Source organism: Pantoea sp. PNA 14-12 (assembly GCF_004364735.1).
In the GTDB taxonomy this organism is placed as follows: Bacteria; Pseudomonadota; Gammaproteobacteria; order Enterobacterales; family Enterobacteriaceae; genus Pantoea; species Pantoea stewartii.
In genome coordinates, this window is the sequence record NZ_SOAJ01000004.1 from 284,616 (window position 1) to 398,182 (window position 113,567).

Here is a 113,567-nt window from a genome sequence, read left to right on the forward strand (position 1 = left end):
CTGGGCGGCATCCTGCCGATTCTGTTTGTGCCGTTACTGCTGTGGGCGCTGCCGGAGTCGGTCTGCTTTCTGGTGGTCAGGCGCGCGGCCAGCCAAAAAATTCACCGTATCCTGGCGAAACTGGCCCCGGATCTGGATCTGCAACAGTGTACGCTGGCGTTGCCCCCGGTCAGTCGGGCTCACGCGCAGCCTGTGAAAGTCGTCCTCAATGACACCTACCGCTTCGGCAGTCTGATGCTGTGGGGCGCCTACTTCACCGCACTGTTTCTGTTTTACACCCTGGGCAGCTGGCTGCCGATGCTGATTAAAGACAACGGTTTTAGCGTGGTTCAGGCAGCGGTTATTACGGCCCTGTTCCAGGCTGGCGGCACATGCGGTTCTCTGTTTTCCGGCTGGCTGATGGATCGTATTGAATCGCATCGTGCCTTATCGCTGATTTACGGTGCGGGTGGACTGTTTACTGTTTGTATGGGGCTGTCGATGACGCATCCGGTGTTGCTTGGCGGCTGCGCACTGATGATAGGCTTTTGCATTGGTGGCGCGAACACCGGAATGAATGCCCTGTCGGCCAGCTTTTATCCCACCGAGGCGCGGGCAACCGGTTCCAGCTGGATGCACGGCGTCGGGCGCGTTGGCGCAATCCTGAGTGCGCTGGCGGGCGCGGAAATGCTGGCGCTGGGATGGGGCGTTACCACGATTTTCGCGGTATTAGCGATTCCGGCCTTGCTGACGGTGGCAATGATTGCGGCGAAAGGACGCTATCAGCAGCGTCAGCGCGCGGACAGCGGCACCGTCTCCCGCTGGGGCGTCAGCCCGGGGGATATCCATTAACCTGCCCAGCCGCGGTCAATGCAGACAGGGCAGTAAGCCCGCGTCCATGTCCCGTTGCGGCACAAACAGATTTTGCTGTGCCGCGTTGTCTGCCTGACTCAGGCAGGGCGGCAGCGGTTGCGCAGGGCGCTGACGCAGTAAGGTATCAGGCTGGAACAGGGGGGAGGTTGACGTACTTACCGGTGTTGGCGCTTCCCCGCTGTCTGCACGGAATGGCGGCCGGACGGACTTTTTACCGGCGTGATGCGCATAGTGAAAACGCTTCAGTTTGCCCGGCGGTGCCGCATTGCGTGAAGCATGAATAAAGCGAATGAGCGCGACCGTGCGGAGCTGACGACTGAAACACTTCACCATACCGGATGAGGGCTTGCCCGATTCATAGCAGCGCCTGAAGAAGTGTAACGTAATCAAGGTGTTCGTCGCGGCATAGCACGCCCCTGAACAGGGTGAAACCATGCCCGATCCCGGCAACAGCAGTGAGATAAGCAGGAAGACGCGCGACAGCCAGAGAGAGGCTGGGCGTCCCGGCATTTGTGGCGAGTGCTCAGCGCCTGGTACAGATACCAAAGAGGACCGGCGCGCGCCGGCACTCAGTGACGCATCTTCCGGATGGGCCCGGACGGATTGCCGATCAGCGTGGCGATTGCAGGCAGCGATCCTGTTATGTGAAGCACAGCGGCCCTGCTGCTTTATTCGACGAAAAAACGTCATCAGGCTGGCGATAAAGAGGTTACTCATCGGCTGTTTTCATTATGTTTGCGCAACGGCCACTTACAACAGGCAAACCCTGACTGGCGGCCTCAATGTTTTACGTGCTGGCTTATCTGACAATGAAAATTCAGATTGATGCTGGACCGGATAAAATTATTTTTCTCGCGCCATTATGACGCCCGATGGCTTATTAAACGCCACAAAACACTTTCCCTGCGTCTGCGGTTAGCGTGCTCAGCAGGGCGGGCTGCGGATCAACTCACTCTCCATGCGCATCAGCCATCGACCAGGCAGTTTCTGACCGCCCTCATCGCTGCGTTGCATACTGTCCGGATACAGGCAACACGGTGCAACAGATACGGCTACGCGTTATCCCTTCTTCCAGCGATGTCCAGCTATTCGATTGTAAATACTAATGAGAACCACTATCAATTCGATTGATTTTTGCTATCATTTGCCCTTATTCCGCATCCTGTATATGAAGTTGGAGAAGCAGCGTGGTAGCCAGTGATTTAATGCAAGCGGACCTTTCCGTGTGGGGCATGTATCAGCATGCCGATATTGTGGTGAAGGTTGTCATGATCGGGCTGTTACTGGCCTCGGTCGTGACCTGGGCCATTTTCTTCGGGAAGTACGCTGAGCTGAGCGCCGCCAGACGTCGCCTGAAGCGTGAACAGCTGGCATTAGGCGAAGCCCGCAGTCTCAATGATGCCGCGCGCGCGGCCCAGAGCTTCCATGCGGCCAGCCACAGCGCGGTACTGTTACATGATGCGCAAAACGAGCTGGAACTGTCCGCAGGCGTGGAAGAAACCGGCGGCATTAAAGAACGCACTGCGTTTCGTCTTGAGCGTCGGGTTGCGGCATTCTGCCGTCATGCGGGGCGCGGGAATGGCTTCCTGGCCACGATTGGCTCGGTGGCCCCCTTCGTCGGCCTGTTTGGTACCGTCTGGGGCATCATGAACAGCTTTATCGGTATTGCCAAAACCCAGACGACTAACCTGGCGGTCGTGGCACCGGGTATCGCCGAAGCGCTGCTGGCGACGGCCATTGGTTTAGTCGCGGCGATTCCGGCGGTTGTGATTTATAACGTGTTTGCCCGTATGATCGCTAATTACAAAGCCTCCTTAGGCGATGTTGCCGCACAGGTCATGCTGCTGCAAAGCCGCGATATCGACCTGGGAAACCTGGCTCAGCCTGAGGTCAGCCGTCCTGCCGCCGCGCAAAAACTGCGTCTGGGGTAAGCGTTATGGCAATGCGATTTAACGACAGCTCAGAAACCGATGGTGAAATGCATGAAATCAACGTCACGCCGTTTATCGACGTGATGCTGGTACTGCTGATTATCTTTATGGTGGCTGCGCCCCTGGCAACGGTGGATGTGCGTGTGAATCTGCCCGCGTCCACCAGTGCGCCGCAACCGCGTCCGGAAAAACCGGTCTATCTCTCGATTAAAGCCGATAAGCAGCTTTACGTAGGTAACGATCAGGTGAACAAGGACGCGCTTATCAACGTGTTGACGCAGCAGACGCAAGGCAACAAAGATACCACCATTTTCTTCCAGGCCGACAAATCGGTCGATTATGAAACCCTGATGAGCGTGATGGATGAACTGCGCACGGCGGGTTATCTCAAGATCGGCCTGATGGGGATGGAAACGGTAAAAAAATAACGCGTCGTTGATATGCGCAGGCTAAACCCGTCCTGCACAGCCTTGCATTGAGTGCGTTTCGCCTGTTTCTCCTTCATCCGTTTATCCCTTGTTTTGTAAGACAGCGCGTTCAGCCCGACGCGCTTTTTTTATGCCTGAATTTTTGCCACATCTTGTCTGGCAAATCCTGCGCCGAGCAGGCAGTTATGCTGCTGTAACCCTTCTGTTAATTTCTTGTTACTTAAACCAGAGAGTTTGTAAAGTGCAATGGTGATGGAGGTCACATTAATCTCACCTCTGGCAGGCTAAAAGGGATAAAAAACCAAGGAAGCAGTTATGAGCCAAAGTGAAACTTTACAAAAGCCGCCAAAAGGTGCGGCCAGAACCATTTTCAATGTTACCAGCGGTAACTTCCTTGAAATGTACGATTTTATGGTGTTTGGCTACTACGCCACGGCCATTTCCAAAACCTTTTTCCCCGGAGACGATCCCTTCTCCTCGTTAATGCTGACACTGATGACCTTCGGTGCCGGCTTTCTGATGCGTCCTCTGGGGGCGATTATTCTGGGAGCGTACATTGACCATCATGGCCGTCGTAAAGGACTGCTGTTAACGCTTGGGCTGATGGCGTTAGGCACGCTGACTATCGCACTGGTCCCGGGTTATGCCACCCTGGGTGCCGCCGCACCGATACTCATTTTACTTGGTCGCTTATTGCAGGGTTTTTCTGCCGGGGTAGAACTGGGCGGCGTTTCGGTTTATCTGGCCGAAGTGGCACCGAAGGGGCGTAAAGGGTTCTTTGTCAGCTGGCAGTCCGGTAGCCAGCAAATCGCGGTGATCTTCGCGGCTCTGCTGGGGCTGGGGCTGAATCATCTGCTCTCACATGATGAGGTGACCGAATGGGGCTGGCGTATTCCGTTTGTCGTGGGTTGCCTGATCGTCCCTTTCCTGTTCTATATTCGTCGCATGCTGGAAGAGACCGAAGCCTTTAGTCAGCGTAAACACCATCCATCAATGACCGACATTATGCGTTCCGTCGCCAGCAACTGGGCACTGGTGCTGGCCGGTATGCTGATGGTGGTGACCACCACGGTGATGTTTTACATGATCACCGCGTTCACGCCAACCTTCGGCAAGACCGTATTAATGATGAGTGACAAACAGGCCTTTATGGTGACGCTGTTTGTGGGGATTTCCAACCTGTTCTGGCTCCCGGTGATGGGCGCGCTGTCTGACCGCGTAGGTCGTCGTCCGCTGCTGCTGACGTTTACGGTATTGATGATTGCCACCGCCTGGCCCGTGCTGCACTGGATGGTTGGCGCGCCGAGCTTCGGCCACCTGCTGGCGGCGGAGCTCTGGCTCTCCTTCCTGTACGCCAGCTACAACGGCGCGATGGTGGTTTATCTGGCAGAAATTATGCCCGCCGAGGTGCGTGCCGCCGGTTTCTCGCTGGCTTACAGCCTGGCCACGGCGCTGTTCGGTGGCTTCACGCCCGCCGTTTCCAGCTATCTGATCCACGCCAGCGGCGATAAGGCGATGCCCGGCGCGTGGCTGACCTTTGCGGCCATTTGTGGATTAATCGGGACATTACTGATTGGCCGCATGGTGAAACAGTATCGCGCCCGGCATAGCGGAACCCCCGTCAGCGCGCCGCTCTAAAACGCGATATCCACCACGACGCTGTCGGTATAATTCCCTGCAGGCGGCGTATTTTGGGTGGTGAGGACACGCGCAGTGTAGTTGTAGCTGCGCGTCAGCCCATCGGTACTGACGGTATCCGCCGCCGTGCTGCTTACCCGTTCCGTGCCACTCGGTCCCCAGCGATTACTGGTCGTTCCTTTATAAATCTCGTAACTCAGTTGGTTCGTCCCACTCGCCATATTACGTACGCTGCTTACCGCGTTATTGCCGTTGCTTAACCCCACTGTATAGGTGCTGCCTTTACTGCACAGGACATTGATGGTTTGTGACACGCTGCCAAAACTGGCGACCAGCGGTGCGCTGCCAAAGCTGATATTGGGCGCGGTGATGGCGGTACAGTCGTTGCTGAGCACCACGGTAACAGTAATGGGAATGACGCCGCTGCCGGTTTGCGGTGTGAGACACAGGCCAACAGCCGAAACGCTGGTACAGATGTTGTAGGTGACCGTCATATTCAGCGTCACCGTGTAGGTCCCGGCGGCCACGGTTTGCCCGGTGAGGGTGCGCAAATAGACCGGAATGGCAAAGTTGAGACTACCCAGCAATCCCGCCAGGTTGATTAAGGTGGCGGAGTTGTAGACAAACGCAGGTCCGCCAATGGTGAGCTCACTGGCACAGGCGCTGTCGGTACATAACCGCACCGGAATGTTGTCGCTGCCGGTATCGCCGCTCCGTTTGAGGATGCCGCGCGTCCCATTGGCGTTGCTGGCGCTGGTCAGCTGAAAGGTGATCTGGTTATTGCTCAGCAGCGACAGCGCGCTGCCGGCCCCGCAGTTGACGTCAGCATTGGTCGAGGTGCTACTGACCGTGGTGTTAGCCACAAAGGTGGTCACACTGCCAAAGCTGGCGCTGGAGGCGGGCAGGGCACAGGCGGCGTAACTCAGCGAGGGTAACAGCAGCAGGCAAAGCAGCAACATTAGCGTTTTCATGGGGTGATTCCGGCAGTGGCGTTATCGGGATTAGGCACGGATGCGCCTCTGGGGAGCGGCGGCAACGGGCAGGTAAGCGGGCCATACGTTTTGAGTGCCTGCGGCTGACCGCCAGGCAACGTCAGGATCGTTTCGCAGGCGCGACCATCAGGGGCGATCACGCGGATGGGATTGGTGGCACCCAGTTCTTCCATCCAGACAATACCGTCCCAACCCACATAGCCCGTAGCCCGTCCCGGCCGAATCACCTGGCTGGACACGGGCAGCGGCTTATCCTGACCGTCATGCAGTATCACGCTGGCGGCGCGCAACCGCTCGACCGGGAAGTTCAGCAAAAACCCACTTTGCCGTTTAACGGCAAAGCGCTGCTCGACGTTGGGCACCGTCATATCGGCGGGCAGATCGAGCGTATCGATGTCGTATTTAGCGGGATAGTAGCTGCTGATCGACGGCACCAGCAGATAGCCCTGGCGGTCAGTGCGTCCCATCGACTGATTTTCATAGCGCACATTCACGTCAGGGTAATGGGTTTTCACCACCACAAACGCATCGTTAATGGTGTTAGCGGCAAACACCTGGCTGTCCATTAACACCACCGAGCCGGACACATCGGCCCACTGGGTGAGGTTGTCGTCATCGCCGTAGAAGCCGGCAGAGGTATCGATCTTGTTATTGCGGTAACGCAGACTGCCCTGGCGATAGTCGCCACTGTTGCCGCCCTGGTTCGCCCAGGAGGCATCCCAGGCGAATCCGCCATCGCTGGGCATGGCGCGGGATAAATACGCCCGCTGGCTTTGTTGACCCTGTTGATCGCGTTCGACGCTCAGGGAAGCATTACTGTTTTCACCAAACGGAATCACCAGCGAGACTGCGCCGCTCCATTCTCCCTGCTCTCTGTCGCGGCTGGCGGAGACATACAGGCTGGCATTGCCCCACAAATTTTTACTCCAGGAGAGGTTCCACAGGCGGGTACGCTGGTTATCGCCGCTGGCAATGTCGATCCAGGCCGCGCCCAGACTGCCATAGCGATTGAGCGACACGCTGGCGGTGTACTGCGCCGTGCGCCGTGCCAGGCTGTAGCGGTTATCTGCATAGAGGGCATTGCTCTGGCTACTCACCAACGCCAGGTTGCCAAAGCCCGCGCTGCGCACCGTATGCTGAGTGCCCAGGCTGAAACGGCTGGTGTTGTATTGATAACCCCAGCTGTACTGATTGCCCGACTCGCTGTCCAGGTGGCTCTGTGCGGCGGCTCCGTTGATCACGCCCCAACTGCCGACTTTAAACAGGGCACCTGCGCCGCCCATAGCCAAATCGCGGCTCCCTTCACCATGGGTTTCCAGTGTGAGCCAGTCTGTCAGGCCATAGCGCCACGAGCCGCTCATCGCGGCCGCACCGTAATCGGCGTTTTTGATGCCGTAATTTTGCCGAAGCGCACCGGCTGAAAAGGCGTAGTCAGACAGGCCTGGCTTGAGCAAGTTACTGGACACATAGAACGGCAGCGTCGTGACGACCTGACGACCCACCGCATCCGTTGTTGTAATCACGGCGTCACCGGCACCGTTAACGAAAGGCACGTTAGTGAGCGACCAGGGGCCAGGCTGGACATTCGCCTGAGTAGAGCGGTAGCCATTGACAAACAGATCCACCGTTGACGGCACCGCCGCCTGGCCAAAAAAGGCAGGCAAGGGATAGGTGATCAGATCCGGCCGCACGCTAAAGTCGCGGGCAATCTGGATGCCGCCGAGCCGCACGCTGCTGCTCCATGACAGCGCATCGGTAGTCAGATCCCCCACCCGCCAGCTCAGGATGGCGTTTTCATCTTCATTGCTCCACCAGGTGTCGTAGCGAATGTAGCCGTCATTCTGGTAGCGATTCTGTCCTTCCAGCTGCTGCTGTAAAACGCCATTGCTGGAGAAGTGCCCGGCGGGACCAAACACGCGCAGCTCATTAAAGGCGGCCAGACGCGTGCCTGCCACATCGGTGCGCGTGGCATAGAGATCGTAATTGAACAGCGCCCCGGTACTCACACGTCCGGGGAAGCGCGACCCGTTCCTTTCCTCACCAATGGTCTGTTCAGGCAGCCAGCCGGGCGGCACGGTCAGCAACAGGCGCTGACGGCGATCGTCGTACTCCACGTTGACCCCGGCGAGCTGATTCACATCGACCTGCTGTTGCCCCTGAATCTTCTCCGCCGGGATTCCCGCGCGTTGTAAGTCGCCTGCCCGCACCAGGAAGTGGCCGTTTTGTTGCTCCACGGGCACAATATCGCCACGTGACAGCTGATTCACCACCAACTCCAGCATATAGCGCTGGCCCGTGGCCCCGTTGTCAACGGGCGGCGGCGGGGGAAGCGACGTAAACGTTTCTGCCCACACAAACGTGGGCACCAGACAACACAGACTCGCAATGGCGAGCGCAACGGGATGCGGGGAATACGGCTTCATTGCGATTTACTGCGCTGCGGCGCTGCGCCACTGTCCGGTGTTGGTCTCTGCGCGCAGTTCACCGCTGACGGCGGACCTGAGCGGAAAGCGCTGTGTGCTGTTCGCCAGCACATAACCATAGAGGCCGTTGCCGAGCCGCTGGCCACCAATGGTGACATTGCTGAGTCGGGCATGGCCGTTACCGCGATTCGTCAGTTCCAGGTAGCGCTTACCGCCCGCGTTCACCTGACGCCAGCTCAGGGCGGGTTTTGCATTGTCGCGCACCAGACCGTTGCCATAGACAAAGAGCGGCACCGAATAGCGCATCTGAAAATTGAGCCCGGCCTGATTATCGCCAACGGCACGTGGCGTGGGGATTTCATCCAGCACAACGCGATAGGCCATCTCCTGTCCTGCGGCAGGCGGGATCTGTTTAATCAGACGGACCAGTTGCTTTTGCCCCGGTTCAATGCGCACTAACGGGGGACTGGCAACAATCTGCTGCTGGGTCTGATACTGCTCCTGGTTGTTCGTTTGCTGCCAGGCAAAAATGCGCACCTGCATCAGCGTGGTAGTATTGCCTCGGTTTTCCAGCCACAGTTCACTGGCCTTATCTTCCGGATCGATGGCCGGATCGATGGGCCAAATCATTACGGAATTTGCACCCTGAGCCTGAGGCAACACCAGAAAAGCGAACAGAAAAAACAGGGCACGCAGGGATGGCATGGTAAAGCTCCTTTTTCATCACCAGGTCAGCGTGACGCTGAGGGTGTCAGAATAAACCCCGGCGCTTGTCGGACCGGGTAATTGCAGCAAGCCGTAAATAGGTAACGTAATGTTGTTCGCGTTGCTGTAACTCAATGGCACGGCTGTGTTCACCGGAATCGGCGTGGTGTGTGCAGCATTGCTGTAGAGGTAATAAGGAATCGTGTTGGTATTGTTCGCCAGCTTCAGGTTACGGGCCGTGGTGTAATTGCTGCCGCCGTTGATGGTCATACTCAGCGTCGTACCCGGCGTGCAGGCCAGGTTAATCGTGGAACTTTGTACATAGCTGGCGCTGACGCTGCTACTGGCCAGCCCCGACTGGGTGCCAAAATTGAGCGTGCCGAAGATCCCCGTATTGGTGCCGGAGATCACGCAACCTGCCACGATTGACGCTGAAACCTGGAATGTTGTGGAGCTGGTCGTAATGCTCCACCCATTCATACACACGATCAGCAGCAACCCGCCAGCGGTGAACGAAACAGGTGACCGTCTTACCGTCATCTGCATCTACGCCAACACAGGCACTTAATAGTTCACGGCAACGTTAATCGTGTCGGTATAAGTCCCGGCCGGGATCACCGGATTAAATCCGCCGCCTACCACACGTCCATAGATCGCGTAATTGGTGCCGAGGGTCGGATCGGTCGTCCCGCTGGGCGCAATATTCGTGTTGTTGGCGATGGCGGTCGTAAAGGACGCATCGCTGTAGAGGGTATAGGCGATGCCTTGAGTATTATCGGCGCCCAGCACCAGATAGCGTGGCGCAGAAGAAACGGTACCGTAGACGGTTCCCGGTGCTGCGTTACTGCTGGTCACCTGAACGTTAAACGTTTGGCCGGTCGTACAGCGCACATAGATGCCGTTACCCGCCGCGCCGACCAGCGTAGCGTTCAACGTACCAAAGGTGGCTGCGCTGCTACCGAAGTTCAACGAACCGAAATTGACGCCAGAGGTGGCCGACTGGCCGTTCACCAGACATCCCGTGGTTAATGTTAGCGTAGCGTTAATTGCACCCGTGGTAGTGGCAGCAAACGTCGCGGACGGCAGGGTGGTAGCAACACCGGCAGCTAACAGAAAAAGCTTGAATTTCATAACCATTCCTTACTGATTATTTAGGGTCAGTGCTTTTTCACCTGATGGTATAATGCAAAAACATCGAAAAAATAACATTAAATCGCCAGATAACAGCAACCTGCCGTCACTCTCTCCAGCGCCCCAGAAAAAAGGGGTGCTGATTTATATTAGTTTTTTTTACTATACATCAGCGCAGGCAAAGTGGCGAAACTCATCGATAAATTTTTTATTATTTTGTTACATTGCCTGCTGCAACGGCGAATCGACAGGCGATCACGGGCTGAAGACGCAGAGCCGCAGAACTGTTTTGCCTGTCTGTGGTGTCGCTGTTATGTCTCCGTCAGTTTGGTATGAGAAAGAAGCGCATGCGGGATGTGAGGCTGAAAAGCGGCAGATGCGCTATCTTTGAATAGCTGCTGTCTGCCCGTGCGGTAAAGGTCGTCAGTGCAGGCATAACGTTGTGGTCAGGCAGCAAAACGGCGGCTCATATGCCAGCTAAAAGAATTGATTGAGCCGGACGCTTGCAGGTATCGGAAAGCGCTATTAAAAAAGCCTAATTTAGTCGTTTCCCGCGCCGATAAAAGGGTAACAAGGCGAAAATTCCTTTTCATCATCTCTTTAACAGCGGCGTGTTCGGCGCTATTCGGAAATCACTATGTTAGTGGCCTCATACAACTCATTCATTGTCGTCATTTCGGTCTTAGTGGCGATGCTGGCTTCATTCACCGCGCTGGATATGGCGGGACGGGTTGCGACCTCAACCGGTAAAGTGGCCCTGGCGTGGCTCTTTGGCGGTGGCTTTGCCATGGGGATAGGGATTTGGGCCATGCACTTCATTGGCATGCTGTCCATGGACCTGAACATGATGATGAGTTACGACGCCTCGCTGACGGCGCTGTCCGCCGGCATTGCGGTGTGCGCATCCATCTTCGCCTTGTGGCTGGTTTGCCAGGGCAACCTGCCGCTGTTCCGCTTGCTGGGCGGCGCGATTGTCCTGGGCTGCGGCATTGTCGCGATGCACTACACCGGCATGGCCGCGCTGATGCTTTCACCGGGTATTCGCTGGAAGTGGGGCTGGGTCGCGGCTTCAGTCATTGTTGCCCTTGTGGCCTCGGTGGCCGCACTGTGGCTGGCTTTTAAACTGCGCGAAGGCCCACAGGGGCGAATTGCCGCCTTGCGGCTGTGTGCCTCTATCGTAATGGGGGCCGCGATTGCCGGCATGCATTATACCGGCATGATGGCGGCGGAATTCCCGATGGGTAGCCATACGATGTCATCCGGCGTCAACAGCAACTGGCTGGCGATTGTCGTCACGGTAGTAACCCTCGCCATACTGGGGATTACGCTGCTGGTTTCCATGCTGGATGCCCGTATGCAGGCGCGCACCTCGATCCTGGCCAGCTCGCTGGCTGAAGCCAACCGTGAGCTGGCACAACTGGCGCTGCACGACAACCTGACCCGGTTGCCAAACCGTATTCTGCTCGAAGATCGCCTTGAGCAGGCCATCAATAAAGCGAATCGTGAAAGCACGCAGTTTGCGCTGATGTTTATGGACCTTGATGGCTTCAAGGCCGTAAACGATGCCTTTGGTCACCACATCGGTGACAGCCTGTTGATCAGCGTCACCAAAAGAATGAGTGACCAGATGAAAGGCTACTACACGCTGGCACGTCTGGGCGGCGACGAGTTTGTACTGCTGATTGAAATTACCGAGCCGAATGATGCGGCGGCGGTCGCCGATCAGCTGGTTAAGGCCGTTGACCGCCCGTTCCCCATTTCGCGTTACGATCTGGTGGTGTCACTGAGCATTGGCATTGTTGTCTATCCCGGTGATGGCGAGGATGAGCGCGAGCTGATGTTTAATGCCGATGCCGCGATGTACCACACCAAAAACAATGGCCGAAACGGTTACACCTTTTTCCAGCCTTCTATGAATCTGCTGGCACAGAGCCAGTTACAGTTGAACAACGACCTCTGGCATGCGCTGGACAATGATGAACTGCGCCTGTTTTATCAACCAAAATACTGCGCACCGCACGGCCCGATTCTGGGCTTCGAAGCGCTACTGCGCTGGCAGCATCCCCAGCATGGCCTGCTGTCGCCGGATCGCTTTCTGCCGATAGCGGAAAAAACCGGCATGATTGTGAATATTGGGGGATGGGTCATTAACGAAGCCTGTCGCCAGCTGCATCAGTGGCACCTGCAGGGCCATCAGACGTGGTCAGTCGCGGTCAACCTGTCGGCGCTGCAGTTTGAGCAAAGCAATCTGATCGACACCGTTAAGCTGGCACTGGCGACACACCAGATTCCGGCGGAGCTGTTGACGCTGGAGGTGACCGAAACCACCGCCATGCGTAATCCCGATGAAAGCGTGCGGATTCTGACTGAACTGACGCAGTTGGGCGTGAAAGCCTCGATTGATGATTTTGGTACCGGCTATTCCAGCCTGTTGTATCTTAAACGCCTGCCTGCAAGTGAGCTGAAAATTGACCGCGCCTTCGTCAACGAACTGGAGCATCATTCTGAAGATGCCACCATTGTGTCGGCTATTGTGGCGCTGGCGCAGTCATTGCAGTTAAAGGTCGTGGCAGAGGGCGTGGAAACGTCGGAACAGCAAGCGTTTCTGACCCAGCTTGGCTGTAATACGCTGCAGGGCTATTTGCTTGGCAAACCGCTGCCACCCGATCGGATCGATGAGCTGAAGGAGTTTGTCGGCCCGCACGCTACTGAGCCTGCCGCACTGGAAGTGTAAGGCCCGCCAGGGATTTTTGTTAGCGCTGATCAACATGCTAAAGTGGCGCCTCTGCATCAGGAGCGACAGGCCGTGGCGAAATATCAGCGATTAATGGATGACATTCAGCAGCAAATAGAAGCCGGTATCTGGCCGCCGGGTACCCGGCTCCCGTCGCTGCGCCAGCAGGTCGCGCGTCAGGGGCTGAGCCTGATGACGGTGCTGCACGCCTACGAATTGCTGGAAAGTCAGGGCTGGATCGTTTCGCGTCCGCAGTCAGGTTATTACGTCGCGCCCCGTGCCCTTGCCGCCGCGCCGCTCAGCGTTGCCATCAGCGAACGGGTCGATATTAATGACTTCGTGTTCGATGTGTTACAGGCCTCGCGCGATCCCGCCATTGTGCCGTTTGGCTCAGCTTTTCCCGATCCGGCGCTGTTCCCGCAACGTCCGCTGATGCGTTCGCTGGCAAATGTCTCGCATCAGCTCACGCCCACGGATGCGCTGCATAACCTGCCGCCGGGCAACGCGACATTGCGCCAGCTCCTGGCTCAGCGCTATGCCCGCCAGGGCATCACCTTGTCGCCCGACGAAATCGTGATAACCAGCGGCGCACTGGAAGCCCTGAACCTCAGCCTGCAATCGCTCACCGAACCGGGTGACTATGTGGTGATCGAACAGCCCAGTTTTTATGGTGCCCTGCAGGCCATTGAGCGCCTTAAGCTCAAGGCGCTGGCGATCCCGAGCGATACCCAGCACGGCATCGACCTGCAACAGCTTGAAGACGCGCTTCAGCGCTGGCCGGTTAAAGCCTGTTGGTTAATGACCACGCTGCAAAATCCCCTCGGCGTGACCTTAACGCCGGCGCGTAAAGCGCAACTGGTTGCCCTGCTGGAACGCTATCAGGTGCCATTGATTGAAGATGATGTCTACGCAGAGCTATGGGACGACAACAGCACACCGCCGTTGCCCGCTAAAGCCTGGGACAGCCAGGGGGATGTGCTGCACTGCGGTTCCTTTTCGAAATCGCTGGTGGCGGGGTTCCGTGTCGGTTGGGTCGCGGCCGGGCGGCATGCGCAGCGAATTCAGCGCCTGCAACTGATGAGCACACTCTCGACCAGCGCGCCGATGCAGTTAGCGTTAGCCGATTTCCTGGCGACCCGACGTTACGATAATCACCTGAAACGGCTGCGGCAAAGTCTGGCTAAGCGTCAGCAACTGGCGCGCCAGGCCCTGATAAAGGTGCTGCCTGCGCAGTCAACGGTCAGTGACGCGGCGGGGGGCTATTTTTTATGGGTGACGTTGCCAGACAGTATTAATACCACACAGCTGTATCAGCGTGCGCTGGCAGAAGGGATCAGTATTGCACCGGGACAGATGTTTGCCGCAGGCGAACAGTTCAGTCACTGTTTTCGGCTTAACACCGCCTGGCCGTGGGATACGCGGGCCGAGGCGGCGGTGGTCACGCTGGGCAGGTTAATGGCAGAGATGGCGCAGGATTAAACCTGAGCGGCCTGACGATGTCCCCAGGTCAGGTAATACACATCGTAAAAGTCCACTTCACCTTTCTGCTTCAGCAAACGGGTAATGCCGCTTTTCACACGCTCTGGCGCATCCGGCAGTGACAGAATGCGGGAGACCGCCTGTTCAGGGACGGGCTCCACGTAATACCATTCGCCGTTATAGCAAACCCGCAGATCCAGAGCATCAATATCCTCAAAACGGTATTTAGGATTGATGTCCAGCAACATCAGAAAGCTCATCACCAGCACAAATGCTGTTGCAAACCAGAACGCGGGCCAGCCCAGCATATCCGTGGAAAAAATCAGCGCGACGCACAGGCCATAGCACAGGTACATCACTGCCCACAGTCCGGGATGGGTTTTTAAAAACGAGAAGCTGAAACGCGGCAAATTATCGCGGCGTCCTTCACGGTTTAGCGTATTAATTTCGTCGATTAAGATCTGTTTAATGGCGTCCATCGTTCCCCTCACTTTCAACTGATAGCGATTAGAACAGATAACAGTCAACTTGTTCAGACACAGATTACGCCCGTTTTTCTATAACAGTTGCGCCAATGCCTCCTTGCGCGCCGCAATCCGGCGTAGGGCGTGCGGAGCCAACTGACTAAAATAGTCGACAGCCGGTCCCATCAGCGCTTCGTCAGGGTTAAAGGCCGGATGATGAAGCCCCGATTCACTGGCACTGCCAATGCTGACAAATGCCCCCGGCACCTGCTGCAGGTAAAAGGCAAAATCCTCACCTCCCATCAGCGGTACTTCAGCCCGTTCGGCGCGATAACCGCTCTGGGCAGCCTGTTCCAGGGCAAAGTCGGCCCATTCCGGGGTATTCAGCAGCGCAGGCGGTCCCGTTATCCACGCCAGTTCAGCGCGCGCGCCAAAGCCCGACGCGATGCCCTGAATCAGCGCGGTCATGCGTTCAGGCATGTGCTCACGTATGGTCGCATTGTGCGTACGTACCGTACCTTCCAGTTCCACCTGCTCTGGCAGCACATTCCAGGTATTGCCGGCGGTAAAGCGGGTGACGCTTAATACCACCGTGTCCAGCGCGCTAAAGACGCGAGCCGGTAGCGTTTGCAGTGCCGAAACGATATGACTGGCGATCACGATGGCATCAATGCCTTCCTGCGGTCGGGCGGCATGCGCACCTTTACCCAGCACCCGAATGGTGAAGCGGTCAACATTGGCGTAAAACGCGCCGGGGCGGCTGCGCAGCGTACCCAGCGGCAAATCCGGCGCGTTATGCAGACCAAAAATAGCCTGTACGCCCGTCAGTGCACCGGCATCAATCAGCTGTCTGGCGCCGTCGAACGTTTCTTCTGCGGGTTGAAAAAGAATTCGTACCCGGCCAGGCAGGGCGGCTTCCTGCTGTTTCAGCTGATGCGCAACGCCAAGCATGACTGACGTATGAATATCATGTCCGCAGGCGTGCATGACGCCGGGCCGCTGAGATTTCCAGGGCACGTTCACCGCCTCGTCAATGGGAAGGGCGTCAATGTCGGCGCGAAAAGCAATCAGCGGCTCGCCCTGACCAATCTCCACCACCACACCTGTCGTTAACGGCAGGGGCAACAGACGAATATCCGCCTGCTGTAACCAACGGGTAAGACGTTCCGTGGTCGCAAACTCCTGATGAGAGAGCTCGGGATGCTGATGCAGTTCACGCCGCCACTGCACCAGTTTTTCCGTTAAAGAAGTCATGATTCTCCTGATAACACAGACTGAGACCCGGTCAGCAAAAGGGGCCGCGTTGTCTTTAAATATGATTGGGCTGCCAGCGATAATCCGGTAATACCGTAAGGGCACTGTCGTTCCGCGATAATGGCGTTTGAATAAAAGCTTGCTGCGCGTTGTTCTTTTCACGCGTCTCAGGCGCAGGAATATTATTCAGGCATGAACCGCTGTCAGAATACGTCTGATCAGATGCGCGGTCTGGCAGGGCAGGCGGAATAGCCGACAGTCTTTTTTTTGAAAACCCACCCGGCTTCAGAACGTTTTCCCGTATCAGGCCAATGATGTTATTCATCCTTCTTTTCCTCTTGAAACGCGGTGTTTTTACAATGGTTTCATCATGAAACGTTCTGTCTGACAGATAAAATAAGGAATAGCGCAAAGCTTAGTGAAAATACGCAAATGCCTGAGATATGTTGCCGGGTTTATTTCCACAGGTCGCCTAAACAGGGAGGCGGAAATAACGTTATTCTCTGCCTGGTTTTTATTATTTTAAATTCTATTGCCGTTTTTTAACTTCATATTCTCATAATTGTTGTTTTACGAAATATAACGTTCTCGCCACACTAGCTTTCAAAGGAAATAAGCGAGGGCAGGTGAATGGCATATCAGTTAAGTCTGTTAGATAAAGCGCCCGTGGCGGAAGGGGAATCGCCCGCCGCGGCCCTGCAACGTACGCTGCGGCTGGCGCAACAGGCCGAGAAATGGGGCTATCACCGTTTCTGGCTGGCTGAGCATCACAACATTGAACAGCTGGCGAGTCCGTCGCCCGAAGTGTTAATCGCCTGGATTGCGGCACAAACGACGCGCATCCGGCTGGGATCGGGTGGCGTGATGCTGCAGCACTACAGCCCTTACAAAGTGGCAGAAAATTTCAATGTACTGGCCTCGCTGGCCCCCGGACGTATCGATCTGGGTATTGGCAAAGCACCGGGCGGCCTGCCGCTTTCCACCCGGGCGCTGCAGCGCGGTGTGCATCAGGATGAAAAAGGCAGCTTTGCGGAACAGCTGCGCCAGTTAGCACACTGGCTGGCGCCCGGCGCGGCGCAAGAGGATAAGGACGAAACGTTACGCGCCACGCCGATACCGGCGCGCCCGGCGCAGCGTTTTTTGTTGGGTGGCAGTGAACAGAGCGCACAGCTGGCTGCAGAGCTGGGCTGGCAGTTTGTCTTTGCCGCTCACATCAATGGTGATCGCCCGTTACTTGAGCGTGCACTGAAGACCTATTCACATCTGACCCGCGGCAAGCGGGCACTGGTGGCGGTACAGGTTGTGGTGGCGGATTCTCCCGCCCAGGCCGATCTGCTGGTCGCGGGGCTCAAACAGTTTCATGTCCAGGTTAAAGACGGGCCGGGCGTCAATGTTGCCAGTCTGGAACAGGCTGAACGTTATGTCCGTCAGGGTGGATTCACGGACTACCTGATTGAGCCGCGCACGCCCTCGCTGCTGAAAGGCACGGCCTCACAGGTTCACGCGCAGCTTGACGCGCTGCATCAGAACTTCAGCATTGATGAATTCGTTATCGACACGCCGGTTGCCGATGCGCGCGCCCGATATCGGTCTCTGGAATTACTGGCAACCCATCAATGGGTCGCTGCCTGAATCGCCGAGGTCATGATGAGTCTGAACGAAGCACAGCTAATTGAATGGCGACGTGAACTGCATACCTGGCCCGAACTTTCCGGTCAGGAATTGGCCACCACCGCGCGCCTTCGCCAGTGGCTCCAGGCCGCCGGGGTTCGCTTACTGGATTACCCACTGGCAACCGGCGTGGTGGCGGAAATCGGCCAGGGTGAAAATCTGATTGCACTGCGTGCCGATATTGACGCGTTGCCAATCCATGAAGCCAGCGGCGTCAGTTTTCATTCCCGTCAGCCCGGCGTCATGCATGCCTGCGGTCACGATCTCCATACTGCCGTCATGCTGGGCGCTGCCCTTGAGCTACAGACAAGGGCGCATCAACTACCAGGACGGGTACGTATTTTATTTCAGCCCGCCGAAGAGATCGCACGCGGTGCCAGACAGTTTATTGAGGCCGGCGTGCTGGAGGGCGTTCAGGCAATTTTTGGCATGCATAACGAGCCGGGCCTGCCGAGCGGCACCTTTGCCACGCGCAGCGGTGCGTTTTATGCCAATGCAGACAAGTTCGTCATTCAGGTTACCGGCAAAGGCGCGCACGCGGCGCATCCTGAGCAGGGCGTGGATGCCATTGTGGTGGCCAGCCAGATTATTCAGGCTCTTCAGACGCTGACCAGTCGCAGCTTCAATACGCTCGACAGCCTGGTGCTCAGCGTGACCCGTATTGATGGCGGCAAAACCTGGAATGTATTGCCGGGTTCTGTGGAATTTGGCGGCACTGCCCGCACCCACGACCTGCAACGCCGTGCCGAACTGGAAGACCGTGTGCGCACGCTGGTGGAGCACATCGCCCGGGCCAGCGGCGCGCAGGCCAGTCTGAGCTGGCACGCCGGACCGCCCGTGCTGATCAATGATGCGCAGTGGGCGCAGTTTACCAGCGAAGTAGCGCACGATGTCGGCTATCGGGTACAGACGGCTGACCTGCATCTGGGGGGAGAAGACTTTGCCTTCTACCTGCAGCAGGTGCCCGGTGCCTTTGTCAGCATCGGCAGCGGCAGCGACTTTGGTCTGCACCATGCCGGTTTTACACCCGATGAAGCGTCGATCGCGCCTGCTGCCCACTACTTTGCTCAACTCGCGCAGCAGGCCCTGCGCCATCTTCATGACCGATGTCGTGAACCCGCCCTGAATTAAGTTCCACTTCCTGACGACCTGTGCGGCTTGTCGCGGACAACCGCCTGGCATTGTGACGCAGAAAAAAGAGAGTAATCATGAGCACAAGACAGCTTCGACTGGGTACCCTGTTGCACGGTGCCTCGGGTAACATGTCCGCCTGGCGCCACCCGGCCGCTCAGGCGGATGCCAGCATCAGCTTCGACTATGCCAAAAAAATCGCGCGTAAAGCCGAGCAGGGCAAACTGGACTTTCTGTTTGTCGCCGATGGTCTGTTTATCAATGAAAAATCGATTCCTCACTTCCTGAACCGTTTTGAACCTTTAACGCTGCTCTCGGCGCTGGCCGGCGTTACGGAACATTTAGGACTGGTGGGCACGGTCTCCACTTCCTATAGCGAACCTTTTACCGTGGCGCGCCAGTTTGCCAGCCTGGATCATCTGAGCGGTGGACGCGCGGGCTGGAACGTCGTCACCTCGCCACTCGAAGGGTCGGCAAAAAACTTTTCCCGCCAGCAGCACCCGGAACACGCTTTGCGTTACCGCATTGCCGACGAATACCTTCAGGTAGTGAAAGGGCTGTGGGATTCATGGGAAGAGGATGCCTTCGTTCGCAACAAAGAGAGTGGCCAGTTCTTCGATCCCGCCAAACTACACACACTGCATCATCACGGCGATTTCTTTCAGGTACAGGGGCCGCTCAATATTTCACGCACGCCGCAGGGACGGCCTGTCATTTTCCAGGCCGGCGCGTCTGACGACGGTAAAAAGCTGGCGGCGCGACATGCCGATGCCATCTTTACGCACCAGCCGACGCGGGAAGAAGCCCAGGCCTTTTACCGGGATGTGAAGCAGCTGCTGGTGAAAAACGGACGGCAACCGGACGATTTGCATATCTTTCAGGGCGTCAGCGTCATTGTGGGGCGCGATGCAGAGGATGTGGAGCAGCAGTATCAAACTACCGCTGCGCTGGTCTCGATTGATGATGCGCTGAATTATCTCGGCCGCTTCTTCGATCACCATGACTTCTCCCAGTATCCACTCGATGCGCCGTTCCCCGACGTTGGCGACATTGGCCAGAACAGTTTCCGCAGCACCACCGACGAAATTAAACGCAAAGCCCGTGAACAGGGACATTCACTGCGCCAGGCGGCACTGGAAGCCGCCACGCCACGGCCGCTGTTTCATGGCACGCCAGCGCAGGTTGCCGACGGCCTGCAGGCATGGTTTGAGAGCGGGGCTGCAGACGGTTTCATCATCAATGGCGGTACGCCGGATACGTTTGAGCGCTTTGTTGATGAAGTGGTGCCTGTTTTGCAGGCGCGTGGCCTGACAAGACGTGAGTATCCGGGGCGCACACTGCGTGACAGCTTCGCCTTGCCCAAGCCGGTCAATCAGTTCACTTTGCAATAAGGACCTTTGCTATGCAGAAAAAAATCCTGATGGCGCTGATGCTGCTGACGGCCAGCGCTACCAGCCATGCGGAAAGCACCAGCGTCGCGGTAAATGGGCAGCGCGTCAGTCTTGAAGCCAATAAAACGCCTGTCCATACCGTAAAGAATGCGCAGGCCATCGCACAGTTGCCCGCCGGTTATCACTTTGCTGTGCCCGGTTCGTTCACGGTGGCGGTGGCGGCCCTGAACTCGCCGCCGCTCACCGTTTTCTCGGACGACAATACCACGCTGTTGGGGAGCGAAGTCGATATCGCGCGACTGGTCGCAGACAGCCTGGGGTTAAAGCTCAACGTGGTGCCCACCTCGTGGGAGGACTGGCCGCTGGGCGTGGCGTCCGGAAAATATGATGCCGCCATTACCAACATCACCGTGACGAAGGCGCGCAAAGCGAAATTCGATTTTGCTACCTACCGCAAAGATTCGCTGGGGTTCTACGTAAAAACCAGCAGCCCGATTAAATCACTCACTCAAGCCGACGATATCGCCGGGCTGCGCATCATTGTCGGTTCCGGGACCAATCAGGAGGCCATTTTACTGGCCTGGGACAAACAAAATCAGGCCAGAGGGCTTAAACCGTTTACACCCATTTATACCAAAGACGATGCGGCACAGACGCTGGCGCTGCAGGCCGGACGTGCAGATGCCTATTTTGGCCCTAACGTGATTGGCGCCTGGAAAGCCGCGCTCAACGGTAAGACTCGTCTGGTCGGCAGTGTGGATGGCGGCTGGCCCAAGGCGGCGCATATCGCCGTGACGGTGAAGAAAGGCAGCGGCTTAGCGCAACCTGTCAGTACGGCGCTGAACGGCGTCATTCAAAATGGCGCTTACCAGAAGGTACTGGATCGCTGGGGCGAAGGCGTTGAACGCATCGACCATTCCGAAATTAATCCACCCGGTCTGGGTGACTGAGGCGCACACGATGAGTCAACAGCAATTCCGTGAACTGTCACCTGATGCACCAGAGTTAGAGCCCATTCTCACCGGCTTATTTGGTGAATATGCGGCCCGCTATGGCGATTACTTCAGCCGCCACAAGGAGCAGGAAAAAACCGAATGGTATCTGCCGCCGCACGGCTTATTCATCGTGCTGGAGCGCGACAAGGAGATTATCGCGATGGGGGCGTACAAACCTTACGACGCGCAGACGGCAGAGCTGAAGCGAATCTGGACGCGTGGCGATCTCCGGCGACAGGGGTTAGCCCTGGTGGTGCTGAAAGAGCTGGAGCGACGGGCCCTGCGCGCCGGTTATCAACGGCTGTTTCTGACTACCGGTTTCCGGCAGCCCGAGGCCGTTCGCTTATATACCGGCCACGGCTATGAGCCGCAGTTCGATCTGAGTGGCGATCTGGAGCGTTACGGGCAGCCACCGCACGATGGCCGCTTACGGTTTATCAAAGTGATTGGCGTGCACAGCGTTGTGCAGGCAAGTTAAGGAGTCAGTATGAACTCTCATCAACATTTACATGTCGTGCCTGCCCGTTATCCTGCCCGCACGCTGGGCGCGGTGGTCGCGCTGTTTATCCTGGCAGGCGTGGTGCAGTCGGTCGCGTTTAATCCACGCTGGGAATGGGGCGTGTTTGCCCGCTGGTTCTTTGATCCCGTCATTCTGCATGGTCTGGGGCAAACGCTGCTGCTAACGCTGTTGGGCACGGTATTCAGCCTGCTTTTAGGCGGGCTACTGGCGCTGGCGCGGCTGTCGTCGTCCTGGCTGCTAAGCAGCCTGGCGTGGGGATACATCTGGCTGTTTCGATCGCTGCCGCTTATCGTGGTGCTGATCATTCTCTATAACTTCTCTTATCTCTACGACACGCTGTCCATTGGCGTGCCTTTTACCACGCTGTCCTGGGGCCATTTTCAGACGATTAACGTGCTGGGGCAGTTTCCGGCGGCCGTCATTGGCCTGACCCTGGTCCAGGCGGCCTACAGTGCAGAGATCATCCGGGGTGGTTTTCTGGGCGTTGATCACGGTCAGGTGGAAGCGGCTTCCGCACTCGGGCTGTCTGCCACGCGGCGCACCTTCCGCATTATTCTGCCCCAGGCCCTACGCGCCATTATTCCCACGGCCTTTAACGAAATTATCAGCCTCGCGAAGGGCACGGCAATGGTCTATGTGCTGGCGATGCCGGAACTGTTTTACACCATTCAGATGATCTACAACCGCAACCAGGAGGTGATCCCCTTACTCATGGTCGGTGCGGCCTGGTATCTGATTATCACCACCGTTCTGTCACTGATTCAGCACAGCGTCGAACGCTGGCTGGCGCGTAGCGTCAGCCGTGAACCCCAACCGTCGCGCTGGCGACAATGGCGCAGCCGCGTCACACCGCTCAATCCTGTTGAGGAGATCAGTCATGTCCGAAGCCATTGATTACCGCGTAGCGCATCGTACCGGGGCCATCAGCATTACCGGGGTCAGCAAACATTTCGGCAAGCTCAAGGCGCTGGACGACGTCTCGCTGGAACTTGAACCCGGTTCTGTGACGGTGATTCTGGGGCCATCCGGTTCAGGAAAGTCGACCCTGCTGCGCACCATCAACCATCTGGAACGCGTGGACGAAGGCTTTATTCAGATCGACGGTGAGTACATCGGTTATCAGCGTCGGGGAAATACACTCTATGAACTGAAGGCGCGAGCGATACTGCGCCAGCGCGTCAACGTTGGCTATGTTTTTCAGAACTTCAATTTGTTTCCTCATCTCACGGTGCTGGAAAATTTAATCGAAGCGCCGATAGCGCACCGGCAGCTCTCAAAACGTGAGGCGATCATCCGGGCTGGCGAGCTACTGGAGACGGTCGGCCTGCGCCATAAAGCGGATGCCTGGCCGCGTCATCTGTCGGGCGGTCAGCAACAACGCATTGCGATTGCCCGGGCCCTGATGCTGCAACCCCGTGTCATGTTGTTTGATGAGCCGACTTCCGCGCTGGATCCTGAACTGGTAGGCGAGGTGCTGGATGTGATTAAAAAACTGGCCCGCTCCGGCACCACCCTGGTTATCGTGACGCACGAGGTTGGCTTTGCCCGTGAAGTTGCCGACAACGTGGTGTTTATGGTGGACGGGAAAATTGTCGAGCAGGGCAGCAGTGCCCAGGTGCTAAACCATCCACGTCATGAACGCACCCGCCGCTTTCTGGCACGCGTATTATAAGGAGCCGATATGAAATACGCGTCTCTCACGCTGTTAGCGGTGTTGGTGAGCGGTACGGTATGCGCCGAAGAAAGACGGGATGCCGCCCAGAATGAACAGCCCATTCATGCGCCCGTGAACCCGGAAGCGGTGAGAAAAATCCCGGCGAATTTTCCGTTTGTGGAGCCGGGCACCTTGACCGTCGCCACCTCGGCTATCCACTCACCGCCGCTGGCGCTGCTGGCGTCGGATAACGTGACGCGCATTGGCAGCGATCCGGACATTGCCCGCCTGCTGGCAGACAGCCTGGGACTCAAACTGAAACTGGTGCCGGCCTCCTGGGAGGACTGGCCCCTGGGCATTCGCGCAGGCCGCTATGACGTAGCCATGTTTAACATCGCAGTAACCGAAGAGCGAAAGCAGAAATTTGATTTCGCGACCTATCGTGCCGATAACCATGCCTTTTCGGTCAAAGCTGACAGTCCCCTCCGCGCGATCACCTCACCGGCGGACGTGGCAGGCAAACGTATCATCGTGGCCTCGGGGACCAATCAGGAACGCATACTGCTGAACTGGGACGCACAGAATCGGGCGAAGGGCTTACCGCCGGTTACGCCGATTTATCTGACCGATGATGCTTCAGCCACGCTGTATCTGCTATCTGGGCGGGCCGATGTGATGTTTGGTCCACATTCTGTGGCGGCCTGGAAAGTCGCCTCACGGGGCCAGACGAAACTGGTGGGCCAGGGGCCGTTTCGCGCCTGGGTTGCCGTCACCACAAAAAAGGGTAATGGCCTGGCGGCGGCGCTGCAAACTGCACTCGATGGCACGATTGCAGGCGGACAATATCAGCAGGTTTTGCAACGCTGGGGTGAGCAGGATGAGGCGATCACCCATTCCACGATTAACCCACCCGGTATTGTGTACTGATTCAGGGCCTGCAGGCGGATTTTCCCTCACAGGCCCTGACAGTCCAGCGCCAGCACGGGCGAATAATCCCGTCTCATCTGACAGAAGAAGGCTGCGCGGTCAGCCTGTTTTCGCTCATCCCTTCCTGATATAAACAGGCTGCATGGCCGGTTGCCCTGGCAGGTTTTCCCGGCCTGCTCAGCGACGGGCGCATTGTGTTGCGCGTTTTACAGATTAATCCTACCACGATACAAAGCCTTACCGACTTAAGGTGGAATTGTTAACAATTAATTTGGCTTTGGTTAGCGAGTTTGGATGATTGTGTAAATTGTGATGCATGGCGCACATTACATCACCTGCGACCTTTGTCACACTATAGAAAAAAGGAGACATTGTATGACTGCCCAAACTTCCAGTCTGATGTTGCTGATGTCTTTCGCCGCAGGGACATTTTCAGCCGGTGCATCGAATAACCCGCAACATTTGATGTTCGCCAGCCCGTCTGCTGGCGTGCCCAATAATCCGTTGCCGCTCATCATCTGGCCGCGCGTTGTGCCTGAAGAGGAAGAGGACATCGCGCGCTGGTTTGAGACGACGTTTGAAAAAAATGGCTGGCCTTCGGACTGGCGCGATCAGATCTTCCCCTACATGCACTATCATCCCAACACGCATGAGCTGCTGGGTGTGGCGGAAGGCTGGGCTGAAGTGCTGTTTGGTGGGGACAGCGGCCGTATGATTACCCTGCGGGCGGGCGATGCCGTCCTGATTCCTGCGGGCGTTGGGCACCGTCAGGTGTCGGCCAGCGAAGACTTCGTGGCCGTGGGCGCGTATCCCGAGGGCCTGAAGCCCGAGATTCTGCGCGACGAAATCGGCCTGCTCAAACTGTCGCAGGAAAAAGTGAAAAAAGTGCCCCTGCCAACACGCGATCCCTTCACAGGCAAAGCCGGGGCGATGACGGAGATCTGGAATCCCGTTGCCACCATCATGCACCAGCAGTAAGGCAGGGACCCGCTGCACGGTTGCGCTGCCGTTTTTTACGCCGCGCAACCGCCCCTTGTTTCTCCCGGCAAGGGCAAGTGACTGCCACGTCATAGCCGACTTTTCCCCCTTTACGCCGCGTTTCGCTCTGGCGAAATTGTCTTTATTAACCTGCTGTTTTTAGTAAATAAAATCCGTGTTTCCATGCGTTCTCAGCAGACTGTGCTGACAATTTTGCCCTTCGATTTGTCCCGATTCATAAAAGTGCAAACATCGCGACTTACTTTCGCTGTATCTCTGGGACAGGCACGAAAGGTTAACTATGTTTTCAGTCGATCAGGTTATTGAGAGTTTCTGGCCTAACCAGCGTCCTGCCAACTGGCAGAAACGGATGCTGAAGTGGGTGTTGCGTGAAGATGAATTCCAGCGCTTTGCCGCGCGCTATCCGCACCTGAAAGGGCTGGATATGGTGGAGCAGGTACTGGAACACCTTGATGTACGCTGCGAACTCAGCGAGCGCGATCTGGAACAAATTCCGCCGCGCGGCCCGGTCGTGGTGGTGGCGAACCATCCGCTGGGCACGATTGATGGCATGGCACTCCTGCATGCGATCTCTCAGGTGCGCCGTGATGTCAAAATCGTGGCAAACCGGTTGATTATGTTACTGGAGCCGCTCAACAGTCTGATGTTGCCTGTCGACAACATCGGTAACCGTACCAGCCGCCAGCAGCTGCAACACATGCAGCAGCACCTCAATAATCAGGGCGTACTGATTATTTTCCCTGCTGGGGAAGTTTCCCGTCTCACCAGCGCGGGCGTTCGCGACCGTGAATGGCATCACAGCTTCCTGCGCCTTGCCGCGAAAGCCCGCGCACCGCTGGTACCGGTGCACGTTGAAGGGCGTAACAGCTCCCTGTTTTACACCACCGCCAAAGTCGCCCCACCGGTGGCGATGCTGATGCTGGTGCGTGAAATGTTTAAACAGCGCGGCATGCGCATCAAACTGCGCATTGGGGCACAGATTCCGTTCGCGCACTGGCACGACGGTCATACGCCAGGCAAAGAGCTGGCCAAACGTGTGCGTAAACATGTCTATCGCCTGGGGCAGGGGAAAAAGGGGCTGTTCCAGACCGAATCCGCTATCGCCCTGGCGGAAGACCGCGCTGAACTGAAGAAAGCGCTACTGCAAAGCGAGCTGCTGGGAACGACCACCGACGGTAAGCAGATCTATCTGTGGCGACGCAACGGCGCAACCTGGGTGCCAATCCTGCGCGAGCTGGGCCGGTTGCGTGAAATTGCGTTTCGCGCCGTGGGCGAGGGCAGCGGACGTCGTCGTGACCTGGACAGCTACGATGATGACTATTATCACCTGATTCTGTGGGATGACGCCGAACTGGAAATCGTCGGTGCCTACCGGTTTATTCCGGGTGGCGAACAACTGGAACGGCGCGGAATGGAAGGTCTCTACAGCCACAGCCTGTTCCATTACGATGAACGGATGATCCCGATCCTGCGCCAGGGCATCGAGCTGGGCCGTAGCTTTATTCAGCCAGCCTATTGGGGCAAACGTGGACTGGATTACCTCTGGCTCGGCATTGGTGCCTATGTCGCCAAATATCCCGAAGTACGCTATCTGTTCGGGCCGGTCTCGATTTCAGGCACCATGCCGCTGGCGGCGCGTGATTTGCTGGTGGCGTTCTACCGCATCTACTTCCCCACAGATTTTCCGCTGGCCACCTCACGCTGCCCGTATCCGGCCTCGCTGCCTGACGTGCTGGCACAGTTCAGCGGTAATGATTACAAAGAGGATCTGCAGCGGCTGAAACAACTGCTCAGTAACCTTGGCGCCGCGATTCCGACCCTGTACAAACAGTACTGCGAAGTGTACGAGCCGGGCGGCGTGCAGTTTATTGATTTCGGAAGCGATCCCGATTTTAACAACTGTATTGATGGGCTGGTGCTGGCGGATCTCACCAAAATCAAGCCGTCGCGCTATGAACGTTACGTGGCGGTGCATCTGCCGAAGTAGCGGGATGTCACGGTGCTGTCATCAACGTGTCGTAACGTTTAACGCAGGACGTTTATGGCAAAGGCACAGTAGATATGGCCGCACTCTCTCTCACCGGGCTGCATAAGGCCTTCGCGGCGCAGCCGGTTATCCATGACGTAACGCTGAAGATCCAGCAGGGCGAATTTGTCGCCGTGCTGGGTCCGTCCGGCTGCGGCAAGACAACCTTGCTACGCCTGATCGCCGGATTCGAAACGCTGGATCGCGGCGAGATTCGGGTGGACGACACCGTGTTTGCTGCTCCGGATTTTCACCTGCCTCCGGAACGTCGCGATCTTGGCGTGGTGTTTCAAAACTACGCGCTGTGGCCGCACATGACGGTGGCCGAAAACGTGGGCTACAGCCTGAAAGTCACCGGCGTAAACCGAACTGAACGGGCGGATCGCATCCGGCAGGCCTTGACGCTGGTCGATCTGCTGGCGTTTGCCGATCGGCACCCGGCCGATCTCTCCGGGGGCCAGCGTCAGCGCGTGGCGCTGGCGCGTTGTCTGGTGGCCAGGCCACTGCTGGTGCTGCTTGATGAACCTCTGGCTAACCTTGACGTACATCTGCGCGCGGCGATGGAAGACGAATTTCGCCGTTTTCATCGTCACAGCGGCGCGACGCTGATTTACATCACCCACGATCAGCGTGAGGCCATGGCACTGGCCGATCGTATTGTGGTGATGGAGGGGGGTCAGGTGATGCAGTTTGCCTCGCCACAAACCTTGTGGCGCGAACCGGCCAACGAGATGGTTGCCACCTTTATCGATGAAGGACGTGTGCTACCGGTACAGGATATTGAACCCCTGGGACAGGGCGTGGCATCGGTCATGCTCTGCGGTACGCGACTACGGCTGCGTTGTGCCGCGCAGCAGACAGCCTTACCTTATGGCAAAGCCAGTTTCCATCGCGCCAGTTTCCGCCTGGCCCAGGGCGAAACCGGGCATTTTGCCGCGCAGATCACACGTCTGGTCTACCGTGGCGGTCATTACGACGTCCATCTGTCCCCCTCGGCAGCGCCTGATGTGTCTTTCACCCTGGCCCTCGACGACGTTTCTGCGCTTACGGTTGACGATACCGTCGGCATTATCGTGACTGACGGCTGGATTCTCCCCGCATAAAGGACTTCAGACAGTATGAAAAAGGCTATTTTCACTTCGGTGACCTCGCTGCTGTTTACCGTATTGCTGGCAGGCTCAGCGCTGGCGCAGGCGGCAGACCAGCCCACCGGTAAACTGGTGGTGTACACCTCACAGGCACCGGAAATTGCACAGCAAACGATGGATGCGTTCAAAGCGGCCTATCCCGATATTCAGGTGGAGTGGACGCGCAACGGCACCACGCAGTTAATGAACGTGCTGCATACGGAAATGATGAGCGGCAGAGTCAAGCCTGATGTGCTGCTGGTTGCGGATGCCATTAATCTCGGCGCGCTGAAGAAAGAGCAGCAGCTCTATGCCTATCAGGACGCCCCCGTTGCACACCTGAAGCCGTCCTTCTACGATCGTGACAAGACCTTTTTTGGCACCAAGATCATTGCCACGGTCATTGCCTACAACACGCAACGGGCCAAACCGGTCAACAGCTGGAACGCATTGCTCAACGCCGATAACAAAGGGCAAATCGCGATGCCGAGTCCGCTCTATTCCGGGGCGGCCTTGTACAAACTGCATACCGACATCGCCACGCCTGACATCGGCTGGAACTTCTATAAACAGCTGGCGGCGCTGGGCATCGCGCCGCAGGGAGGCAACGGGCCAGCACTGAAAGCCGTGGCGAGCGGGATGGATAAATATGGCGTGATCACCGATGCCGATATTATCCGGGCGAAAAAGCAAGGATCGCCGATCGATCTGGTGTATCCCAAAGAGGGCGTGTCTTACGTCACCGAACCGGTTGCCATTATGAAATCCGTCCACAACCTGCCCGCTGCGAAAGCCTTTGTGAATTTTTTACTGTCAGAGCAGGGCCAGAAACTGGTGGCCGATCAGGGCAACCGGCCGGTTGACGATCGCGTAGCCGCGCCGGAAGGCTTTGTTCCGGTTGCGCAGATCAAACTGCTGACGCCGGACGTGGAAAAGGCGGTCGCAGATGATGCGCAGGTGCGGGCGCAGTTTACCGCACTGTTCGGAGGCTGAGCATGAGCGTGCTGAGTCACGACAGTCAGCCTCGCTGCTGGCATCTTACACGCGGGCGTTTTCGCGCCGAGCCGTGGGTGCTGGGCGTGCTGGTGTTGATGATTGGGCTGCTGTCGGTGGCGCCTTTTGCCCGGCTTATCTGGACGGCGGTAGCGCCGCAGGGCGTCCCCGATCTGACGCGGCTGGCGCAGTTGCTGGTCAGTCGGCGGGTCCTCAGTGCAACGCTCAATACCTTGAGTATCGGGCTTTGTGCCACACTGTTGTCGCTGCTGCTGGGCACGCTCGCTGCCTGGCTGGTCGCGCTCAGCGATATGCGCGCCAAAGCAGCCTGGGTTTTTGCGTTTATTCTGCCCTTGATGATTCCGCCCCAGGTGACCGCGCTGGCCTGGCTGCAGGCGCTGGCACCGGGTAGCCTGCTGGCCTCACTGTTTCAGTTACTGGGTTTACCCTGGTTCGCGCCAGGCGATCAGCCGCTCTTTTCATGGGGCGGCATCGTACTGCTGCTGGGCCTGCACAGCGCGCCGCTGGTGTTTCTGACGGTACGGGCCGGTCTGCGGCGTTTACCCGCCGAACTGGTGGAAGCGGCGCGTATCAGTGGCGCGTCACATGGGCAGATTCTTCGCACCATCATTTTGCCGCTGGCGCGTCCGGCCCTGTTTGCCGGCGCCGCGCTGGCCTTTGTCGCGGCCGTCGGCAATTTTGGTATTCAGGCCATGCTGGGCATTCCGGCGCGCCTGCCGACGCTTATCACCCTCGTCTATCAACAGCTTAACGCGACAGGTCCGGGTGCGTTGCCGGACACGGCTGTCTATTCGTTGCTGATGGCGCTGATTAGCCTGTCGGGCATGTTGCTGAGCGGCTGGCTGGGCGGACGGCGCGATGTCCGCGTCAGTGGATCCCCGCAGGCGTGGCGACAACCGCTACAGGGCGCACGTTTGCCGACAGAAATTCTGGCCTGGCTGTGGATGGTCGCAACGCTTATCCTGCCCGTCAGTGCGTTGCTGACCAGCGCGTTGACGCGGGGTTTTGGACAGGCTCTGACGTGGCAAACCCTGACGCTGGAAAACTTTTTTCAGGCGCTGTGGGGCTATCCCGCCATCCGCCATGCTTTTGCAACCAGCCTGTGGCTGACCGGGCTGGCGACGCTGATCCTGACCGCCATGGCGCTGTTTCTGGCTTTTTTTCTGAGCTGGCAGCGTACCCGACTGGTTCGCGGCCTGTGGTTCGCCAGCGAGCTGACCTATGCGCTGCCTGGTATTGTCACCGGCGTGGCGGCAATCCTGTTTTTTCTGCCGCCGCTTCCGCTGCTGGACGTGTCGATTTATGGCACGGTCTGGATCATTCTGGCCGCCTATCTGTCCAACTTTCTGGCGCTGGTGTTGCGGCCTGTGCTGGCTGGCTTCGCGCAAATCGAACCTGCGCTTGATGAAGCCGCCCGTCTGTGTGGCGCAGGACTGATGCGCCGTATGCGCGATATCTTACTGCCGCTGGCCGCACCCTCCGCACTGGCAGGCGGTCTGTTGGTGTTTCTTACCGCGTTAAACGAAATTCAGGTATCGGTTCTGCTGGTGACATCGGAAACGCAAACCCTCGGTCCCACGATTATCTTTCTTGATGAAGGCGGATCTGCCCCGCTGGCGGCGGCGGTGGGTTGCCTGATGATACTGGTGGTTCTGACCTTAATGCTGCTGGCGACGCGTTTAACGCGTCGTCTGCCACAGGGTACATTGCCATGGCAAGCCTGACCGTTGTAAGCGGGGTGGGCGGCAAATTGCCCGCGGCGTTCCTGCTGGAGATTCAGGGCTATCGTCTGCTGTGGGACCTGGGAGCCGGGCCAGAGCCGGGCGTCAGACCCGATCTGGCCGCCATCGGTCAGGTTGATGCGATCTGCCTGACCCATTCTCATCGCGATCATACCGGGGCGCTGGACAGCTGGCAGCAACTGGGCTCGCCACCGGTTTACGCGACGGACATCACCTGGCAGCAGTTGGGCGACGGTCCGGTGCCTGCGCGCTGCCGACATGCGCTGCCTTTACAGGGCCAGTGCGCCGTAGGGCCACTGAATCTGTTTACCGGCCGGAGCGGACATTCACCGGGATCCGTGTGGCTTCATCTGCCTGTCGCTGGCGGCATCACCTATATGGGTGACTGGAGCCGCGAGTCATTATTGTTACCGTTTGACCGCCCACCACGGGCGCGCTGGCTGATTACCGATGCGTCCTACGGCGACCGTCATCAGCGTCTGCATCAACAGGTCGACGCGCTGGTGCAGGCGGCCCGACACGGGGCGGTGGTCACGGCACCGTTACATGGCAGAGGGCCAGAGATGGCCCTGCGACTGCGCAGCCAGGGATTACCGGTCAGGCTGTGTCCGCAGGTGCGCGAGGAAGTCTCCCAGTTGCTGGCGCAAAAAACGTTACCGGCCGCCACGGCGCTGGCGTTACTGCCGCTGCTGCGCGAGCCGACACCGGCACGCTGGCAACCTGACAGCGTAATCGTGGCTGCCGATGCGGTCGCCGACAGCGGTCTGGCGGCCACGCTGAGCCACTGCCCTGAGTTTACCCTGATTTTTAGTAGCCACGTCGCCCGCGGGACACGAGCCTTTGAGATGCTGCAAAACGGGCTGGCGCAGTGGCTGCCCTGGAACGTTCATCCGCCGCTGGACGATCAACTGGCCCTGATAAAACACTGCGGAGCCGAGCAGGTGATCCCCGCCTTTGTCGCACCCGAACAGTGTCAGCAGTTGATGGCCCGTGCGGGTAGCACGCTGTGCTGGCAGCGTCACTTCACGCTGTCATCCCGCTGGGAGAGTTTTGTCTGACGCTTTAGCAAACGGCTTCAACTGTAAAGCCCGTACTGCTGGACCGGCGCATGGCCCGGATTATCCCGGATGCGGCGTACCGAATCGCGCACCACCAGTTTGCCGTTCAGCAGCAGGTTACCCGGAGGAAGATCCGGATCTAACCGGAGCGACTGAAGAATTCTCACCGCGGCTTCGCCCAGCTCATCGCGTGGCACCTGTACTGAGGTTAAGGGAATCTCCTGAACGGTCGCCAGGTTAAAACCATCCATGCTCATCACCGACACATCCTCCGGCACCCGCAGGCCCGCCTGCTGTAACGCCTGAACCGCCCCGGCGGCAATATAATCGCCGCTGGCCAGAATGGCCGTGGGCCGCTGCGCCTGAGGGCAATGGCGCAGGTAGTCGCTCAGCCGGTCGCGGGCGTCATTGCTGCTAAAGCTGTTCAGCGTTAGCAGATGCTGACGACTGTCGAAGCGCAGATTCATGGCATGCCAGGCATCACGGACGCCTTGTAGCCGCTGCTCCATCGTGTAGCGGCGCAGGCAGTGCAGCGACAGGATTTGCCGGTGGCCCTGTTCAAACAGATAGCGTGCTGAGAACTCGCCAATCAAATGATGATCGGGGGAGACCGACGGCAGGCGCATCCGGCGGTCGCGGGCATTAATCAGCACGCAGGGCTTGTGCATTTCAGCGGCCAGCTGATGGATATGTTCATCATCAATACCAATCACCAGCGCAGCTTCGGTCTGCTGCATCTTATCGATAAACAGTGCCGCATCGCTGTCGACTTCTTCCAGCGGGCAGTAGCGCACCCGGACATCGTGCGGTTTCACGGCTTCGCTGATCCCCTGGATCACCTTGTAATAGAAAATATCCGTACGGATATCGAAGGCACGCGGCGGCGCAAACACGATCAGGTCATTAAGCAGCAGCCGGCCATGGTGCAGGTTGTCCAGCACACCTTGCTGTTGGGCAATACGCAGTACCTTGTCGCGCGTGGCAGGGCGAATGTTGGCTTTGCCGGCCAGAACGCGTGAAACCGTGCTCACCGACACACCGCTCAGGGCGGCAATTTCGCTCACTTTTAAGCTTTGTTTCATTCTGTGATCGCCCTCAAGTCTGCAAATGAAAAATTTTTCATAAAGTGCTGAATCGTGTCCTTTCTGGTGTGAACGGACATTTTTGTTGTGCTGCAAGCTTGCCATGAAAAGAGTTGCAAAAAATTGGCTGTACCCACGTTTTGCGCTTTTTTAAGGTCGGGGCAGAGAGAAGTTTGTTCACGGCAACGTGATAATCACTGGCTACAGGAGCGTCATCATGAGTCTCGACTCAACCTCTGCCCGCAGCGCATCGCGCCCGCTGCGGATCATAAAAAATCTGCGCTGGTGGATGCTGGGCATGTTTCTGCTTGGCGTGACGGTGAACTACATCACCCGAAACTCCCTGGGCATTCTGGCCCCTGAACTGAAAAACACCCTGAATATGAGCACCGAGCAATATTCCTGGGTCGTTGCCGCCTTCCAGCTGGCCTACACGTTGTTTCAGCCCGTGTGCGGTTGGTTAATCGATGTCATCGGTCTGAAGATGGGCTTTCTGATTTGCGCCGTCATCTGGTCGATCACCTGCCTGCTGCACGCCGGGGCGGGAAGCTGGCTGCATCTGGCGCTGCTGCGCTTTGTGATGGGTGCCTCCGAAGCGGCGGCGACGCCGGCCAACGCCAAGGCCATCGGCGAGTGGTTTCCGAAAAAGGAACGTCCGGTTGCGGCAGGCTGGGCGGGCGTGGGGTTCTCTATTGGCGCGATGCTGGCACCGCCCATCATCTATGTCGCCCATATCTCCTTTGGCTGGCAGGGCGCGTTCCTGCTGACCGGCGGCCTTGGCCTTATCTGGGTCACGCTCTGGTGGTGGGGTTATCACTCACCGGAACGCCATCCTCGTTTGTCGGATGAAGAGCGGGATTTTATTACGCAGGACAAGGAAGTCATCGGTGAAAAGTTACCGTTCTTTACCGCGCTGAAAGTCATCGGCAAAGAAAAGAAATTCTATGGCATTGCCATTCCGGCCTTTTTAGCCGAACCCGCCTGGGCCGTGCTGAGCTTTTGGGTGCCGCTCTACCTCGCCAATGAACGCGGCATGGATCTGAAACAGATCGTGATGTTTGCCTGGCTGCCCTTCCTGGCGGCAGATATTGGCAGCGTGGCCAGTGGTTATCTGACCAAAATTTATGTGCGCTGGTTTGGCTGCACCCGGGTGAACTCGATCGTTGCCAGTTCGATCACCGGTGCGGTGCTGATGATCTCGCTGGCGTTAATGACGCTGGTTAAAGATCCCTACCTGGCCATCGCGCTGATCTCCATTGGTGGCTTCGGTCATCAGGTGATCTCCTGCATGTTGAGTGCGCTGGTGGTAGAGCGTTTTGATCGCCGCCAGATGGCGACAGTCAACGGCATGCGCGGATCCTGCGCCTGGATCGCCAGCTTTATCTTCTCGCTGATTATCGGCGTCACCGCCGACACGATTGGCTTCAATCCCCTGTTTATTGCCATGGGTTTCTTTGACCTGATTGGCGCGGTTTTCCTGGTGATGTTTATCGCCGAACGCCGCCAGAATATTGCTAAAAATTGAGGGTAACCTGATGAAAACGCTTAAGACATGGACGCTCCATCAGCAGGCAGCGCACTTCGTCGAACTGAAAACCGAGCAGCGTCACTTTTTACGTATTTACGTATTGGAAAGCGGGCTGATGCGCGTGTTATTGAAACGCGATGGGGAGCTGGCATTAAACCGGACCTGGAGCATTGCGCCTCAGGATGACGTGCCCTGGCAGGGGCGCGATCGGGAATCGCTGGAAGGCTTTTCGTTGCCCGCATTCACCTTTGAACAGGGGGCGCAGTTTGTTCGCCTGGCCACCGACCGGCTGCGCGTGACGGTGCATTCGCCGTTGTACCTTAGCTGGGAGCATTTCGATGGTACCGAGTGGCAGCCGCTGGCGGCCGATCGTCATACCGGGGCTTATCTGCTGAACATGCATGGCGATGGCGTTGAACATTACCAGCGCCGTCAGCCGCAGGATCGGGTGTATGGCCTGGGCGAAAAGAGCGGGGATCTTAACCGGGTTAATCGCCGCTATGAGATGCGTAATCTGGATGCGATGGGCTATAACGCGGCCAGCACCGATCCGCTCTATAAACATATTCCCTTCACGCTGACCCAGCGCGACGGCGTCAGTTTTGGGCTGTTTTACGATAATCTTTCCAGTAGCTGGCTCGATCTGGGCAATGAGCTGGATAACTACCATCTGCCTTATCGCCGCTATCGTGCAGAGGCGGGCGATCTGGATTACTACATGATGCTGGGGCCGACGCTGCTGGATGTGACCAAGGCGTTTGTGCGCCTGACGGGCCGAACGCTCTTTCAGCCGAAATGGAGCCTGGGCTACAGCGGATCCACCATGCACTACACCGATGCGCCGGATGCGCAACACCAGCTGCTCTCCTTCATCCAGCTGTGCCGTGAGCATGAGATCCCCTGTGATTCGTTCCAGCTGTCATCCGGTTATACCTCAATTAATAACAAGCGCTATGTCTTTAACTGGAACTACGACAAAGTGCCCAATCCCGAGGCGATGACCGCCGCGTTCCATTATGCCGGGATGAAGCTGGCAGCCAATATCAAACCCTGTCTGTTACAGGATCATCCGCGCTATGACGAGGTGGCGGCTCAGGGACTGTTTATCCGTGATTCTGAGCAGGATCAGCCAGAACGCTCCGTGTTCTGGGACGACGAAGGTTCGCATCTGGATTTCACCCATCCCAAAACGGTGGCGTGGTGGCAGGAAAACGTCACGGAGCAGTTGCTGAAAAAAGGCATCGACGCGACCTGGAACGACAACAATGAATATGAAGTCTGGGACGGCGAAGCGCGTTGTCATGGCTTCGGCCAGCCGATTGCCATTAAGCATATTCGTCCGGTCATGCCGTTGCTGATGATGCGCGCCTCGCTGGAAGCCCAACAGCGTTTTGCCCCGGAAAAACGCCCGTACCTGATTTCCCGTTCGGGTTGTGCCGGTATGCAACGCTATGTGCAGACCTGGAGCGGGGATAACCGGACCAACTGGCAGACCCTGCGCTACAACATCCGCATGGGACTGGGGATGAGCCTGTCAGGATTGTTTAACGTGGGGCACGATGTCGGCGGCTTTGCCGGGGATAAACCGGATCCGGAGCTGTTTGTGCGCTGGGTTCAGAATGGTGTTATGCATCCGCGTTTTACCATTCACTCATGGAATGACGATCACACCGTGAATGAGCCGTGGATGTATCCGGAAGCCACGCCAATGATTCGCGAGGCGATTCGCCTGCGTTACCGGCTGATGCCGTATCTGTATACGCTGGCATGGCAGGCCAGCGCGCACGATGAACCGATGCTGCGTCCGACTTTCCTGGACCATGAGAACGATGCACGGACCTATGATGAGTGCGATGACTTTATGCTGGGACGCGACCTGCTGGTCGCCAGCGTTGTGGAGCAGGGCGCGCGTACCCGATCCGTATATCTGCCCGAGAATCCACACGGCTGGTATGACTGGCATAACGGCAACTGGCTGGCGGGCGGACAAACAGTTACGCTGGATGCACCGCTGGATCGCCTGCCGCTGCTGGTGCGCGCAGGTGCCGCGCTTCCGCTTGGCCAGTGTGAAACCACCACCGATGCGCAACGTGACAACGTGCGTGAACTGCAGGTATGGCCTGCGCCGGGCAACGCCACGACCCACGGTGAGCTGTTTGACGATGACGGCGAGTCGCACGGCTGGCGCCAGGGCAATGCACTCTGGCTGAGCTGGACGTTGACCAGTAGCGCGTCGCGGCTGGATCTGACGGTCGGGAAGCGCGGGGATTATCTGCCAGCATGGCGGGAAATGACGGTTATCTTACCGCCGGGTGAGAAACGTACGTTGTGGATCAACGGTGAAATGACGTCATGCTATCGGCTGGCATAAGCCGTAACGTGTCAGACCGGTAGGGTTCGTTACGATAACCACCGGCCCACCTGCGTGGGCCGGTTTGTATTCAGGCTGAGTGCGTTTCAGTGCTCATGCGTCCCAGGTCTTTATCTACCAGGAACAGGCCATTGCCGCCTTCGCCGACCATCGCCAGTTTGTCCAGTACGGTTTTAAACAGCTTCTCTTCTTCATGCTGTTCCGCAACGTACCATTGCAGGAAGTTGAAGGTCGAATAGTCCTGGGTGGTCATTGCCGCATGGGCCAGCTCGTTAATCTTACTGGTGATCAGCTTTTCATGATCCAGCGCCTGAATCAGCACTTCGTTCAGTGAATTGTAGGCAACAGGCGGGGCTGCGATGGTACCCAGCACCGGCATCGCACCGGTATCGCTCAGATAGTTAAACAGGCGCTGCATGTGTTCCATTTCTTCACGTGAGTGCATTTTCAGGAAGGACGCTGCGCCCTCATAGCCTTTATCGCTGCACCACGCACTCATCTGTAAATAGAGATTCGCGGAGAAAAATTCCAGGTTCAGCTGGTCGTTTAAACGCCCAGTCATTTCAGCAGTCAGCATGGCCGCGTCCTTATTTCATTGTAAATAGACAGGTGATAAGTGATGAATTATGCATCAGGCTTATAAGAAATGTGAAGCGTTTTGTTAAAAAAATACCATTTTATCTGATTGATTTAAAAAGAATTATTTCAACTCTTGAATGCGAGCGATTATCATTGTGGTCTGCTTTTCTGCCTGTGTCTGGGCCAGGTTGTGCCGGACGCGCGGGCGTGAAGGCGGTTTATCCAGTCGCCCCGGATCCGTCAGTGGACCGCGTTCTGCGGCGTTCTGCTACTGTCCGGCAACCGCTTTTTCCCGTCATGGTGATAAGGTAAGGCCATAATCGCGTCAGGAAGCATGAGCAGCATTACACTGGTGTGCCTGGCCGGGGTTTACTATGCGGAGCGAGGCCTGTGTCTTCGCACGAAAGAGGATGGCGTAAAGATGCAATCTTTGGAAAGCAACACTGAATACTATGATGCGTGTTTTACCACCTGCGATCTCAGCGAACGGGTGCTCACGCAGGCGCATTTTGAAGACTGTGAATTTACGCACGTTAACTTTACCTCGGCGCGCTTTTCAGCCTGTAAATTCATTAACTGCGTCTTTACGCACTGTAACCTCAGTCTGGTCGATCCGTCCGGCACCCGCTTCTTTGGCGTTCATTTTAACGACTGCAAGCTGACCGGCATGGACTGGACGAAAGCCTGGTGGCCTGATTTTTACCTGGACCATGAATTGCACTTTTCAACGTGTATCCTGACCAGCGGATCGTTTTTTGGTCTGCGGCTGCACGGCGTGAAAATGGAAGGTTGCAAACTGATCGAGGTGGATTTTAGAGAGTGCGATTTAACGGGTGCCACGCTGACCGAGTGTGACATGACGGGCAGCCTGTTTCATCACACCGTGCTGCGCGGGGCCGATCTGACGGAATCCTGGCATTACGCCATCAACATCTTTAATAACACAGTCGAAAAAGCCCGCTTTTCGCGGCTGGAGGCGGTTTGCCTGCTGGAAAGTCTGGGCATTGAGCTGGTGGATTAACCCGCTGGCGAGGCGGCGGGATGAATACCGTAAAGACGGGAGAAAACCCGGCGTCATTTCCCCCGCGTTGACTTCACCAGTAGCCATCTGCTGCACGGTGACCCGCTGTTTGCCGGTGGCGCGACTTTCTCTTCCGTCCGCTGTAGGCCAATAGCGCAAAATATTGTATGCTATGCCGCCTTAAAGTTGACCAGGTAACCGGAATCACGCCAATGTAACTTTGCGCTCATCCCGCGACGACAGAAAGTCGCATCTGGCACCGTTTACTCGCCGGTAAAATTCTGCCGGCCACCGTGATTTATCTGCTGCGCCTGAGAGTGCGTGGCTACGTTGAGAAGAATTCACTCATGTCTAATCCCTTTTTAGAAGAGGTGGCACGCCGCCGCACCTTCGCGATTATCTCGCACCCGGATGCCGGTAAAACCACCATCACCGAAAAAGTTCTGCTGTTCGGACAGGCTATCCAGACCGCCGGTACGGTAAAAGGCCGTGGCTCTAACCAGCACGCAAAATCCGACTGGATGGAGATGGAAAAGCAGCGTGGTATTTCGATTACTACCTCCGTTATGCAGTTTCCCTATCGTGACAGCCTGGTAAACCTGCTGGATACACCGGGGCACGAAGACTTCTCCGAGGATACCTATCGTACGCTGACGGCGGTCGACTGCTGCCTGATGGTGATCGATGCGGCGAAAGGCGTCGAGGATCGTACCCGTAAGCTGATGGAAGTAACCCGTCTGCGCGATACGCCGATCCTGACCTTTATGAACAAACTTGACCGTGATATCCGCGATCCGATGGAGTTGCTGGATGAAGTGGAAAGTGAGCTAAAAATTGCCTGCGCGCCCATCACCTGGCCGATTGGCTGCGGCAAGCTGTTTAAAGGCGTTTACCATCTCTACAAGGACGAAACCTACCTGTATCAGACCGGTAAAGGTCACACGATTCAGGAAGTCCGCATCGTTAAGGGCCTGAACAACCCTGACCTTGATGCGGCCGTCGGGGAAGAGCTGGCCTCGCAGCTGCGTGACGAGCTGGAGCTGGTGCAGGGCGCATCACACGAGTTTGAACTGGACGCGTTTCTCAGCGGTCAGCTGTCGCCGGTGTTCTTCGGAACCGCACTGGGTAACTTCGGCGTAGATCATATGCTGGATGGCCTGGTGGCGTGGGCGCCGCGCCCTATGCCGCGCCAGACCGATACCCGCACCGTTGAAGCCAAAGAAGAGAAATTCACGGGCTTCGTGTTTAAAATTCAGGCCAACATGGACCCGAAACACCGTGACCGCGTGGCCTTTATGCGCGTCGTGTCGGGGCGTTATGAAAAAGGCATGAAGCTGCGTCAGGTCCGTACCGGCAAAGATGTAGTGATTTCGGATGCGTTGACCTTTATGGCGGGCGACCGTTCGCATGTGGAAGAAGCCTATCCGGGCGACATTATCGGCCTGCATAACCACGGCACCATTCAGATCGGCGACACCTTTACGCAGGGTGAAAACATGAAGTTTACCGGGATTCCGAACTTCGCCCCCGAACTGTTCCGCCGTATCCGCCTGCGCGATCCGCTTAAGCAGAAACAGCTGCTGAAAGGATTAGTCCAGCTGTCGGAAGAGGGGGCAGTGCAGGTGTTCCGCCCGGTGCATAACAACGACCTGATTGTCGGTGCGGTCGGTGTGCTGCAGTTTGACGTGGTGGTGGCGCGCCTGAAGAGCGAATACAACGTCGAAGCCATCTATGAGGCGATTAACGTGTCGACGGCGCGCTGGGTTGAATGCAAAGACGCCAAAAAATTTGAAGATTTCCAGCGTAAAAACGAGGTCAACCTCGCGCTGGATGGCGGCGATAATCTGACCTATATCGCCCCAACAATGGTGAACCTGAACATCACTCAGGAGCGCTATCCTGACGTCATTTTCCGCAAAACCCGCGAGCACTAATCGCGTTTTCCGGGCCATTCTCCCTGGGAATGGCCCGGTTTCCCACGATACAGAACCCTCCTAAAACACGCTTTTTCCTCGCTTTTGACGCACGATCAACCAGTTACCCGAGCAAAGTGCCAAATCCCGACTATCCTTATTTCATCGGACGGTTAAAGAGACTTATTTCTCCATGCGTCCTGTGCCGCAGTAGCGTTGTTTGCTGCTCTTGCGCCCACAGTCTGGGGCGAATTAACAGATAGAAGGATGATATCGATGCACACAACTAAGCTTACTAAAACATTAATGGCTGCAATGGTAGGTACCGCACTGTTAAGCGGAAACGTCTTTGCAGAAGAGTCCGCGTCTCAGAAAGCGTCACAAACCGCTGACAGCGCGGGCGCGAAAATCGACAGCTCAATGAAGAAAGTCGGTGGCTTTATGGACGACAGCGCGGTGACCGCGAAAGCGAAAGCGGCGCTGGTGGATGACGACTCGATTAAGAGCACCGATATTTCGGTCAAAACCCACAACGGCGTTGTGACGCTGAGCGGTTTCGTGACTTCACAAGACCAGGCGGAAAAAGCCGTGGCCGTGGTGAAGAAAGTGGAAGGCGTGAAATCCGTTAGTGACAAACTGCACGTAAAAGACGTGAAAAAGCAGTCCATGAAAGGTTATGCCGGTGACGCTGCTACAACCAGCGAAATTAAAGCTAAGCTATTAGCAGATGACAAGGTTCCTTCACGTAACGTGAAAGTTGAAACCACCGACGGTGTGGTACAGCTCTCAGGTGAAGTGGCGAACCAGGCGCAGTCCGATCGTGCCGAGAGCATCGCGAAAGCTATCGAAGGCGTAAAAAGTGTTAAAAACGACCTGAAGGTCAAGTCTTAACATGACTCCGTGCGGCCTCTGTCCGGGCCGCACAAATAAGAATACCCATCCTGGGATGAAACAAGCAGTTCAATATTAAAAATGGTTAAGGAGAGGCTTATGTTTCGTTGGGGCATTATTTTTCTGGTGATTGCACTGATCGCCGCTGCATTAGGTTTTGGTGGCCTGGCCGGTACCGCAGCATGGGCAGCGAAAGTCGTGTTCGTGGTGGGTATTATTCTGTTCCTCATCAGCTTGTTTACTGGCCGTAAAAAGCTATAGCGATGACCCAGACAGGTTAACGCTGGCATAGTCAGCGTTAAACGGAGACCAGTTATTTGTCGCGAAAGGTAGTGTGAAGCAAAGGATGCTTCATATTCGCAACGAAGTGTTAAAAAGCGCAACGCTAATAGCACAATTAATGGACACTCTGACTGGTTCTCCGTGCTAGTATCGACCCACAATTAACTCCCTGCATTCTCTTCATTCGTATTTCGGGATCCCACTCTGAGGTCGGTACATTGGGTATACGTATTCCCGTGACGCTCGGGGCCATTGAACCCCTTGCACTCACACCGTTTAAAGCCAACAAAATTGCCTTAGTGTGCGAGGGCGGCGGCCAGCGCGGCATTTTCACAGCAGGCGTTCTGGATGAGTTCCAGCGGGCAAAATTCAATCCCTTTCAGTTGCTGTTAGGCTCTTCTGCTGGTGCGCAGAACCTTTCCGCTTATGTCTGCGGCCAGCCGGGCTATGCACGTCGGGTGATTACCCGCTATACCACCAGTAAGCTGTTCTTTGACCCCGTGCGTTTCCTGCGCGGCGGTAATCTTATCGATCTCGACTGGTTAATTGATATCACCCGCAGCGAATTTCCACTGGCCATGACCAGCGCAGAAACCTTGTTTGCTTCGGGGCGGCAATTTTACATGTGCGCCTGTCGCAGTGATGACTATGCCCCCAGTTACTTTGCCCCCACAGCCAGTAACTGGCTGGATATTATTAAGGCTTCCAGCGCTATTCCGGGCTTTTACCGTCTGGGCGTGGATCTGGAGGGCATAAGCTATCTGGATGGCGGCGTCAGCGATGCGATTCCCGTACGCGAAGCGGCAAAACGCGGGGCCGATACCATTGTGGTCATCCGTACCGTGCCGTCGCAGATGTTCGATGTGCCCCGTTGGGTGACCCGTATGGAACGCTGGTTCAGCGGCGGGGCGCTGCAGCCAATGATCAAGATTCTGCACCATCACGAGCAGACCTATCGCGAAACCCAGCAGTTTATTGAAAAGCCGCCGGGTGATTTACGTATCATCGAAATCTTCCCGCCGCGCGTGTTAGCCAGTAACGCACTGGGCAGTCGTATTGCCGCATTGAATCAGGATTACCATCTGGGGCGCCGCTGTGGTCGCTACTTTATTGCCACGCTGGGGCAATGGCTGAGCGATGCCGAGCCCCACACAGGGCTGGATATTGTGGTCCCTTCTGCGCCGGTGGCAAATGAGCCGGGGGATATCGCTCCGGTCATCCCGCTGACCGGCAACGATGGCACTTATGGCGAGGGTACGCTGACATGAGGTTTGTTGATACCCACTGTCACTTTGATTTTCCGCCGTTTGTGGACGCGGCCGACGTCAGTCTGCGCCAGGCTGCGGACGCGGGCGTAGAAAAAATTATTGTGCCATCGGTCGAGGCAGGGCGCTTTGACCTTGTTTGTCAGTTAGCCCGGCAGCACCGCGCGTTATATGCCGCACTCGGCCTGCATCCGATTGTGACGGAGCAGCACGAGGAGCAGCACCTCGCTCAGCTTGAAAGCCTGTTACAACAGCGGCCCCCAAAGCTGGTGGCCCTCGGTGAGATCGGCCTGGATCTGTATCGGGACGATCCGCAGTTTGATAAGCAAACCTGTTTCCTGGATGCGCAACTGAAGCTGGCGAAACGTTACGATCTGCCGGTGATCCTGCATTCGCGCCGCACGCACGATCAGCTGGCACTGCATCTGCGTCGGCAGGCTGTGCCACGGCGCGGCGTCGTACACGGTTTTGCCGGTAGCCTGCAGCAGGCGCAGGCGTTTATTAAGCTCGGCTATGCGATTGGCGTAGGCGGCACGATTACGTATCCCCGCGCCAGTAAAACCCGGCAGACGATTGCCCGTTTACCGCTCTCGTCGCTGCTGCTGGAAACCGATGCGCCTGATATGCCGCTGAACGGCTACCAGGGCCAGCCAAACCGACCCGAGCGCGCCGTTTTAGTCTGGCAGGTGTTGTGTGAACTGCGTGACGAGCCGCCCGCCGAAATCGCCGACGCGTTATGGCACAACAGTCATGCGCTGTTTTCGCTCACATAATTCCCGCCGTCACATCGTGTCCTGGTGAAATGTTATAATAGTAACATCCCTGTCGCTGACTTATACTGGCTGCCTTGCGCCATACCTTGCATATAATCTAAATTTTCGCTGAGTGTTTGCAGCCGTTTCATACTTTTATGTGATTTGGTGCACACAAAATGGCCGTTATCATTGTTAATATTATCACATTCAAGGGTGGGCGAACGTTTACCCGATGTTCTGGAGATCACCATGACCGATATTAAACAGCAGGCCCTGCGCGCCCTGAAACTGATGGATTTAACCACGCTGAACGAGGATGACACCGACGAGAAAGTGATCGCGCTCTGTCATCAGGCGAAATCTCCGGTGGGTAACACCGCTGCCATCTGTATTTATCCGCGTTTCATTCCCGTGGCGCGTAAAACGCTGCGTGAGCAGGGCACGCCTGACGTGCGCATTGCCACCGTAACCAACTTCCCTCATGGCAATGACGATATTGAGATTGCGCTGGCCGAAACCCGTGCCGCCATCGCTTACGGCGCTGATGAAGTGGATGTGGTTTTCCCTTATCGCGCGCTGATGGCAGGCAATGCGCAGGTCGGCTTTGATCTGGTCAAGGCCTGCAAAACCGCCTGTGCGGAAGCCGGCGTTTTACTGAAGGTTATTATCGAAACCGGCGAATTGAAGCAGGAAGCGCTGATTCGTCAGGCCTCTGAAATTGCGATTGATGCAGGGGCTGACTTTATCAAAACCTCAACCGGTAAAGTGCCGGTCAACGCCACGCCGGAAGTGGCGCAGATCATGATGAGCGTCATCCGCGACAAAGGTGTGAAAGCGCAGGTTGGCTTCAAACCGGCAGGCGGCGTTCGCACCGCTGAAGATGCCGCTGTCTATCTGCAGCTGGCGGATGACACGCTGGGTGCTGGCTGGGCCGATGCCCGCCATTTCCGTTTTGGTGCCTCCAGCCTGCTGGCAAATCTGCTCAACACGCTTGGGCACAGCAGCGACACCAGCAAGTCGGGTTACTGATTCATCCGGGCGGCTCACGGCCGCCTCTTCTCCTCTTTCCCTGACGTAAGGGGGCGACATTGTACCTCGCACAAGAAATCATTCGAAAAAAACGTGACGGCCAGGCGCTGACTGAAGACGAAATTCGTTTCTTCATCAACGGGGTGCGCGATAACAGCGTGTCCGAAGGGCAAATTGCCGCACTGGCAATGACCATCTATTTCCACGATATGTCACTGCCGGAGCGCGTTGCGCTGACCATGGCGATGCGGGATTCCGGCACCGTCCTGAACTGGGCTTCACTGAATCTGAACGGGCCGGTGGTCGACAAGCACTCCACGGGCGGCGTGGGCGATGTGACCTCGCTGATGCTCGGACCCATGGTGGCGGCCTGTGGCGGCTATATCCCGATGATCTCCGGACGCGGACTGGGCCATACCGGCGGTACGCTGGATAAGCTGGAGGCGATTCCCGGTTTTGACATTTTCCCCAGCGATGACCATTTCCGCCAGACCATCAAGCAGGTTGGTGTGGCCATCATCGGGCAAACTAACTCGCTGGCACCGGCGGATAAACGTTTTTACGCGACCCGCGATATCACCGCCACCGTGGATTCCATTCCGCTGATTACCGCTTCGATCCTGGCGAAAAAACTGGCCGAAGGCCTGGATGCGCTGGTGATGGATGTCAAAGTCGGATCCGGCGCCTTTATGCCGACCTGGGAAGCCTCTGAGAGTCTGGCGCAGGCCATTGTGGGCGTGGCGAATGGCGCGGGCTGCCGTACCACGGCGCTGCTAACAGATATGAATCAGGTCCTGGCTTCTTCGGCGGGCAATGCCCTGGAAGTGCGCGAAGCCGTGCGCTTCCTGACGGGTGAGCAGCGCAATCCGCGCCTGCTGGACGTGACGCTGGCCCTGTGCAGCGAAATGCTGATTTCCGGCAAACTGGCGGCTAACGAAACCGACGCCCGTGAACAACTTCTCGCCGTGCTGGATAACGGCAAAGCCGCAGAGGTATTTGCCCGCATGGTGGCAGCACAACGTGGCCCAACCGATTTCGTTGAGCGCTACGACAGCTACCTCACAGCCCCTGTGATGAGCAAAGCGGTTTATGCCGATGGCGCAGGTTACGTTACGCAGATGGATACCCGCGCGTTAGGCATGGCGGTGGTTGCGATGGGCGGTGGACGTCAGCGCGCCAGCGACGCCATTGATTACAGCGTGGGCTTAAGCGACATGATCGCGCTGGGCGAGCGGGTGGACGCTTCACGCCCGCTGGCGGTTATTCATGCCAGCAGCGAAGTGCACTGGCAGCAGGCCGCCGCCGCTGTCAAAGCGGCCATCACTCTGGGGGACAGCGCCCCGGCGACCACACCGGTGGTTTATCGCCGTGTGACTGAAGCGGGATAACGCGGATAACAAACTGTATACCGGAGACGATTCGGGTATACTGATCTGATCGCTTTTTTTTGACTTGTCGCGCGCGTTAGCGCAGGAGACTGGCATGAAACGTGCTTTTATTATGGTGCTGGATTCCTTTGGAATCGGCGCCAGCAAAGATGCCGACAAATTCGGCGATGCAGGTTCCGATACGTTAGGTCATATCGCAGAAGCCTGTTTTAACGGTAAAGCGGATCAGGGCCGTAAAGGACCGCTGCACTTACCGAATATGACCGCGTTAGGTCTGGGCAAAGCGGCCGAGCTTTCTACCGGGCGTTTCCCGCCGGGACTGGATCCTGACGCTGAGATAAAAGGCGCTTACGCTTACGCCAGCGAACGCTCATCCGGTAAAGATACGCCGTCAGGCCACTGGGAAATCGCCGGTGTGCCTGTTCTGTTCGACTGGGGCTACTTCAGCGATAAAGAGAACAGCTTTCCGCAGGAGCTGCTGGATAAACTGGTTGAGCGGGCGGAGTTGCCGGGTTATCTCGGTAACTGTCACTCATCCGGTACGGTTATTCTCGACCAGTTGGGTGAAGAACACATGGCTTCGGGCAAGCCGATTTTTTACACCTCGGCGGATTCCGTGTTTCAGATTGCCTGCCATGAAGAAACCTTCGGCTTAGATCGCCTGTATGCGCTGTGTGAAATTGCGCGCGAGGAGCTGACAGAAGGCGGTTATAACATTGGCCGCGTGATTGCCCGCCCGTTCGTGGGTGACAAAGCCGGCAGCTTTGAGCGCACCGGTAACCGTCACGATCTGGCCGTGGAGCCGCCATCGCCTACCATGCTGAAGAAGCTGGTGGATGAGAAGGGCGGTCATGTGATTTCGGTAGGTAAAATTGCCGACATTTACGCGGAGCAGGGCATCACCAAAAAAGTCAAAGCCACCGGACTGGATGCGCTGTTTGATGCCACCATCCAGGAAATGAAAACCGCGCCGGATCAGGCGATTGTGTTTACCAACTTCGTAGACTTCGACTCTACCTGGGGCCATCGTCGCGATGTGGCAGGCTATGCAGGCGGGCTGGAGCTGTTCGATCGCCGCTTGCCAGAGTTGATGGCGCTGGTCAAAGAGGATGATATTTTGATCCTCACCGCCGACCACGGTTGCGATCCGACCTGGCAAGGCACGGAACATACGCGCGAGCATATTCCGATCTTAATTTACGGCCCGAAGGTCGAGCCGGGATCGCTGGGTTACCGCGATACCTTCGCGGATATCGGCCAGACGATTGCACACTATTTTGACCTGTCCCCCATGGACTACGGCAAGAACATGCTGTAAAAACAGCGAAATTTTTAAAAAGGATAGAGAATCATGGCAACTCCTCACATTAACGCAGAAATGGGTGATTTCGCTGACGTCGTACTGATGCCGGGCGATCCGCTGCGTGCGAAACACATCGCAGAAACCTTTCTGGACGATGCCGTTGAGGTCAACAACGTGCGCGGCATGCTGGGTTACACCGGCACCTATAAAGGCCGCAAAATCTCTGTTATGGGCCACGGCATGGGCATTCCGTCCTGCTCCATCTATGCGAAAGAACTGATCACCGAGTTCGGTGTGAAGAAAATCATCCGCGTGGGCTCCTGCGGTGCGGTGCGTCCCGATGTGAAACTGCGTGACATCGTGATCGGCATGGGGGCATCCACCGATTCCAAAGTGAACCGTATGCGCTTCAAAGACCATGACTTTGCCGCTATCGCGGACTTCGACATGGTGCGCAACGCGGTGGATGCGGCCAAAAACCTGGGCGTCGAGGCGCGCGTCGGTAACATCTTCTCGGCCGATCTGTTCTATACGCCCGATCCGCAGATGTTCGACGTGATGGAGAAGTACGGCATTCTGGGTGTGGAAATGGAAGCCGCAGGCATCTACGGCGTAGCCGCTGAATTTGGCGCGAAAGCGCTGACCATCTGTACCGTGTCTGACCATATCCGTACCCACGAGCAGACCACGGCCGCAGAACGCCAGACCACCTTTAATGACATGATTAAAATCGCGCTGGAGTCGGTGCTGCTGGGTGATTAATCCCTACGGTGGCTGATCGGCCCCTTTATCCGGCTGCGCATCTGCGGCCGGATGATCCTCTCCCGTTTTCTATTTCGCAACATTCTCACTAAATGACACACTTTTCATCAGGCTTGTGCATCTTCGCGCTGGCACGACGGGCTGATGTCACTATCATGAAGCCGAACAATTAATAACAACACGCCATACAGAAAATACCTGCCTGATGAATTTCCGTGATTTCGACTCTGAAGAGAAGTTGTTTGTCCGCCGTGCCGCTATGGCGTTTGTACTGGTTTGCCTGTGCTTTAGCATCCTGGGTTTTAACCTGTATCGCCTGCAGGTCCGCGACCACAGCTATTATCAGACGCGCTCGAACGAGAACGACATCAAAATGATCCCCATTGCGCCCACGCGCGGACTGATCTTTGACCGCAACGGGATCCCGCTGGTGCGCAACGTGACCTGGTATGACATCACGGTTACCCCGTACAAAGTGGAGGACATGAAGGCGCTGTTGCAAGAACTGACGCCACTGGTTGATCTGACCCCGGAAGATATTGAGCGCTTTCAGCACGATCTGCATCAGACCAGCCGCTATAAGCCCGTCATTCTCAAAGAGGAACTCACAGACGAAGAGGTGGCGCGTTTTTCGGTTAACCAGTTCCGTTTTACCGGCGTCAGCATTGATACCTATCAGGACCGGGAATATCCCTATGGGGCCGATCTCGCGCATGTGATCGGCTATGTTTCCAAAATCAACGATAACGACTACAAGCGGCTGAACGCAGAGGGCATCGCTGAAAACTATGCTGCCGACCATAACATCGGTAAGCAGGGGATTGAGGGCTATTACGAATCCCTGCTGCACGGCAAACCCGGCTATCAGGAAGTGGAAGTGGATAACCACGGGCGCATTGTCCGGGTGCTGAAAGAAGTGCCGCCGGTGGCGGGAAAGAACATTACGCTGACGCTGGATCTGCATCTGCAACAGTACGCGGAAAGCCTGCTGGTCGGGCAGCGCGCCGCGTTGCTGGTCGAAGATCCCCATGACGGCTCAGTGCTGGCGATGGTTTCCAGCCCCAGCTACGATCCTAATCCGTTCGTAAAGGGCATCAGCTATCAGGCGTACAAAAAGCTGCTGCAGGATAAAAATTTACCGCTGATCAACCGTGTCACGCAGGGCCTGTATCCGCCGGCCTCAACGGTAAAACCCTATATGGCGATGTCGGCGCTGCTCACGCACGTCATTACGCCACAGACCACCTTTTTTGGCGGGCCCACCTGGACATTACCCGGTACTGACCGCCGCTATCGCGACTGGAAAAAAAGCGGTCACGGTACGCTGGATGTCACTAAAGCGATCGAAGAGTCGGCGGATACCTTCTTCTATCAGGTGGCGTTTATGATGGGCATCGATCGTATTCACACCATGCTCAGTAAATTTGGCTACGGTCAGTCCACCGGCATCGATCTGAATGAAGAGTACAACGGACTGCTGCCCAGCCGTGACTGGAAGATGAAAGTGCATAAGAAACCCTGGTATCAGGGCGATACGGTGTCAGTCGGCATTGGTCAGGGCTACTGGATCGCCACGCCGATCCAGATGGTGAAAGCGCTGGTGGCGCTGATTAACAATGGCAGAGTCATTGCCCCGCACCTGCTGGAGAAATCGCAGCTTGGCAACCACGTGCAGCTTTACCAGCCGAAACTGCCGCAGGCGCAGATTGGCGATCCGCATTCCCCTTACTGGTCGCTGGTGCGTCACGCCATGTTTGGCATGGCTAACGCGCCGAACGGCACAGGCTACAAGTATTTCCACACCGCGCCTTATGGCATTGCGGCCAAGAGTGGAACGTCGCAGGTATTCAGCCTGAAACAAAATCAGACCTACAATGCCAAAATGATCCCGGTGCGGCTGCGCGATCATACGTTTTATACCGCCTTCGCCCCCTTTAACGATCCTAAGGTGGCTGTGGCGTTGATCCTGGAAAATGGGGGCAGCGAAGGCGTGCTGGCCGCGCCGGTAATGCGGCAGCTTCTCGATCATATTTTCCTGCCGCCCACCACGCCGCCGCCCGTTGAGGTTGCCCAGCGTCCGGCCCGCTAGCGGAAAAATACCCGGTTACGTCCGTGCTTTTTAGCATCATAGAGTGCGGCGTCGGCATGCGTATAAAGCGCTTCGAAGTGGGAGCCCGCCGCGCCCCAACTCACGCCCAGGCTGGCGGTGACCAGCCGCTCGGGCAACGCATCCAGGGGAGACGCGTTCAGTGAGGCGAGAATCGCCCCGGCGACAATCACCGCTTCCCCAAGGAACGTATCTGGCAACATAATCGTGAACTCTTCCCCCCCAATGCGCCCGATGCTGGCAATGTCCGGTGTGTTGCGCTGGATACGTTGCACCAGCTCGCAGATCACTTTGTCCCCGGTGGGATGGCCATATTCGTCGTTAATCCGTTTAAAAAAATCGATATCAAGAATGATCAGAGCGGCGGGGGTTCGCGTCAGTGTGTCGCTGATACGCTGAATAATGGCGCTGCGGTTCCAGACATTCGTCAGCGGATCGTGAGTGGCTTTGTACTCCAGCTCTCTCGTCAGCTCAATAAGCTGCTCATTCACCCGGTTTAACTCACGCTCGGCTCGATCGCTGCGCGAGATCAGCCGGTAGGTTTCGCGCATCAGCCGCTGATAGTGGTTATTAAGATCGGACAGCGCCTGGCGGTACTCTTCGGCGTGCAGACAGCTCTGCGCCGCCACATGGCTGGCATGGTTCAGCGCCTGGGTTTCTTCCAGAAACAGCTCATTAAGGTGCGTCATTGGCGCTGTTCCGCATGTAATGTGACGGTCAGGGCGGTGAAATCCAGCGACAGCTCCTCACCAAACTCTTCTGACACGTCATCTTCAGCGTCATAGAACCAGTTCAGCACAATCTCACAGCCGTTCTGCGCCAGCCTGTTGAACTGATCGAACAGCCCAAACAGCATTTTGGTGCTGGAGCTGTTGAAATAGCTCAGGTCGATATTGACTTCAGTCAGCTGGCTGGCCTGCGGTTGCCAGGATTCCAGTGCACTTTGCAGCGGGCGATAAAAGGCGGCCGCATTTTCCGGCCAGGATTCGCCCCGCAGGGAAAATCGCTGGGCCGCAAAATCAAATTCCACGGCGGGCGTGCATTCGGTGGCGGTGAGATGAATGGTTTGCATAGAGGATTCTTTAGTCATGGCAGATTGTCGCCTTTAGCCAAAAGGCAGAGAGCTCGCTGGCTTCCAGTGGCTGGAAGCAGTATTCCAGCGGTTCACTGACGTCGCGGGCAAGGGTAAGTAAGCCGATATTGGCGCCTTTGCTCCAGACAGGACTCTCTGCGCGTAACCGACTGCGGTAGGCTTGTTTAATTTCGTCTGCGTTCATGACCCGTAACGAGTCCAGATCGCCACGCAGTTGAACGCTGGCATCGCTGCCTACCAGATTGGCACTTTCCAGATAGTAGCGCCCACCATCATAGCGCAGGCTCAGCGATCCAAAACGATAGAGCTGATCGTTGTGGCTCAGCGCCCGGCTGTCCTGCGAGTAGCGCAGGATGTTTTGCGCGATCTCGACAAAGCTGGAGAACAGCCGTCGTCGCACTTTCTGTGACTGCTCGTGGTTCTCCAGAAACAGTTTGACCACTTCACCCATTGCTGTGATGTTTTGCGGCGAAAAAAAACCGGTGTACTGGAGCGCGATAAGACCAGATTGCGATTCGGTGTTGAACGGCAGACCACGGAGTGATTCGTTTTTCATTTTCTTCCCGGTGCAATCAATAGCGAAAGCCAAACCAGGTGACGTCGTCGCGTCGCGCCTGGTTACCTTGCCAGCTTAAATAGTCTTGCTGAAACGCCAGCGATAACTCCGCCATAGGCAAATGCTGATAGCGCATCAGCAGTGACTGAATACGCTTATTGCCAAACATAATATTGCGCTCGCCACCCGGCTGATCGGTGACGCCGTCCGTCAGCACAAACAGCATATCGCCGCGATTAAATGCCAGGCTCTGTTCCGGCCAGTCATAATCCTCCGGCGTATCGGTATACCCCACGCCGACGCGATCCTGGCTGAGCGCGATGATTTCGTTACTGATGTTGCTGAGCATAAATGCCTGGGTTCGGGCGCTGGCCCAACGCAGCTGATGCAGTTCGGTATCGACAGACAGCACGATGGCATCGCAGCCATCGTTAGAGAGTGACGTTTGCTGAGACGCATTTAACTGTCCCAGGGTTTGTTTAATATGGTGGTTAAGCGCATGCAGAATGCGGGCAGGCGCCTGCAGATCGGCCTCGCGTAGCGCATTTTCCAGCGCAGACTGCAAAATTACCGTCATAAAGGCACCAGGAATGCCGTGGCCCGTACAGTCGGCAATGACCGCCAGCCAGCCGTTATTATGACGGTGAAAGGCGTAATAATCGCCCCCCACGCCGTCCCTGGGCTGCCAGTACAGACACCAGTCGTCGAGCAGAGTCGCGATTAGCTGGTTGGATCGGTCCAGCATCGCGTCCTGAATCACCCGCGCGTAATCGATGCTTTGTAAAATCTGCTGATGCTGGCGCGCCTGTAAGTCGGAGACGCGGCGGATCAGATCGATCCCTAAACCAATGCCAATATAGTGTCCGTTCTCCGTCAGGATAAAGCCATCAGCGACGGACTTATCGCCATTGGCCACCACCTGCTGCGCCACGCTTTCCAGCGTGTTTTCTACGTCGATCACCAGCGGGAACTTATCCATAAAGGCAATGCAGCTCTTACGGTCATACAGTTCGGGAAAGAAGGGCCGCGCCATCTGCGACAAAAAGATGTGGCGGTTAATCATGCCAAACGGTTTGCCGTTTTCTACCACGGGCAAACCGATGAGATCTTTATGCTCGGCAAACAGCGCCATCACCGCACGGTTATCCGTCTCCGGACTGACAAAAGGGACCTCAATGCATAACACCCGCGCGTCGTAACGACTTGAGGCGGAAACCACAGTATTCACAGAGGCGGGTAACTGCATGATGCGGCTCTTGATTGTCCAGGAATAATCTTAAGAGTAATGAGCGCAGATGACGGATTTATGGCAAAAAAACAGTTAGTAAAAAGAGCGCCGATAAATCGTGGATAAAGCAAAATAGCAGCGAAAAACCGCCAGCCAGGCGGCGTTAGACAGCGTGAAAATCCGGCACCCGAGTTATGCGCCACCGGGACCGGCGGTCAATGTTGCTGCGGTTGATGGAAAAGGCGGCAGTTGATTTCATTTTTGTGAAAAGCGTTTGACGCTGGGGCCTGCATAGGGTTTAATGCGCCCCGTTGCCCGAATAGCTCAGTCGGTAGAGCAGGGGATTGAAAATCCCCGTGTCCCTGGTTCGATTCCGGGTTCGGGCACCAAAATTTGAAACCCTCGCTTCGGCGGGGGTTTTTGCGTTTGGGGGCAAGGCTGTAGTTATCGGGACGGCTAAACGTGCAAAACAGCCTCTTCGTGGCGAGGGACAAGGCGTATGTCGTTTGCCAGCCTGTTACGGCATCTGCCCATAAAAAGGCTGACTGAGTGGCGATAGCACCTCGATCTTCCCTTTGTCATGCGCTTCTCCGAAAAGTATGCAGTCCGGTAGCAGAATAGAAAGACATCTTTTTACCGGAAGCCTGTTATCATCAGGTTAACGGGATCACGCCGCTGACGCCTGCCAGACGCAAGGACTGACATCCAGTTTACTGCTTCGGCCTGTTGCCCCATTCGAATTGCGTAAATCAGGCTGTCCAGCCTGGCCCAGGCTAATAATAAACCCCGGCCGGTACCGGGGCGAAGCGAGAGGCTACACGGCTGGCATGATCGGCTGAAGATTCAGATAGGGCAACGCATAGTCAGGTAACAGGTCGATGATCGCTGGCAGGGGGATTTCTGCGATGACACCTGCTACCACCACCCGTTTTCCACTGTCGGCAAAGCGGTTTTCCGCGCAAAGAAAAGCGTCAGGGAACAGGGTGACGCCAGGGCCAGGCGAGCCAATGAGTTGAGAATCTTCGCTGCGATTAATAAACAGATTAGAGAACACCAGATACTTTGAAACGGTGATGTGTTTCTCTGGCGTATCATAAATGTTACTCCAGTAGCTAATCATTCCATCGTTCAAATAATTATTGAATATAAAGGTATCCTGCATGATGCGCCATTGAACGGCTAAATCGTCGTAGGGACGTGCATCAAATGAGATACTTTTTAGATAGTTACCGGCAAATACGAGGCCTCGGGCATTACGGAATTTCAACTGACCGGACGCATCAGCAGGCCAGCCTGAAAAATAGTTCTCAACAACTTCAACCTGGTCGTAGGCTTTAATATAAACAGCATGATCCCGGACAATATCATTTTCACCGCTGGCCGGATTATACAAGCGGGGAGTCGTGCTACCTGAAAAGAAATTTTTACGGAAAACCCCTTTTTTCAAATTGCTGGTCGAGTACCACCCGGCAACAAAGTGCCCCTGCTCATCATCAAATGTCATTATCCCCCGTGTGCGTAATGCGATAAGCGTCAGCAGCATCGCTTTTGTGGTTGCATCAATCCACGCTTCCGCAACAGAAATGTCCGTTATTGAACCCAGAAAATTTTGCTCGATTATCAGGCCGGGCGCATTGCCATAGGTATTTATCGCCACGCCGGGATAACCCCGGCCACGCATAAAAACATTGCCCTTAATCAGGTAAGCCTTTGTTGAGCAGGTTAACTGGGCTACGTTAGTATCGCTCACCGTATTAATAAAAACATTATAGTTAACATTAATGCCGGTTTTTCTTCCGTAAAAATACAGCGTCGCATTCTCAAAGATAATATTCTCTATTGTCAGGTTAGCGACGGTATTGCCATATTGACCGTCACCAAACATGACGGCGCGTTTGTTGTTGATACCGCGAAATACCGTGCCGGTAACATCACCTTTCAGTGAGTTAAACGATTTGAGCTGGATATCCTGCGAGAAAAGGTAGACGCCTGCGGGGAAATAAATGCCTTTTTTCTGTTGCGTGCTGATATTTAATAGCGCAATGAGTTTTTCAGAGAGATCTTCGGATGTATCAGGGTAAATACCCATGTCGGGCGCAAAAATATAGTCATATAACGTATCCATATTCACCTCATTTTTAACGTAAAACCTACTTGATCTGCATGATGTGTCTGTCCGTATTTAATGTAAATTACGCAATGTTTCTACTGCATCTTCAGCAAGGGAGGGCCGAATAATGGCAGGTTTGCATGATTGCACGTAATAAAAAACGGGTTTCTGCCTGGGTAGGCAACATTAAGCGTAAGAACATTGAGCGAGATCAAAATGGTTAACAGAGCCGGTATGAGTTAAACAGAATACGGGATAGATTTTACAGTTAAACCCGATCTGAAATGATTCACAGATCCCTGCCAATTCGCGCAACAGGAAAAAGGCGAACGGGTCGCTGACAAACAGCATATTCAGGCGGAGGAAAGATGGCTCACTGGCCAGGCGAAAAGTCATGGTCTGATAGTTTTGATGCTGCTAAAAAAATACTTCCGATATGGGCTGTTCTTAATAACGCTGTAATAACCTTTGCTCGTATTGGTGAACGCATCCTTATTGTTCTGCCGTTCCATCACTGGAATAAAAACGGTGCGGGTTAATTGTTAGTACGTTCCCCGTAAGTCTTGCTGCTGGGACACAGCAGAATATGATGGTTCACAGAGCTTCTTTATCGTGACTGGGTCATTATTTTTCATTATCGTCAGCTTGCCAGACGGCATAAAGATGATGCCTCATGTGAGTAAGTTAATCTTGTTTACAGTATTAATGCGTCTTTTCTACCGTTCCGTTTTCGGGGTGGCAGACCACACATTGAGCCATTACCGGGTGTTATGAAGACTGTTACATTCTAAAGTGGGTGGGGATGAATATTGTTGACAGCAATCGGGGGGTTCTTAGCAAGGTATAAAGAAAGGAAAAATCAGTCAGCTTTCTCAGCCCGACTGATGCTGGGGTTATTGAAGCAAATGAAGCGTTAACAGCCAAACTTCTGCCACCTTGTAAAATCCGTCAGGTGCACAACCCTGTGCACCTGTTCTCCTACTTCACGCGCTTCTGGCTGCGCAGCAGTGCCAGGCCGCTCAGCACCGACATGGCCATCAGGTAATAGCCGGGTGCCAGGCTGGTGCCGGTGGCCGTGATTAACAGCGAACAGATCAGCGGTGCAAATCCGCCAAATACGGTCACTGCGATGTTATAGCTGATCGCCATGCCGCTGGCGCGGGTGCCCATCGGAAACAGATCGGCCATGACCGACGGCACGGTTGAGAAGTAGATCGATTTCAGCAACGCCATCCAGCAGACCAGCGCGACAAGCGTGATGGGCGTGGTGTGACTGACGACCAGCTTAAAGGCGGGATAGATGGTGACGATCAGTAAAATCAGCGATCCCCACATCAACGGAACCCGGCCGATGCGTTCTGCCCACAGACCCATAACCGGCGTCACCACAGTCAGGATCACACCCGCCATTAACGTCGCGGTAAAGGCCACAGAGCCGGGCAGGTGCAGATTGCGCGTGGCATAGGTCGGTACATAGTTGAGCATGTAGTTAACCGCCGTGGAGATGACCATCAGGCCAATCGCCAGCAACATCAGCTCTTTCTGGCGGCCAAACAGGCGTTTAAGTGGGGCAACATCAGGTTGATGTGTGGCAAAGCTGGCAGGTTCATGCACATGGCGGCGGATATAAATTCCCAGTGGGCCAATCAGCAGACCAAAGGCAAAGGGAATGCGCCAGCCCCAGTCCTGAATCTCGCTTTCCGTCAGGATTTTCGTTAATCCCAGACCAAACGCGGATGCCATCAGCGTACTGGCCCCCTGAGTGGCAAACTGCCAGCTGGCGATAAAGGCTTTGCGCTCGGGAAAATGCTCCACCAGGAACGCCGTCGAGCTGCCAAATTCGCCGCCGGCAGAAAAACCCTGAACCAGCCGCGCCAGCAGGATAAGTACAGGGGCCATCAACCCAATACTGTCGTAACCCGGCATAAACGTAATCACGGCACCGCCCAGCATCATCAGATTGATGGAGAGCAGTAGCGCCTTTTTGCGACCATGGCGGTCAGCATAGTTGCCCAGCACAATCGCGCCCAGCGGCCGGATCAGGAAAGACACACCGAAACTGCCGAACGTAAGCAATATCGACACGGACGGATCGCGGGTCGGGAAAAACGCATGGGCGATATAGCTGGCAAAGAAGCCGTAAACCGCAATATCAAACCACTCCAGCGCATTACCGATGCAGGTGGCAAACAGGGTTTTGTGCAGGCTGGGTTTATTCGCGTGCAGAGATGCGGTGGTATTAAGTGTGCTCATGCGGCACCTCCGGCATGGTGACGATGCTTCGCGACCAGTTCGCGGCCTTGTTCGCCCAAATCCCACAGCAGTCGGGTCATGATCTGCAGGCCTTCGCGCGCAATTGACTTCAGCATATGCTCGTTCACGCCGTGCTGACCGCAGGCGGGATAAGAGTGCGGCACCCACAACGTGGGCAGGCCGAGAATGTCGGAGAACACCTCATTAGGCAGTGAACCGCCCAGGTTCGGCAGCAGTGCCGGCGTTTTGCCGCTGGTTTCGGCCATGCTGGCCAGCACCCAGTCGACTAACGGATCGGTGGGATCCAGCCGCGTGGCAGGCGATCCGCGCATAAACTCGACGTTCACGTTGTCAAAGCCGTGCTGTGAAAGGTGTTTCCTGACGTGCTGCGCCAGATTTTCCCAGTCGGTGCCGACCACAAACCGCAGCTGACATACCGCGGTCGCCTCGCCCGGAATGGCGTTCATGGGGCGGGCAGGATTGCCGGTGAGAAAAGACAGCACCTCCAGCGTGTTCCAGCCATACAGGCGTTCTGTGGGGGTAAGTGCCGGTTCGCCCCAGTCCCTGTCAATCTCGGGATCGCCAGGCATGCCGCCGACGTGAATCTGACGGAGAATATCGCGTACCTGCTGAGTGAGTGAACTGGGTTTCAGCGCCGCCACCTGAAGCACGCCCTGAGCATTCACCAGCGAGGCAATGGCATTGGCCAGTTGCGTGCCGGGGTTACTCAACAGGCCACCCCAGTTGCCGGAGTGATAGGCGTTGTCGCGAGCCGTGATGGTAAGGCGAAAATTGACGGCGCCGCGCGAGCCCAGGAACAGGGTCGGCTGCACCGCGTTCAGGCGTGGACCGTCTGAGGCGACAAACAGGTCGGCTTTGAGCAGATCGCCGTGCTGCTGGCACAGCTGTGCCAAACCTGGCGAGCTGATCTCTTCGCCCATCTCGAACAGCAGCTTGCAGTTGAAACCCAGCCTGCCGCCGCGCGCCTGAAACACCTGTTCCAGCGCGGCCAGGTTAACGCAGTGCTGACCTTTGTTATCCGCACTGCCGCGGGCATACCAGCGGTCGTCTTCTTCAACAAGCTCCCAGGGCGTTAACCCTGCGCGCCAGTTTTCGTCATCGCCAAACACCACATCGCCATGACCATAGCTCAGCAGGGTGGGTAGAGCGGGATCTTCAATGCGTACCGCCACCAGAAAGGGACGATGGGCTGCTTCGGTGTTCTCAATAAAGTGCAGAGTAAAGCCCAGCGCGCGCAGCTGCGGCCCAATCTCATCGTGTAAATAGTGATGCAACTCGCCGTCGCGATCCTGGCGCTGGCTCTCGGTGCGCTGCGCCACGCGACGCGCCAGAATGCGTTGAAATTCCCCACTGTCGAACCAGGCGGTGGCCTGTTGTATGGCGTTTTGCGCTGTCATGTTTGCGTATCTTTTATGCGTATTATGTTGTCCCATCATTTCCGAAACGCTGCTTTGCCACAATTATCAATTTATCGAGTAAGATTTGCTTTTAAAGCAAAGCTAACCTGCCCGTTTTCGAGGCATGCACCAGCATGAGGCGCGCATGATCAGTAATGAAATCCGCTATTTTCTCGCCGTGGCGAATACGGGCTCGTTAAGTGCGGCGAGCGAACAGTTGTTTATTGCGGTGTCGGCTATCAGCCGTCAGATTCAGCGGCTGGAGACCCAGGTGGGCGTTCCGCTGTTTGAACGTCACGCTCGCGGGATGGTGCTGAATGAAGCCGGGGAGATTTTTGCCCACCATGTGCGCAAGAACATGCTGGATATGGACTATGCGCTGGCCGAGATCAAAGGGCTGAAAGCCGTGCGGCGCACGCTGATTCGGCTGGCCTGTACCGACGGGCTGGCCTTTACGTTGCTGCCGCGCATGATTGCCGACTTTCGCGAGACGAATCCCGGCATCCTCTTTGACATTAATGTCGCCAGCCCACAGGGCGTGTCCGAACGAATACGCAGCGGCGAGTGCGACCTGGCGCTGCAGTTCAGTCTTCATGCCGAAACGGGCGTGGAAATTATCGGCTCCTGGCCTGCGCCGGTGTTGTTAGTGATGCATCAGAGCCACCCACTCGCCAGCGCGCCGCAGGTGACATTGCGTGATATCAGTCCCTATCCGCTGGCACTGCCCCAGCAGAATACCACCGTGCGTCAGTTGTTCGAGCTGGCGAGCCATATGAGTGGCAACCTGATTGAGCCGGTGGTGACCTGCGATAATTTCTCTACCTTATTCCAGTTTCTGCTCCGTACGCCGTTGGCCATGACCATCTGTAGTGCCTTCAGCGTGCTACAGGAAGCCGAAGCGCATGGACTGGTGATGCGATCTGTCGACATCGATCAACTGAGCCAGCGCAATCTGCAACTGCAGGTGCCTTCTGGTCGGCCCCGCAGCGCCGCGCTGGAGATGTTTTTAGCGTTTTCGCGGCAGCAGTTAACGGCGCTGGAGGCACTCACGCAGCCCTGAGAGGCCGGATTATAAAGCGGTAGGTTCAGGTAGGGCTTCCCAGACGATAAGAGCGTTTCCGCTCAACGCCCTGCAAGCCCGCCTTTTTGCTCTGCAACGGCCACGATCCCCTGACGGATGACGAAAGCGCCGTGCGTTCACTTGCCTGGGCCGCTTCATTCTTCAGCCGTTTGATTACGTCATCAGGTTACGCACCCGCTGTGAAGGCAGACTGCGTTTTTCGGACTTCGCCTTATCGCTTTTCCGCTTTATCTGATCGCCAGTACGGCTGCGTTGTGGAGTAGTGTAAAGGACGTAAAAGGCTGTAAAAACGCGCGTTTTTAGCCTGTGACGCGCTTATCATTCCTGCCATACGTCACTGTCACTCAGTCGGAAGTTTGCCGATAAAACAGAAAACAGTGCACATACTGACCTGAACATTCATCTGCAAAGGAGAACCACCATGGATTCTTTCTTTCCTGAGGATGTCATTGATACCCTCAGTAAAACGTTCTGGCAGCGCGTCAGTGCGATGAAAGGGCTTATCGAACGTCACCAGAGTTTTCGTCTGCTGTGGTTCGGCGAGGCGCTGAAACGTAACTACAACTGGACTGATATCAGCGCGGAGCAGGCCGTCAACCGCGTGATTAGCGAGAGTCAGGGGCTGCCGCTGGCGGAGGTCAGAAAAATGACCATCGCCCAAAAGTGGGTTGCACTGTCAACGGTGAGAAAGACGCTCTACTCACAACCGGATGGTAAAACGTTTCAGTGGCTGGTGGAGAAGAAGCTGGACGAGTTGGATAATCCCGGCCAGTTTTCAGCGTAACGCCATATTGCGTTCAGCTGCGCAATAAAAAACCTGTCCACGCTGTTCGCGTTAATATCAACTGGCCGGGGTTGCCCCCGGCTCTGTGATGAACAGCGAAACCTTACCGCTTTTGTGGCAGTAAACCGCGCTTATTCATTCGCGATCGGCGTCGAATTTTCCTCGATTTTGGTGTCGCCCTGAATCGCCTGAATCCGCTTCTCTACCGCATTTACCTGATCGCTGTTGTGCAACAGCGTGTAGGTCAGATCAAAGGTTGCACTCGCGCCCGGTGCCAGCTGTTTCACGCGCTTCTGCTCCCGTTCAATCGTGACCGGATAGGCATAGTTGGTGCCGGGCTCAATCCCGGTGACATAGCCTTGTTTAAGCGTGTCGGTATTTTTCCACAAGGTCAGCAGCGGTAACTGCTGAGTATCAAACTGAATGGACGCGCCTTTGTTGCCCGCTTTATTAACCACGGCGGCGACCGTCTGATGATCCTTGTCGGACAGCGGTTTGATGTTAAACACCATTTCATCGAAGTCTTTGGTTGGGCCTTGATAGGTCTGCCAGTTTTTCAGCCCCGCTTTGGCATAGTCATTGAACGGGCTGATGCCCGACATCGGGGCCATAAAGCGGGCACCTTCTTCCAGAATGGGCGTACTGAAGTTGCTGTGATAGATGATCTCGTAATCGTGCGGGTAATCGGAATGGTTGGTCAGCACGTCGTGCAGGCTGAACTGGTTGCTGCCCGGCACATAACGCAATTCCGTCCACGTCTGCAAATCGGCTTTCTTAAACGTGCTCTCTTTGATCAAACCGCGAATACGGATTTCATGCGGGGCCGCATCCGCCACCTCGACTTCAAGCTGCGAGACCGGCGTGTTTCCGGCTTTGCCATGCAGCGTGTAGATACGGCCTTTGTCGTTCACCGGATGGCCGGTCCATTCGTAGCCACAACGCACCATCATTTCGTTGAATCCTTCCAGCCAGCCCAGGCCATTGCGGCTTTCAAGATTGATGAACGCCGGGTTTACCACCTCTTTAACGGGCGAATCCCAGCCCAGGCGGGTGCCGAATCCCTCTACGCGGAGCAGGTTCATACCGCGTGTCGGAATAAGCGTAATAGTCAGGCCATCCTGACTGCGGATGACCAGAAGCTTACTGCCTTCCTGCTTGCCGCCATGCAACACTTTCTGCTCAATGCTGAACGGTTTGCCCTGAATGTTCAGCTCACTGCTGTTTATCTGCCAGTTTCCTTTGTCGGTGCCTTGTTCAGCACTCGTCAGCACCCAAGTTTTTGCAGATACCGAACCCGAAATCATTACGGCCAGCACCGTCAGTGCGAGTTTCGTCTTCATCGTTTACCTCTCTGGCTGAATCGTTTTTTCATTAGTGAGAGGAATTTACTGATTTGGGCTACGCGGAAACGTGATTTCTCTCACCTGCTGGAAAATCAGGCAGGATTAAGCGTGTTAGTGGGATGTTGCTCACATTTAAAATGCTTATTAATGCTGTTATGTCATCTTTTTATCGGCATAAACGCGAAAGCTGTAAACGTTTCAGCCACCACCTGTAAACCGTGGCTGGCGCGCAAAGTCAGGAATCAAAACAAAGGCGCGAAGCAGGGGCGTCGCGCTGCACAGTGAGGCGGATCAGGTCAGATAAAACTGTCGCTTGAAGGCAAACATATCATTCAGCAGGCAGTACTCGGGATTACCGAGCGTAATAACTGGCGCGCGCTGCGCGATCATCGTTTTCCAGTTCGCCAGTGAACGTCGCCAGGCGGCGTCTTCGTCGTCGGTCAACGGCGCAAACTGATATCCCAGCGTGATATGAAACTGGTAGCGATCGTGGTCTGGTTCGCGAATGCCGGTGACCTCGGACAGCCGATCGCGTAAACGGCGCAACCGCGTCTCTGTCTCCGCATCCGCCGTTAGCAGGCGCAGCGTTAACGGGGTTTCACGCGCAGACGGCGCCTCCGGATTGACGCGCATGTGGTAAGGCGAGGCATCCTCACCCAGTTTATATGTCCGCAGGCGTTCAGCCAGAATCCGGTCGCACTCGTCCATGGGCATGTCCAGCGGCAGCCCGGCAGGCCATAAGGGATAGCGTCTTGCCTTGTCGTTGGCTCCGCCGAAAACAGTCATGTGATAACTGGAGGGCGGCAGTGCGGTAACCTTCCTTGACCAGCTTTCGCCGGGCAATTCACGATAGACATCAAGCAGGGCATCAAAGGATTCTGAGCCGTCACCTTGCTGCGGCAGATGGCAGATAATCGTGTTTCCTTTAAAGGGAAGAACCCGGCCATCTGCGTCAAACTTACGACCCACATCGTTGGGGCGGTGTTCCGCACCGATGGCGAGGGAAGCGGCCAGACCGCCCAGGGTGGCAATCGTACCTTTCAACAGCCTTCTCCGTGTTGTCATCGAATAACCTCTGCATTTAGCCGGTTCCGACAAGGTCGGTAACGGGACCGTTTCCCCGCGCAACGCCACCCGTATCTGCGCGTGATGTATTCCTGAGAAGCTGTTCTCATGCCTGACCGGGCTTAACAGGCAGGGGTGCTGTGATAAGGGGACAATAACGCGCATGCGCAGAAACAAAGAACCCGACGTCATCCTGCACGGTGATCCGCTCAGGGCGCTTCTCAACCGGGGAGCTTAGTGAAGATCTGTGACTAAAAAATGACTGAAGATGTACAACGAGCGAAAGAGGAATATCTGTTATGACTAAGCGGGCCGCAATGGCGCTTGCAGCACGCTTCATAACGCCCGATGCAGCGTCGTCGTGGCTTGTTCATCTGCGCGCTTTTTTCTGCTCGTCTGAGAAAGAAAAAGCCAGCGTATGCGCCGCTGGCATGACGTTTTCATGCTTATACATTGAGCCGGTGGATGACCGTCACGAATTCATTTACCCCGCGATTGATCTCCTGGAAACTGCGCGAGAGATTGCTGATCTTATCGTTTTCAGTCGTAAGAAAGCGTCTGATTTCATCAAGCTGCCGGGACATGTTTTCAATGAGCGCGGTATTTTCTTCCACAACTTTCGTGATTTTAAGCGTTGCCTGCGACGTCGAAGCCGCCAGTCGCCGGACCTCCTCGGCCACCACGGCAAACCCACGTCCCGCTTCGCCTGCCCGCGCGGCCTCAATCGCCGCGTTTAACGCCAGAATATTGGTTTGTCCGGCGATGGTGTTGATCGTCGAAACAATTTCTTTTATGTCCATGGAAGAATGATTGAGTCTGTCGCCAATGTCTGCTGCCGCACCCACCTGTAACGACATGGATTCCGCATTGCGGATGGTCTCACCCAGGACATCATTGGCATTAAAGGTGATTTGCGACGTCTCTTCCGACGTTGTAACGGCAATGTCAGCGATCCGTTTGGCATTCTCTACGCGGTCGGTGATATCAGACGCCAGTTTAATAACCTTATAAACATGCCCGGAGGCATCTTTGACAGGGTTATAGCTGGCCTCCAGCCAGACGCGTTTTCCAGACGCTGTCACACGTTCAAAACGCCCTGTGAAAGCACGCCCCTGCTGAATCTTTTGCCAAAAATCAGGCTGCTCCTTATAAAATTCATCAAAGCAAAATATGCGATGATGTTTACCTTGAATGGCCTCAAGCTGATAGCCCATTAATTTCAGAAAATTGTTATTGGCGTCAATGACCTCACCCTGCGGTGTAAACTCAATCATGGCCATGGAGTTATTCAACGCGGTAATGATGGCTTCTTTATGCTTTAACGCTTCATGTTTATGCGTAATGTCGTTGGCAATTTTTATGATTTTTTTCACCGCACCGTGGCGATCTTTCACAGGGAAATAGGTGGCGCTCAAATACAGCCGGCTGTGATTTTTGCGAAACCGCTCAAAGATACCGCTGAACGAGTGACCTGAGCCGAGTGTTTGCCAAAAGTGGGTATAGTCGCTGGAGTGCACAAATTCATCATCGCAGAACAGGCGATGATGCTGACCGGCGATCTCATTTAGCGTGTAGCCTGTCAGTTCGAGGAAAGGCGTGTTTGCCGTAATGATGCGACCGTCGGGCGTAAATTCAATCCAGCCGATGTTGGCTTTGATCGCCTGTGTATTGGTCTGGTCGTCCGCTAACCCCAGTGAAGCTTTACCAGGCATAAAACGTGTCAGGGCTAACATACTTCTCTCCATCTGATTCAGTTAAAGGGACGTAAAGCGTCGGGCCTCGTGGCGGAGAGTTTGCTGTCTGATGGAAAGTAAAGCGTCCGGCCCGGGTCATTTAACTTATCGGCACAGGCCGGTTCATATTTAGAAATGTATTAAAAAAATTGATGCTTATCACAGTGACTGTCAGTGCACACAGATAACGAGCTACGTCTTCTGACAGACTGCCTGTAACAGTGAAAAGATGGCGAAAGCAGAAAAACAGCAGCCATGTGGCGGATTGCTTCCCGCTGCCAGACAGGACGGCAGATAAAAAAGCAGGATGAGCGGGGGCTTTTCCGGGCAGATGTCAGCGGCAACCGCTACAGCCCGGATAAGATTGTTAACCAGAGTTTGTCAAACGAGGTAAAAGAAGACATCAGGAGGGGTTATACAGTCAACATAAAGTGTTTAGGGCTTGTTGCAGTGTAGGGACGTTTTTATGACAGGAAAGCGCGAATCAGCGAGAGCGAAGCCGATGGCAATGGCGTCGCCAGGCGTTTTCATGCACACCCGAGAACGCGCCTGCGATGGCGATGAGCCGGATTTTCTGTCAGGCAGGCATGTCGCCGCTGTGATACCCAGGCGCTGCATCACCACACGGCGGCGTTGACAGGCTGGTGGCAGCAGAAAAGGCTGACGCGTCAAACAATGACGCGCCCGTGTGTGGGGCGTAACCCTGACAATAAAACCGTATGCAGTGCCGTGAATCGCATCAATGCTGCCTGTGCCCTCAGACCTTCAGTCGATGAATCACCGTTACGAATTCGTTTACGCCGCTGAAAATTTCCTGAATGTTGTCGGACAGATGCGTGATTTTGTCGTTTTCTGTGGTGAGAAAGCTGTTAATGCCGTCGAGTTGCTGGTGCATATCGCCAATCAGGCTGGCATTTTCTTCGACCACCTTGCTGATTTTCTGCGTCGCCTGTGAGGTAGAAGCAGCAAGACGTCTGACTTCTTCTGCCACCACGGCAAAACCGCGTCCTGCTTCGCCTGCCCGTGCGGCTTCAATCGCAGCATTGAGCGCCAGGATATTGGTTTGTCCGGCAATGTTATGGATGGTTGAGACAATCTCTTTGATGTCTTTGGCTGAGTAATTCAGTTTGTCGCTGATTCCCGCTGCCGCAGCGACCTGCGAGGCCATCAATTCGGCGTTACGCACCGTCTGACTGAGAACATCATTGGCATTCACGGTGATGTGTGACGTTTTTTCAGACGTGGTCATGGCGATATCCGCCACGTCCTGCGCCGTGACGACACGTTCGGTAATATCCGACGCCAGTTTAATCACTTTATAAACGTGTCCCGAGGCATCTTTCACCGGGTTGTAGTTGGCCTCAAGCCAGACGCGTTTTCCTGATGCTGTTACCCGTTCGAAGCGCCCGGTGAACGCGCGCCCCTGTTGAATTTTGTGCCAGAAGTCCGGGTTTTCTTTATAGAACGCGTCAAAACAGAACAGACGGTGATGTTTGCCCTGAATAGCGGCCAGATCGTACTCCATCAGCGTAAGGAAGTTTTTATTGGCATTAATGACCTCGCCCTGTGGCGTAAATTCAATCATGGCCATGGTGTTGTTCAGCGCCGTAATAATCGCTTCTTTATGCGTGAGTTCTTCATGCCGATCGGTAATGTCGTTAGCGATTTTGATAATTTTTTTGACCGTGCCGTGTTTATCTTTCACGGGGAAATAGTTAGCGCTTAAGTAGAGCAGGCTGTTGTCTTTGCGGTAGCGTTCGAAAATGCCGCTGAATGACTGGCCTGAGGCCAGGGTTTCCCAAAACAGGGCATATTCACGGGAGCGCACAAAATCAGGCTTACAGAACAGCCGATGGTGCTGACCGGTGATCTCACTGAGCTGGTAACCCGTTACGGCAAGGAAGGCCGGGTTAGCCGTGAGAATAATGCCCTCGGGCGTGAATTCAATCCAGCCGCTACAGGCCTGGATGGCCTGGATATTATTCTGATCATCCGAGGCGCTCCGCGCGTTTTTGCCGCGAAGTAAACGCATAAGGGAAAACATAGATCTCTCCAGATATCGCTGTAATAAGCTCGAAAGGTGATGACCGCGTAGTGGAGAGACAGCGACCCGGTTAAGGGGAAGTCGATCGGCTCGGGTCTACTTCGGTTATCGGCATTGCGCATGTCATATTTAGGTCACATTTCAGCCACGGTGAGCGCACAGTGAGATGCGTCACGTTACAGGTGGTGGGCAAGGCAGGTACATCGACACAGGAGAGGACGTCTCGATCTCAACATGATGAGAATGTCGTGATCGAGCGTCGCGGTAATCAGCCGGAAAGCCGGCGCGTTAGTTTCCGGCGTCAGGTATCGCACTACGTAAAAAAGCCGGAATAACAGGACGCCCTTTTTCCAGACAGGTGCCGGTGAAAACCGCCTCAGCATAAACAACGTTATCAACCAAAATTTGCTGGACGAAATTAACGCGGTTACGCTTTTCGTTTGCCGCGAGTGCGCAGGTCACCTGCATCTCATCGCCTTTTTTCAGACTCTTTTTAAAGCGAAGCGTATATTCAAGCAGCATATGGATACGGCCTTCGGCAAACTCCGCTTCCAGATCCACGCCAAGATGCTCTTTCATGAACGCGTGGCGTGTCCATTCCATATAGAAGGGATAGTAAAGTCCGTCTACAACGCCCTGAAAATCGATATGCTTTTCGTCAACCTGATACGTTTTGCTAAACATAGTATGGCCACTGATAAGTGAGGGAAGGCCCACTTTAGTCGGCATGGCTGTTTTTTTAAACGGCTTTTTTCAGGCGACAGAGGAAGGTGAGTGATTCACGCTAACAGTAAAATCGGCACGCGCCAGAATCATCCAGACACGTGCCGGGTGGGCTTTACGTCATGCCGCAGCTAAACACCGAGGCTGTTTAGCGCAGCACAGCGGCTGGCTGGTGTCGGTCAATACGGAAAATGGACACGGCATTACGTAACAGGGTCGTTTGTTCCACCATGCCCTGGGCCGCAGAGGAGACCTGCTGCACCAGCGCGGCGTTCTGCTGGGTGACCTGGTCCATTTGGCTGACGGCAATGCTGACCTGCCCGATACCGTTGCTTTGCTCATCCGACGCAATGGTGATTTCGCCCATAATGGTCGTCACGCCCTGTACGGATTTCACGATCTCCTCCATCGTGTTACCTGCCTGTTTCGCCAGGCCCGAACCTTTCGCCACGTGTTCAACCGACTGGGTGATCAAATCTTTGATTTCTTTAGCCGCGGTAGAACTGCGTAAGGCGAGCGAACGTACTTCTCCGGCAACCACCGCAAATCCGCGTCCGCCTTCACCAGCCCGTGCGGCTTCAACGGCGGCGTTCAGGGCCAGAATATTCGTCTGGAATGCAATCCCTTCAATGACAGAGATAATCTCGGCCACTTTGCCTGAGCTTTCTGAAATAGAGCGCATGGTTTCGACAACCTGTTTCACCACATCTCCCCCCTGCAGGGCCACGTGCGAAGTGGTATCCGCCTGAGAATTTGCCTGACGGGCGTTATCGGTATTTTGACGGACGGTAGCGGTCAGCTCCTCCATACTGGCGGCCGTTTGTTCCAGTGCGGCAGCCTGCTCTTCAGTGCGCTGAGCCAGGTCAATATTGCCCTGGGCGATTTCGCTCGCTGAGTTATTGATCAGTTCCGCAGAGGACTGAATGCCACTCACAATGGTGACCAACTGTTGGCGCATGGCTTCCAGCGAGGCCATCAGGCTGCCCTGGCCTTTAAGCGGCACAGCAATGTCTACCGTCAGGTTACCCTGGGCAATCATGCCAGCAATATCGGCAGCCGCTTTGGGTTCGCCGCCCAGTGCGCGAACGATACTGCGTGTAATGATGGTGCCCAGCACCAACGAGAGCAGGATGGTGGTTAACCCGGCCAGACTGAGCGTCATTTTCGTGGCAAAGGCCAGGCTGTTGACGTCGTCAGAGCGCGTAGCCAGCAGCGACGATTCTGCGTTGTTGAAATCGGCGGCGACGGCGCGGTAGCGATCCATAAAGGCTTTATCACGCCCTTCCTGAAAAAAATGCGTCAGGGCTTCGAGCGGTTGTTGTCCACCATTAACCTGACGACGCAATGCGATTAGCTGATCGTCAATGGCCTGGACGCTGTTGTGCAGGTCAAGTAATGACGTCAGTCTTTGCTGTTGACTGGCATTATCTGCCGTCATGGTGCGGAGCTGATTATATTTCTGGTCGAACGCCGTTTTGCCTGCGTTGAACGGTGCCAGGAAGGCTTCATTACCGGAGATGACAAATCCCCGCACGCCCGTTTCCATATTAACCATGTCAGTTAACATGCTGTCGCTCAGACTCATCACCTTATAACTGTGAATATTCCAGCTATTGGCCTGCCGTAGCTTGAGAAAGTTAATAATCGACAAGCTGCTGCCTATTAATGACACAAGAACGATGATGCCGAACGCGAACGCGATTTTGCGGCCTGTTGTGATTTTCATGTTGATTCCCCGTTTAGTAATTTTTTTATTTTTGTAATAACAACCCTTGCTTTTCGAGTATCGGCAACAAAGGAAGGCAGTTTATGAAAGCGAAGCCGTTTTTTAAAAAAAAGTTTAAAAACTATCCTTAAGTTTAGTAAAAAGTTAATTTCCTGAGTTATCTATAGTATTCGATAGAAAGGACGAGATTAGCGTAAGGTGTATAAATAAACTGAAAATAAAAGTGATAATGAAAAGGAGGTACTGGAGATTTGTGTTAAGTGAGCGTAGTTGCTGGGGTAGGGAGAAAAAAATGGATGATAATCAGGCCGTATCATTGTGCGCTTGATATCTGAACGGATTAAATAAGGTTGACGCTTTCATCTCACCTTATCGATGAAATGAAAGCGGCCTTATTGTTTAACATCGTCATCGTGTATTTAATGTCACGCTTATTGATAATTACGAGCCTTTATTACTCTGTGATGCACTGGCACCGGTCTGTGAGTGATGCAGGGTAGGGCTCACAGGCAGTTCAGAATAAGTTTGCGTATCGTAAATCACGCCTTCTTCTGCGGATTTCAGCAGCATGCCTGCCTGGTAGTATTTATCCTGTTTCATTAAAGCAAGGGCATTTGAAACATCATTTTCTGTTTGTTGTAGCGGCATCAGTTCCTGCGTTTCAGTGACGGCTACGCCAGCCAGCTTCAGCGCATCAAGCGCACCTTGCTTATCACCTGCTTTAATATGCTGATTGGCTTTATCGATCGCGTCATTTTTCTGTTTTGATAGCTGGTAATCTTCCGACACGGATACATCGGAGCCGATGCGAATATAATTATCTCCCGTCATCGGGGCTTTTTTGTCATAGCGAATATACTTTGTCCAGTCCACACTATTATCTTTCAAATAAGTGTCAGCCTGAGTCGCCAGCACTTTTGCTTGTTGAGTTTGGCCATTAAATAATGCGTTGCGTGAAAGTTGAATATCATTCATGGCCTGCGCGGCCTGGGCCGAAATGACTTCATTATTTAATGTATGGCTGTCTTTAAAGGACTCAGCGGCCGCAGCGCCACCAGTAAACACTAATACGGCTACAATCATTGAGCTAATAATCATCTTTTTCATGATATTTATCCTCTGTATTTATGCATCCGAAAGGTGCTAACGTCATTGATTACATCTGTAGTGTTCATTTACCAGGACTGTCTTTTTCGAAAAAGCAATAACACTGCGTTGTCAGACAAATGCAACGCCGCTGTTTTTGCTGTTTGGGAAACAGTTATCCAGAATGGCATTCTTTACGCAAAAATAATGAGGTGAAACGGCGTTGAAAACATAATCCGCCTGCGAAATGTCCGGGCTGTTTTTTGAGAAAAACATATCGCCAACAAACAGGGCGTCGGTCAGATGTGAATCCTGGCGTGAATAATCACTTTTACACAGGTTACCGTGGTAAGAAAGCAGAAGGGGCAGAGCCATGATGTTATCTCCTTGATGTCGTCTTGACGTCTTTACTTAACACCCGGAGGATATTTAATTGTAATTATGAGTTTGCAGAAAAATGTCACTGTTACAATTGCATGGTTTTTTTATCATTTTAATTCAATGGCTTGCGAATCAGTGTTTGTTACATCTTACCGCTTCTTTAAAAAACCTGAGTTTTCTATAGAAGAAAGCGTACAGGCTGACAGTCGGGTTATAAAAGAAGCCACATCAGCCGCGCCGTCGTTGATCACTCTCTGTGCAAGATAATCATTCAGCGCGCTGTCACTGAGCGTCTGCCGTATGCTGGTTCTGATGCGGCTAAGCGTGGTTAATTCTGAACGGGTTGACTTTATCCCTGTCTCATCGTGTTTTGAACATGTTGCTTTACAGTGCGCATGGCAATGGCAAAATAGCCTTTTCTCTTTCCCGCTATCGATATGTCTGAAGATGCCCTGCGGCAGCAAATTGCGAATTTAAAAAAACACAATGCGCGATTAAGGCGTATTGCGCATGATGCCCGCGATAAATTGGGTGCTGCGCTGGACGGCACGGGCCTGTGCTTGTGGCAACTGGATATTCCCACGGGCAAGTTGGTTATTTTTAACCGCCGCTGGGGATCCATGCTGGGTTTTCAGCCTAAAGAAACGGATGCCCATTTTGATGTGTGGAAATCCTGCCTGCATCCTGAGGATGCCGCAGATGTTCTGAAGGCGTTCTATGATCATATCGAGGGCAAAGCACCCTTCTATGAAGCCTTACATCGGATGATTGGTAAAACAGGAAAAATTACGTGGGTGCTGGACCGGGGCCGCGTCAGTGAATGGGACGAGCAGGGCAGACCGATCAAAGTGACGGGCACGCACATTGATATGACCAAAGAGAAACAGTACGAAGCGCAACTGGCTTCACTGGCCATGCACGATCCCCTGACGCAATTAACCAACCGGCATGCGTTGATCAATCATTTTCGCGATATGAAGAAAAAGGCATTATGTATTGCCTTTATTGATTTAGATAATTTTAAGCATGTCAACGACACGTTAGGGCATCGCAGTGGCGACGAAGTCCTGATTCAACTTAGTCTGCGCTTTATCGCAGCCTGCCCACCAGGTGTCATTATTGGGCGACTGGGCGGCGATGAGTTTGTTTTACTGATTCCGCTCGCGTTAACCCATCCACTCACGAAGAGGCTCACGCACGCCTGTCTTAATGCTGCCCTGCAACCTTTTGAGCTGGCCAACGGTACTGCCGTCATTGGCGCATCCATTGGGGTTGTTCAGGTTGAGGAGCCAGAAAACTTTGACAGTGCGCTGGCCCGTGCTGATGAGGCGATGTACCGCATCAAAAAAAACGGTAAACGCGGTGTAGCGTTGTAAAAACGCGTTTTTTCTGCTTCTGGTTTGACCATCGGTTTCCCTCTGCCATGCTTGACAGGTAGTGCCGCGCGCCGGAACGTCGCTGAGCTTCTCAGACGATGGCCGGAAGCGTCATCACCTTCATCCATAGCGAGGCGTTTATGAGTCTGTTTAAAAGCAAAGATGGATTTAACCTCTACTACAAAGACTGGGGCAAAGGGCAACCGGTACTGTTTAGCCATGGCTGGCCGCTGGACGCGGATATGTGGGATAGCCAGCTCAACTTCCTTGCCGAACGCGGCTATCGGGTTATTGCTTTTGACCGGCGCGGTTTTGGACGTTCCGACCAGCCATGGGAAGGATACGACTACGATACGTTTGCTGACGACATTCATAGCCTGATCACACATTTACAACTCAAGGATGTCACGCTGGTCGGGTTCTCAATGGGCGGCGGCGACGTATCGCGTTATATTGGAAAATATGGCACGGGCAACGTTAAAGGGCTGGTTCTGTTAGGCGCAGTCACGCCCGTGTTTGGTAAGAAAGACGATCATCCCGAAGGCGTAGAGAAATCGGTTTTCGACGATATCAAACAGGGACTGCTTGACGACAGAGCGCAGTTTATTAAGGATTTTGCCGCCCCCTTTTATGGCACCAATGCTGGCCAGTCAGTATCCGAGGGCGTATTGACGCAGACGTTAAACATGGCCCTGCTGGCATCGCTCAAGGGAACGCTGGACTGTGTTACCGCTTTTTCTGAAACCGACTTCCGCGCGGATCTCGCTCGCGTTGATGTGCCCACCTTAATCATTCATGGCAGCCATGATCAGATCGTCCCGTTCGAGGCGACCGGAAAGCTGGCCCATGAACTGATTACGGGTTCAGAGCTCAAGATCTACGATCAGGGGCCTCATGGATTCGCTGTCACGCATCAGGCTCAGCTCAACAACGATTTACTCGCCTTCCTGCAAAACAGCAGGGCAGAATAGTCCGAAAAAAACGCCCGTCAGGGCGTTTTTATTTTTATTGCCGCTTCGCTTACCTGAAATGTGATGAGCGGTATTTCTTCCGCTTGTGAGAAGTGCCATTTTACTAATTGTCGCCTGCCTGGTCATTTTATGATCTTTTCTTTCTCTTCATTCTAATAAACGAGACGTTTACCGCTTCGCTTATTTTTGCATGTTGCAAACCCTGCCGTAATGAATTCGATTTTATCGCGCTTAGTTAAATAGATCATTTATTGATCATATTGACGATGGGCAATGTCACCTGGCCGTCCCTGTGCTGCGATTGAAAATAAAATCAGTGTGGACTTTTTAATAAATAGATCGATTAATAGAGCCTTAGAGGAGCGTTTTCATTAAAGTTTTCGCCAGGAGCGTTAAACTAGAGTTTCCTCGAAAAATAGTTTCATCACTAAAGAATTAACTGGATGTACAAATAAGGTATATGTATCTGCCTTTGTGAGTGTCGTGGCCGTCATGCTTGATTAGGTGATTTTACAGCTACATTTGTTTGTGCACCCTTTAGTTGATGCAACTTCCACTGTGCTATTTCAATAATTAAACTTGCGGAGAACACAGAATGACTCAATATCGTGGTGGGGCCGGTAATTTCGCTGCAGACAAAGAGAGAGCAGCAGAAGCAGGCCGTAAAGGCGGACAAAACAGCGGTGGGAATTTCAAAAACGATCCCCAGCGAGCTATTGAGGCGGGGCGTAAGGGAGGTAAGGTCAGTCGAAGGAGTTAATTCAATATTAACAAGGGGTTAGCTATTTAAGCTGAAACCTTCAGTGAAGCTGACTTCTACTCAATATATAAACTTCGCTGTTTAATCCATGAAATAAACCACCTCTGGTTTAGGATTTGGTCAATCTTGCCGGAAAGGATATTCCTTTCCGGTTTTTTTATTGCTGCTTTTCCAGTCAACGCACGGCTGTCTGAACGAAAAAATGAAATCCGGGTTCACCAAGTGAAACGCCTCTATTTTAACTGAAGGTTAACTTGTACGGTTTTTGCTAATTCTGTACAGGTTTGTCTTAATTGAGGTGAGGCGGAGCATTTATCAAAATAACTCATTTTGAGTAAAGTACTGGTAATTAAGGGAAAAAGGCATTTTCAATGCTACTTTAAAATCTGAATTAAACGGAGCCGAATGCATTCTTCGTTAAATAGTCTAAGGTTAGTGAGTACATTGTCACTGGCGCTGCATTAAAAAATAGTGGCGTAGCCGTTCAATTAATGAGGCTCTTTTATGACTGTCAAAACGTTAAACGATCTCTTTATCCATGACTTGTCCGATGTTTACAGTGCGGAAAAACAAATCGCGAGAGCACTGCCTAAAATGGCGCGTGCGGCAAGTGATGAAAATCTTATCGCTGCGTTTAATCAGCATCTCGAAGAGACACGCGGGCAAATCGAACGTCTGGACGAATTAGTCGACGTTACGCCTGAAGTGAAAATCAAACGAATGAAATGCCATGCCCTGGAAGGCCTGGTAGAAGAAGCCCAGGAAATTATTGAGTCTGTTGAAAAGGGTGAAGTACGCGATCAGGGATTGATCGGGGCGGCGCAGAAGGTCGAGCATTATGAAATTGCGACCTACGGTACGCTGCACGCGCTGGCCTCAAAGCTGGGTTATACCAAAGCCGCGAAGCTGCTGGCCCAAACCCTTGCGGAGGAAAAGCAGACAGATGAAAAACTGACCAGCGTTGCACAGACCATCAGTTCGGCTGAAGGAGTCGCGAAATGACAGCCATTGAAAACTATCATGACTGGTTGCGTGACGCGCATGCCATGGAGAAGCAGGCCGAGAGCATGCTGAGCAAAATGGCGGGTCGTCTGGAGCATTATCCCGCTCTGGAGCAGCGCCTTGCCCAGCATCTGGATGAAACTAAGCATCAGCTTACTCTGCTTGAACAACTGTTGGATCGCCACGGCATTGACCATTCCATTATGAAAGACGTGATGGGCAAAATGGCCGCCACAGGACAGGCGATTGGCGGCATGTTTACTTCTGACGAAGTCGTCAAAGGCGCGATGAGCGGCTATGTGTTCGAAAACGCGGAAATCGCCAGCTACACCAGCCTGATCGCGGCTGCCGAGCAGGTCGGCGACAGTGATGGCGTCAGAGTCCTGACCGAAATTCGCGATCAGGAAATTGCGATGGCCGAATGGCTGTTCACGCATCTGCCGGAAGTCACTCAGCAGTTCCTGCAGCGCTCTGCGGCGCCAGGCGTTGAAGCGAAAAAGTAAGTTCTCTACAGAGAAATCGCCAGAAAAAAGCCGGGAACGTTTCCCGGCTTTTTGTGCCTGCGACACAGATTAATCCATCATCATATGGCCATACATTGCCATCAGCCGACGGGTTACGCCGTTTGTCCAGCCAAAGCCGTCCTGCAGAGGATATTCACCGCCGCCACCGGGACGCGCGCGGTCACCGCTGATATCGTACTTCTCGACCAGTTTATGGTGTAACTGGTAGAAGTTATTCACGGTTGTCAGCCAGTTCACGGCGATTTCGCTCGCCAGGGTTTCTTCGCCGTAGTTATTCAGGCCCACCACCGCCATCCACTGCATAGGCGCCCAGCCGTTAGGTTTATCCCACTGTTCGCCGCTTTCCACCATAGAGGTCAGCAGCCCGCCATTGCTGAGCAGCAGATGGCGCAGCGCGATAGCCTGTAAATGCGCCTGATAAGGCGTTGCCAGTCCGACGAAGAGCGGCACTACCGCAGCGGCGGTGAACGCGCCAAAGCGGGCGCGGCGCCAGTCATAATCACGGAAAACGCCTGCGGTACTGTCCCACAGGTAACGGGTAATGGCACGTTTGCGGGCGTCTGCCTTATTCTGCCAGGCCAGCGCAGTCAGCTCTTCGCCTTTAACGTGAGACAACGTCGCAATCATCAGCTCAAGCTTGTACAAAAACGCATTGAGATCGATCGGGATAAACTGCGTTGTACGGATGCTCGACAGACGTTTTGGATTACGCAGCCAGCGTGATGAATAGTCCCAGCCTGACGCGGCACCCGCGCGCAGATCGCGGTAAACTTCGCTTGCCGGACGCTTAGAATGACGCGCTGTTTCGATGTCCTCGATCCAGGATTCATCACGTGGTGTGTCGCGGTCGTCCCAGTAACGATTCAGAAGCGAGCCGTTCGGCATCCGGACCACATGGCGATAAGCCTGGTTGGGCATCAGTGAGCCGGCGCCATCCATCCAGAACTGATACTCTTTCATCAGCTGATCCAGATAGCGCTGTGAGCCTTGCACGCCGTCCTCTTCGAACAGTTCCACCATCAGCGCAAACACAGGTGGCTGTGAGCGGCTCAGATAATAAGTGCGGTTCCCGTTCGGAATGTGCCCGTAGTTATCAATCAGCCAGGCAAAGTTGTCGGCCATATGACGTAACAAATCGTCACGCCCTGATTCCGCCAGGCCGAGCATCGTGAAGTACGAGTCCCAGTAATAGGTTTCGCCAAAACGACCACCGGGCACGACATAAGGTTTAGGCAACGGCAGCAACGACGAATGCGGCATATGCTGCTGCGGCATCTTGGTGAGAACCGGCCACAGATCGTCGATGTGCTCGTTAAGCGTTTTGTCAGGGTTCGAAACGTAAAAGCTTTCGTTGATGCCTGGCATATAGAAATGGTCGGCAACGAAACGCGCCAGATCGAAGTCCTTGCTGCGCTTCTGACGGCGATAACGCATCAGTACATCAAGCGGATCGTATTTGGGCGAGCAGTCGGGGAACGTTTTGCTGTCCTCGAAGATGCCCGACATCTGAACGGCCTCGAAAAGCTCAAGATAGCGATCGGCAGGCGTCAACGCATCCGGGGCAGGCAGACCTTCGATCAGCTCTGGCTCGGGTTCAGAATCCTGCATGCGCTCCAGCTTCAGTTCATGGGGATCGTATTGATACTCAACTTCCGCCCCGGCACGATTCTCTTCGAATGCATTGAGTTGCTGGCGATAAGTATTAATAACGGCCTCCTGAGCGAACGGGGTTGCACAAAAAGGAAATTATAGACCTCTCGCAGGCAGGAACAACAATGCAGATTGTCTATGAACGTAATAAAAATTGTCTATTAATCGTATAGATTGAATAAAACACAGACAATTCAACCGAATATCTCGACTTATGACGTAAATGCATTTCAGATGAATCTCTTACGGCAGGCTTAATAAAATTTTGCCTGGGCCAAAAGGGGCTGTTTTTTCCCTGTGCGGCAGGAAAATGAAGCAAAAGTGGCATGATGTAAGAAAATACCCTCTGGGGTGCCCTGTTAAGGAGAATGATCGTGCGTTCCTTTACTCTGCGACGACTCACCAGCAGCGACAGTGTAGGCTATCGCGCCATTCGGCTGGACGGATTACAACGCCATCCTGAGGCGTTTGGCGCGGATTATGCGCGTGAGCGCTCAGAACCTGACGCGTTTTTTGCGGCTCTGCTGCAAAACAATACTGTGCTGGCCGGATTCGATCCCCAGGGCGAGATCGTGGGCGTGACGGGTTTACGCTTCCATCCCGGCCAGAAACAGCGGCACGTCGCCACGATTTGGGGAATGTATGTGCTGCCTGAGTGGCGGGGAAGCGGCCTGGCGAAGACGCTGCTCATGACCGCAATCGCGCAAGCCCGTGAATGCATCAGCATCCGGCTTGCCGTGAGCGCCACCAATGCAGCAGCAACGGCCCTGTACCGGTCTGCTGGATTTACGACCTACGGAACAGACGTCGCGGCGCTGTATGTCGACGGTGTGTTCCACGATACCGTGCTGATGCGGCTGGACTTAACGGCTATCGGCTGAGGCGCACTGCCAGCATGCCCGCGCGTGGTATAAGGCGAAAAGGAGGCTGTCAGACGAGGCGGAGGTTAAATATGCGCGACAGCCCAGTTTGGCCGCGTGCGGTGACGCCAAGCTCCCGATAGCCGGGCGTCTGCTGTAGCCAGGCTTTTTGTATCATGAAGCGCAGCAAGGCTGCACCGGCCTCGCCACCAAGATGAAAGCGCCTCTCACTCCAGTCCAGGCAGGGGCAACAGGGCTTTCGTCGCGACGGCGAAGTCAGCTCGATGCCTGTTGCGGCAAAATGCGCCTTGCCCTCCATTGTGAGCGCCGTGCCATCCGGCATCAGCCAGCCCGCTGACTGCATAGCATCATAGATACCGACGGCAATCTCACCGGCCAGATGGTCATAACAGGTGCGGGCTCGCCGGAGCCGGTCTGGCGTGGTTGTTTTCAGGACTGAACCGGGCCGGGTCGAAATGCCCATCAGGTTTTCCAGCAGGCCCGCCACCTCATGGCTGGCCAGACGGTAATAACGATGCCGTCCCTGTACCACGCAGGTTAGCAACCCTGTCTCCGTCAGCTTATTCAGATGGCCGCTGGTAGTGGAGGGCGCAACGTCAGCGACCACGCTCAGCTCGGTCGCCGTCCAGGCCCGGCCATCCATCAGGGCACAGAGGATGTGCATGCGCGAGGTATCCGCCAGCGCAGTGGCCACCGTCGCCATGCTGAAGGTCAGAGAAGAGTGTGTGCTGTCATCACACCGGGCCGCCATGCGTGTCATTCTGCTCATCCTTTCCACTGGCGGGTCAGTGCTTCGGCCCGCCTGTCATCATCGGTAATCAGCACCAGCCAGTTGCTGTGATCGCTGTACTGCGCGCGAATATTAATGCCATTTTGCGCCAGGCACTGCGCAATTTCACCCAGTTCACCTGGCCGCTGCTGAGGGAGTTTTCGGCGCAGTGGCCTTCGGACGTCCCTGACATCGAAACCGGCATTCACTAACACCTGCCGGGCGCGCGGGCCATCCTCCACCAGAAAATGAGCGTGACTTTCCTTGCCCGTTGAAAAGACGCCGCCGCCTTCCAGGCCGATGCCATGCTGCCCAAGCAGTGTTCCAAACGCGGCCAGCGACCCCGGTTCGTTCCTGAAGACCACATAAAGATTAAACATGCCGGGTGTTCTCCTCTGGACCAGCATAATCACGCATAACCTTCGCAACGCGCAGGCGGTAATGGCTGAAAATTGTGTTCTGGCCTTCCCGCTGTGCCGACTGATGCAGGCTGTTTTCCCGCCAGTGACGCACCGCCCGTTCATCTTCCCACCACGACAGGGACAATATCTTGCCAGGCTCGCTCAAACTCTGAAAGCGCTCAATCGCGATAAATCCTGGTATCCTGTCCAGTTCGGGCCGAAGTTCGGCCGCCAGTTCAATGTAACGCTGTTGCGCTGCCGGTAAGGCCTCTGCTTCAAAAAGTACGGCAATCATTTCTCTCTCCCTTAAGTCAGCCTGCAGACAGCGTACCCGATGCAAAAGCGGTTACTTCGGTGTGCACCGAATCGTGGCTGATGGAGCATCAGAAAGGGGAGAAAGGGAGTGAGAGAGGATAATCGCTGCGGTTAACCGGCAGGGCTTAACCGCAGCGTAAGCGTGAGTGCGTTATCCCTTTGTCAGCGCCGCGCGGATCACCTCGGCGTAAGGCGTGGTGGGGCGACCAAGCAGTTGGCTCAGTGTGCGGGACGCATCGAACAGACCGCCCTGAGCGGCACCCGCATCGGAATCTGCCAGAAGCTCTGCCAGCGGGGCCGGCAAGCCTGCGCTTTTCAGTGCGGCGGCAAAATCTGCCTGTGGCAGATTGACGTAATCCACCTTTTCGCCGCTCTGCGCGGCGATTTCAGCCGCAAACTCCGCCAGCGTATAGCTGTCATCGCCGGCCAGCTCGTACACCTTGCCCGCCTGGCCGTCACGCACCATAACTTCCGCTGCCGCGTCGGCATAATCCCGACGCGCCGCAGAAGCGATACGGCCCTGTTCTGCCGCACCGAGAAACGCATGGTGCGCCAGGGCAGGGGCGATGCTCGCCGCGTAGTTTTCGGTGTACCAGCCGTTGCGAAGCAGGGCATAAGGGACGCCAGACGCTGCCAGCAGGGCTTCGGTAGCCCGATGCTCAGCGCCCAGCGACAGCGGAGACTTATCCGCATGGAGGAGGCTGGTATAGGCGATAAATTTCACGCCTGCGGCTTTAGCGGCATCAATAACTGCACGGTGCTGCGCTTCACGCTGGCCCACTTCACTGCCGGAAATCAGCAGGAGTTTGTCGACCCCTTGCAGGGCGGCCGTTAAGGTTTCTGGGCGGTTGTAATCCGCCTCACGAACGTGAACACCACGGGCGGCGATGTCACTCGCTTTCGCCGGCGTGCGTACGGCGGCAACCAGCGTATCTGCGGCTACTTTTTTCAGTAATGCGTCGATAACTAAACGGCCCAGTTGGCCTGTTGCTCCAGTCACTGCGATCATCACATAGCTCCTTTAAGAGGACAGTTGGTCAACAGCAGCCTATGCGATATGCTAACTTTTCGTAAGTACTTACAGAATTGTTAGGATGAAGGGTTTTGTTTAAATGACTGATAAATTAAGCGAAAAATTTATGCGCGGCGAATTGCTGAATGTTAACTGCCCGTCGCGCGATGTGTTAAAGCGCATTACCAGTCGCTGGAGCGTATTAATTTTACTGGCGCTGAAAAATGACACGCTGCGTTTTAGCGAACTCCGGCGTGCAGTCGGCGGCGTCAGCGAACGTATGCTGTCGCAGAGCCTGCGCTATATGGAGGAAGACGGCTTTGTTGAGCGCATCGCCTACGATGTTGTGCCGCCGCATGTTGAATACCGACTGACACCGCTGGGTCTGGAAGTAGGGGAGCAGGTGGTAGGGCTGGCCGACTGGCTGGAGATGAATGTAGAACGCATCCTCGCCCACCGGGAGAAACAGTCCGCCGACGCGTAAGACCGTTCATAAGACGGGACCGAAGCGCGCAGAGAAACACTCCCCTCGGCCACCGTAAAAAAATGCCTGTCCGACATAACAGATTCATTCTGCGTCGGGCGGTCTTAATTACTCACAGCATTTCTTTAACATCCTTTTTACCAGGCGACTTTTTCCTGAGGTTTCTGGCTGCGTTAATTATTGCGCGTGATAAAGATGTGATGAGTTATTTACATATTGCATATGATTTTTAACATGCCTGACCGGTTGAGCTTCGTTTTCCTGCCCGGAAATAGCGAAGCCAGAGTGCGAAAAACCGGACGTATTCTAAAAAAAAGCATCATAAAGCGCAGATAAGATAAATATCCTGCTAACAATATAATAAAACACGTGATTCCCCTGACAGAACGGTACTTTTCTCTGTTTAACGAAGCGCGGAAATGGCGAATGACGCTTAAAAACAGCGAGTTGCGTTATTTTTTAGCGGTAATCTCGTTTGGCCGTTACGGCTCCGTGCAGGGTCTGTTTTAATAACAATAATGTCACATTGCCCCTTTGAAATTAACGTTTTGCTTATCCGTCCTAAATAAGAAAACTTTCAACAAAAAAATGATCTTAATCAAAAAATACTGTTATAGTTTTTACTTATCTGATTGTCTCTGTTTTACCAGGACGAAGCATCTTACATTCGTCATGGCATTTTTCCATGCAATGGAATGACATGCTTTGTGTATAAGTCGTTAATTATAAGTAACTATATGTGGTGCTCTATGTGGCAAAGAGGTAAGCAATGTTTGGATTAGATGCCTTTCATCTCGCCAGGATCCAGTTCGGTTTTACTGTTTCCTTCCATATTATCTTTCCAGCCATCACCATCGGTCTGGCCAGCTTTCTTGCTGTGCTGGAGGGAATATGGCTCAAAACACGTAATCAAACCTACCGCGATCTCTATCATTTCTGGTCGAAAATTTTTGCGGTGAATTTCGGCATGGGTGTGGTTTCCGGGCTGGTCATGGCGTATCAGTTTGGGACCAACTGGAGTGGTTTCTCCCAGTTTGCCGGCAGTATCACGGGTCCCTTGTTGACCTATGAAGTGTTAACGGCTTTCTTCCTTGAAGCGGGCTTTTTAGGTGTAATGTTATTTGGCTGGAACCGCGTCGGCCCGGGGCTGCACTACTTTGCGACCTGCATGGTGGCACTGGGAACGTTGATTTCCACCTTCTGGATCCTGTCTTCTAACAGCTGGATGCAAACACCGCAGGGCTATCTCATTCAGAATGGCATCGTGGTGCCAGAAAACTGGTTTAAAATTGTCTTTAACCCGTCCTTTCCTTATCGCCTGTTACATATGTCCGTGGCGGCATTTTTGGCCAGTGCGTTCTTTGTCGGATCGTCGGCGGCCTGGCATCTGCTTAAAGGAAATGACAATCCTGCCATCCGTAAAATGTTCTCAATGGCGTTGTGGATGGCGCTGATTGTCGCCCCTGTGCAGGCCATGATTGGTGACGCGCATGGACTGAACACGCTGGAGCATCAACCTGCAAAAATTGCGGCCATCGAAGGCCACTGGGAAAACCCACCCGGTGAAGCCACGCCATTAATACTGTTCGGTTTACCGGATATGGAAGAGGAACGTACTAAATATGCGCTCGAAATCCCGTATCTGGGCAGCCTTATCCTGACGCACAGTCTGGATAAACAGGTCCCGGCGCTGAAATCTTTCCCGAAAGAGGACCGTCCTAACTCCACCATCATTTTCTGGTCATTCCGCGTCATGGTGGCAATGGGACTGTTAATGATCACCCTTGGCGTAGTCAGCCTGTGGCTGCGTTACAAAGGACGCCTGTACCAGTCGCGTCCGTTCCTGTGGTTTGCTTTGCTCATGGGACCCTCCGGCCTGATCGCGATTTTAGCAGGCTGGTTTACTACCGAAATCGGTCGTCAGCCCTGGGTAGTTTATGGCGTTCAGCGAACGATTGATGCGGTATCTCCCCATGGCGAAATGCACATGAGCATCAGCCTGCTCGCCTTTATTCTGGTTTACTCCTCCGTCTTCGGTGTGGGTTATCACTATATGATGCGCTTGATTAAAAAAGGGCCGGTCACCGGCGAAGGCGATACCGTGGAAACAGGTGGCCCCGGACAAATCAAAACGCCAGCGCGCCCGCTCTCTGCGGCCACTCACCATCATGAGGAGCGTTGAGATGATTGATTTTTCTGTTATCTGGTTCGCGATTATCGTTTTTGCTGTCCTGATGTATATCGTCATGGACGGTTTCGACCTGGGCATCGGCCTGCTGTTTCCTTTTAACAAAGACGCAGGCGAGCGCGACATGATGGTCAACACCGTTGCGCCTGTCTGGGACGGCAACGAAACCTGGTTAGTGCTGGGCGGCGCAGGACTGTATGGCGCTTTCCCGCTGGCCTATGCGGTAATAGCCGATGCGCTTTCCGTGCCGTTAACCGCCATGCTGATTGGGCTGATTTTCCGTGGCGTCGCCTTTGAGTTCCGCTTCAAGGCTGTCGAGCACCATCGGGCCTTCTGGGACAAGTCGTTTATTGCCGGTTCACTCCTCGCAACCTTTAGCCAGGGCGTTGCCGTCGGCGCGATGCTGGATGGCATTCCTGTCGAAGGCCGCAGCTTTGCAGGCTCGACGATGGACTGGCTGGCCCCGTTCCCGCTGTTCTGCGGCGTCGGGCTGGTGGTGGCATATGCACTGCTGGGCTGCACCTGGCTTATCATGAAAACCGAACATGAACTGCACCGTAAAATGTCAGCCCTGGCGACACCGCTGTTGATTGCGCTGTTGTTAATTATTGGCATCATCAGTATCTGGACACCGTTCACGCATCAGAACATTGCACATCGCTGGTTCACCACGCCAAATCTGTTCTTATTCCTGCCGGTGCCTGTACTGGTGCTGCTGTGTGCATGGGGACTGCGCCGCGCAATCAAGCGCGAGGCGCATTATTCGCCTTTCCTGCTGACGCTGGCCCTGATTTTCCTGGGCTTCTCGGGTCTGGGTATCAGTATCTGGCCGAATATTATTCCGCCCTCGGTATCCATCTGGGACGCCGCGTCCCCGCCGCAGAGCCAGGCCTTTATGCTGGTAGGTAGCTTACTGATCATTCCAATGATTCTGGGATATACCTTCTGGAGCTACTACGTGTTCCGTGGAAAAATCAAAGCAGACGAAGGATACCATTGATATGCAGACCCAGGTCAGCAGCAAAGAACGTCAGAATGAAACCCGGTCACCGTGGTGGAAACGCGTGCTGTGGCTGGTGGTCATCTACAGTGCCAGCGTGCTGGCACTCGGTGTGGTCGCGACGCTGTTCAGAATGATGATGACCGCCGCAGGCATGCGTAGCCACTGAGTCCTCCGAACGAGGCAGTGCATTCCTGACTGCCTCCGTTTTTCCCCTCGTCCTTCCATAAGCCAGCCTGTGTGCTGGCTTTTTAAAGTAGTAACCCAGGCAATTAATGCGCTTTTTGCCGCTATCCGGCCCTGGCTTGCCCATGAGTCATGACATCCTGCAACGCTTTTTGTTACTATTTTATTACAAATCTTTCCCTCTTTTTTCTTTTCACGTTTTTTAAAATGCTAAGTCAAACCATAAAAAAACAGCATATAAATGATTTAGTCGACTGGATTGAAGCCAACCTGACCAACGACATTTCCATCGATCTGATTACGCTCAAATCGGGCTATTCCAAATGGCATATGCAACGTTTGTTCAAGGAGATGACCGGACAAACGCTGGCGGCCTATACGCGCAAGCGCCGCTTAACCCTTGCCGCTATGGCGTTACGACTGACGCGCATGCCGTTAATTGATATCGCCGTCCGTTTCGGGTTTGAAAATCAGCAAAACTTCAACCGCGTGTTTAAAAATCACTTCTCTGTTACGCCGGGCGGTTTTCGCCGTCTTAACGTGCTGCCTGTCCGGTATTTTCACGGCCGTATTGCCCAGCGCGAGCCGGTCATGCCGGTATCGCTTTACCGGCGCGAAGAGGAGTTGCTCCTGCAGGGCGATACGCTGGAATGGGAATGCCCGTATGGCGACTATATTCGCGACCGGCATCAGCGTATGGCCGGCCTGGTACGCCATTTTGTCCGTACGCAGCAGGGCGACGCGCAAGGATGGCTGGGATTTCAGTATGGCCCCGGCAACGCGTCCGTCGATCAACAGCACATCAGCCTGTTTCGTGGCGTCGCGCTGGCAAACACGGATGCCGGGCCAGGCGATCTTCAATGCCGCACGGTGCCTGCTGGGCTTTACGCCCGCCTGGCATGGCGTGGCTCACCGGAAGAACTGACGCGTTTCATCGCGGATATTTACTACCTTTATCTGCCGCAGCTGAATGTGGCCTGCCGGCCGGGAATGGATTTGCTCTGTCTGGATTTAACCCGATGCACAGCCGACAACATTGAAGGCGTGTTCTCTATTCCTGTCACGCAGGGATAATGCACATTATGTGCGTCATTGTGTGATAAAGCGCACGATTTTATAAGCAGGCTGGCAGGCAAGGCGTAAAATCCTTACCGAAGCGCTGAGCGCAGCTACGCATACTGTATTTCCTTCTCAGCGCTGGATATTCACCTGCTTTTTACGCCTGAACAGGCAAAATACCATGACCAAAATAACACAAATAGCCGCCTTTTTTCTGACTGTCGCGCTGTGTGCCGCTCCCGGCCTGGCGACTGCACAACTCACCGATCCCGGCAATGTTCGCACAGGATTACATCCCGGCAGTCAGGCCGGCCACAGCGAGATACTCGGTGACAGCTCGCTGCCGCAAAACAGCGGACAAAATCAGGCGCAGTAACCGCCCGATGACCGACAGTCCTCCTTTAAAAGGCGCGTAAGCGCCTTTTTGCTTTTCAGCGATAAAAGGCCGACAGATGTGCCTGCACGTACTGCCGGACCGCATTTTTAGTCATTGTTCTTAAGATATATCATAGCTATTCTCTCCGACTGACATGAGAATGATTGTTGTTTACTAAGGTTGCGTACAACCCTGTTTTTCGGAGAGCCACTGTGCCTGCATCTTCTTCCCGCCGTTTACCTGAACGTATCCGTAACGCGCTCCGCTTTCGCTGTATTCACGTTGCCACCAAAACCAAAGCGGCTGACCGGTTTTGGCGCATCGTGTTTACGGGCGACGACCTGAAAGGATTTAATTCGCCCGGTTTTGATGATCACATCAAAGTCTTTTTCCCGCCCACCGCTGACACGACGCTGCAACTGCCGACGATGGACGATGACGGCATTCACTGGAAAGACGGCTTGCGGCCGGCTGCGCGTGACTACACGCCGTTTGACTTTGATGGTGAATCTTCGCTGACAATCGATTTTTACCTGCATGAAAGCGGTGTCGCCAGCGACTGGGCCGCGCAGGCACAGACCGGCGACAGCCTTATTATCGGTGGACCTCGCGGTTCTCTGCTGGTCCCAACGGATTATGCTTTCCAGCTTTATGTCTGTGATGAAACCGGTCTGCCTGCGTTTCAGCGCCGCAGCCTCAGCATTGAAGCCGAAACCCTGCACCTGTTTGCCTTCACCGATGAAAAAACGGGGCGTGACTACTTAGCGGACACCGGCAAGGCAAATGTGGCCTGGCTCGGTAGCCAGCAGATGACGCAGGCGGCTTTGCCAGCCCTGACGGCAGCGCTGGATAAGATAGCGATTCCGTCGCATGACGCTTTTATCTGGCTAACGGGAGAAGGGCGCGTCGTTAAACAGCTCGCTGACTACTTCACAACGCAACGCGGCGTGGATGCTGATCTTGTGCGTGCGGTTGCTTACTGGCATCACAAGTGAGTGACCTGCCGTTGATTGAATTTTACCTGGTGGCCCTCTACCATCAGGCTCTTTCTCCTTAAACAGGCAGAGGCGACAGATGGATTCGGCCCATTCAGAACAGGATAACCGCAGCCAGTCTGCGCGGCCTTGCGCAGCGCGGCGGAAGCGCCGGGAAAAGATGCTTGATGCGGGTGAAATGCGTCTGTTGATGCTGCACTTTATCGCTCAGCGCGCCTCACACGGTTACGAGCTGATTAAATGCGTTGAAGAACTGTCGAAAGGGGAATATTCCCCCAGCCCGGGTATCATTTATCCCAACCTGACCTTGCTTGAGGAAATGGAGGCCATTGAGATTGTCGAGCCTCAGGCGGCGAGAAAGGCTTATGTAGTGACCGCAACGGGCCAGGCGATGTTAGAGGCCGAAGCCCAGCCATTGTCGCGTTTGATTACGCGCCTTTCCTCGCTGGCTGTATTAGTCAACAACCGCAGTATTCCCGACATAGAACAGGCCATCTTTCAGTTTAAAAACGCTTTAAATGGCCGTCTGGCACAGCAGGACATCACGGACGAAACACGGCATAAGATTGTGGCTGCGCTGAACGCAGCCGCTGAGCAAATCAGCCGCAGTTAACGCCGGATCGTGCCCGTCAGCTTCCGTCAGTTTTGTTTTTGTCGATGTGTCCCAGTGAACGTTCCGGAAAGCAGATATCTCTGACACGCTGCTTGAGCACCTGAGCATCGGGAAAGCCGCCGTCACGTTTACGTTCCCACACCAGATGGTCATCTACCGTTACTTCAAATATGCCGCCGCTGCCGGGGCGAAGCGTGACGCTGGCCAGGTCCTGAGCAAAAGTGTGCAGCAATTCCTGTGCCATCCAGGCTGAGCGCAGCAGCCAGTTACACTGAGTACAGTAGTGGATCACAACGACAGGTTTTTGCATATTCTTTTCTCCTTTTCCTGAATAAGGGCTGTCAGCGATGTTACGCAATGGCAAACAGGCTACATGAAACATCTACAGGCTGACCGGGACAAACCGATTCGCATTGCCAGCCGAAACGGCAGAGAACGATGGGCGACGTGTTAGCCGAAACGGCACAGGCCATTTTCCCGTTTACGCTGATAAAACATCAGATTAGCCGCATCAGATTACTGAGTTTCAGCCATACTTTACCTGTGACAGAAAACAAAGGAAAACTCATGACCATGAAACTCAGTCAGGCTGCTGAACAACTGGGTCAGCAGCTTTTATCCTCTGGTTTGCGTCTGGCAACCGCAGAGTCCTGCACGGCGGGATTGATCAGTATTACGCTGGCGGCGGTCGAAAACAGCGGTGATTTTTTTACCAGCGGCTTCGTCACCTACAGCGAAAGCGCCAAAGTGCGTCTGCTTGGCGTTAACCCGCAAACGCTGGAAAACCACACTGCAGTCAGCAGAGAAACCGTGTGTGAAATGGCGCTGGGGGCGCGTGAACGGTCCGGCGAACCGGTGAGTCTGGCGATAAGCGGCTATGCCGGACCGGACGGCGGCGAAGATGGTACGCCTGCAGGCACTATCTGGGTAGGATGGACATTGCCTGATGGCAAAGTCGTTGCCCGTTGTCAGCACTTTTCTGGCGACCCCAAAGCCGTCATGGAGCAGGGCGCGAGCTGGGCACTGCAGGGGCTAAGCGCGTTACTAATGCAGCAGAATGCGCTGCCCCATAAAGACCGTTAGCGGCAGTCCACCACCAGGCGGCCGCGAACTTTGCCTTCAAGCAGATCCCGCGCGCCCTGACTGGCTTCGCTCAGTGGGATGACCGTGATCATCTGAGACAGTTGCGCATCATTCATCAACTGTCCGAGCCGTTGCCAGGCCTGCTGGCGAAGCGGTTTAGGGCACATCACGCTGTCCACGCCCGCCAACGTCACGCCGCGTAAAATAAAAGGCGCGACGCTGGTGGGCAGATCCAGCCCCTGAGCCATGCCACAGGCGGCGACAACGCCATCGCGCTGCGTACCCGCCAGAACGTTACTCAGCGTATGGCTGCCCACGCAGTCGACAGCCGCGGCCCAGCGCTCTTTGCCCAAAGGTTTGCCCGGCTGAGACAGTTCAGCGCGATCCATAATCCTTTTCGCGCCCAGCGTGTTGATCAGCCAGTTTTCATCGCTGGCGCGGCCGCTGGAGGCGATCACCTCGTAGCCGAGTTTTGCCAGCAGGCTGACGCTAAAGCTGCCCACGCCACCGCTGGCACCGGTGACCAGCACGGGGCCGCGATCGGGCGTAACGCCCTGTTTTTCTAAAGCCAGCACGCACAGCATGGCGGTAAAACCGGCGGTGCCAATGGCCATCGTATTCAGTGGCGATAAGCCGTCTGGCACGGGCACTAACCAGTCGCCTGCGACACAGGCTTTTTGCGCCAGGCCGCCCCAGTGTTTTTCTCCCACGCCCCAGCCGGTCAAAATAGCGGTGTCGTCCTGCTTCCAGTCGGAATGCTGGCTGGCGACTACGCGACCGACGAAATCAATCCCCGGCACCATGGGAAATTCACGGACAATCGGGCCTTTATTACAGATGGCCAACGCATCTTTGTAGTTCAGGGTGGAATAGTGCACGTCGAGCGTGACATCCTGGTGGGGCAACTGTGTTTCGGAGAGTTCTTTTAACTCGGTACGGTAACCTTGTTCGTCATTTTCAATGACCAGTGCCTTAAACATACAGCCTCCGTCAGGCGTAAGAATCATCAGGCAAGTTTACGCCCGACAGCCTGAGAGGGCCAGGTACTGGCCCGACAAGTACCCCGCTCTGAGGCATTATCAAACATCCCGGTGGCGGGGCGGCAATGTCCGGACATGGCATAATTTTGCATTGATTACAGAAGCTTAGTCGCTTAAAGATATTGCAACTGAATGATATGTATTGTTTTTTATTTTAAAGTTATTGACCTGATATTTAACGTTGTCGGGTTGTCCCTGTCAGTAAAAAATGACATTATTGCCGCCACATTTTTCCCCGCCGCCATCCCAGACAGAGGACGCTACCATGTCCGGATCAATGCGTTTTTGCACTTGTTCCCACTCGCCAGACCTGGCGCGTGACCTGTTTTCCGCCGTCATACCGGTTACACAAATTTCCGTCACTATGCGGTGACGCCAGCCTGGTCGTTGCTGTTGGACATGAGTAAGGACTACTCTTTACTGATGTCTATCGGTTTGGCCCGTCAGATATCATTCGCCGGGGAAATTTCCCTATTGCCGTGCCTCAGGCACCCACTCCCTGACTGTTAGGGATTTGTGTTATGACACCACTTAAAATTGCTGCCAGCGCTGCCGTTGCGCCAAGTCTGTCCCTGAATACTGCGCGCGACGTGGTCACGCTAGATAATACTGATTTTACCGATGTGGCGGCTGTGGTCGTCTCGCTTGCGGATACACGCAGTGGCGTGCTGGCCTTATTGCGGCATACCGGTTTTAACTTACCGGTGTTTGTTGCCAATGCCTTTGAAGAAGAGGTCATGCATCTGCCCGGCGTGACGGGTGAGTTGAACGGTGAACCGCAGGACTGGGCGGCACTGGAAACGGCGGCGCAGGCGTATGAAGCTGAGTTGCTGCCCCCGTTCTTTGAAACGCTGACCCGCTATGTCGATATGCAAAACAGTACATTTGCCTGCCCCGGTCATCAGGGCGGTGCCTTTTTTAAAAAGCATCCGGCAGGTAAGCAATTTTATGATTTTTATGGCGAAAACGTTTTTCGCTCAGACATGTGTAACGCTGACGTCAAGCTGGGCGATCTGCTGATCCATGAGGGATCGGCCAAGCATGCACAGAAGTTTGCTGCCAAAGTTTTTAATGCCGATAAAACCTACTTTGTGTTGAACGGCACCTCAAGCGCCAACAAAGTGGTCACGAATGCCTTGCTGACGCGCGGCGATTTAGTGCTGTTTGACCGCAACAACCACAAGTCCAACCACCATGGGGCGCTGATTCAGGCTGGCGCAACGCCCGTTTATCTCGAAGCGGCCCGTAATCCGTTTGGCTTCATTGGCGGCATTGACGCGCACTGTTTTGATGAGGATTATCTGCGTGCTCAGATCGCCAACGTGGCCCCTGAGCGAGCGCAGGAAGCACGTCCTTTCCGCCTGGCGATTATCCAGTTAGGCACCTATGACGGCACAGTGTACAACGCGCGTCAGGTGGTGGATCGCATAGGTCATCTGTGTGACTACATCCTGTTTGACTCCGCCTGGCTGGGCTACGAACAGTTTATTCCGCTGATGGAAGGCTGCTCACCGCTGACGCTGTCGTTAAACGAAAACGATCCCGGCATTTTCGTGACGCAGTCGGTACACAAGCAGCTTGCGGGCTTTTCACAGACCTCGCAGATTCATAAAAAAGACAACCATATCCGCGGTCAGAAGCGTTTCTGCCCGCATAAGCGATTGAATAACGCCTTTATGCTGCACGCCTCTACCAGCCCGTTTTATCCGCTGTTTGCCGCACTGGATATTAACGCCAAAATGCACCAGGGCGAGGCGGGACGTCGCATGTGGGACGAGTGCGTCATGCTGGGCATTGAGGCGCGCAAGGCAATCTTTGAACGCTGCGATATGATCCTGCCTTTTGTTCCTGAAACGGTGAACGGCAAACGCTGGCAGGATGCGCCCACAGAGGAGATCGCGCGGGATCTGCACTATTTCAGCTTTGAACCCAACGCCAAATGGCACGGTTTTGCGGGATACGATCGCGATCAGTACCGCGTCGATCCCTGCAAACTGCTGCTGACCACGCCGGGCATTGACGCGGCAAGCGGCGAATATGCTGACTTTGGGATTCCGGCGACGATCCTGGCCAACTACCTGCGTGAAAACGGCATCGTACCGGAAAAGTGTGACCTTAACTCCATCCTGTTTCTGCTTACGCCAGCGGAAAGTCCGGAGAAAATGGCCAACCTGGTCGCCATGCTGGCGCAGTTTGAGCAGCATGTAAAAGACGACACGTTGCTGGCTGAAGTCCTGCCCACGCTTTACCGTAAGAACGCCAAACGCTACGCCGGTTACACGTTGCGCCGCCTGTGCCAGGAGATGCATGACCTGTACGTGAGCTTCAATGTGAAAGATCTGCAACGTCTCATGTTCCGTGAGCAGGGCTTACCTCAGGTCAAAGTGAATCCACAGGACGCACATCAGGCTTATATTCGCGGTGATGTGGAGCTGGTGCCGATTGCGTCAGCAGAAGGGCGCATCGCCGCGGAAGGCGCGCTGCCTTATCCGCCTGGCGTACTCTGTGTTGTTCCCGGTGAAGCCTGGGGTGGGGCGGTACAGCGTTATTTTCTTGCGCTGGAAGCAGGCATCAACCAGCTCCCGGGTTTTTCACCCGAGCTACAGGGCGTTTACACCGAGGAAGATGCCGAGGGACGTAAGTACCTGGTGGCGAACATGATGCAGGGGTAAGTGCTGGGTGGCTGTTTGCACAGCCTGGCTGGAATCAGGGGCCATGGCTGGCCCTGAGATGGTTTGAGTCGCTGGCAGCTTATGAAACGCTGAGAGGGTTTCGCTCGCCAGACGGCCTGGAGTTTCAGCCAGCCCGGTGCGGGCGGCCGACAAGGGGCCGCCAGCCGCCGCGGCCCCTTGACCCCGGCTCCTGTCCTGCCCAATTCCCCCGCTCTAAGATTTGCGCCTGTTCAGGCGTTTTTATTGCTTTGGATACAGATAATGAGTTGCGGTGATGCTTGCGCGAGCAGGCGTTGAGAAGGTTTGAGTCGCTGACAGCTTATGAAACACTGAGAGGGTTTCGCTCGCCAGGCGGCCTGGAGTTTCAGTCTGCCCGGTGCGGGCGACCGACAAGGGGCCGCCAGCCGCCGCGGCCCCTTGACCCCGGGCTCCCGTCCTGCCCACCCGCCGCTTCGCGGTGCCTTCGCTGCTTCAGGATTTCTGCGGACCGCCAGGACGCGCCCTCCGTGGCGCGGCCCGGCTCTCGCCGACGTCCTGTCGGCTCATCCGGAAATCCCTCATCCGCTCAGCGGGTGGGAAGGCCGCCCCAAACCCCCGCTTCACTATCTCTGTGTTAAAGCCACTTCCGGTGTCGCTGTAGGTGACCGGAAAGTCCTACAGTCGGCTGGTTTTGAGTCAATGCCCTGTTTATTAAAGCGTTCATTTTTGATCCTCACTTCATACACTGACCACAGACAACACCGGCTTTTTAAAAACCCAGGACTGGCAGGCGGGGGTTTTTCTGCCGGCATCCGGCGCGCTGAGGAGAGAACGGAGGCCTGGGCGGCGCGGCAGTGATGCTTGAGTGAGCAGGCTTTGGGAAGGTTTGAGTCTCTGACAGCTTATGAAACGCTGAGAGGGTTTCGCCCGCCAGGCGGCCTGGAGTTTCAGTCTGCCCGGTGCGGGCGACCGACAAGGGGCCGCCAGCCGCCGCGGCCCCTTGACCCCAGGCTCCCGTCCTGCCCGCCCGCCGCTTCGCGGTGCCTTCGCTGCTTCAGGATTTCTGCGGACCGCCAGGACGCGCCATCCATGGCGCGGCCCGGCTCTCGCCGACGTCCTGTCGGCTCATCCGGAAATCCCTCATCCGCTCAGCGGGTGGGAAGGCCGCTCCAAACCCCCGCTTCACTATCTCTGTGTTAAAGCCACTTCCGGTGCCGCTGTAAGTAATCGCAAAACCTGCTCTTGTAGGTTCTGAAGCACTCCCCGTTTATCAAGTATTCTCTTTTTAAGCCTCACTGAACACATTCAAACAGACAACACCCGCTTTTTTTAAAAAACCAGGACTGGCAGGCGGGGGGGGTTCTGCCGGCATCCGGCGCGCTGAGGAGAGAACGGAGGCCAGGGCGGCGCGGCAGGGATGCCGCGACGAGGACGGCTGCGCCAGGGAGGGCGCATCCGGACGGCCCGTGAGGCCGGAGTGAGAGACGAAGGAACAGCGACGGCTGACGGCCGCCGGGATTGTTAAGGGGCTGGCGCGAGCCCCTTAACACGTCCGCCTGCACGGGCAGGCTGAAACTCCAGGCCGCCTGGCGGGCGGAACCCGCTCAGAGCAACCCGCAGCCCCACCACCAGGCGGGCGGAACCCGCTCAGAGCAGCCCGCAGGCCCCGCCACCTGGCGGGCGGAACCCGCTCAGAGCAACCCGCAGCCCCGCCACCTAGTGAGCAGAACCCGCTCAGAGCAACCCGCAGCCCCACCACCAGGCGGGCGGAATCCGCTCAGAGCAATCCGCAGCCCCGTCACCAGGCGGGCGGAACCCGCTCAGAGCAACCCGCAGCCCCACCACCAGGCGGGCAGAACCCGCTCAGAGCAACCCGCAGCACCTGCTGAGCGGAACCCCGCCAAATCAATACCTGTGATAACTCCGCTGCGCCGAACTCACCTTATACAAATACCGCCGCGATTCCGCCGACGGATGCTGCTTCGACAGCGTCTGATAAACCTGACCCGGCGACATACTGTTAATAATGGTAAAGGCACGATCTTTATCGCTGGAGAACACGCGCAGTACGCTACCGGCGCCGCCGTTATAGGCGGTGATAACCGCATAGCGGCGTGAAACCGGATCCTGAATACCGGCCAGATAGTTGCTCTGCAGCAACGACAGATAGGCAGTACCGGCATCAATGTTGTTCTCGGGATCCAGCAGATAGCTGCGGCTCGGTTTGCCCCATTTGCCCTTCATGCGGAATACATCCACACCGGCGGTATGCTGCACTACCTGCATCAGCCCGAGCGCATCAGAATGGCTGACTGCGTAGGGGTTAAAGCTGGATTCGGTCTGCATAATAGCCAGAATCAGAGACGCATCTACACCGTACTCTTCGGCGGCTTTACGCACCATAGGCAGATATTTATGCGCACGCTTATCCAGATGGTTTGGCACCATCGGAATCGTGACCGAGTAGATCACATGCAGGCCGGACGTACGGCGTTGCAGTTTATTGGCAATCAAGTAGTCAGCAAAGGCCTGAGCACGTCCCTGCCAGCGAATCGCCTGACCGGTGTTATCCAGCACCTGTCCGTACAACAACGGCTCTTTACTGATCTGAATGTCGTTAGCATCAGAGTAGAGATCGACATTTCCCGGATCGTCACCGATCAGTAACGTAGTCACGATCGCCTGACGCAGACTGGCGGCAGGATCGGTACCGGAAATGGTCTCAATGGTGATGTTCCCGCTTTCAAAGTTGATGTGGCTGCGGGTGTAATAATTGTCGGTGTATTTAACGTAGTCTTTCGGTCCGGCGATCAGGACCTCATTGATACCCCAGATGTTCTCAATGTTATGGGCGAATTGCCCCATCAGAATGTCAAATCCGTTGGTATCTTTGACCCATTCCTCTGAATATTCCGGATGTTTTTTACCGGAGCAGGACACCAAAAGGGGGGCAATCACCAGCAGGGCTATCAGCTTTTTATTCATCTAAAATACGTGCCTGACCTGGAAAACGGCCTCAACACGGAGGCCAATAAAGTTATGCTTCGGGTGGCGTGTAGCCTTCAATATGAACGTCTTTACCTTCGAACAGGAAATTGATCATTTCCTTTTCCAGCACTTTGCGATCGTCGGGATTCATCATATTGAGTTTTTTCTCGTTGATCAGCATCGTCTGCTTAGCCATCCATTGCTGCCAGGCTTCTTTCGAGATTTCATTGTAAATGCGTTTTCCCAGATCGCCAGGGTAGAGCTGAAAATCCTGCCCTTCAGCGTCGTGTTGTAAAAAAGTACAAAAAATGGTGCGGCTCATTACTCTTCCTCATTAATCTCACCGTCGCCCACAGGCAACGGCTGGGGATGGCGCAGTTCGTGTAAAAGACGCTCTACAGGTGCAGCTAATCCCACAGATGGCGGCAGCGTTAAGTTATACCAGAGACCGCCAGCTTCATCCATTAATGCCCCGGCAGAAGGCCATGACAGCCACATGGGAACGATATCCAGATGAAAATGGCTGAAGGTGTGACGAAATGCCGTAAGCTGCTGCGGTTTGGCATGGATGCCGCGCGTCGACAGCCAGGCGTTCAGATCGTCTTCGCTGGTGAACTGCGGGAAGCAGAATAAACCGCCCCATAAACCCACCGGCGGACGCTGTTCAAGCCAGACATTGTCGCCGTTTTGCATCATCAAAAACCAGCCGCTGCGTTCAGGCAACGTCTGCTTAGGTTTTTTGCCCGGATAGTTTGCCCAGCTGTTCGTCGCGCGGGCTTCGCAACCATCGCTGAGCGGGCAGATTTCACATTTCGGGCGCGAGCGGGTGCAAACCATGGCGCCCAGATCCATCATGGCCTGGTTAAACTGACTGACGCCCTCGGCTGGCGTCACGTCTTCACTAATTTGCCACAGCCGTTTTTCAACATCCTTCCTGCCCGGCCAGCCAGCCACTGCGTAACAGCGAGCCAAAACCCGTTTCACGTTACCGTCCAGAATCGGGAAGTGCAGGCCCAGCGATAGCGATAAGATCGCACCCGCTGTCGAGCGGCCTACGCCGGGCAGCGCGGCGACGTCATCGTAGTTGCGCGGGAACTCGCCGCCGTGCACCTCAACCACCTGTTTGGCGGCTTTGTGCAGGTTACGCGCACGCGCGTAGTAACCCAGACCGGTCCAGAGATGCAGCACTTCGTCCAGCGGCGCGGCGGCCAGATCGCTGACGGTCGGAAAGCGCGCCATAAAGCGCTCAAAATAGGGGATAACGGTGGCGACCTGGGTTTGCTGTAACATCACTTCAGACAGCCACACCTTATAAGGTGTTTTCTCCAACTGCCACGGCAGGGTTTTGCGGCCAAAGCGTTGATACCAGTCCAGCACCTGTTGCGCGAACTGCGGGGCTTGCATCATAAAGGGGATATTTCCGTGATTACGCGACATTCAGGCGGGAATTCCAGCATAAGCGCCACTGAGAGTAAACCTGAAGATTGCAAAGGCCTGTTTCTTTCTGGTGGCCACTGAGGCCCGGTTGTCAGATAAGGCCGGTTACACACAAGAAGGCGATGGAAATGTTGCTGATAAAACACGGGTTGTTTCTCGTTTTCGGGCATAGCCGAAAGTCAGACTTAAAACAGAAGCCCCGGGTCGGGGCTTCGCGTTTAAATTTTTATCTCTTTGGTTGCTGCGATCGGCACCGCTTCCTTTTCCGGTGGCTTACGGTATTTATCCAGCAGGCGGATGTGAATTTTCCGTAGCATGTCGCCGTTCAGTGTATAGAAACGGAAATAGAGCAGCAGCGTCAGGGCAAAAAAGACAGCGGGCAGCACGATCATAATAAACTGCATGCCAGCAAGGGTTTCCTGCGACTGGTTGATGTTGGGCAGATAGCCAATCATGCCCAGCACGACAGCGATAAAGAAAGCCGCCAGCGCAGAGCCGCCTTTAACGACCATGGTTTGCACCGAATAGGCAATGCTTTCACAGCGCACATGCAGTTTGTATTCGCCGTAATCTACGGTATCCGCCACCATAATTACCTGAAGCACCCAGAAAAGCGCCGTTCCGGTATTGAATAAAATCCCGGCAACAACGATTAAGGATGTCGCGTGACTGCCTGCTAATGCCATAGCGAACAGCACACCGCCGCTCAGAATCGGCAGGGCAGACGCCGACGCCCATAGTATCCGGCGTGACAGCAGATTCACTAATTTGGGGAACAGAACCAGTGTTGCCAGGTTCGCCGCGCCAGCATAGGAGAGGTAGTAAGGGAAGAGACTGGCATCGCCGATCACATAGGTAAAATAGTAAATCGCAAAACCGGTAATGATATTCGCCGCAATGTTATAGGCCAGCGCCATACCGAGCAGGCAGGCAAGCTGATCGTTGCGGTAGATAAGGCCGACGATCGCGCTCAGTCCCATCCGGCCGCCGTCCTGGGTCTGCGCGCCGTCTGATGAATAAACCTCATGAACATTACGCAGCGTGATGAGGGTTGCCGCGATGAAAAACACGATCAGGAGCAGGGTAAACATCTGAAAGCCAAAGCCGCGATCGTCGCCCCCGATATAACTGACAAACGGTAGCGCAATGCCGGCCGTGACAAAGGAGGCGAGGCTGGCAAAAAAGCGTGGCCAGGGCACCAGCTCTTCGCGCTCACGTTTGTCCAGCGTAATGGTCGGTACCAGTGACCAGAACGGAATATCCATTATGGTATAGGTCATTCCCCACAGAATGTAGGTGACCCAGACAAAAACCAGCTGTGTCGTCCCTTCAAACAGGTGGGCGCTAAATAACGCGAACAGCACCAGCGAGTTTGTCAGCGTGCCAGTTAAAATCCAGGGTTTAAATTTCCCCCAGCGAGAACGTGTAATGGTAACGATCCATCCCATAATGGGATCGTTAATCGCATCCCAGATTCGGGCGACTAAAAACAGCGTGCCGACCATACCAACCGATAATCCCACCACGTCGGTGTAGTAATACATCAGGTAGAGGTAAACAATGCCAATCGCAAAGTCTTTTCCAAACGCACCACATCCGTAACTGAGTTTTGTCGTTATCGAAATGCTCATCGGTTGCCGGGTCGCTGTTGCCAGCGCCCGCTCACTGTTATGACGTAGAATCGCGACCGGACATAGCATCCGGCGACAAAGAATTAACGATGAAGCCAGGCGGGCAGCCAACTGCCGTGCTCAGTGATGAGTTCGTCCACCAGTGCATAGATCTCATCAAGGCTTAATACCGCTGCCGTATGCGGATCCAGCATGGCGGCGTGATAAACCCGATCGCGGTTTTCAGTCAGAATGGCTTCGGTCAGCAGTGTCTGCACATTGATATTGGTTTGCATCATGGCGGCCAGATGTGACGGAATCGTGCCGACTTTGGTGGGCTGAATCCCATTGGCATCGACCAGACAAGCGACTTCCACGCAGCATCCCTGCGGCAGATTATCGATCAGGCTATCATTACGCACGTTGCCATAAATGACCGCCGGTTCGCCGGTCCAGATAGCGTTCATAATCGTGCTGGCGTACTCACGTGAGGGTTTGCTTTCAATACGTTCGGCGCGACGGTAACGTGCCAGTTCTGCTCGCCATTCCGCCAGTTGTTCTTCACAACGTTTGGGATATTCATCCAGCGGAATCTGATACCGTTCAATAAGATCTTCGCGGCCTGGTTTGATAAACCACGGCGTATATTCTGCGAAGTGCTCTGAGGATTCGGTGACGAAATAGCCCAGCTTTTTGAACATTTCATAGCGCACAATGTTGGGACAGCGCGTATTGCCGTGCAGGTTGGGCTTCGGCACCTGGCCAGCGTTCCATGCCGCCAGCAGGTCGGGATAGAGATCAACGTAACTGCCGTCAGCGGTTTTACGCTCCAGCGTCAGATAAAACGCCATATGATTAATCCCGGCGCAGCGGTAACGCAGATCGGCAGGATTTAAATTCAGATCGTTGGCCAGTTCCTCCGCCGTTCCCTGTACCGAGTGGCACAGCCCAACCTGTTTGATATGGGGATAGCGCGCATACATTGCCCAGGTGTTCATCGCCATGGGGTTGACGTAATTAAGCAGGGTGGCATGCGGGCAGACTTCCGTCATGTCTTCGCAAATCTGCCACAGGTGCGGGATGGTGCGCAGGGCGCGCATAATGCCGCCGGGGCCCAGCGTATCGGCTATGGTCTGCTCCAGACCATAGCGTTTACAGACCTCAAAATCGGTGACGGTACAGGGCTGATAGCCGCCTATCTGAAAGGCGACCACGACAAAATCCGCATCCGCTAAGGCCGCTTTCTGCTCGCTGTGGCAGGTAATCTGGCCAGCCGCGCCCGCGGAATCCATAAGTTTACTGACGACGGTATAGGATTCTTCAAGCCGGGTTGCATCAATATCCATCAGGGCAATATGGGCCGATTTTAGCGCATCGCGATGGAAAACATCGCCAAGGATATTCTTGACGAAGATAGTGGAACCCGCGCCAATAAAGGTAATTTTGGGTGCAGACATCAGAACGCTCCATGACAGGGTGGGATAATCTCATGGTGGCACGCTGTGCGGGCGAAAACTTCCGTCTTATCGGATGAGCATTCCCAAAAACTCAGATCAGATGCTGGCAACGAACTGATCTGAGTTTTTGGGATAAATTAACGTAAAAAGAAGAGTATCTGGTCTGAAAGAGCGCTTAGTATAGGGAATCCAATGCTGTTTATGGCCGTCTCCGCGGGCATGCTGGGCGGGGTTCTGATAATTCAGGAGAGAATCATGACGACATTACAGCCCGTTGCCACGCTGCCGCCCGATCCGCATATGTGCAGCAGTGACGAAAAGCAAACCCGCAGCCCGCTGTCGCTCTATTCCGAATATCAACGTATGGATATCGAACTGCGTCGGCCGCTGGCGATGAGCAGCTGTCACTGGCATGGGCAGGTTGAGGTCAATGTGCCGTTCGACGGGGACGTGGAATATTTAATCAATAATGAAGTCGTGCAGATTAAGCAGGGCTATATCACGCTGTTTTGGGCCTGTACACCGCACCAGCTTACCCGGCCCGGTAACTGCCAGAACATGGCTATCCTTAATCTGCCGATGCATCTGTTTCTGTCATGGCCGCTCGACCGGGAACTCATCAATCATGTCACACATGGCATGGTGATTAAGTCTGTGGCAAAACAGCAGCTCAGCGCCTTTGAAGTGCAGCGCTGGCAGCAGGAACTGAACAGCCCGGATGAACAGATTCGCCAGCTTGCTGTGGATGAAATTGGCCTGATGCTTAAACGCTTTAGTCTGTCAGGGTGGCAGCCTGTGCTGGTGAACAAAACGTCGCGGACACACAAAAACAGCGTGTCGCGCCATGCGCAGTTTTATGTCAGCCAGATGCTGAGCTATATTGCCGACAATTATGACCAGGCTCTGACAATCAATGACGTCGCAGAGCACGTCAAGCTTAATGCAAACTATGCCATGGGCATCTTTCAACGCGTCATGCAGCTTACGCTAAAACAGTACATTACCGCGATGCGCATTAACCATGTCCGGGCGCTGCTGAGCGATACCGATATTACCGTGCTGGATGTGGCGCTTACGGCCGGCTTCCGTTCCAGTAGTCGCTTTTACAGCACCTTTGCCAGGTATGTCGGCATGTCGCCACAACAGTACCGCAAGCTCAGTCAGCAACGGCGGCAGACCATGACGTTATAATTCTGTTTCCGGCCAGCAGCCTCCCAGGCAATTTTCTTGCATTACTCTACACTCAGGCAGGAAAACGCATGTCAAAACACGCCGGGTGCGCGCGGAAAGTGGCAAAGGCTTGCTTCTGCTTTTGAACTTTGCATAATGCCCGTTTCCCTGAACAGGCTAACCAGCAGGCTTCAACATGATTAATGACGTCATCACCCCAGAATATGATGAAAATGGACGCCCGTTGCGTCGGATTCGTAGTTTTGTGCGCCGCCAGGGCCGCTTAACCAAAGGCCAGCAGCAGGCGCTGGACAACTACTGGCCGGAAATGGGTGTTGAATATCAGCCAGAGCCCATTGATTTGCCCGCGCTGTTTGGGCGCGATGCGCCTGTCACGCTGGAGATCGGTTTTGGTATGGGCGCGTCGCTGGTCACCATGGCGCAAAATAATCCGCATCAAAACTTCCTGGGCATCGAAGTGCATGCGCCCGGCGTGGGAGCCTGCCTGGCGTCGGCGAAAGAGGCCAATGTCAGCAATCTGCGGGTGATGTGTCATGATGCGGTGGAAGTGCTGGAGAAAATGATCCCGGATAATTCACTGCGCATGGTTCAGCTGTTCTTTCCCGATCCGTGGCATAAAGCCCGTCACAACAAACGCCGTATCGTGCAGGTGCCGTTTGCCGAGCTTGTGATGCGTAAACTGAAACTGGGCGGTGTTTTCCATATGGCGACCGACTGGGAAGCCTATGCCGGGCATATGCTTGAGGTGATGAGCAGCATCGCGGGTTACCGAAACCTGTCTGAAGACAATACGTATGTGCCGCGTCCTGAGACGCGTCCACTGACCAAATTTGAGCAGCGCGGGCAGCGTTTGGGCCATGGCGTTTGGGATTTAATGTTTGAGAGGGTGAAATAATGGCCACACAACGCAGCCGTCGTTTACGTAAAAAATTGCATATTGATGAGTTTCAGGAGCTGGGCTTTTCCGTAGCCTGGCGCTTCCCGGACGGCACCTCTGAAGAGGTTATCGACGAAACGCTGAATCAGTTTATTAACGAAGCGATCGATCCCAATGGCCTGGCTTATGACGGCAGCGGCTATCTGGCCTGGGAAGGGCTAATCTGCCTGCAGCAAACCGGTAAATGTACCGAGGAACATCGCGAGCTGGTACGTAAATGGTTGGAAGATCGCCAGTTACTGGATGTAAAGGTGACCGAACTCTTTGACGTCTGGTGGGACTAAGTTACCAGCGATATCGCTTTCACACCCAGACAGGGAGAACGTATGATTCGTAACGTGCTGGTCGCTGGCCTCTTGCTGGCGGCAACGCAGGCCCAGGCGGCCTGGGAATGCAGCGTTAAACCACAGGATGATGTGGTCATTAGCCCACAAAACGTGCAGGTTGTTGGCGCAAACGGCAATCTTGTGATTTCGCCGCAGGGCGATGTGCAGTTCAACGGGCAAAAAATCACGATGAACGCCGCCAGTCGTCAGCAGGCCATTAATTACCAAAATGCGTTACGTCGCGATCTGCCGTGGATCGATAACGGTGCCACCTCCCGTCTGGAGAAAGGTCGGCTGGCGCTGGATAAGATCATCACTGAGCAGGTAGGGGAATCAAGCCGCTTGCATAGCCGACTGGCCACGCTGAATGCCCAGTTAAAAACCCAGATGAACCGCATTATTGAACATCGCAGTGACGGACTGACGTTCCATCACCAGGCGATCGATCAGGTTCGTGCCGATGGGCAGCAACTGGTGAATCAGGCGATGGGCGGTATCCTGCAGGACAGCATTAATGAGATGGGGACGAAAGCCATGACCAACGGTGGCGGCAGCGGGCTGCAGGGGTTGATGGGTAACCTTGGTGGTCTGCAGAACGCCATTCAGAGCGAATGGAATAATCAGGAAACGGACTTCCAGCAGTTTGGTAAAGACGTCTGTAACCGGGTTATCTCGCTGGAAAAAGACCGTAAAACGCTGGTTAAATCATTTAACTAACCCGTTTTATGTCCTGCCCTGTTAAGAAGGGGCTGAATCATCAGCCCCGTTTTGTCTCAGTCGCTGTTAGCTTCTTTGGTCACGGTCTTGTTACCGGCGACATAGTTATAGATCACCAGCAGCGCAAAGATGCCCGTAATAATCATGGTAATGGTGCCTTTATCGAGGAACCTCGCCATGTTACCCAGCAGAATCCCTGTCACGCCAAAGTCCGTATCTGAGAATGTGGTATTCGTCAGACCAATCGCACCCAGCACAGGCAGTAACGCAACCGGCAGGAAGGTAATCAGAATACCGTGTGCAAAGGCGCCAATCATCGCACCCCGCTTGCCGCCCGTCGCATTGCCAAAGACGCCCGCCGTCGCCCCGCAGAAAAAGTGCGGCACCACGCCGGGCAAAATCAGCACCCAGTGCAGCTGCCCAAGGATAAACAACCCGACGAGTCCACCGATAAAGCTGGAAATAAAGCCGACCAGAACGGCATTGGGCGCATAGGGAAACACGATAGGGCAGTCCAGAGCAGGACGCGCGCTGGGCACCAGCTTCTCTGAAAACCCGGTAAAGGCCGGTACAATCTCCGCCAGAATTAAGCGCACGCCCTGCAGGATAATAAAGACCCCGGCAGCAAAGGTAATGGCCTGCACAAACGAATACACCAGATAGTTTTGACCATGGCTGAACTGACTTTCAACATACTCTCTGCCCGCCGAGACGGACAAAATAAAATAGATGATCATCATGGTCAGAGAGATGGAGATGGTACTGTCGCGCAAAAAACTCAGGTTTTTGGGCATGTTCATCTCTTCGGTGGACTTTGAACCTTTGCCCACTATAGAGCCTATCCAGCCTGACAGGACATAACCCACCGTGCCGGTATGAGCCAGCGCAACCTGATCGTGACCGATAATTTTACGCATATAGGGCTGAGCCAGGGCCGGGAAAAAGGCCATCAGCATGCCCAGCGTCAGCGAACCGGTATAAATCAGCTGCACACCTTCAAAACCGGCAACGGACAGAATAATGGCAATCATACAGGCCATATAGAAGGTGACGTGGCCAGAGAGATAGATATATTTCAGGCGGGTAAAGCGGGCGACGGTAATGTTTGCCACCATGCCGAACGCCATAATCAGCGTGGTAGGCGCGCCGTATTTCGCCAGCGCGATGGATACCATCGCTTCGTTATTAGGAATAATGCCCTGAACGTTGAATGCGTGCTTAAAAATATCGCCGAGCGGCGTCAGCGAGCCCACCAGAACGGTGGCACCGCCTGCCAGCACTAAAAAGCCCAGAATCGTTTTTACCGTTCCCTTTATCACATCCGGCAACGGCTTGCGCTGCGCGATCAGGCCGAACATCGCGACTAATCCGACCAGAATCGAAGGGACTTTCAGCACATCGACAACTACCAGTAAAAGGTTTTGTATAAACATAATAACCTCAGCGGTAAGTGTTCTTATCAAAGGGGATAACGGTGTTATTTGTTGAAGTAGTCGCGAATTTTCTGCTCAACTTCTTTCAGGTCGATGATGTTGTTGATGATAATGACTTTTTCCGGGGGCAGATTAGCGCTGTAGGCGATGTCTTTTGCCATCACGAATACATCTGCGACGTCCGGCGTCACCGAGCCGAGGTCGGCATGTTCGACCTCCGCCGTCATATCAATCGCTTTAAGCACTTTTTTGATGTTCATTTCCATCATGAAGCTGCTTCCCAGGCCTGAACCACACACTGCCATAATTTTCATAACTACCTCTTCTTATTTGAAATTGTTAACTGATAAGGTCGTCTGCCAGCAGAACCGTGCACAGTTCCTGCTGGCTTTGTGCGTGATAAACGCGTTGCATGATGTCCTCGTCTGTCAGCACTTCAGCCAGCTGCGAAATCATCTCGATATGGCTGTTGCTGTCAGGGGCCGAGAACATAAAAAGGATGTCGACAGGATCGTTTTCATCAGCATCAAAGTTGACAGGGGTTGCCAGTTTCACGACGGACAAGCCCAGTTTCTTCGCGCCCTGTTCAGGACGCGCATGTGGCATCGCGATTCGGGGGGCGATCACGAAGTAGGGGCCGGTCTCTTCTTTGAGCCGGACGATGGTGTCAATGTAATCCTGCGAAATAGCGCCTTCACGGCAGAGAGGATTACCGGTGACCTGAATCGCCTCTTTCCAGTCGGAAACGCGCTCAATGTATTGAATTTTTTCAGCATTCAGCCATTGGGTAAGATTTGCCATACGGTGTCCTGGATAAAAAAGTTGGGCCAGCAGGCAGGCTGCTTGTCATTGCAAGATGTACAGTCAGCTTTTTGCCTTTTTCAGGCGGTCAACCTGTTTGTTTTTCCTGATTCTCTTCCACACACGTCAGGGTAGATAAAAAGTCAAAACCAGTTATTTGATTAGTAATGACTTTTATTGCTAAAGCAGGCGTCAGTTCTGACAATTGCCTGTTGCACAAATTTATTTATACGTATAGACATGTTTAACGTGTCTAGTCATCTTGATGATGCACCTCGACCTGTACAGATACAATATGCAAGAATCAATTCTGGCTGGACAGGCGACACTGGAGTGCAAAATCGTTAGCTGGATCACACTGGTTCCTGTCTCACTCATACGCAGTGACGGAAATCAGGCATACAGGCGATGCGGCGGCGCACCGCAGGCACGGGCTTACTATTCGGGAACAGCGTGATGTTCGATGGCATAACAGAGAAACAAAAAGAGGTTGTCGACTATATTCTGACCAAGATCATGCAGGACGGACTGCTGCCGGGCGACAAGCTGGATACCGAAATTGCGATAGCAAAGAACATCGGTATCACCCGGGCGACGGTACGGGAAGCAACCCGTATTCTGATTGAGCAGCAGCGTATTTATCGCGTGAAGGGGTCGGGACTGTTTGTCGGTTCTATCGGCAAGAGCAATCACGCCGGCCGGTTCCATGCGCTTTCGCCCTTTGATTATCAGGCTCATAAAAAAGGCCATAAAGCGGTCAGGAAGGTGCTCACTGCCAGCATCATCAAGGTGCCCGGACCGGAGATGGCGCAGGCGTTACGTATCAGAAACAGCGATCAGATATACAAAATTCTTCGACTGATGTGCTTTGACGATATTCCCGTGGCGCTGGAATATATCCACCTGCCTGTCAGCCTGTTCAGCAGCATGGAGTTTGGCCGGCTGGAAATCTCGAAATACTCTTACATTGAACAAATCACCGGCAAAAAGATTCAGCGCCGCGACCAGCAGCTTAATGCGATTAACGTGACCGACAGTGAGCAACTCAGACTGCTGAATTTTAGTGCGAATGAGGCGGCGTTGGAGATTAATGAGACGGTTTATCTGGATGATGGCATGCCCTGCGAGGTGAACATTGCCATCATCAATACCCGGTTGTTGCAACTGAGACAGAATACTGAGCGCGGATAAGGATTCGGCCTCCTTCATACAGCCGCAGTTTGCACGCCGAACCCGAAGCGCGTTACTCGTCGGCCAGGAACAGTTCCAGTAGCGAGTTCAGAAACAGTTTGCCCTTCTCGGTAATTTGCCAGATGTCCGCTGTTTCAGTGATGTAACCTGCGGCAATAGCCTGATCGAGCTGTGGACGAATCAGCGCTTCATTCAGCCCGGTATAGCGGCTGAAGTCCGCGCGTGGCGCAGGCTCCAGCAACCGGAAACGGTTCATAAAGAACTCGAACGGCTTGTCACTGTCTGCTACCTCGTACTGTTTATCGAGATAGTTGCCCTTCATAAAACCCCGCGGATGGCGCACTTTGACCGTGCGAACAATACGGCCATCGGGTTGGGTCAGCTTGCCATGGGCACCACAGCCAATCCCAAGATAATCGCCAAAACGCCAGTAATTCAGGTTGTGCTCACAGCGGTATCCCGGTTTGGCATAGGCCGATGTTTCATATTGCTCATAACCGGCAGCGGTCAGCAGCTGATGTCCCTGCTCAAAGATGTCCCACAACGCATCGTCGTCGGGCAATTTAGGCGGACGTGAGCCAAACAACGTATTCGGTTCGATGGTCAGCTGATACCAGGACAAATGCGGAGGATTAAGCGCGATCGCCTGACGCAAATCGTCCAGCGCTTCCGTCAGTGACTGGTCGGGCAAACCGTGCATCAGATCGAGGTTAAAGCTGCGCAGGTTCAGGCCCTGCGCCAGCGCCGCGGCGCGCTTCGCTTCCTCGGGACCATGGATGCGACCGAGGCGTTCCAGCTTCTGCGGGCTAAAGCTTTGTACCCCAATGGAGATGCGGTTAATCCCGGCGCGCTGATAGGCGCTGAAACGGTCGGCTTCCACCGTGCCTGGATTCGCCTCCATCGTAATCTCCGCCCCTTCTGCCAGCGTCAGGCGCGCGCGTACGCCATCCATCAGCATCTGCATCGCGCTACTGCTTAACAGGCTTGGCGTTCCGCCACCGATAAATATCGTGCGTACGTCACGTCCGTGAATCAGCGGCAGATCGTTTTCAAGATCGCGCAGCAGGTGCTGCACATACTCAATGTGCGGCACCTCATCTTTTAACGCGTGAGAATTAAAATCGCAGTAAGGGCATTTCTGGACGCACCAGGGAATATGGATATATAAACTCAGCGGGGGTAAATCAGGCATTACGCATCGCTTCCAGTAACAGCGTCAATGCTTTACCTCGATGAGAGACTTTTCCTTTCTCTGCTTTTGTCAGTTCGGCGGCGGTTTTACCCAATGCCGGAATGTAGAACACCGGGTCGTAGCCGAAGCCGCCTTCACCGGCTGGGGTGCGGGTGATTTCGCCGTCCCAGGCGCCGTGAAACACCAGCGGCGTCGGATCGGCAGCGTGACGTAAATACACCAGCACACAGTGGAACTGGGCCTGACGCTGTCCGTCCGGGGTGCTTTCCAGCGCCTGAAGCAGCTTTTCCAGGTTCTGTTGGTCACTGGCGTCGTCACCGGCATAGCGAGCCGAATAAATGCCCGGTGCGCCGTCCAGCGCGTTGACGGCCAGCCCGGAGTCATCTGCGATAGCGGGCAGCCCGGTCACCTGCGCGGCATGGCGCGCTTTCAGGATGGCGTTTTCAATAAAGGTCAGGCCGGTCTCCTCGGCGGATTCAACGCCGAGGTCGGTTTGCGCCACGATATCCAGACCAAAGGCGGAGAGCAGATCCGCCAGTTCACGGACTTTGCCGGGATTACCGGTGGCAAGAACAACTTTTTGCATAACAGTTCCAGTTTGGTTCATTTACAGCAAATACCAGAGACCCGGGAACAGGTCCATGCCGAGGAAATTCAGGGCATACAGCACCAGAATGACGATCATGGCGGAGAAGTCGATGCCGCCCATCGCGGGCAGAATGCGGCGAATCGGCGCCATTAACGGCTCGGTCAGCTGAATCAGCACATAGTCCATCGGACCGCGGCCCTGGCTGATCCAGCTCATCAGGGAACGGATAATAATGACCCAGAACACCAGATAACCGGCGGATTTCAGTAGCGACAGCAGGCCGACCAGCAAGTTAGCGGGATCGACAGAGAACACGCCGACCTGAATCAGCAGCAGAAGCGGATATTTCAGCGTAGTGAGCACAAACGCCAGCAGCAGAGAAGCCGTATCAATCGGACCCAGCGCAGGCAGAATGCGACGCAACGGTTTTACAATCGGCTGAGTAATCTTCACGACAAACTGGGCAAGCGGATTATAAAAATCGCAACGTGACCACTGCATCCAGATGCGCAGCAACAGCACCATGACGTAGAGATCGATTAGCGTTTTTACCAAAAACGTCATTGTTAACATGAAGTTCCTCAATTATTGTTGTGAAGGCTGTGTGTAATCACGTGCGCCAAATATTGCGGTGCCAATGCGCACCAGGGTGCTGCCTGCGGCAATCGCCGCCTCCATATCATCACTCATTCCCATCGACAGCGTATCAACATCACTATAGTGCTGTTTTAACTGGTGAAATGCATCAGCCATTTGCTGACATACCGCCAGCTGTTTCTGATAATCCTGTTCGGGTGCCGGAATCGCCATCAGCCCGCGCAAACGCAAACGCGGCATCGCGGCAATAGCCTGCGCCAGTTCGTCGACGGCCTCCAGCATGATGCCAGATTTGCTGTTTTCGTCACTGATATTTACCTGAATCAGCACATTGAGCGGTGCCAGATGTTCAGGCCGCTGATCGTTAAGCCGCTGTGCAATCTTCAGACGATCAAGGGTGTGGCACCAGGCAAAGTGTTCTGCCACCAGTCGGCTTTTATTGGACTGCAGCGGGCCAATGAAGTGCCATATCAGATTGGGATGTGAGGTCAGCGCCTGAACCTTTTCAACCCCTTCCTGAACGTAATTTTCCCCGAACGCGAGCTGACCCGCAGCCGCCGCTTCTTCGACTGCGCTCGCAGGTTTCGTTTTGCTCACTGCAAGTAGCGTAATTTCTTCGGGAGCCCGGCCGCAACGCGTTGCAGCAGCGGCGATTCGCTGGCGGACTTGCTGTAGGTTGTGCTGGATTGAAGTCATAGTCGGGAGAACACAATGAATCTGGATGAAATCGTGGCGCTTAGTGTAAAGCATAACGCTGCCGATCTGCACCTTTGTAGCGGACATTTGCCGTACTGGCGGCGTCAGGGCAGGCTGGAGCCGCTGCCCGCTCGGTCTGCGCTGTCACCTGACTGGATGGCGCAGTTTACGTCGGTGTGGCTGGACAGCGAACAGCAGCAGCAACTTAAGCGGGAAGGGCAACTGGATTTCGCGTTGACCCTGGCGGCGGGACAGCGCCTGCGCGCCAACCTGTTTATGCAGCGTAACGGGCTGTCTCTGGCGCTACGCACCATCGCCAGCGAATGCCCGACGCTGACCGATCTGCGCGTACCGGAAGGGGTGCAGGCGTTACTGAAGAAACGGGACGGACTGATATTAATCACCGGGGCGACGGGCAGCGGTAAGTCGACCACCCTCGCGGCAATGGTGGATGCGATTAACCGGCAGCAGGCCCGCCATATCCTGACCCTGGAGGACCCGATTGAGTTTATCCATCGCAGTCAGCAATCCCTGATTCAACAGCGTGAAGTCGGTGTGCATTGCCGGAGTTTCAGCCAGGGCCTGAAAGCCGCACTCAGGGAAGATCCTGACGTTATTATGCTGGGGGAACTGCGCGACAGCGATACCATTCGTCAGGCGCTCACTGCCGCAGAAACCGGCCATCTGGTGCTGGCCACGCTGCACACGCGCGGTGCGGTGCAGGCGGTAGACAGGCTGGTGGATGTGTTTCCTGCGGAAGAAAAAAATCTGGTGCGCACTCAACTGGCAAGCAGCCTCAACGCAGTGATCGCGCAGCAACTGGTGCCAGCCTGTGATGAGAGGAGGACCGGGCTGTTTGAAGTATTGATGGCGACCAGTGCCGTGGTCAATCTGATTCGGGAAGGCAAAATGCATCAGATTCCGGCGCTTCTGCAAACCGGCGCTCGGGCCGGGATGCAGACGTTCGAACAGAGCCGCGCAGCCCGTCAGGCTGAAGGGGTCATTCGCTAGTGAGTGTCGAACCAGTCCTGCAGGATAATGGCCGCTGACTGTGAATCGACCGACCCTTTGTTCAGCGCACGGTAACCGCCACGCTCAAACAGGCCCGCACGGGCTTCAACGGTACTGAGGCGTTCGTCCTGCAGCTCCACGCGAATGCCGAAACGCCCGTGTAAGCGGTTGGCAAACTTGCGCGCACGCGCGGTCAGTGGCTGTTCGCTGCCGTCCATATTAAGCGGCAATCCCACCACCACAAAATCAGGCTGCCACTCTTTCAGCAACTTTTCGATTTGCAGCCAGTCAGGCGTACCGTCCTGTGCTTTGAGGGCACTTAACGGACGGGCGCTGCCCGTCAGCTGCTGCCCGACGGCAACGCCAATGCTTTTGGTGCCGAAGTCGAAGCCTAACAAGGTTTGATGTGTCATCAGGCGTGACCTGCATCGCTGGCCATATTGTGAATATCCACCCCGATGCTTCGTGCCGCTTCGCGCCAGCGCTCAGCGATGGGCGTCTGAAACAGAATATTGCTGTTTGCGGGGGTGGTCAGCCAGGCGTTTTCCATCAGCTCATTTTCAAGCTGATCTTTTTCCCAGGCACAATAGCCCAGCGCCACCAGAACATGATCGGGCTGATCGGCGGTACCTATGGCTTCCAGGACATCGCGTGATGTCGTGATCACCGTGTTGTCTGAGACACGGATGCTGGAGGTAAACGTGCGCTGGGCAGAGTGCAGGATAAATCCGCGATCTTCTGCCAGCGGGCCGCCGCTGAATACCGGCTTATCCAGGTTGATTGCCGGATCGCGGTTTTCCTCGGCAATCTTGAGCTTTTTCAAAATGCCTTCAACCGTCAGGTTTTCCATAGGCTTGTTAATAATCAGCCCCATTGCCCCTTCTTCGTTGTGCTCGCAAATGTAGACCACAGAACGTTTGAAAAAGGGATCCTGCAACGCTGGCATGGCAATCAAAAAGTGATGCTGTAAATTCATTCTCACATGCTTTACCAAAGATAACCGGTGCGTAAAGTCAGCACCGGTGTTGGGTTGATCACGGAGCATGGTCCCAGCGTTATGCTGAGCCCAGACGCTTCTCAATGGCATCCATCAGCATACCGGTGATGGACACAGGGAAAGCGGCCTCGATTTCACGAATGCATGTTGGGCTGGTCACGTTAACTTCTGTCAGTCTATCACCAATAATATCGAGTCCGACAAAAATCAAGCCTTTGGCTTTAAGCGTGGGTCCGACTTTGCGGGCGATCGCCCAGTCACTTTCGCTCAGCGGGCGCGCTTCACCGCGTCCACCGGCGGCCAGGTTACCACGGGTTTCACCGCCTTGAGGGATACGCGCCAGGCAATAGGGAACGGGTTCGCCATCGACGACCAGTACGCGTTTGTCGCCCTCTTTGATCGCTGGCAGATAATTTTGCGCCATGCAGTAGCGGCTTTCATGCTCTGTCAGCGTTTCGGCGATTACGCCAAAGTTTGGGTCATCCTGCTTCACGCGAAAGATGGATGCGCCACCCATGCCGTCCAGCGGCTTCATAATCACATCGCCATGCTCCTGCCAGAATGCACGGAGTTGCTGCTTCGAACGGGTCACCAGCGTATCCGGCGTAAATTCGGCAAACCAGGCGGTATAGAGTTTTTCATTGCAGTCGCGCAGGCTTTGCGGCTTGTTAACGATCAGCGTGCCCTGTTCTTCGGCACGTTCAAGAATGTAGGTGCAGTAGATGAATTCGGTATCGAACGGTGGGTCTTTGCGCATCAGGACGACATCAAGATCGGCCAGTTTGATCTGCTGTTCGCTGCCAAACTGGTACCAGCTCGCGGCATTCTGTTCCACGCTGAGCAGGCGCGTGCGGGCAAAGGCCACGCCGCCGCGCAGGGAGAGATCGTTCATCTCCATATAGTGAATTTCGTAGCCCCGGCGCTGGGCTTCCAGCAGCATTGCAAAGCTGGAGTCTTTCTTAATGTTGATGGATGCGATCGGGTCCATCACGATGCCAAGCTTAATCATTATTCTCTCCTGAAGGAGGCGGCACTAACCGTCTCGTTCCGTTCGGGCAAAAGGGGCTGATCTTTCAGGCTGGCGGTGAGGCTGCATGACCTGAACGTGCTAAAAGTATCGCTTAACCCAGGTCGCCAAACCTCACCTGAAGTGCCGTAATGGCCGTCAGCGCGGTGGTTTCGGTGCGTAAAACGCGTGGGCCAAGCAAAATATCCGTAAATCCATGCTGTGCCGTCATGGCAATTTCTTCAGCGGACAGCCCACCTTCCGGGCCAATCAGCAACCTGACGCGCTCGACCGGTTGGGGCAAGGTGTTAATACTGTGGCTGGCGCGCGGATGCAGATTCAGTTTTAACCCACTTTCCGCTTCACTGCACCAGGCTTCCAGCGTCATCGCCGGACGGATTTCCGGTACCCGGTTACGGCCACACTGTTCACAGGCGGCAATCGCAATCTTTTGCCATTGCTGAATTTTTTTCGCCAGACGTTCGGCGTCCAGTTTGACACCACAGCGCTCAGAAAACAGCGGCGTGATGACATTAACGCCCAGTTCGATTGATTTCTGGATGGTAAATTCCATTTTTTCGCCACGCGACATCACCTGGCCGAGATGGAGATAAAGGGGCGATTCACGATCGTCAGTCTGACTCGTTGTGATGGATACTTTTACACGTTTTTTATCAACTTGCGTGATTTCTGCCGCGAAAGTCAGATTACTGCCATCAAACAGTTCCAGATGCTGTCCGCTGGTCATGCGTAATACGCGACCAACATGGTTAGAGGCATCGTCATCCAGTGTAATCTCACTGCCAACATGCAGCGGCTGTGAGTGAAAAATGCGAGGTATGCGCATAAAGTACCTGAGAGCAAAACGC

At 54.9% G+C, this 113,567-nt stretch carries 109 protein-coding genes and 1 tRNA gene (1 of these 110 only partly in view); 60 read left to right on the top strand and 50 right to left on the bottom strand.

Annotation, left to right across the window (positions count from 1 at the left end):
* Positions 1–831 carry the 3' portion of an aromatic acid/H+ symport family MFS transporter gene (locus C7434_RS15300; protein WP_039342179.1) on the top strand. The gene continues 546 nt to the left of window position 1, outside the view, so only the last 831 of its 1,377 coding nucleotides appear in the window; its start codon lies beyond the left edge, outside the window; its stop codon occupies positions 829–831.
* A 15-nt stretch (positions 832–846) separates the two neighbouring features.
* On the opposite strand, the gene C7434_RS15305 is transcribed toward C7434_RS15300, so the two are convergent.
* Positions 847–1,569: a hypothetical protein gene (locus C7434_RS15305; protein ID WP_226374567.1), complete on the bottom strand. Its 723-nt coding sequence runs from the start codon at positions 1,567–1,569 to the stop codon at positions 847–849.
* A 488-nt stretch (positions 1,570–2,057) separates the two neighbouring features.
* Between C7434_RS15305 and exbB the strand changes: the two genes are divergently transcribed.
* Both exbB and exbD read left to right on the top strand, forming a co-directional pair.
* Complete coding sequence (gene exbB / locus C7434_RS15310) at positions 2,058–2,783, top strand: tol-pal system-associated acyl-CoA thioesterase (RefSeq protein WP_172677633.1); 726 nt, start codon at positions 2,058–2,060, stop codon at positions 2,781–2,783.
* 5 nt (positions 2,784–2,788) lie between these two features.
* Positions 2,789–3,211, top strand: a complete 423-nt coding sequence (exbD, locus tag C7434_RS15315) for a TonB system transport protein ExbD (RefSeq protein ID WP_033739776.1) — start codon at positions 2,789–2,791, stop codon at positions 3,209–3,211.
* Positions 3,212–3,339: 128 nt separating this feature from the next.
* Here exbD and C7434_RS22330 read toward each other — a convergent pair whose 3' ends face one another.
* The gene (locus C7434_RS22330) at positions 3,340–3,474 is read right to left on the bottom strand and encodes a hypothetical protein (protein WP_255421309.1); all 135 of its coding nucleotides are present in this window, start codon (positions 3,472–3,474) and stop codon (positions 3,340–3,342) included.
* A gap of 52 nt (positions 3,475–3,526) precedes the next feature.
* Between C7434_RS22330 and C7434_RS15320 the strand changes: the two genes are divergently transcribed.
* Positions 3,527–4,849, top strand: coding sequence for an MFS transporter (locus tag C7434_RS15320; RefSeq protein ID WP_006118162.1), 1,323 nt, complete (start codon positions 3,527–3,529; stop codon positions 4,847–4,849).
* Here the strand turns inward: C7434_RS15320 and C7434_RS15325 are convergent.
* The 5 genes from C7434_RS15325 to C7434_RS15345 are packed head-to-tail and all read right to left on the bottom strand — an operon-like array spanning position 4,846 to position 10,100.
* The gene (locus tag C7434_RS15325; protein ID WP_033739775.1) at positions 4,846–5,820 is read right to left on the bottom strand and encodes a spore coat U domain-containing protein; all 975 of its coding nucleotides are present in this window, start codon (positions 5,818–5,820) and stop codon (positions 4,846–4,848) included. The genes C7434_RS15320 and C7434_RS15325 overlap by 4 nt on opposite strands.
* Positions 5,817–8,264 (bottom strand): fimbria/pilus outer membrane usher protein, encoded by a 2,448-nt coding sequence (locus C7434_RS15330; RefSeq protein WP_039342188.1) that lies wholly within the window; start codon positions 8,262–8,264, stop codon positions 5,817–5,819. Before C7434_RS15330 ends, C7434_RS15325 begins: the two co-directional genes overlap by 4 nt.
* A gap of 6 nt (positions 8,265–8,270) precedes the next feature.
* Positions 8,271–8,969, bottom strand: coding sequence for a molecular chaperone (locus C7434_RS15335; protein ID WP_006118160.1), 699 nt, complete (start codon positions 8,967–8,969; stop codon positions 8,271–8,273).
* 18 nt (positions 8,970–8,987) lie between these two features.
* Entirely contained in the window at positions 8,988–9,509 is a 522-nt protein-coding gene (locus tag C7434_RS15340) for a spore coat U domain-containing protein (RefSeq protein ID WP_006118159.1), read from the bottom strand.
* A 24-nt stretch (positions 9,510–9,533) separates the two neighbouring features.
* Positions 9,534–10,100 carry a spore coat protein U domain-containing protein gene (locus tag C7434_RS15345; RefSeq protein WP_006118158.1) on the bottom strand — a complete coding sequence of 189 codons (567 nt, stop codon included), beginning with the start codon at positions 10,098–10,100 and terminating at the stop codon, positions 9,534–9,536.
* A gap of 52 nt (positions 10,101–10,152) precedes the next feature.
* On the opposite strand from C7434_RS15345, the gene C7434_RS15350 reads away from it, so the two are divergent.
* The 3 genes from C7434_RS15350 (at position 10,153) to C7434_RS15360 (ending at position 14,313) form a co-directional block, all read left to right on the top strand.
* Complete coding sequence (locus C7434_RS15350; protein WP_033739771.1) at positions 10,153–10,491, top strand: hypothetical protein; 339 nt, start codon at positions 10,153–10,155, stop codon at positions 10,489–10,491.
* 246 nt (positions 10,492–10,737) lie between these two features.
* Entirely contained in the window at positions 10,738–12,834 is a 2,097-nt protein-coding gene (locus C7434_RS15355) for a bifunctional diguanylate cyclase/phosphodiesterase (RefSeq protein ID WP_033739769.1), read from the top strand.
* 72 nt (positions 12,835–12,906) lie between these two features.
* The gene (locus tag C7434_RS15360) at positions 12,907–14,313 is read left to right on the top strand and encodes a PLP-dependent aminotransferase family protein (RefSeq protein ID WP_058702292.1); all 1,407 of its coding nucleotides are present in this window, start codon (positions 12,907–12,909) and stop codon (positions 14,311–14,313) included.
* Here the strand turns inward: C7434_RS15360 and C7434_RS15365 are convergent.
* The 3 genes from C7434_RS15365 to C7434_RS15375 all read right to left on the bottom strand — a co-directional run bounded on the left by C7434_RS15365 (position 14,310) and on the right by C7434_RS15375 (position 16,356).
* The gene (locus tag C7434_RS15365) at positions 14,310–14,792 is read right to left on the bottom strand and encodes a YlaC family protein (protein WP_006118156.1); all 483 of its coding nucleotides are present in this window, start codon (positions 14,790–14,792) and stop codon (positions 14,310–14,312) included. The two genes, C7434_RS15360 and C7434_RS15365, sit on opposite strands and share 4 nt — an antisense overlap.
* A gap of 78 nt (positions 14,793–14,870) precedes the next feature.
* Complete coding sequence (locus tag C7434_RS15370) at positions 14,871–16,031, bottom strand: amidohydrolase (protein WP_133745627.1); 1,161 nt, start codon at positions 16,029–16,031, stop codon at positions 14,871–14,873.
* Between the two features lie 55 nt (positions 16,032–16,086).
* On the bottom strand, positions 16,087–16,356 hold the full coding sequence (locus C7434_RS15375) for a hypothetical protein (RefSeq protein ID WP_033739767.1): 270 nt from the start codon (positions 16,354–16,356) through the stop codon (positions 16,087–16,089).
* A gap of 305 nt (positions 16,357–16,661) precedes the next feature.
* Between C7434_RS15375 and C7434_RS15380 the strand changes: the two genes are divergently transcribed.
* The 14 genes from C7434_RS15380 (at position 16,662) to C7434_RS15445 (ending at position 32,286) form a co-directional block, all read left to right on the top strand.
* Complete coding sequence (locus C7434_RS15380) at positions 16,662–17,663, top strand: LLM class flavin-dependent oxidoreductase (protein ID WP_033739765.1); 1,002 nt, start codon at positions 16,662–16,664, stop codon at positions 17,661–17,663.
* 15 nt (positions 17,664–17,678) lie between these two features.
* Complete coding sequence (locus C7434_RS15385; protein WP_133745672.1) at positions 17,679–18,833, top strand: amidohydrolase; 1,155 nt, start codon at positions 17,679–17,681, stop codon at positions 18,831–18,833.
* A 77-nt stretch (positions 18,834–18,910) separates the two neighbouring features.
* Positions 18,911–20,224 carry an LLM class flavin-dependent oxidoreductase gene (locus C7434_RS15390; protein ID WP_033739763.1) on the top strand — a complete coding sequence of 438 codons (1,314 nt, stop codon included), beginning with the start codon at positions 18,911–18,913 and terminating at the stop codon, positions 20,222–20,224.
* 11 nt (positions 20,225–20,235) lie between these two features.
* Positions 20,236–21,174 (top strand): ABC transporter substrate-binding protein, encoded by a 939-nt coding sequence (locus C7434_RS15395; protein WP_033739762.1) that lies wholly within the window; start codon positions 20,236–20,238, stop codon positions 21,172–21,174.
* A gap of 10 nt (positions 21,175–21,184) precedes the next feature.
* Positions 21,185–21,697 carry a GNAT family N-acetyltransferase gene (locus C7434_RS15400; protein ID WP_006118148.1) on the top strand — a complete coding sequence of 171 codons (513 nt, stop codon included), beginning with the start codon at positions 21,185–21,187 and terminating at the stop codon, positions 21,695–21,697.
* 9 nt (positions 21,698–21,706) lie between these two features.
* Positions 21,707–22,633, top strand: coding sequence for an amino acid ABC transporter permease (locus tag C7434_RS15405; protein WP_058708812.1), 927 nt, complete (start codon positions 21,707–21,709; stop codon positions 22,631–22,633).
* Complete coding sequence (locus tag C7434_RS15410) at positions 22,617–23,411, top strand: amino acid ABC transporter ATP-binding protein (RefSeq protein WP_133745628.1); 795 nt, start codon at positions 22,617–22,619, stop codon at positions 23,409–23,411. Before C7434_RS15405 ends, C7434_RS15410 begins: the two co-directional genes overlap by 17 nt.
* Positions 23,412–23,420: 9 nt before the next feature.
* On the top strand, positions 23,421–24,320 hold the full coding sequence (locus C7434_RS15415; RefSeq protein WP_039342220.1) for an ABC transporter substrate-binding protein: 900 nt from the start codon (positions 23,421–23,423) through the stop codon (positions 24,318–24,320).
* Positions 24,321–24,695: 375 nt separating this feature from the next.
* Positions 24,696–25,298 (top strand): cupin domain-containing protein, encoded by a 603-nt coding sequence (locus tag C7434_RS15420; protein WP_033739757.1) that lies wholly within the window; start codon positions 24,696–24,698, stop codon positions 25,296–25,298.
* A 301-nt stretch (positions 25,299–25,599) separates the two neighbouring features.
* On the top strand, positions 25,600–27,306 hold the full coding sequence (locus C7434_RS15425) for a lysophospholipid acyltransferase family protein (protein WP_033739756.1): 1,707 nt from the start codon (positions 25,600–25,602) through the stop codon (positions 27,304–27,306).
* A 74-nt stretch (positions 27,307–27,380) separates the two neighbouring features.
* On the top strand, positions 27,381–28,448 hold the full coding sequence (locus tag C7434_RS15430) for an ABC transporter ATP-binding protein (RefSeq protein WP_133745629.1): 1,068 nt from the start codon (positions 27,381–27,383) through the stop codon (positions 28,446–28,448).
* Positions 28,449–28,463: 15 nt separating this feature from the next.
* The gene (locus tag C7434_RS15435) at positions 28,464–29,465 is read left to right on the top strand and encodes an ABC transporter substrate-binding protein (protein ID WP_133745630.1); all 1,002 of its coding nucleotides are present in this window, start codon (positions 28,464–28,466) and stop codon (positions 29,463–29,465) included.
* Positions 29,466–29,467: 2 nt separating this feature from the next.
* Complete coding sequence (locus C7434_RS15440; RefSeq protein ID WP_033739752.1) at positions 29,468–31,210, top strand: iron ABC transporter permease; 1,743 nt, start codon at positions 29,468–29,470, stop codon at positions 31,208–31,210.
* A complete protein-coding gene (locus C7434_RS15445; RefSeq protein WP_033739751.1) occupies positions 31,198–32,286 on the top strand; it encodes an MBL fold metallo-hydrolase in 1,089 nt (362 codons plus the stop codon). The genes C7434_RS15440 and C7434_RS15445 overlap by 13 nt, the downstream gene beginning before the upstream one ends.
* Positions 32,287–32,303: 17 nt before the next feature.
* On the opposite strand, the gene C7434_RS15450 is transcribed toward C7434_RS15445, so the two are convergent.
* Positions 32,304–33,368 carry a LacI family DNA-binding transcriptional regulator gene (locus C7434_RS15450; protein ID WP_039342364.1) on the bottom strand — a complete coding sequence of 355 codons (1,065 nt, stop codon included), beginning with the start codon at positions 33,366–33,368 and terminating at the stop codon, positions 32,304–32,306.
* A 217-nt stretch (positions 33,369–33,585) separates the two neighbouring features.
* On the opposite strand from C7434_RS15450, the gene C7434_RS15455 reads away from it, so the two are divergent.
* Together C7434_RS15455 and C7434_RS15460 are read left to right on the top strand one after the other, a co-directional pair.
* Positions 33,586–34,893: an MFS transporter gene (locus C7434_RS15455; RefSeq protein ID WP_133745631.1), complete on the top strand. Its 1,308-nt coding sequence runs from the start codon at positions 33,586–33,588 to the stop codon at positions 34,891–34,893.
* A 10-nt stretch (positions 34,894–34,903) separates the two neighbouring features.
* On the top strand, positions 34,904–37,267 hold the full coding sequence (locus C7434_RS15460) for a glycoside hydrolase family 31 protein (RefSeq protein WP_133745632.1): 2,364 nt from the start codon (positions 34,904–34,906) through the stop codon (positions 37,265–37,267).
* A 70-nt stretch (positions 37,268–37,337) separates the two neighbouring features.
* On the opposite strand, the gene ftnA is transcribed toward C7434_RS15460, so the two are convergent.
* Positions 37,338–37,844, bottom strand: coding sequence for a non-heme ferritin (gene ftnA, locus C7434_RS15465; protein ID WP_006117595.1), 507 nt, complete (start codon positions 37,842–37,844; stop codon positions 37,338–37,340).
* Between the two features lie 423 nt (positions 37,845–38,267).
* Between ftnA and C7434_RS15470 the strand changes: the two genes are divergently transcribed.
* The 11 genes from C7434_RS15470 to mrdA all read left to right on the top strand — a co-directional run bounded on the left by C7434_RS15470 (position 38,268) and on the right by mrdA (position 50,544).
* Positions 38,268–38,867 carry a pentapeptide repeat-containing protein gene (locus tag C7434_RS15470; protein WP_006117596.1) on the top strand — a complete coding sequence of 200 codons (600 nt, stop codon included), beginning with the start codon at positions 38,268–38,270 and terminating at the stop codon, positions 38,865–38,867.
* Between the two features lie 347 nt (positions 38,868–39,214).
* A complete protein-coding gene (prfC, locus tag C7434_RS15475; RefSeq protein WP_039342235.1) occupies positions 39,215–40,801 on the top strand; it encodes a peptide chain release factor 3 in 1,587 nt (528 codons plus the stop codon).
* Positions 40,802–41,056: 255 nt separating this feature from the next.
* A complete protein-coding gene (gene osmY, locus C7434_RS15480) occupies positions 41,057–41,671 on the top strand; it encodes a molecular chaperone OsmY (protein ID WP_006117598.1) in 615 nt (204 codons plus the stop codon).
* Positions 41,672–41,770: 99 nt separating this feature from the next.
* Positions 41,771–41,932, top strand: coding sequence for a DUF1328 domain-containing protein (locus C7434_RS15485; RefSeq protein ID WP_003848537.1), 162 nt, complete (start codon positions 41,771–41,773; stop codon positions 41,930–41,932).
* 239 nt (positions 41,933–42,171) lie between these two features.
* Positions 42,172–43,221: a patatin family protein gene (locus tag C7434_RS15490; RefSeq protein ID WP_058702246.1), complete on the top strand. Its 1,050-nt coding sequence runs from the start codon at positions 42,172–42,174 to the stop codon at positions 43,219–43,221.
* On the top strand, positions 43,218–43,991 hold the full coding sequence (locus tag C7434_RS15495) for a TatD family hydrolase (protein ID WP_033739746.1): 774 nt from the start codon (positions 43,218–43,220) through the stop codon (positions 43,989–43,991). The genes C7434_RS15490 and C7434_RS15495 overlap by 4 nt, the downstream gene beginning before the upstream one ends.
* A 231-nt stretch (positions 43,992–44,222) precedes the next feature.
* Positions 44,223–45,002: a deoxyribose-phosphate aldolase gene (deoC, locus tag C7434_RS15500; protein WP_058702245.1), complete on the top strand. Its 780-nt coding sequence runs from the start codon at positions 44,223–44,225 to the stop codon at positions 45,000–45,002.
* 59 nt (positions 45,003–45,061) lie between these two features.
* Complete coding sequence (gene deoA, locus C7434_RS15505) at positions 45,062–46,390, top strand: thymidine phosphorylase (protein WP_054633161.1); 1,329 nt, start codon at positions 45,062–45,064, stop codon at positions 46,388–46,390.
* A gap of 94 nt (positions 46,391–46,484) precedes the next feature.
* The gene (gene deoB, locus C7434_RS15510) at positions 46,485–47,708 is read left to right on the top strand and encodes a phosphopentomutase (RefSeq protein ID WP_110268390.1); all 1,224 of its coding nucleotides are present in this window, start codon (positions 46,485–46,487) and stop codon (positions 47,706–47,708) included.
* 33 nt (positions 47,709–47,741) lie between these two features.
* Positions 47,742–48,455 (top strand): purine-nucleoside phosphorylase, encoded by a 714-nt coding sequence (gene deoD / locus C7434_RS15515; protein ID WP_054633162.1) that lies wholly within the window; start codon positions 47,742–47,744, stop codon positions 48,453–48,455.
* Positions 48,456–48,660: 205 nt separating this feature from the next.
* Complete coding sequence (gene mrdA / locus C7434_RS15520; protein WP_133745633.1) at positions 48,661–50,544, top strand: penicillin-binding protein 2; 1,884 nt, start codon at positions 48,661–48,663, stop codon at positions 50,542–50,544.
* Here mrdA and C7434_RS15525 read toward each other — a convergent pair.
* From C7434_RS15525 to C7434_RS15540, 4 genes are read right to left on the bottom strand one after another with little or no spacing between them, the layout of a single operon-like run.
* The gene (locus C7434_RS15525) at positions 50,541–51,251 is read right to left on the bottom strand and encodes a GGDEF domain-containing protein (protein WP_033739733.1); all 711 of its coding nucleotides are present in this window, start codon (positions 51,249–51,251) and stop codon (positions 50,541–50,543) included. The two genes, mrdA and C7434_RS15525, sit on opposite strands and share 4 nt — an antisense overlap.
* Positions 51,248–51,634, bottom strand: a complete 387-nt coding sequence (locus C7434_RS15530; RefSeq protein ID WP_203232192.1) for a DUF1987 domain-containing protein — start codon at positions 51,632–51,634, stop codon at positions 51,248–51,250. Before C7434_RS15530 ends, C7434_RS15525 begins: the two co-directional genes overlap by 4 nt.
* 10 nt (positions 51,635–51,644) lie before the next feature.
* Positions 51,645–52,211, bottom strand: a complete 567-nt coding sequence (locus tag C7434_RS15535; RefSeq protein WP_006118245.1) for a SiaB family protein kinase — start codon at positions 52,209–52,211, stop codon at positions 51,645–51,647.
* Positions 52,212–52,227: 16 nt separating this feature from the next.
* Complete coding sequence (locus C7434_RS15540; RefSeq protein WP_006118246.1) at positions 52,228–53,457, bottom strand: SpoIIE family protein phosphatase; 1,230 nt, start codon at positions 53,455–53,457, stop codon at positions 52,228–52,230.
* A 295-nt stretch (positions 53,458–53,752) separates the two neighbouring features.
* Between C7434_RS15540 and C7434_RS15545 the strand changes: the two genes are divergently transcribed.
* Positions 53,753–53,828: transfer RNA gene (locus tag C7434_RS15545), tRNA-Phe, on the top strand.
* Between the two features lie 425 nt (positions 53,829–54,253).
* On the opposite strand, the gene C7434_RS15550 is transcribed toward C7434_RS15545, so the two are convergent.
* On the bottom strand, positions 54,254–55,564 hold the full coding sequence (locus C7434_RS15550) for a glycosyl hydrolase family 28-related protein (RefSeq protein ID WP_058702243.1): 1,311 nt from the start codon (positions 55,562–55,564) through the stop codon (positions 54,254–54,256).
* 353 nt (positions 55,565–55,917) lie between these two features.
* Between C7434_RS15550 and C7434_RS21990 the strand changes: the two genes are divergently transcribed.
* Positions 55,918–56,088 (top strand): hypothetical protein, encoded by a 171-nt coding sequence (locus C7434_RS21990; protein WP_166649060.1) that lies wholly within the window; start codon positions 55,918–55,920, stop codon positions 56,086–56,088.
* A gap of 439 nt (positions 56,089–56,527) precedes the next feature.
* Here the strand turns inward: C7434_RS21990 and C7434_RS15555 are convergent, their stop codons facing one another.
* Both C7434_RS15555 and C7434_RS15560 read right to left on the bottom strand, forming a co-directional pair.
* Positions 56,528–57,802 carry an MFS transporter gene (locus tag C7434_RS15555; RefSeq protein ID WP_006118250.1) on the bottom strand — a complete coding sequence of 425 codons (1,275 nt, stop codon included), beginning with the start codon at positions 57,800–57,802 and terminating at the stop codon, positions 56,528–56,530.
* The gene (locus C7434_RS15560; RefSeq protein WP_133745634.1) at positions 57,799–59,220 is read right to left on the bottom strand and encodes a M20 family metallopeptidase; all 1,422 of its coding nucleotides are present in this window, start codon (positions 59,218–59,220) and stop codon (positions 57,799–57,801) included. The genes C7434_RS15555 and C7434_RS15560 overlap by 4 nt, the downstream gene beginning before the upstream one ends.
* 145 nt (positions 59,221–59,365) lie before the next feature.
* On the opposite strand from C7434_RS15560, the gene C7434_RS15565 reads away from it, so the two are divergent.
* Together C7434_RS15565 and C7434_RS15570 are read left to right on the top strand one after the other, a co-directional pair.
* Complete coding sequence (locus C7434_RS15565) at positions 59,366–60,280, top strand: LysR family transcriptional regulator (protein WP_133745635.1); 915 nt, start codon at positions 59,366–59,368, stop codon at positions 60,278–60,280.
* A 442-nt stretch (positions 60,281–60,722) separates the two neighbouring features.
* Positions 60,723–61,085 (top strand): hypothetical protein, encoded by a 363-nt coding sequence (locus tag C7434_RS15570; protein WP_133745636.1) that lies wholly within the window; start codon positions 60,723–60,725, stop codon positions 61,083–61,085.
* A 131-nt stretch (positions 61,086–61,216) separates the two neighbouring features.
* Here C7434_RS15570 and C7434_RS15575 read toward each other — a convergent pair whose 3' ends face one another.
* From C7434_RS15575 to C7434_RS15610, 8 genes are all read right to left on the bottom strand, one after another.
* Positions 61,217–62,425, bottom strand: coding sequence for an aldose 1-epimerase family protein (locus C7434_RS15575; RefSeq protein WP_133745637.1), 1,209 nt, complete (start codon positions 62,423–62,425; stop codon positions 61,217–61,219).
* A 294-nt stretch (positions 62,426–62,719) separates the two neighbouring features.
* Positions 62,720–63,472 carry a DUF1868 domain-containing protein gene (locus C7434_RS15580; protein ID WP_226374566.1) on the bottom strand — a complete coding sequence of 251 codons (753 nt, stop codon included), beginning with the start codon at positions 63,470–63,472 and terminating at the stop codon, positions 62,720–62,722.
* A gap of 467 nt (positions 63,473–63,939) precedes the next feature.
* Positions 63,940–65,226: a PAS domain-containing methyl-accepting chemotaxis protein gene (locus tag C7434_RS15585; protein ID WP_006118256.1), complete on the bottom strand. Its 1,287-nt coding sequence runs from the start codon at positions 65,224–65,226 to the stop codon at positions 63,940–63,942.
* Positions 65,227–65,983: 757 nt separating this feature from the next.
* Complete coding sequence (locus C7434_RS15590) at positions 65,984–67,270, bottom strand: PAS domain-containing methyl-accepting chemotaxis protein (protein WP_133745639.1); 1,287 nt, start codon at positions 67,268–67,270, stop codon at positions 65,984–65,986.
* Positions 67,271–67,558: 288 nt separating this feature from the next.
* Complete coding sequence (locus C7434_RS15595; protein ID WP_006118258.1) at positions 67,559–67,954, bottom strand: acyl-CoA thioesterase; 396 nt, start codon at positions 67,952–67,954, stop codon at positions 67,559–67,561.
* A 187-nt stretch (positions 67,955–68,141) separates the two neighbouring features.
* Positions 68,142–69,719: a methyl-accepting chemotaxis protein gene (locus C7434_RS15600; protein WP_133745640.1), complete on the bottom strand. Its 1,578-nt coding sequence runs from the start codon at positions 69,717–69,719 to the stop codon at positions 68,142–68,144.
* A gap of 441 nt (positions 69,720–70,160) precedes the next feature.
* On the bottom strand, positions 70,161–70,826 hold the full coding sequence (locus C7434_RS15605; RefSeq protein WP_133745641.1) for a YfdX family protein: 666 nt from the start codon (positions 70,824–70,826) through the stop codon (positions 70,161–70,163).
* A gap of 111 nt (positions 70,827–70,937) precedes the next feature.
* A complete protein-coding gene (locus C7434_RS15610; RefSeq protein WP_058709068.1) occupies positions 70,938–71,180 on the bottom strand; it encodes a hypothetical protein in 243 nt (80 codons plus the stop codon).
* Positions 71,181–71,623: 443 nt separating this feature from the next.
* On the opposite strand from C7434_RS15610, the gene C7434_RS15615 reads away from it, so the two are divergent.
* The 5 genes from C7434_RS15615 (at position 71,624) to C7434_RS15635 (ending at position 75,798) form a co-directional block, all read left to right on the top strand.
* The gene (locus tag C7434_RS15615) at positions 71,624–72,562 is read left to right on the top strand and encodes a sensor domain-containing diguanylate cyclase (RefSeq protein ID WP_033739717.1); all 939 of its coding nucleotides are present in this window, start codon (positions 71,624–71,626) and stop codon (positions 72,560–72,562) included.
* A gap of 140 nt (positions 72,563–72,702) precedes the next feature.
* Positions 72,703–73,533: an alpha/beta hydrolase gene (locus tag C7434_RS15620; RefSeq protein ID WP_006118263.1), complete on the top strand. Its 831-nt coding sequence runs from the start codon at positions 72,703–72,705 to the stop codon at positions 73,531–73,533.
* A gap of 595 nt (positions 73,534–74,128) precedes the next feature.
* Complete coding sequence (locus C7434_RS15625) at positions 74,129–74,293, top strand: general stress protein (RefSeq protein ID WP_006118264.1); 165 nt, start codon at positions 74,129–74,131, stop codon at positions 74,291–74,293.
* Positions 74,294–74,797: 504 nt separating this feature from the next.
* Positions 74,798–75,295 (top strand): DUF892 family protein, encoded by a 498-nt coding sequence (locus tag C7434_RS15630; protein ID WP_006118265.1) that lies wholly within the window; start codon positions 74,798–74,800, stop codon positions 75,293–75,295.
* Positions 75,292–75,798 carry a DUF892 family protein gene (locus C7434_RS15635; protein WP_033739715.1) on the top strand — a complete coding sequence of 169 codons (507 nt, stop codon included), beginning with the start codon at positions 75,292–75,294 and terminating at the stop codon, positions 75,796–75,798. Before C7434_RS15630 ends, C7434_RS15635 begins: the two co-directional genes overlap by 4 nt.
* Positions 75,799–75,867: 69 nt before the next feature.
* Here C7434_RS15635 and C7434_RS15640 read toward each other — a convergent pair whose 3' ends face one another.
* A complete protein-coding gene (locus C7434_RS15640; protein WP_050504863.1) occupies positions 75,868–77,526 on the bottom strand; it encodes an alpha,alpha-trehalase in 1,659 nt (552 codons plus the stop codon).
* A 311-nt stretch (positions 77,527–77,837) separates the two neighbouring features.
* Between C7434_RS15640 and C7434_RS15645 the strand changes: the two genes are divergently transcribed.
* The gene (locus tag C7434_RS15645) at positions 77,838–78,350 is read left to right on the top strand and encodes a GNAT family N-acetyltransferase (RefSeq protein WP_072209569.1); all 513 of its coding nucleotides are present in this window, start codon (positions 77,838–77,840) and stop codon (positions 78,348–78,350) included.
* Positions 78,351–78,399: 49 nt separating this feature from the next.
* On the opposite strand, the gene C7434_RS15650 is transcribed toward C7434_RS15645, so the two are convergent.
* The 4 genes from C7434_RS15650 to C7434_RS15665 form a co-directional block, all read right to left on the bottom strand.
* Positions 78,400–79,110, bottom strand: coding sequence for a metalloregulator ArsR/SmtB family transcription factor (locus tag C7434_RS15650; RefSeq protein WP_044241491.1), 711 nt, complete (start codon positions 79,108–79,110; stop codon positions 78,400–78,402).
* 5 nt (positions 79,111–79,115) lie between these two features.
* The gene (locus C7434_RS15655; protein ID WP_006118271.1) at positions 79,116–79,499 is read right to left on the bottom strand and encodes an amino acid-binding protein; all 384 of its coding nucleotides are present in this window, start codon (positions 79,497–79,499) and stop codon (positions 79,116–79,118) included.
* Positions 79,492–79,815, bottom strand: a complete 324-nt coding sequence (locus C7434_RS15660; protein ID WP_006118272.1) for an antibiotic biosynthesis monooxygenase — start codon at positions 79,813–79,815, stop codon at positions 79,492–79,494. The genes C7434_RS15655 and C7434_RS15660 overlap by 8 nt, the downstream gene beginning before the upstream one ends.
* Before the next feature lie 171 nt (positions 79,816–79,986).
* On the bottom strand, positions 79,987–80,844 hold the full coding sequence (locus tag C7434_RS15665) for an SDR family oxidoreductase (protein WP_058702231.1): 858 nt from the start codon (positions 80,842–80,844) through the stop codon (positions 79,987–79,989).
* Positions 80,845–80,947: 103 nt separating this feature from the next.
* Between C7434_RS15665 and C7434_RS15670 the strand changes: the two genes are divergently transcribed.
* From C7434_RS15670 to C7434_RS15705, 8 genes are all read left to right on the top strand, one after another.
* Entirely contained in the window at positions 80,948–81,331 is a 384-nt protein-coding gene (locus C7434_RS15670; protein WP_033739707.1) for a helix-turn-helix domain-containing protein, read from the top strand.
* Positions 81,332–82,100: 769 nt separating this feature from the next.
* Positions 82,101–83,513 (top strand): cytochrome ubiquinol oxidase subunit I, encoded by a 1,413-nt coding sequence (locus tag C7434_RS15675; RefSeq protein WP_133745642.1) that lies wholly within the window; start codon positions 82,101–82,103, stop codon positions 83,511–83,513.
* Between the two features lies 1 nt (position 83,514).
* Entirely contained in the window at positions 83,515–84,519 is a 1,005-nt protein-coding gene (gene cydB, locus C7434_RS15680; RefSeq protein ID WP_033739704.1) for a cytochrome d ubiquinol oxidase subunit II, read from the top strand.
* A gap of 1 nt (position 84,520) precedes the next feature.
* Entirely contained in the window at positions 84,521–84,688 is a 168-nt protein-coding gene (locus C7434_RS15685; protein WP_006118277.1) for a DUF2474 domain-containing protein, read from the top strand.
* Positions 84,689–84,912: 224 nt separating this feature from the next.
* Positions 84,913–85,779, top strand: a complete 867-nt coding sequence (locus C7434_RS15690) for a helix-turn-helix domain-containing protein (protein WP_006118278.1) — start codon at positions 84,913–84,915, stop codon at positions 85,777–85,779.
* A 166-nt stretch (positions 85,780–85,945) separates the two neighbouring features.
* Positions 85,946–86,140: a hypothetical protein gene (locus C7434_RS15695; RefSeq protein WP_006118279.1), complete on the top strand. Its 195-nt coding sequence runs from the start codon at positions 85,946–85,948 to the stop codon at positions 86,138–86,140.
* Positions 86,141–86,352: 212 nt separating this feature from the next.
* Positions 86,353–87,135 carry a siderophore-interacting protein gene (locus C7434_RS15700; protein ID WP_133745643.1) on the top strand — a complete coding sequence of 261 codons (783 nt, stop codon included), beginning with the start codon at positions 86,353–86,355 and terminating at the stop codon, positions 87,133–87,135.
* A gap of 79 nt (positions 87,136–87,214) precedes the next feature.
* Positions 87,215–87,748, top strand: a complete 534-nt coding sequence (locus C7434_RS15705) for a PadR family transcriptional regulator (RefSeq protein WP_039342312.1) — start codon at positions 87,215–87,217, stop codon at positions 87,746–87,748.
* Between the two features lie 16 nt (positions 87,749–87,764).
* On the opposite strand, the gene C7434_RS15710 is transcribed toward C7434_RS15705, so the two are convergent.
* The gene (locus tag C7434_RS15710; RefSeq protein WP_006118282.1) at positions 87,765–88,058 is read right to left on the bottom strand and encodes a SelT/SelW/SelH family protein; all 294 of its coding nucleotides are present in this window, start codon (positions 88,056–88,058) and stop codon (positions 87,765–87,767) included.
* 257 nt (positions 88,059–88,315) lie between these two features.
* Between C7434_RS15710 and C7434_RS15715 the strand changes: the two genes are divergently transcribed.
* Positions 88,316–88,831, top strand: a complete 516-nt coding sequence (locus C7434_RS15715) for a CinA family protein (RefSeq protein WP_133745644.1) — start codon at positions 88,316–88,318, stop codon at positions 88,829–88,831.
* Here the strand turns inward: C7434_RS15715 and C7434_RS15720 are convergent.
* Positions 88,828–89,811, bottom strand: a complete 984-nt coding sequence (locus C7434_RS15720) for an MDR family oxidoreductase (RefSeq protein ID WP_133745645.1) — start codon at positions 89,809–89,811, stop codon at positions 88,828–88,830. The two genes, C7434_RS15715 and C7434_RS15720, sit on opposite strands and share 4 nt — an antisense overlap.
* Positions 89,812–90,392: 581 nt before the next feature.
* Here C7434_RS15720 and C7434_RS15725 point away from each other — a divergent pair.
* Positions 90,393–92,543: an ornithine decarboxylase gene (locus tag C7434_RS15725; RefSeq protein ID WP_039342318.1), complete on the top strand. Its 2,151-nt coding sequence runs from the start codon at positions 90,393–90,395 to the stop codon at positions 92,541–92,543.
* Positions 92,544–94,427: 1,884 nt separating this feature from the next.
* On the opposite strand, the gene mltC is transcribed toward C7434_RS15725, so the two are convergent.
* From mltC to C7434_RS15760, 5 genes are all read right to left on the bottom strand, one after another.
* Positions 94,428–95,507 carry a membrane-bound lytic murein transglycosylase MltC gene (gene mltC / locus C7434_RS15740; RefSeq protein ID WP_033739669.1) on the bottom strand — a complete coding sequence of 360 codons (1,080 nt, stop codon included), beginning with the start codon at positions 95,505–95,507 and terminating at the stop codon, positions 94,428–94,430.
* Positions 95,508–95,559: 52 nt separating this feature from the next.
* The gene (locus C7434_RS15745) at positions 95,560–95,832 is read right to left on the bottom strand and encodes an oxidative damage protection protein (RefSeq protein ID WP_133745646.1); all 273 of its coding nucleotides are present in this window, start codon (positions 95,830–95,832) and stop codon (positions 95,560–95,562) included.
* Entirely contained in the window at positions 95,832–96,917 is a 1,086-nt protein-coding gene (gene mutY, locus C7434_RS15750; RefSeq protein WP_033739690.1) for an A/G-specific adenine glycosylase, read from the bottom strand. The genes C7434_RS15745 and mutY overlap by 1 nt, the downstream gene beginning before the upstream one ends.
* 248 nt (positions 96,918–97,165) lie before the next feature.
* Positions 97,166–98,578: a melibiose:sodium transporter MelB gene (gene melB, locus C7434_RS15755; RefSeq protein ID WP_133745647.1), complete on the bottom strand. Its 1,413-nt coding sequence runs from the start codon at positions 98,576–98,578 to the stop codon at positions 97,166–97,168.
* An 83-nt stretch (positions 98,579–98,661) separates the two neighbouring features.
* Positions 98,662–100,017 (bottom strand): alpha-glucosidase/alpha-galactosidase, encoded by a 1,356-nt coding sequence (locus tag C7434_RS15760; RefSeq protein ID WP_110268370.1) that lies wholly within the window; start codon positions 100,015–100,017, stop codon positions 98,662–98,664.
* Positions 100,018–100,269: 252 nt separating this feature from the next.
* Here C7434_RS15760 and melR point away from each other — a divergent pair, with 252 nt between their 5' ends.
* The 4 genes from melR (at position 100,270) to C7434_RS15780 (ending at position 103,185) form a co-directional block, all read left to right on the top strand.
* On the top strand, positions 100,270–101,205 hold the full coding sequence (gene melR, locus C7434_RS15765) for a transcriptional regulator MelR (RefSeq protein WP_006120865.1): 936 nt from the start codon (positions 100,270–100,272) through the stop codon (positions 101,203–101,205).
* A gap of 175 nt (positions 101,206–101,380) precedes the next feature.
* Positions 101,381–102,100, top strand: a complete 720-nt coding sequence (trmB, locus tag C7434_RS15770; RefSeq protein ID WP_033739664.1) for a tRNA (guanosine(46)-N7)-methyltransferase TrmB — start codon at positions 101,381–101,383, stop codon at positions 102,098–102,100.
* Entirely contained in the window at positions 102,100–102,426 is a 327-nt protein-coding gene (locus tag C7434_RS15775; protein WP_006120863.1) for a YggL family protein, read from the top strand. The genes trmB and C7434_RS15775 overlap by 1 nt, the downstream gene beginning before the upstream one ends.
* 42 nt (positions 102,427–102,468) lie before the next feature.
* On the top strand, positions 102,469–103,185 hold the full coding sequence (locus C7434_RS15780; protein WP_006120862.1) for a DUF2884 domain-containing protein: 717 nt from the start codon (positions 102,469–102,471) through the stop codon (positions 103,183–103,185).
* Between the two features lie 56 nt (positions 103,186–103,241).
* Here C7434_RS15780 and C7434_RS15785 read toward each other — a convergent pair whose 3' ends face one another.
* Genes C7434_RS15785 through C7434_RS15795 form a run of 3 tightly spaced genes read right to left on the bottom strand, consistent with a single transcriptional unit; the run spans position 103,242 to position 105,419 of the window.
* On the bottom strand, positions 103,242–104,618 hold the full coding sequence (locus C7434_RS15785) for a PTS ascorbate transporter subunit IIC (protein ID WP_033739662.1): 1,377 nt from the start codon (positions 104,616–104,618) through the stop codon (positions 103,242–103,244).
* A 44-nt stretch (positions 104,619–104,662) separates the two neighbouring features.
* Positions 104,663–104,932 carry a PTS sugar transporter subunit IIB gene (locus tag C7434_RS15790; RefSeq protein WP_006120860.1) on the bottom strand — a complete coding sequence of 90 codons (270 nt, stop codon included), beginning with the start codon at positions 104,930–104,932 and terminating at the stop codon, positions 104,663–104,665.
* 25 nt (positions 104,933–104,957) lie between these two features.
* Entirely contained in the window at positions 104,958–105,419 is a 462-nt protein-coding gene (locus tag C7434_RS15795; protein WP_054633250.1) for a PTS sugar transporter subunit IIA, read from the bottom strand.
* A 456-nt stretch (positions 105,420–105,875) separates the two neighbouring features.
* On the opposite strand from C7434_RS15795, the gene C7434_RS15800 reads away from it, so the two are divergent.
* Positions 105,876–106,610: a GntR family transcriptional regulator gene (locus C7434_RS15800; RefSeq protein ID WP_039339294.1), complete on the top strand. Its 735-nt coding sequence runs from the start codon at positions 105,876–105,878 to the stop codon at positions 106,608–106,610.
* 52 nt (positions 106,611–106,662) lie between these two features.
* Here the strand turns inward: C7434_RS15800 and hemW are convergent, their stop codons facing one another.
* Genes hemW through C7434_RS15820 form a run of 4 tightly spaced genes read right to left on the bottom strand, consistent with a single transcriptional unit; the run spans position 106,663 to position 109,684 of the window.
* Entirely contained in the window at positions 106,663–107,802 is a 1,140-nt protein-coding gene (gene hemW / locus C7434_RS15805) for a radical SAM family heme chaperone HemW (RefSeq protein WP_033739660.1), read from the bottom strand.
* Positions 107,795–108,388 carry an XTP/dITP diphosphatase gene (locus C7434_RS15810; protein ID WP_133745648.1) on the bottom strand — a complete coding sequence of 198 codons (594 nt, stop codon included), beginning with the start codon at positions 108,386–108,388 and terminating at the stop codon, positions 107,795–107,797. The genes hemW and C7434_RS15810 overlap by 8 nt, the downstream gene beginning before the upstream one ends.
* Before the next feature lie 21 nt (positions 108,389–108,409).
* Positions 108,410–108,964 (bottom strand): YggT family protein, encoded by a 555-nt coding sequence (locus C7434_RS15815; RefSeq protein WP_006120855.1) that lies wholly within the window; start codon positions 108,962–108,964, stop codon positions 108,410–108,412.
* Between the two features lie 12 nt (positions 108,965–108,976).
* On the bottom strand, positions 108,977–109,684 hold the full coding sequence (locus C7434_RS15820; protein ID WP_039339277.1) for a YggS family pyridoxal phosphate-dependent enzyme: 708 nt from the start codon (positions 109,682–109,684) through the stop codon (positions 108,977–108,979).
* Positions 109,685–109,699: 15 nt separating this feature from the next.
* Between C7434_RS15820 and C7434_RS15825 the strand changes: the two genes are divergently transcribed.
* The gene (locus C7434_RS15825; protein ID WP_133745649.1) at positions 109,700–110,695 is read left to right on the top strand and encodes a type IV pilus twitching motility protein PilT; all 996 of its coding nucleotides are present in this window, start codon (positions 109,700–109,702) and stop codon (positions 110,693–110,695) included.
* On the opposite strand, the gene ruvX is transcribed toward C7434_RS15825, so the two are convergent.
* From ruvX to rsmE, 4 genes are all read right to left on the bottom strand, one after another.
* Entirely contained in the window at positions 110,692–111,108 is a 417-nt protein-coding gene (gene ruvX / locus C7434_RS15830; RefSeq protein WP_006120852.1) for a Holliday junction resolvase RuvX, read from the bottom strand. The genes C7434_RS15825 and ruvX overlap by 4 nt on opposite strands.
* Positions 111,108–111,671 (bottom strand): YqgE/AlgH family protein, encoded by a 564-nt coding sequence (locus C7434_RS15835; RefSeq protein WP_033739653.1) that lies wholly within the window; start codon positions 111,669–111,671, stop codon positions 111,108–111,110. The genes ruvX and C7434_RS15835 overlap by 1 nt, the downstream gene beginning before the upstream one ends.
* Before the next feature lie 79 nt (positions 111,672–111,750).
* Positions 111,751–112,701, bottom strand: coding sequence for a glutathione synthase (gene gshB, locus C7434_RS15840; RefSeq protein ID WP_033739652.1), 951 nt, complete (start codon positions 112,699–112,701; stop codon positions 111,751–111,753).
* Positions 112,702–112,813: 112 nt separating this feature from the next.
* On the bottom strand, positions 112,814–113,545 hold the full coding sequence (rsmE, locus tag C7434_RS15845) for a 16S rRNA (uracil(1498)-N(3))-methyltransferase (RefSeq protein ID WP_006120849.1): 732 nt from the start codon (positions 113,543–113,545) through the stop codon (positions 112,814–112,816).
* Positions 113,546–113,567: the final 22 nt, after the last annotated feature.

What these genes read in the sequence shown, in the direction of transcription:
- C7434_RS15305 (WP_226374567.1), bottom strand. Translation starts at nt 1,569, where the DNA reads ATGAGTAACCTCTTTATCGCCAGCCTGATGACGTTTTTTCGTCGAATA.
- exbB (WP_172677633.1), top strand. Translation starts at nt 2,058, where the DNA reads ATGCAAGCGGACCTTTCCGTGTGGGGCATGTATCAGCATGCCGATATT.
- exbD (WP_033739776.1), top strand. Translation starts at nt 2,789, where the DNA reads ATGGCAATGCGATTTAACGACAGCTCAGAAACCGATGGTGAAATGCAT.
- C7434_RS15320 (WP_006118162.1), top strand. Translation starts at nt 3,527, where the DNA reads ATGAGCCAAAGTGAAACTTTACAAAAGCCGCCAAAAGGTGCGGCCAGA.
- C7434_RS15325 (WP_033739775.1), bottom strand. Translation starts at nt 5,820, where the DNA reads ATGAAAACGCTAATGTTGCTGCTTTGCCTGCTGCTGTTACCCTCGCTG.
- C7434_RS15330 (WP_039342188.1), bottom strand. Translation starts at nt 8,264, where the DNA reads ATGAAGCCGTATTCCCCGCATCCCGTTGCGCTCGCCATTGCGAGTCTG.
- C7434_RS15335 (WP_006118160.1), bottom strand. Translation starts at nt 8,969, where the DNA reads ATGCCATCCCTGCGTGCCCTGTTTTTTCTGTTCGCTTTTCTGGTGTTG.
- C7434_RS15340 (WP_006118159.1), bottom strand. Translation starts at nt 9,509, where the DNA reads ATGACGGTAAGACGGTCACCTGTTTCGTTCACCGCTGGCGGGTTGCTG.
- C7434_RS15345 (WP_006118158.1), bottom strand. Translation starts at nt 10,100, where the DNA reads ATGAAATTCAAGCTTTTTCTGTTAGCTGCCGGTGTTGCTACCACCCTG.
- C7434_RS15350 (WP_033739771.1), top strand. Translation starts at nt 10,153, where the DNA reads ATGCAAAAACATCGAAAAAATAACATTAAATCGCCAGATAACAGCAAC.
- C7434_RS15355 (WP_033739769.1), top strand. Translation starts at nt 10,738, where the DNA reads ATGTTAGTGGCCTCATACAACTCATTCATTGTCGTCATTTCGGTCTTA.
- C7434_RS15365 (WP_006118156.1), bottom strand. Translation starts at nt 14,792, where the DNA reads ATGGACGCCATTAAACAGATCTTAATCGACGAAATTAATACGCTAAAC.
- C7434_RS15370 (WP_133745627.1), bottom strand. Translation starts at nt 16,031, where the DNA reads ATGACTTCTTTAACGGAAAAACTGGTGCAGTGGCGGCGTGAACTGCAT.
- C7434_RS15375 (WP_033739767.1), bottom strand. Translation starts at nt 16,356, where the DNA reads ATGAATAACATCATTGGCCTGATACGGGAAAACGTTCTGAAGCCGGGT.
- C7434_RS15380 (WP_033739765.1), top strand. Translation starts at nt 16,662, where the DNA reads ATGGCATATCAGTTAAGTCTGTTAGATAAAGCGCCCGTGGCGGAAGGG.
- C7434_RS15385 (WP_133745672.1), top strand. Translation starts at nt 17,679, where the DNA reads ATGAGTCTGAACGAAGCACAGCTAATTGAATGGCGACGTGAACTGCAT.
- C7434_RS15390 (WP_033739763.1), top strand. Translation starts at nt 18,911, where the DNA reads ATGAGCACAAGACAGCTTCGACTGGGTACCCTGTTGCACGGTGCCTCG.
- C7434_RS15395 (WP_033739762.1), top strand. Translation starts at nt 20,236, where the DNA reads ATGCAGAAAAAAATCCTGATGGCGCTGATGCTGCTGACGGCCAGCGCT.
- C7434_RS15400 (WP_006118148.1), top strand. Translation starts at nt 21,185, where the DNA reads ATGAGTCAACAGCAATTCCGTGAACTGTCACCTGATGCACCAGAGTTA.
- C7434_RS15405 (WP_058708812.1), top strand. Translation starts at nt 21,707, where the DNA reads ATGAACTCTCATCAACATTTACATGTCGTGCCTGCCCGTTATCCTGCC.
- C7434_RS15410 (WP_133745628.1), top strand. Translation starts at nt 22,617, where the DNA reads ATGTCCGAAGCCATTGATTACCGCGTAGCGCATCGTACCGGGGCCATC.
- C7434_RS15415 (WP_039342220.1), top strand. Translation starts at nt 23,421, where the DNA reads ATGAAATACGCGTCTCTCACGCTGTTAGCGGTGTTGGTGAGCGGTACG.
- C7434_RS15420 (WP_033739757.1), top strand. Translation starts at nt 24,696, where the DNA reads ATGACTGCCCAAACTTCCAGTCTGATGTTGCTGATGTCTTTCGCCGCA.
- C7434_RS15425 (WP_033739756.1), top strand. Translation starts at nt 25,600, where the DNA reads ATGTTTTCAGTCGATCAGGTTATTGAGAGTTTCTGGCCTAACCAGCGT.
- C7434_RS15430 (WP_133745629.1), top strand. Translation starts at nt 27,381, where the DNA reads ATGGCCGCACTCTCTCTCACCGGGCTGCATAAGGCCTTCGCGGCGCAG.
- C7434_RS15435 (WP_133745630.1), top strand. Translation starts at nt 28,464, where the DNA reads ATGAAAAAGGCTATTTTCACTTCGGTGACCTCGCTGCTGTTTACCGTA.
- C7434_RS15440 (WP_033739752.1), top strand. Translation starts at nt 29,468, where the DNA reads ATGAGCGTGCTGAGTCACGACAGTCAGCCTCGCTGCTGGCATCTTACA.
- C7434_RS15445 (WP_033739751.1), top strand. Translation starts at nt 31,198, where the DNA reads ATGGCAAGCCTGACCGTTGTAAGCGGGGTGGGCGGCAAATTGCCCGCG.
- C7434_RS15450 (WP_039342364.1), bottom strand. Translation starts at nt 33,368, where the DNA reads ATGAAACAAAGCTTAAAAGTGAGCGAAATTGCCGCCCTGAGCGGTGTG.
- C7434_RS15455 (WP_133745631.1), top strand. Translation starts at nt 33,586, where the DNA reads ATGAGTCTCGACTCAACCTCTGCCCGCAGCGCATCGCGCCCGCTGCGG.
- C7434_RS15460 (WP_133745632.1), top strand. Translation starts at nt 34,904, where the DNA reads ATGAAAACGCTTAAGACATGGACGCTCCATCAGCAGGCAGCGCACTTC.
- ftnA (WP_006117595.1), bottom strand. Translation starts at nt 37,844, where the DNA reads ATGCTGACTGCTGAAATGACTGGGCGTTTAAACGACCAGCTGAACCTG.
- C7434_RS15470 (WP_006117596.1), top strand. Translation starts at nt 38,268, where the DNA reads ATGCAATCTTTGGAAAGCAACACTGAATACTATGATGCGTGTTTTACC.
- prfC (WP_039342235.1), top strand. Translation starts at nt 39,215, where the DNA reads ATGTCTAATCCCTTTTTAGAAGAGGTGGCACGCCGCCGCACCTTCGCG.
- osmY (WP_006117598.1), top strand. Translation starts at nt 41,057, where the DNA reads ATGCACACAACTAAGCTTACTAAAACATTAATGGCTGCAATGGTAGGT.
- C7434_RS15485 (WP_003848537.1), top strand. Translation starts at nt 41,771, where the DNA reads ATGTTTCGTTGGGGCATTATTTTTCTGGTGATTGCACTGATCGCCGCT.
- C7434_RS15495 (WP_033739746.1), top strand. Translation starts at nt 43,218, where the DNA reads ATGAGGTTTGTTGATACCCACTGTCACTTTGATTTTCCGCCGTTTGTG.
- deoC (WP_058702245.1), top strand. Translation starts at nt 44,223, where the DNA reads ATGACCGATATTAAACAGCAGGCCCTGCGCGCCCTGAAACTGATGGAT.
- deoB (WP_110268390.1), top strand. Translation starts at nt 46,485, where the DNA reads ATGAAACGTGCTTTTATTATGGTGCTGGATTCCTTTGGAATCGGCGCC.
- deoD (WP_054633162.1), top strand. Translation starts at nt 47,742, where the DNA reads ATGGCAACTCCTCACATTAACGCAGAAATGGGTGATTTCGCTGACGTC.
- mrdA (WP_133745633.1), top strand. Translation starts at nt 48,661, where the DNA reads ATGAATTTCCGTGATTTCGACTCTGAAGAGAAGTTGTTTGTCCGCCGT.
- C7434_RS15525 (WP_033739733.1), bottom strand. Translation starts at nt 51,251, where the DNA reads ATGACGCACCTTAATGAGCTGTTTCTGGAAGAAACCCAGGCGCTGAAC.
- C7434_RS15530 (WP_203232192.1), bottom strand. Translation starts at nt 51,634, where the DNA reads ATGCAAACCATTCATCTCACCGCCACCGAATGCACGCCCGCCGTGGAA.
- C7434_RS15535 (WP_006118245.1), bottom strand. Translation starts at nt 52,211, where the DNA reads ATGAAAAACGAATCACTCCGTGGTCTGCCGTTCAACACCGAATCGCAA.
- C7434_RS15540 (WP_006118246.1), bottom strand. Translation starts at nt 53,457, where the DNA reads ATGCAGTTACCCGCCTCTGTGAATACTGTGGTTTCCGCCTCAAGTCGT.
- C7434_RS15550 (WP_058702243.1), bottom strand. Translation starts at nt 55,564, where the DNA reads ATGGATACGTTATATGACTATATTTTTGCGCCCGACATGGGTATTTAC.
- C7434_RS21990 (WP_166649060.1), top strand. Translation starts at nt 55,918, where the DNA reads ATGGCTCACTGGCCAGGCGAAAAGTCATGGTCTGATAGTTTTGATGCT.
- C7434_RS15555 (WP_006118250.1), bottom strand. Translation starts at nt 57,802, where the DNA reads ATGAGCACACTTAATACCACCGCATCTCTGCACGCGAATAAACCCAGC.
- C7434_RS15560 (WP_133745634.1), bottom strand. Translation starts at nt 59,220, where the DNA reads ATGACAGCGCAAAACGCCATACAACAGGCCACCGCCTGGTTCGACAGT.
- C7434_RS15565 (WP_133745635.1), top strand. Translation starts at nt 59,366, where the DNA reads ATGATCAGTAATGAAATCCGCTATTTTCTCGCCGTGGCGAATACGGGC.
- C7434_RS15570 (WP_133745636.1), top strand. Translation starts at nt 60,723, where the DNA reads ATGGATTCTTTCTTTCCTGAGGATGTCATTGATACCCTCAGTAAAACG.
- C7434_RS15575 (WP_133745637.1), bottom strand. Translation starts at nt 62,425, where the DNA reads ATGAAGACGAAACTCGCACTGACGGTGCTGGCCGTAATGATTTCGGGT.
- C7434_RS15585 (WP_006118256.1), bottom strand. Translation starts at nt 65,226, where the DNA reads ATGTTAGCCCTGACACGTTTTATGCCTGGTAAAGCTTCACTGGGGTTA.
- C7434_RS15590 (WP_133745639.1), bottom strand. Translation starts at nt 67,270, where the DNA reads ATGTTTTCCCTTATGCGTTTACTTCGCGGCAAAAACGCGCGGAGCGCC.
- C7434_RS15595 (WP_006118258.1), bottom strand. Translation starts at nt 67,954, where the DNA reads ATGTTTAGCAAAACGTATCAGGTTGACGAAAAGCATATCGATTTTCAG.
- C7434_RS15600 (WP_133745640.1), bottom strand. Translation starts at nt 69,719, where the DNA reads ATGAAAATCACAACAGGCCGCAAAATCGCGTTCGCGTTCGGCATCATC.
- C7434_RS15605 (WP_133745641.1), bottom strand. Translation starts at nt 70,826, where the DNA reads ATGAAAAAGATGATTATTAGCTCAATGATTGTAGCCGTATTAGTGTTT.
- C7434_RS15610 (WP_058709068.1), bottom strand. Translation starts at nt 71,180, where the DNA reads ATGGCTCTGCCCCTTCTGCTTTCTTACCACGGTAACCTGTGTAAAAGT.
- C7434_RS15615 (WP_033739717.1), top strand. Translation starts at nt 71,624, where the DNA reads ATGTCTGAAGATGCCCTGCGGCAGCAAATTGCGAATTTAAAAAAACAC.
- C7434_RS15620 (WP_006118263.1), top strand. Translation starts at nt 72,703, where the DNA reads ATGAGTCTGTTTAAAAGCAAAGATGGATTTAACCTCTACTACAAAGAC.
- C7434_RS15625 (WP_006118264.1), top strand. Translation starts at nt 74,129, where the DNA reads ATGACTCAATATCGTGGTGGGGCCGGTAATTTCGCTGCAGACAAAGAG.
- C7434_RS15630 (WP_006118265.1), top strand. Translation starts at nt 74,798, where the DNA reads ATGACTGTCAAAACGTTAAACGATCTCTTTATCCATGACTTGTCCGAT.
- C7434_RS15635 (WP_033739715.1), top strand. Translation starts at nt 75,292, where the DNA reads ATGACAGCCATTGAAAACTATCATGACTGGTTGCGTGACGCGCATGCC.
- C7434_RS15645 (WP_072209569.1), top strand. Translation starts at nt 77,838, where the DNA reads ATGATCGTGCGTTCCTTTACTCTGCGACGACTCACCAGCAGCGACAGT.
- C7434_RS15650 (WP_044241491.1), bottom strand. Translation starts at nt 79,110, where the DNA reads ATGACACGCATGGCGGCCCGGTGTGATGACAGCACACACTCTTCTCTG.
- C7434_RS15655 (WP_006118271.1), bottom strand. Translation starts at nt 79,499, where the DNA reads ATGTTTAATCTTTATGTGGTCTTCAGGAACGAACCGGGGTCGCTGGCC.
- C7434_RS15660 (WP_006118272.1), bottom strand. Translation starts at nt 79,815, where the DNA reads ATGATTGCCGTACTTTTTGAAGCAGAGGCCTTACCGGCAGCGCAACAG.
- C7434_RS15665 (WP_058702231.1), bottom strand. Translation starts at nt 80,844, where the DNA reads ATGATCGCAGTGACTGGAGCAACAGGCCAACTGGGCCGTTTAGTTATC.
- C7434_RS15670 (WP_033739707.1), top strand. Translation starts at nt 80,948, where the DNA reads ATGACTGATAAATTAAGCGAAAAATTTATGCGCGGCGAATTGCTGAAT.
- C7434_RS15675 (WP_133745642.1), top strand. Translation starts at nt 82,101, where the DNA reads ATGTTTGGATTAGATGCCTTTCATCTCGCCAGGATCCAGTTCGGTTTT.
- cydB (WP_033739704.1), top strand. Translation starts at nt 83,515, where the DNA reads ATGATTGATTTTTCTGTTATCTGGTTCGCGATTATCGTTTTTGCTGTC.
- C7434_RS15685 (WP_006118277.1), top strand. Translation starts at nt 84,521, where the DNA reads ATGCAGACCCAGGTCAGCAGCAAAGAACGTCAGAATGAAACCCGGTCA.
- C7434_RS15690 (WP_006118278.1), top strand. Translation starts at nt 84,913, where the DNA reads ATGCTAAGTCAAACCATAAAAAAACAGCATATAAATGATTTAGTCGAC.
- C7434_RS15695 (WP_006118279.1), top strand. Translation starts at nt 85,946, where the DNA reads ATGACCAAAATAACACAAATAGCCGCCTTTTTTCTGACTGTCGCGCTG.
- C7434_RS15705 (WP_039342312.1), top strand. Translation starts at nt 87,215, where the DNA reads ATGGATTCGGCCCATTCAGAACAGGATAACCGCAGCCAGTCTGCGCGG.
- C7434_RS15710 (WP_006118282.1), bottom strand. Translation starts at nt 88,058, where the DNA reads ATGCAAAAACCTGTCGTTGTGATCCACTACTGTACTCAGTGTAACTGG.
- C7434_RS15715 (WP_133745644.1), top strand. Translation starts at nt 88,316, where the DNA reads ATGACCATGAAACTCAGTCAGGCTGCTGAACAACTGGGTCAGCAGCTT.
- C7434_RS15720 (WP_133745645.1), bottom strand. Translation starts at nt 89,811, where the DNA reads ATGTTTAAGGCACTGGTCATTGAAAATGACGAACAAGGTTACCGTACC.
- C7434_RS15725 (WP_039342318.1), top strand. Translation starts at nt 90,393, where the DNA reads ATGACACCACTTAAAATTGCTGCCAGCGCTGCCGTTGCGCCAAGTCTG.
- mltC (WP_033739669.1), bottom strand. Translation starts at nt 95,507, where the DNA reads ATGAATAAAAAGCTGATAGCCCTGCTGGTGATTGCCCCCCTTTTGGTG.
- C7434_RS15745 (WP_133745646.1), bottom strand. Translation starts at nt 95,832, where the DNA reads ATGAGCCGCACCATTTTTTGTACTTTTTTACAACACGACGCTGAAGGG.
- mutY (WP_033739690.1), bottom strand. Translation starts at nt 96,917, where the DNA reads ATGATGCAAGCCCCGCAGTTCGCGCAACAGGTGCTGGACTGGTATCAA.
- melB (WP_133745647.1), bottom strand. Translation starts at nt 98,578, where the DNA reads ATGAGCATTTCGATAACGACAAAACTCAGTTACGGATGTGGTGCGTTT.
- melR (WP_006120865.1), top strand. Translation starts at nt 100,270, where the DNA reads ATGACGACATTACAGCCCGTTGCCACGCTGCCGCCCGATCCGCATATG.
- trmB (WP_033739664.1), top strand. Translation starts at nt 101,381, where the DNA reads ATGATTAATGACGTCATCACCCCAGAATATGATGAAAATGGACGCCCG.
- C7434_RS15775 (WP_006120863.1), top strand. Translation starts at nt 102,100, where the DNA reads ATGGCCACACAACGCAGCCGTCGTTTACGTAAAAAATTGCATATTGAT.
- C7434_RS15780 (WP_006120862.1), top strand. Translation starts at nt 102,469, where the DNA reads ATGATTCGTAACGTGCTGGTCGCTGGCCTCTTGCTGGCGGCAACGCAG.
- C7434_RS15785 (WP_033739662.1), bottom strand. Translation starts at nt 104,618, where the DNA reads ATGTTTATACAAAACCTTTTACTGGTAGTTGTCGATGTGCTGAAAGTC.
- C7434_RS15790 (WP_006120860.1), bottom strand. Translation starts at nt 104,932, where the DNA reads ATGAAAATTATGGCAGTGTGTGGTTCAGGCCTGGGAAGCAGCTTCATG.
- C7434_RS15795 (WP_054633250.1), bottom strand. Translation starts at nt 105,419, where the DNA reads ATGGCAAATCTTACCCAATGGCTGAATGCTGAAAAAATTCAATACATT.
- C7434_RS15800 (WP_039339294.1), top strand. Translation starts at nt 105,876, where the DNA reads ATGTTCGATGGCATAACAGAGAAACAAAAAGAGGTTGTCGACTATATT.
- hemW (WP_033739660.1), bottom strand. Translation starts at nt 107,802, where the DNA reads ATGCCTGATTTACCCCCGCTGAGTTTATATATCCATATTCCCTGGTGC.
- C7434_RS15810 (WP_133745648.1), bottom strand. Translation starts at nt 108,388, where the DNA reads ATGCAAAAAGTTGTTCTTGCCACCGGTAATCCCGGCAAAGTCCGTGAA.
- C7434_RS15815 (WP_006120855.1), bottom strand. Translation starts at nt 108,964, where the DNA reads ATGTTAACAATGACGTTTTTGGTAAAAACGCTAATCGATCTCTACGTC.
- C7434_RS15820 (WP_039339277.1), bottom strand. Translation starts at nt 109,684, where the DNA reads ATGACTTCAATCCAGCACAACCTACAGCAAGTCCGCCAGCGAATCGCC.
- C7434_RS15825 (WP_133745649.1), top strand. Translation starts at nt 109,700, where the DNA reads ATGAATCTGGATGAAATCGTGGCGCTTAGTGTAAAGCATAACGCTGCC.
- ruvX (WP_006120852.1), bottom strand. Translation starts at nt 111,108, where the DNA reads ATGACACATCAAACCTTGTTAGGCTTCGACTTCGGCACCAAAAGCATT.
- C7434_RS15835 (WP_033739653.1), bottom strand. Translation starts at nt 111,671, where the DNA reads ATGAATTTACAGCATCACTTTTTGATTGCCATGCCAGCGTTGCAGGAT.
- gshB (WP_033739652.1), bottom strand. Translation starts at nt 112,701, where the DNA reads ATGATTAAGCTTGGCATCGTGATGGACCCGATCGCATCCATCAACATT.
- rsmE (WP_006120849.1), bottom strand. Translation starts at nt 113,545, where the DNA reads ATGCGCATACCTCGCATTTTTCACTCACAGCCGCTGCATGTTGGCAGT.